We start from the raw sequence: 115,343 nt of genomic DNA, 5'->3' as shown, positions 1-115,343 counted from the left end.
AGTCACCCGCGGTGATGCTTTTAATACCTTAGCGCGGGCGATTGTAGGTCAACAAATTTCGGTTGCAGCTGCCCAAGCAGTTTGGAATCGGTTGGTAACGAATTTAGAAAAAAAGGTCAATCCTGCGCAAGTTTTAGCTGTATCTAGTGAGCATTTGCGCAGCGCCGGATTATCAGGTCGGAAAGTAGAGTACATCCGTGATTTAGCCAGTCATTTTCATGAGGGGCGTTTACATGCCAAACAATGGCAAGCAATGGATGATGAAAGCGTGATTCGGGAATTAACCGATATTCGGGGAATTGGGCGGTGGACTGCAGAAATGTTTTTGATGTTTAATCTGATTCGGCCCAATGTATTGCCTTTAGATGATGTGGGCTTAATTCGGGCAATTTCCTTAAATTATTTCAGTGGCGAGCCTGTTAGTCGCCATGAAATGCGCGAGGTAGGCGAAAACTGGGCGCCATGGCGTACAGTAGCTACTTGGTATATGTGGCGCAGTATCGACCCAATTCCCGTGGAATATTAGAATTCAGCAATGAAAATCACTTTTTTAGACTTTGAACAATCGATTGGTGAGTTAGAAGCCAAAATTGAAGAATTGCGTTTTGTGCAAGATGAGTCAGCTGTTGATATTTCAGCCGAAATTAAAACGCTAGCTGAAAAAAGCCAGCAACTCACTAAAGATATTTATGCCAATTTAAGCCCTTGGCAAGTATCCCAAGTGGCCCGGCATCCCCAACGACCCTATACTTTAGACTATATCAACGCCTTATTTACCGATTTTCGGGAGCTACATGGCGACCGCACCTTTGCCGACGACAAATCGATTATTGGCGGCTTAGGGCGCTTTAATGACACCGCTTGTCTGATTATTGGTCATCAAAAAGGCCGCGATACAAAAGAACGGGCTTTACGTAATTTTGGCATGAGTAAGCCCGAAGGCTATCGCAAAGCCATGCGCTTAATGCGCTTAGCCGAAAAATTTAAATTACCAGTATTTACATTTGTTGATACGCCAGGCGCTTTCCCTGGTATTGATGCCGAAGAGCGCAATCAATCGGAGGCGATTGGCAGAAATTTATATACCCAAGCTGAGTTAACGGTGCCAATTATTTCTACCATTATTGGCGAGGGCGGATCGGGAGGGGCTTTAGCGATTGCCATGGGTGATGTAGTTTTGATGTTGCAATATTCAACTTATTCGGTAATTTCACCAGAAGGCTGCGCTTCTATATTATGGAAAACGGCTGAGAAAGCCCCTGAAGCTGCTGAGCAATTAGCCCTTACAGCGCAACGCCTCAAGGCCCTAGGCTTAATTGATCGGATTGTGAGCGAACCGGTAGGTGGCGCTCATCGTGATTATGAAAACATGATGACGGCCATGCGTAAAGCTTTAAGTGAATCTTTAAAGATTTTTGAATCAATGGGAAAAAAAGAACTTCTCGAGCGTCGGCATGAGCGTTTAATGAGCTATGGCAAATTCAAGGAAGCTGAACCCAAAGCCACCTAGCCGACGTAGTAGTCAGGTTATCAAGCCTCAACTACCGCGCAGCCAAGATACAGTGATTGGCATTGCTTTAAGTGGTGGGCTCGACTCCATGGTGCTATTTGATGCAGTCATACGCAATCTTGCTGCTTTGAAGACTGATAAGAAGGGCACATCAATTCCAATATGGGTTTTTCATATTCACCATGGCTTGCAAAAATCAGCTGATGCTTGGCTAGATTTTTGTGCCCTAGCTGCGCAGCGTAAAAAAGTTCATTTCGACTTCCGTTTATTGCAATTGCCTGCAAATACCAATGAGGCAGAAGCCCGTCTGGCCCGTTATGAAGCTTTAGCTGATTTATGCGCGGTGCATGGGGTAAGTGACTTATTGCTCGCCCATCATCAAAATGATCAAGCCGAAACCGTGCTCTTGCAATTACTACGTGGTGCAGGGGTACGTGGTTTGGCGGGTATGCCCATGATGCGAAACATGACCAAAGTAGAGCCCAATACTCAGACCAAACCCATTACCTTATGGCGACCGTTACTTGATTTATCGCGCGCAGAATTAGAAGCTTATGCCCAGCAACACCGCCTTAAGTGGGTGGAAGATCCCTCGAACCGTAGTTTGGTTTATCGCCGCAATGCGGTGCGTCATTCACTGCTGCCAAAGCTAGAGCAAGTGCAGCCAGGCGCAATTGCAAATTTAGCGCGCAGTGCAAAATTGTTAAGCGACTCGCAGCATTTATTAGAGCGCTTAGCGCAACTAGACGGCGCGGAAATTTTGCAAAGCTCAAAAACTGCCCCATTGACAACAGGATTAAAAGTAAAACCATTATTGGATTTATATCTAAAGGATGCTTCGGCGGCGAATAATGTCGTGCGTTATTGGTTGCTGCAACTGAGTTTAGCAATGCCATCCTTAGAGCGTTTGCAATCGTGGTGGCTAGACTTACAACGCGCACGCAGTGATGCACGCTTGAAATTCCTGCATGCTGGTGGGGAAATTCGTTTATGGCGTGGACAATTAATTTATGAGGCCACATCAAATCAGCAAAATAGTGATAAAGCTTTCGCAGGGAAGTGGGTTTTTTTACCTGTACCCTTGCGCAGTAAGCGATTAGGTTTAGCAGCGGCATGGGTGCAAGAAGCGCAGCTGACTGGAGCGATTGAATACCGTTTACGCAAAGGCGGAGAGCGTTTTCAAAAAACGGCTCGTGGCGCGACTAAAACGCTGAAAAATTTGTTTCAAGAAGACGCTATTCCGCCCTGGCAACGTCAGGCCCCTTTACTCTTTATTGCCAATGAACTCGTAGCAGTTGCGGGAATTGGGGTGAATCATCCGCATTTAGTGGCTACAGGCAACCGGGTTTGGCCCGAGTGGCAAGCTTGAAGACTTTGGCTGGAGCGCTGCAAACCTTGTAAAATAAAGCCTTTAAGCAAGCTTTCTACCTTCTTTTATGGGAATTATTGTTCACAAGTACGGCGGCACATCGATGGGCTCGGTTGAGCGCATTCAGAATGTGGCCAAGCGCGTAGCTAAATGGATGCGAGCTGGCCACCAAGTGGTGGTGGTGCCATCGGCTATGTCGGGCGAAACCAATCGCTTGTTGGGTTTAGCTAAAGATATTCACCCCAATCCTAATCCGCGTGAGTTAGATCAAATTGCCTCGACCGGTGAGCAGGTGAGCTCGGGTTTATTAGCCCTAGCTTTGCACCGTGAAGGTATTGATGCGGTTAGTTATGCAGGCTGGCAAGTGACGATTCATACTGATTCTGCTTTTACAAAAGCCCGCATTATGGGTATTGAAGATGAAAAAATTCGGGCCGATTTGAATTTAGGTAAAGCGGTAGTGATTACCGGTTTTCAGGGGGTCGATCCGCACGGTAACATCACTACTTTAGGTCGCGGTGGCTCTGATACTTCCGCGGTAGCAGTGGCTGCGGCACTGAAGGCAGAAGAATGTTTAATTTATACCGATGTTGATGGGGTCTATACAACCGACCCCCGAGTTTGCGAAGATGCACGCCGCCTCGATAAAATTACCTTTGAAGAAATGCTGGAAATGGCAAGCTTAGGTTCGAAGGTATTGCAAATTCGTTCTGTTGAATTTGCTGGCAAGTACCAAGTTAAAACTCGGGTTTTGTCTTCCTTGACAGACCCCTTAATTGCGCTTGAACAAGAAATGAAGTCGGGTACATTAATTACATTTGAAGAGGACAGCACCATGGAAGCCGCCGTTATTTCGGGTATTGCATTTGCACGCGATGAAGCCAAAATTACTGTCTTAAGTGTGCCCGATCGTCCTGGTATTGCGTATCAAATTTTAGGCCCTATTGCCGATGCGAATATTGATGTTGACATGATTATTCAAAATCAATCGGTTGATGGTAAAACTGACTTCACTTTTACAGTACCGAGGGCTGAATATCAAAAAGCGATTGATTTACTAAAAAACTCAGTACAGGCGCATATCGGCGCCAAAGAAATTACTGGTGATCCCAAAGTTTCCAAGGTGTCGGTAGTGGGCGTTGGCATGCGTTCGCATGTTGGGGTTGCCAGTAAAATGTTCCGTACGCTTTCGGAAGAGGGTATTAATATCCTAATGATCTCTACTAGTGAAATTAAAATTTCGGTGGTGGTTGATGAAAAATACATGGAATTAGCCGTGCGGGCTTTGCACAAATCATTTGAGTTAGATCAGGCTTAGTTTTACTTTGGTTAAGAGGCTGTTGAAGGCCACTGAGGCCACATTTGGCTGTTTTACCAACACTCCGTTAAACTAGCGGCTGTTGTAATTTTTGTGACTGAATACGGAGACGTGGCCGAGCTGGTCGAAGGCACTCCCCTGCTAAGGGAGCATCGGGGCTAAAACTCTGATCGGAGGTTCGAATCCTCTCGTCTCCGCCAGTACTTTGGCAAACTTTCTACTTTCTGCTTTATACAACAAAGACTTAGCCCCGTAACTGGGGCTTTTTCTTTATTACTCCCGCTTACCAGTACGCTTACCACCCAAACAGTATGTGGTTGCAGATAGGTGGCTAATGCAATTGAAGCTATGAATCTCTTATTGCACTGTGGGATCAATGCTCTCGCGATAAGCGCTTAGTTTTTGGCTAAGATCTTGATTAATTCAGTGCTGCAAATATCATCGATATGCCTAAAGGCTAGAAAGATTCCATCGATTTGATCTGCAGCAATTCCAAGGCTTTCAAAGTGTGTTTTCCATTGTCTGGTTACTCGCCATACACGATCGATAATGGAGCTTGCTTGCTGCGCAGATAGGCCAAAGCGCTCTTTGGCACCATAGGCATTATCGAGTGTTGCTAATTTACCTTGTGGTCCAACACCTAGATGTTGATAACGCTCACTTGCAATGACTGCATGAGGCATCACGTCATAGAGTGGACTCAGGCTCCAGCCTTTAAGCGCATGGCTCCATAAGAATGCATGATTGCGTAGATGATCATCATCGTTACTAACAAAAATATTAAAGATCATGCGTGCATATAGTTCTTCAATATCAGCTTTGACTGTTTGAACCACGCAATATCTGCGGATGGCATCTGCGATATCCATATAGCTTTTTGTATTGGATTCTGATTCGTGACAGGCAACTAAGGTGAGGGCGCTAACGATATGATGACGAATTTCTACTGGCCGAGCAAAAGCAGTCCAAGAGCGATCAAAGCGTTTGACCATCAACACTTTTTTCTTGCCAACTTGTTCTAATTGAGTTTGCGCTACATTAAGACCGGCTAACTGCGCAAGTTTGAGTGTGGCGTATTCAATGCTTGGTACATCTAAGACTCCATCAGTGTTACCTGGGAACTTGGCCATCCATAAAATGTTTTCATCATCGCGCACACTTGCCTTAGGACGCATGCCCCCAAGGCCGCTACCCACAATCAAAATTCTGGATAACGCTTCTGATAATGGCAAACCTGCCTCAATTTTTTGTGCGCCTTCTAGTATGTAAGATAGATTGTGAATGCTTTCATGAGCAGGGCGCTCCTCTTGATCTAAGGAAGATCGAATATCCAAAGCCCCCACACGATCACTGCCTGCTTCGAGTAGATAGGTTGACTCTGGAAGACTATTGGGCGGGACCTTAAGCCTAGCTTCAATCACTCTTCTTCCCCACGAATCAGGGGCAGCATCCCGAATTCCACCAAAAGATTCTAAACCGTTAGGTGGAACGAGGCGTTTGCCTTTGATCTCACTTTTATTCTTAAGACTAAGAGCGACTGGATCCACTTCTTGCGCGTTGCTCTTATCTAAATAGCGCAAGCCATAAGCAAATGAAGAGGCAATGAGTCTTGAGCCTTCTTCATCTATTTGCAGTTGTCCTGCTGGCACAAATTCACCATCAAGATTGGCAAAGACAAAAAGATCTTTAGTGGTATTTGCCATCAGAAATCAAGCGCTTTCATTTCCGCTGCACTTAAATCACGCACGCGTTGTGGACGTGAGCGACGCTCTAAAGCAATGATCGCAGGATCATCTCCGCTTAAGAGTTGCAACAAGTTCATGCCTGGAGCGATTGCATCTAAGTAACGCAGGAGCGCGCCAATGGCTACACCAGGATCACCCTTTTCAATGCGCTGTGCAGTAGCGCGCGATAGGCCGGCACGGACTGCTGCTTCACTTTGGCGAACACGACGCGCAAGACGCAAAGAAACAAGGCATTGCGCTATTTCAGCGGATTGGCCAAGTTGCTTTGATGCTAGGGTCAGTTGTTGATCTACGCGCATAGTTGCCTCATGCATTTTGTTGAGTATGAGGCGTTAATATACCTGTTTATGCGCTATAGGTCAATAAATATGAATCATAAATGAGTCTTTAAGTATTTTAATGACCTATTTATGAGTATTTTAATGGTTTACAGTAGAAAATTTAGGCTTGTAATTTCGTTAAAGGGGCGCCTCGATACCGGACTACTTCTCCATTCATTTTTCTACAAAGCCAGTTGTGGATAACCCAGACCCCACCATACCCCCACCAGCCTTTATCGACCACTTCACTAAGCCAGCCTATACGTAGTAATTTGTTCAAGGGCTAACCCTCTGTGCAGTTTCCTGACCATAGAAAAGTCGGTTTATAGCAACATCGCCACTTCTAAATTGAGCAAAAAACAAGCGGGGGGGGGTAATATTGCTAAACAAGTCTAAATTTTAGAAAGGTTTATATGACAAAGCGCCTTGTGTACGCGCTGCTTACATTTATATCACTATTACTAGCTGCTTGTGGAGGCGGTGGAGGTGATAGTTCATCAACGAGCAGTTCATCGTCAAGTGCTTCACTTCCAGCAGGATGTTGTTCAATTTATCAAACTGCAGCAGTTCAAGCAGCATATCTTGCAGGGTATACAGGTCAAGGTTCTACTGCTTTAAATTTAGATTGGTCAACGCATTCTAATCCTGACGGAGCATCACATCAAACGGTCACAAATGGAATTATTGCTGGATCCGGTGGAGTAGCAACTTATGCAACCTTGGTACCTGTAACTTACGCGGCAACCGTCAGCACCTCAAATTGGATTGGAATAATCTCAAACACATTAGCTGGGATGAGTAATGGTCAAACGCTCAATCTCAGTGCATATACAACTGGAACCTCTAGTACCGCGATAACCGCCCCCACCACAGTTCCTAGTATCGTAGTTACGATGGCAGCGGGCAATGATGGTCAGCCAACTTTAAATAAAAGTGAGACTGCGGCACTTTATAACTCCGCCTATAAAAGTAATTTAATTCTAGTTGGCGCATAGGAACTAATGGAAATATTGCGTCTTATTCTTCAACAGCAGGAGCAGCAGCGGACCGGTTTGTAGTCGACTACGGAACATCAACCACCCCTTATTCAGGAACCTCCTATTCAGCCCCAAGAGTTGCAGGATATGCGGCAATTATTAAGCAAAAATATCCGAATGCTACTGGCGAACAAATTGCAGCTGCGATCTTAAATACCGCAGTTCTTAAACCAGGTTGGGATCCAGTAATCTACGGTAAGGGTCAAGTAGATTTAACTGCGGCCTTAAGTTCGGCCGGTGGGCTTAAATAAATATATTCATTTGCCGTCAATTCTGATCTCCCCAAGGGCAAAGTTCGCCTGTAACTATCAGCTTACATTGTTTACTAAAATTGAACTCGCACTCCACTGGCAAATGAACTAACGCTAGTTGCGGAATAAATGCTGGTCGCTCCTCCTTTATCAATGCCATAAATAGCATATAAATTAGTGCGTTTACTAAGGTAATAATTGGCGCCAATTTGCCAAGCATTTATTTTTGAAGAGGGGCTATTAATTCCGTAGGTAGTGTATTGCCCATTACCAATATTGGCCCAGCTTTCAATATTGCTAGTAAAAAACCCCCTAAGCCCAATTTGTTGCGCAGACCTTGAAAGGGTATATGAAGCATCAAGCAGATTGGTGACCTTACGATTAACAAATTGCAAATAAGTTTTAAAATAGCCAAAGTCATAAGTTGCTCCAGCGTAATATTGGTTATCTTGAGTATTTACACCTCCTTCTGCCCAAGCCCAAACCTTCGGATCTGGTGTAAATGCAGTAGATGGACAGGCGCCAGGCTGCGCGCAACCGTAACCTAGATTTTGTGATTTAAGTGCCTGATATGCTACCCCTAGATAAAATTTCTCTTGAATATATTGTCCGGAAATCCCCCAGCCACTGGTACTATTTTTAATCGGCACGGGCTCAGTTTTTGATTGTGCGCTCAAAGTATCGCTACGAATAATAGTGATTCCAGCTAGTGTAAGACCAGATACATCTGCGGTTTTAAATGATAAGGTTGAGTGTGTTCTCGTGGTAAAAGCAACGCTAACTCCACCAACGCCAGCATTATCATCGAATGTGCCAGTTGCGCGACTACCACCTGAGGAATAAATAGGATAAACAGCCGATCCAGGGGTATTGTTGGTATGCCCCACATCGGTAGCAGCTAATTGGTTATAAATTGGGGTGTTTTGGGTACCAATTGCAAATTGGCCCAAACTTACCATACCCAGACCAAGAAAACTCTGACGATCTTGCCAGCGCGAAAGGAAGGCATTGGCAGGCTGCATATCTGTTTCAAGGGTAAAAAAAGCAAAGACACCGCCGCCTAAATCTTCAGTGCCTTTAAATCCCAAGCGGCTGGTCTGTTGTGCTGAGTTACCAAACACCACGGTATTGCTAGCTTCGTCAGGAATAATGGTGGTGCCGTTAGTCTTTATATTAATATAACCCACATCGACAATGCCATAAATTGCTACGCCTGACTGCGCACTGGCTTTGCTTACATATATGCTAAATACGCTGCATGCCGCAATAGTAAAAATCGACTTATTCAACTAGATTTAATCCAGATATTATTATTGTTTGTATCTCAGCATCATATCGATAAAATTATTAAGAGCGCTAATTTCCTTTATAATATTAAAATGAGCAAAAAACTGATATGGATGATAGTTTCAATTTTAATAGTATTTGTTTTAGTGAGCGTTGCAGCTCGAAGCTTCTGTGACGCAGCGCCAAATAGTGCAATTAGTTCATTTGTAGAAAAAAATATTCCCAAGCCAAATAATGTCGATATTAATGAATTAAGACGGGCCTGGATTCTAGTTTTTTCTAAATTTTGCGCAACCACTAGCAACCGCTCATTCTAATTTTAAGTTTTGACTTAGCTCCAAGATTTAATAATGGCTAAAAGAAATTCTGTTAGCACTTCTAAAACAGCTTAATATTAATTTTTAAGATTAATTATCGGTATAAGCAAAGTAGGGGCCAGTACCTGCATTACTTGTTTTATCAGATATGCCAACATACACGGTGCGGCCAAAGAAGAAGGGCAAGCCCCAGACAAATGATTGGTTTCCCGGTATGACTGTAGGAGGGCCAGCTATATTATTAAATGCGTTGTAAGTAGCGCCAAGATTAGCGCTTGCAACAGAAAAACTTACAGCACTTGTAGCATTGTTTTTTAAGGCCATCGTAGCAGTAAAATTTTTGGTACTGGTAGGGCAATAAAGGGCCGCAAAGATATTTGCGCTGCAGATTGGTAATTCGCTACTATTATTTTCACCTGAAAATACAAGGTAATTTGTTCCGCTATCAATGTAGCTTTGTGGGTAAGCAACATTGTTAAAAATAGTTGTAAAGTTTCCAATACTATTTGCAGGAAGAAAATTTGCCCCGTTTGATGAATTATTAACTTGGGTGTCAATGCCAAAAATCACAGAGCCCGTTACCGTAGTTGCACCAAATGCACTTATTTGCGGCAAGCGTATTAAAAGCCCATTATTGTTTACCGCAAAGGCAGCAATTGGATTTTGAATTTGAAAATTTGGTGGTGGGTAAATTTGACAATAATTTGCTGTACTGGGAATGCAATTAAAGTAAGTGCCCCCATCATACAAAGAGGTAGAGACACCAAGGAGACCATTTGCGCCCATGACGGCTGGAGTTTGATTGGTAGGTTGCCCATTGCTACATGCACTAGGAACAATGCCATTATTGCTATCATCAATGACCTGTATTGCCATTGAGCTCGCTAATTCACCTGCCATACGTATATCTGCAACTTTTACGGCACCCCATGTAACACCAGAGCCAAAAAGAGCGCATTCATAAATATTTGGTGATGGTAATCCCAAATTGAGCGACTTCACTGCCGAAGCAAAAATGCGTAAACCCTGAGATCCAGTATCGAGCATAATATTATGAATAGTTTTGCAGTTATATGTGCCTGGGTCGCAAATAGTAACGCTTACGAAGGGAATATTAGATTGACCATTTAGACCCTCTGCTATCGTTACACTAAGTGAATTTGCTGCTAATACCACGCTTTCATAGTTCATATTACGGTTGTTTGTCGGCGCGGTACTCGAAGTATTATTATCACCACCACAAGAAATAATACTAATGGAAACGCCAATACTGCATAAAATTTGCAACATAAAGCGACAATAAATTGATTTCATTATTGAACGATTTATAATCGCTTGTTAGTTAACATGCCCCACTCTAGTCTAATAAATACCATATTACATTCAGGTTTACCCTATATGCATGTCAGAGGGGGATTCTTTTAAAATTTTAAAGGCTATTCAATTAAAAATATTTATTCTTTTTGCAGTTACTTATTGCTTAGTATCATGCTGCTTTTAACGGCATGTAAAAAAGAAGAGGGTAGCTTTCGCCTTTTATGTACTGGCGACTATTTGATTAAAAATTACTACACGGCAAATAATCAAACGGCTGAGGCTGAGAAAGTAAAGCGTCAAACGTTTGAATTTATTGATAAGAAGGCCAAGGGCTCAATACCATGCCAAATTTGGTCTGCAGAGCAGATTGAATGCGAAGAAATTAGCACTGCCTCATACGATGAACACGACTTTAAAGTGAAATACAATCGTACTACTGGCGTACTAAATGAATATAGCTTGATGAAGCGGGGTGAATACACTAGCGAGCAACGCTTTACTGGGCAGTGCATTACAGTTAGTAATAAAAAAATCTAGGATTAATATGAAATTAATTTTTAGCCTACTCTTTTCAGCATTGGTTTTGGTAGCATGCGCCAAAATACCAACGCAAAACTTAGATACATCTAAAAATAATGCGAAGACGTTTAATCAGGACATTGCTGATTGTCAATTGGCTTATCCCGAGCAAAACTCGGGAATTCATCATAAGCAATGGATTAACTGCATGGAATTAAAAGGTTGGCGCTAAATTTTGTTTGCTTGGGTTCTGGCTCAGGCCTGATTAGGCCCGAATTCTCAGCGCTGAATTAACTCTATTTTGTAGCCATCGGGGTCTACTACAAATGCGATTACTGTAGCACCTCCTTTTACGGGCCCAGCTTCGCGGGTAATGACCCCGCCAGCGGCTTTAATTTTTTCGCAGGCACCATAGGCATCTGGTACTTCGATGGCAATGTGGCCATAGGCCGTGCCCATTTCATAGCCTTCTACCCCGTGGTTATGGGTTAGTTCAATTTCTGCCTGGCCATCGGCGTTACCTTTACCAAAGCCTACAAAAGCCAATGAATAATGTTGGTCTGGGCGCTCGGTTGTACGCAATAGGTTCATACCCATGACTTGGGTATAAAAGTCGATCGATCGGGCTAGGTTACCGACTCGTAGCATGGTGTGGAGGATCATCATAGGAGACAATATACTGCGTTTATGACTACACCAATTAGATTAACTGAATATGCCCATGGCGGGGGTTGTGGGTGCAAAATTTCCCCCAGTTTATTAGCAACAATTTTGCGTGATGTACCTTTGCCATTGCCCAATCCTAAATTGCTGGTTGGGAATGAATCGGCGGACGATGCAGCGGTATACCTCCTGAATGATCAGCAAGCATTAATAGCTACCACTGATTTTTTTACACCTATTGTTGATGACCCCTTCGATTTTGGGCGTATTGCGGCTACGAATGCGCTTTCAGATATTTATGCCATGGGTGGTGAGCCAATTTTGGCTTTAGCCATTGTGGGAATGCCGATTGACAAATTGCCTGCGGAAACTATTGGGCGAATTCTGGCAGGGGGGCAAAGTGTTTGCTCTGCTGCGGGCATCACAATTGCTGGCGGCCATTCAATTGATACCCCCGAACCAATTTACGGCTTAGCGGTGATGGGCTTGGCGCATCCTCAGTTTGTTCGTAAAAATTGCAACGCCAAAGCAGGGGATAAATTAATATTAGCCAAACCACTAGGCATTGGTATTCTTTCTGCGGCCTTAAAAAATGCGGTGTTGAGTGATGATGCTTATGCTGAAATGCTGCGCTTGACGACGCAATTAAACAGTATTGGCGCAAGTATTGCGAAGTTGCAAGGCGTTACGGCCATGACCGATGTAACTGGCTTTGGTTTGGCAGGTCATGCTCTTGAGATGGCTCGGGGAGCTAATTTGATATTACAACTTGATTTTGCAGCTATTCCCTTGATTACTTTGGCAGTTGACTATCTTAAGCAGGGATATTCAACTGGTGCAAGCTTGCGCAATTGGCAAAGCTACGGTGGTGAGATAGCGCTTAGCAATGCAGTAGGCCACGAACAAGGGCTTTCAACTGCGCAAGTACAGACCCTGTTAACAGACCCTCAAACTAGTGGCGGACTGTTAATTAGTTGTACACCAGCTACTGCGCCACAGGTGCTGGCAACGCTAAATCAAGCGGGGTTTTGTGATGCTGGCCAAATAGGTCAATTTTTGACTAAGGAACCAGCCGCTGAGCTAAACAGCCCAGCCCCAGTAATGAAGCTAAAGGTTTATTGAATCTTTGCTTTTGCTCGTAGTTTTTTCATCATTTCAGCAAACTGCGCTTTTTGCCAGGCTTCATCTGAAATAATCATTTGTTTAAGCTGATCTTTGACTTCATCAAAGCTAGGCACTTTTGCTTCGCGCGATTCATCGACTTTAATAATGTGCCAGCCAAATTGAGTTTTAACGGGCTTGTCGGTCATTTGGCCATTTTTTAAGCCCACCATGGCCTTAGAAAATTCAGGCACTAATGCTTTTTCGCCAACCCAACCTAAATCGCCGCCATTGGGGGCAGAGCCAGGATCTTTTGATTTTGCTTTAGCAATATCGGCAAACTTTGCGCCGCCTTTAATTTGAGCAATGATTGCTTTGGCATCGGCTTCTTTTTCGACCAAAATATGTTCGACGTGATATTCCTTGCCGCTGTATTGCGTTTTCATATTTTCATAAGCTGACTTTAAATCGGCCTCGGTAACCCCTTCCTTTTCGATGTACTCTTGAAATACTGCGGCAACGAGGACACCAGTCTTGGATTGCTCAATTTGTTCGCGTACATCAGGGCGTTGCGCAACCCCAGTTTTATCGGCTTCTTGCAAAATGAGTTCACGAGTGATGAGCATCTCGCGACCTTGTTCACGAATTTTAGGATCATCGCCTTGGCCTGATTTTTTAATTAAAGCATCTAGCTGTGCCGAGGGAATAGCTTTGCCATTCACAATTGCAGCATTTTGTGCATGCGCTAGGGGTATGGCAAAAGCAAGACAAATGGCGGAAAAGAGTAGGGCAAGGGGGGGATTTGAGCGGGTAAATGACATGATCTTAAATGGCTTCTTCTGGGGTTAGGGCAACAATAGCTAAGGCGTGAATTTCAGTAGGAATGTGTTTCTGCAAAGCATCATACACCAGCCGGTGACGCGCTACGCGGGATAGACCGGTAAATTCTGGGGCAATTAAAGTGACGCGAAAATGGCCGCCACCACTTGCTGCACCAGCATGCCCCGCATGCATATGGCTTTCATCTTCAATGTGTAAATTAGTTATGACAAATGCCGCCTCTAGGTCGGCAGTAAATTGTTGGATGCGTAATTGATTTGGGGTCATGACTCGATATGCTTGCCAAGCCAAATACTTTGCAAAATAATGAAAACAACTAATAAACCCGTGCTGCCGAATAATTTAAAGTTGACCCAAGTATCTTCAGAAAATTGGAAAGCAACATACAGATTTAAAAAGCCCATTGCTAAAAAAAAGAGCACCCAAGCTAAGTTAAGCTTACCCCACAAGGTATTCGCATGCAATGGCTTAAGGGTAACCTGCTTACCCATGACAACTTGAATCCAATTTTTTTTAAAAAACTGCGCACTAATAAGTAGAACTGCAGCAAAGAGCCAATATAAAACGGTTGGTTTAAGTTGAATAAAAACTTTATTTTGTAGGAAGATAGTGAGGCCACCAAAGACGACAATCAATACTAAGCTAGCCCATTGCATGGCATCGATTTTACGGTGGCGATAATAAACCCAAAGAATTTGCACGATCGTTGCCACCATCGCCACAATAGTTGCTGCATAAATATCAGCAAATTTAAAAGTAATAAAAAATAAAATGACAGGAAATAAATCGAATAGAAATTTCATAAACTTTATTTCTTTTCTGTAATGGTTTGGGCATTTTGGCTAGGCTCAAACTTTAGTGATGCTGAATTGATGCAATAGCGTAAGCCAGTAGTATCGGTAGGACCATCATTAAATACGTGCCCTAAATGGGCGTCGCAATTGCCGCAACGCACTTCAGTACGCGTCATGCCATGGGTTGTGTCTTTGTGTTCGACGATAGCCTCTGCAACCATTGGCGCATCATAGCTAGGCCAACCGCAACCTGCATCGAATTTACTGCTCGAAACAAATAAGGGGGTGCCACAACATACGCATTTGTATTCGCCTTGGTTCCAGTGATCCCAATACTTACCAGTAAAAGGGGCTTCAGTAGCGGCTTGGCGAGTGACGCGATATTCAATATCACTTAACTCTTTTTTATATTCTGCATCAGTTTTCTTCATATCAATATCTCACTTTAAGAGGAGCAACTTACCGCAATGGCATTCAATTCGGGTGGGGGAGGTTGGGCATAAGCATCATATTCTAATTGCTCATCATACGGCTTACGCAAAATAGTGGCTAAGCGTGTTAATTCCGAAAAATCATCTGTTTGCGCTGCTTCGATAGCTGCTTGCGCTAAATGATTGCGCAGGATGAATTTGGGGTTAACTAGATTCATGCGTTGTTGGCGTTTTTGATCGTTGCTGTGTTCTTGCTGTAAGCGTGTTCGGTAGTGTTCAAGCCAGACATCAAAACCAGCGCGGTTCAAAAATAGGTCTCGTAAGGGGTTATTTTGATTGTTACTAGGTAGCGCACTGAGGTCGCCTAGATGTCGAAAAAACGTTGTGAAATCAATTTGGTTATCGTGCATTAATTGCAGTAAGGCCTCAATTAAAGCTACATCTTCAGATTGGATCTCAAGTAAACCTAGCTTTGCACGAAAATGCCTCTCCCATGCGGTTTGATAAAGATCGGGATAAAGCGCAAGTGCGCTGCGTAGGGTGGTTTGCGCTGCATTGCTTAAGTCTGCTTCAGACTGAGTTGGGTTAGCTTGCTTTAATTCTTGCTCTATTAAGGGCAGCATTGCACTGGCAAGGCAGGCCATATTCCAGTGCAAAATTTGGGGTTGACGCTGATAGCTGTAACGACCTCCCGCATCGGAATGATTGCAAATATGATTGATTTGAAATTGATCGAGAAAGCCAAACGGGCCGTAATCCATAGTTAAACCTAGCAAGCTAGTGTTATCTGTATTCAGTACCCCATGACAGAAACCAACCGCCTGCCATTGCGCTGCGAGTTCTGCGGTGCGAGCTGAAATTGCTTTAAATAAATCTAAATAGGGCGTTGTTGAGTCTGCACAAGCGGGATAGAAGTTACGAATTAAATCATCAGCAAGTATTTGTAGCTCTGCGTACATTTGTAAGGAAGCGAAATGTTCGAAATGCCCAACGCGTAAAAAACTGGGGGCTAAGCGCGTACAGACTGCAGCAGTTTCAAGGGTTTCGCGTACCACTGTTTTTTTTGAGCCGACTACCGCTAAAGCACGGGTAGTGGGAATACCCAGGGCATGCATCGCTTCGCTACACAGATATTCACGTATAGAAGAGCGCAGTACTGCGCGGCCATCACCCATGCGGGAATAGGGTGTTTTGCCAGCGCCCTTCAGTTGGATTTCTTGCCCTTGAATATCGCCCAATAAAATTGCCCGGCCATCGCCAAGCTGGCCGGCCCACATGCCAAATTGATGACCGCTATACGCAGTTGCCGTGGGCTCGCTGAATTGCCGATCGGCTACTTCTAAGGTGTTACCGGCTAATACTTGCAGCCATGCAGGGTCGCTTGGCAAGTGATCGGACGTGAGATTCAAGCCGATGAGTTTTGCCGCATCGGTAGAAAAAGCGACCCAATAGGGGTCGGGTAAAGGGGTAGGGGTGACGGTTTGCTTAACTGCTTCACCGCATAAAATAAATGCCATGCAATGGACTCTAGCTTAACTTGAGCCTTTTTGCTGACCGCGCTAGAAAGCCTTATGCTATTGTGAATTTGGAGACCCTATGACCACTGATGCTAATTTAACTGCCATTTCTAGCCAGCTAGCCCACTTAGGCGAAGAGCTGGATGTGCCATTCCTTAAATTATTAGGAGTACGCATTTTAAAAGCCGAAATGGGTCGTGGCGAAATTTTGCTCGCCTTACGGCCCGAGCATCAAAATACTTGGAATGTTGCGCATGGCGGCGTTTTACTAACGCTAATGGATGTGGCGATGGCCGTTGCAGCCCGTTCAGCAGATCCAGGCGATCGTAGTGTAGTAACAATTGAACTGAAGAATAATTTTTTGCAAGCGGCTAAGGGTATTTTGCGGGTGAAGGCAGATACCGTGCATGCCACCGCCACCATGGCATTTTGTGAGGCAAAGTTATACGATGATCAAGGGGCTATTTGTTGTATGGCTACAGGCACATTCAAGTTTCTTAAGCGCTTACCAACCCGTAATGCGCAGGGCGAAAGGGTGATTGAAGTGGACGAACGTAAAGCGTAAGTGAGCGCTAGACCGAGAGGTTTGAACCCGAGGCCCCGATTAAGCCGCCCGTAACGACATCATGGCCAATCGTACCCTTGGCATCGAAGCGACGCTCAACCATTTCAAATGCGCCATCATGACGAACCCTTAAGATGGTGCTTGAGCGCGTGCCGTAATTTGGGGTCTGTATGAAAGCAGCTGACAAAGCCTTTTCCCATTCCATATTGACCCCAGTACTCGGTAATTCTTGATCACTAGCCTGATGTGTATCGGCTAGCAAACGCAGATAGGGGTCGACATTTTTTAATTCGCCTTGATCCATTGCTAAGGCTTGTGCAAATGCGGCAATCCGATGATTGACTTTAGGCCAAGGGGTATCAAGCATGGCATTTGATAGTCCATACACACCAGCATCTAAGGCTTGTTTAGGATAGGTTTTGCGGGGTCGAATCGATTTGCCCATCATTAAGCGATTACTAACCCAGTGCATTTCAGCATTAACGGGATCACTTAGATCAGCCATTAGTAAGTTAAAGCCGTTATATTGATCAAATTGTTTAGCGTGGTGTTCAATGAATGTATCAGGTCGATTGGCATTATTGAGGAATAACATCGGTAACTCACCGCGGGTTCTGGCATCAAGCCTTTTTTCACTCGGCGCTCTTACGTTGGTCAGCGCGGCAAAGCGACCTGTTTTAGTGAAGCCAAACCAAGTACCAGGATTACCAAGGACATCTGCGCGATCACGGCCCGCTAAAAGATGCGGTTTTTCTGGCCACCAAGCCATTTTTTCGGTATCGCGTTCATAAAATTCATCGCGATTAGCAGCCACGACTAAAGCGTATTTAGGGTGTGATTTCCAAGCGAATAAAATGAGGCACATAACGATAATATGCCAGATTAAATTTCTAGCAAGGGGTAAGGCAATTTTTCCCCCAAAAATAACAGTGGCCCATTCGCCGTGCCCAAATGTAAATGCTCGGTAGGAATTGCGAGCGTGCTATGAACTAACTCGGACTTACATTCGATCTGAAAACAGACCTGCTCTGCATTAAATGGATTGGGGGCAGATAGAACCACCATTCCAGCAGGCTGGGTAGGATCTTGAGAATGAAAAATTTCTACCCCTGGTTGCACAAGGGCGGGGCTCACTTTCAGTGATTTGCTATCACTATAGGCTAAGTACAAACGCCGTTTGATAACCCCGCGATATTGGCTACGTGCGACAATTTCTTGGCCGGGATAACAACCCTTTTTAAAATCAACGCCATACACCGATTCAAAATTAATCATTTGCGGCACAAATTGATCTTGAGTGGACAACACAATGCGCGGTATAGCGCTCATGACTTCAAGAAAGTTCCACATGTCAGCAGCGTGATTTGCACATTCAATAGAACTCGGCTCGCTAGGAGTTACGGGAATAGCCATTAGAGAACGGGTAAAAGAAAGTCTGAGATCTTCAGCCATGATTTGAGAAGGGGGCAGCGATAAAATCACTGCCTCATTTGGAAGCCCTAGAGCGCTACCAGGGTTGAGGTTTCCCTCGCCTTGCTGTTGCCAACTGCCTTTAATTAGCCATTCATTGCTCACGTCACGCACTTGTACTTTAGCGCGTAAGACATACATGGCCAAACGTTTCGCAAAAGCAGCAGCAATATCCTTCGAAAGAAATAAAAAATAGCTTGGCTCTGCGGCTTGCTGCAAAACTAGCCAGCCACTTGCTAATAAACGGCCTTTAGGGGTGCAGTAGCCCATGAGCCGAACTTCTTGAGGTCCTGTCGCCACCTTGCCTGGTGGTATCGCTGTTAAGCCCTCGACGGAATTGGTAAGTTGATTTTGCAAAAAATGGCTGGCATCTAGCCCTTGAATACAGATTAAGCCCCACTGATCTAAAGTAGCAGAGCCAGCGGCAAGGGTTGGGTTATTTATTGAGGAAAGAGTCATTCTGCTTTTATCATAGCCTGATGCGCAAAAAATGTCCTAAAAGCAATTATTTCAAATCGATTGCTTTAATTCTGCTGGTCTTGTTGATTTTATTTTATGTGAACATATTTACCTTTGGCGTTGTGCCCACGCGCGCGCAATTTACCGGTGGGGCAGCCCAAGAGCCATGGCGCATTCGGATCGCGCCGCAATCGGGGGTGCACAGCATTGCCAAACAGCTGCAGGCACAGGGCATTGGCGTAAATCCTTGGTTTTTTCAACTCGCCGCTCGCGCTCTTTGGGTCGGTGCCAAATTAAAGCCTGGGACTTATTTATTTCCAGTGGGCGCAAGCACCAGTGACGTTTTATTGCAAATGGCGCGGGGTGATCGGGTGCGTGAAACCCTTAGCATTATTCCAGGAATGACGATTTGGCAACTGCGTGCTGTCATTGATGCTAATCCAGTCTTAGACCATCAAACGCAAGGCTTAAATAATCAAGCATTGTTGAAGAAATTAAATCTCAATTATCCCAGCGGCGAGGGACTTTTTTACCCCGATACCTATGTGTTTGATCCCGGCGAAAGTGATTTAATCATTTATCAACTAGCGGCTAGTGCAATGCAAAAACAATTGCAGTTGGCATGGCAGCAACGTACCCCTCAAATTGCCGTGTCCAACCCCTATGCCTTATTAATTTTGGCTTCCATTATTGAAAAAGAAACTGGTCAAGCCGCTGATCGTGGCTTAGTTGCAGCGGTATTCGATAATCGCCTGCGAAAGGGTATGCTGCTTCAAACTGATCCAACCGTCATCTATGGCATAGGCCCAAAATTTGATGGGAATTTACGTAAATCGGATTTGCGCCGCGACAATCCCTACAATACTTATATGCGCCGCGGATTACCCCCAACCCCTATTGCTATGCCCAGTCGAGAGTCGCTATTTGCAGCTGCTGGGCCCGCTAAGAGTAGTGCGCTTTATTTTGTGGCCAAAGGCGATGGCAGCAGCTATTTTTCAACTTCCCTACCTGAGCACGAACGCGCTGTAACCCAATATCAACGATTGCCAGCAAAAGCGGCAACTACCTTACCCAGTAAACCGTAATTTCACTAGACCACCATTATTTTTACCCGCATGCAGAATCAACCTGGTTTTTTTATAAGCTTTGAAGGCATCGATGGCGCCGGTAAAAGCACGCACATTGAAGCGTATGCCAATTTTTTACGTGCTAAATTTCCGGCACGTAAGGTGCTAGTTACCCGTGAGCCTGGTGGCACCACTTTGGGCGAGCAATTAAGAATGCTGCTACTCGATGCACCAATGGATCTTGAAACAGAAGCCTTGTTGATGTTTGCGGCTCGGCGAGAGCATTTAGCCCAGATCATCGAACCGGCCCTTGCGGCGGGAAAAATTGTTATTTCAGATCGTTTTACCGATGCCAGCTTTGCTTACCAAAGTGGGGGGAGGGGCTTAAGCGTTGAAAAACTCAGCCAACTCGAACAATGGGTACAAAGCAGGGCAGGGAAGCTCTTGCAGCCTAATCTGACTTTCTTATTTGATTTGCCCAGTGAAGTTGCAGAAGCGAGGCGCTCACAGGCAAGAACGCCAGATAAATTTGAACGTCTGGACCTCGCCTTTTTTGAACGCGTTCGCCAAGAGTATCTGCGGCGTGCAGGAGCAGAACCTGAGCGTTTTCGTGTTTTAGATGCGCGCGACACCCCTGAGGTAATCTGGAAAAAGCTTCAAAATATTGATGTAAATATATGATTTATATGCATAATTTTATTATTAATTTTAACTATAATAGCTAGCAATGAATAAAAGCTATGAGCCTTAATCAACCCATTGCTCCTTGGCTACAAGGCCTATGGGGCGAATTACCTTTCGCCGCCTTTCCCCATGCAGTGCTTATTTATGGGCAAGCAGGTATTGGCAAATATGATTTTGCGATCCATCTTGCCCAAGCCTTATTGTGTGAATGCGCAGAACCCAATATTAGTAAGCCTTGCCAGCAATGTGAGGCATGTCGGTGGTTTGCCACTGGCAATCACCCCGATTTCATGGCGCTCGTTCCTGAAATACAGCATAAGTATTTGCCCCAGGCAGCACTCGAAGGCGGTCAAGCCGATGCACCAGTGCGAACTACTAAAGCCCGCGATGATGAAGCCGATGCGGAAGCGACCGATAAAAAAGAAAAGCGTTTTATTGCTATCGCTGAAGCACGTAGCGTTATTAGCTCATTGGGGCTCGGTAGCCACCGAGGAGGTAATCGGGTGATCTTAGTTTCGCCCCTGGAGCAATTAAAGCCCGATGCAGCCAATACCTTACTTAAGTCTTTGGAAGAGCCGCCACCCCAAACTATTTTTATTTTAGTGGCCGCTAGACTTGATCGGGTTCTGCCAACCATTCGCTCGCGCTGCCGACTCTTGCAAGCACCAAAGCCTGAGCGCGCCATTGGGCTTAGTTGGCTGCAAAATAAACTCGCTACCGAAAAACTCAACGCAATATCTACAGCTGAAATAGAGGCGCTTTATGATGAATTCGGCGATGCCCCATTTGCCGTTTATGAAACCCTGCTAGCTAGAAGTAGTGAAGACGAAAAAGATGAGTTGCTGCTGGGTGCCTTGGCCACAAAAAGTTTGTTACAGGGCCTAGCAAATGGAATTCAGATCGATTGGCTTAGTATTGCCGAAAAAATTCATAAAGCGCCTGTACCTATTTTATTAATCACTTTGCAACGCTGGTGTGCAGACCTACAAGGGCTTTCGCAAGCGAATGTGGTGCGTTATTACCCTAAGCACACTGAGGTCTTGAGGGTGCTAGCCAAGCAAGTGCGTCTAGTAAAATTAATGCGCTGGTGGAAAATGCTCTTACAAGCTCGGCGCCATGAAAATCATCCCCTTGCTACGCGCATACAAATGGAAGCCTTGTTGCTGCAATACCAAAATATTTTTAGCGATTGAACTATCAAAATATGTTGATTGGCCCTGATGTTTATTGATTCACATTGTCATCTTGATTTTCCTGAATATCGTGATCGCATGCCTGAGGTGTTGGCTAATATGGCTGCTGCCGGGGTTAGTCATGCGCTCTGTATTTCAGTTGATTTACCTGATTTTCCTGCCGTTAAGGCCTTGGCTGAAACCTATGCGCATCTATACGCATCGGTAGGGGTGCATCCTGATTATGAAAATACCCCCGAACCAACTGAAGATTTCTTGGTAGCGGAAGCAGAGCACCCAAAGATAATTGCCCTGGGAGAAACGGGCTTAGATTATTACCGTAGCGGAGAGCGCACCTATGATTCGATGGAATGGCAGCGCCAACGCTTTCGCATCCATATTCGGGCGGCCATACGGGCCAATAAACCCCTCATTATTCATACCCGCTCTGCCGCAGAAGATACGCTGCGCATTATGCAAGAGGAGGGAGCAGGGCGCGTTGGCGGGGTGATGCATTGCTTTACCGAGAGTACGGCAGTGGCACTAGCTGCCATTGAAATGGGGTTTTACATCTCTTTTTCAGGAATTGTGACCTTCAAAAATGCTAAGGATCTGCAAGAAACCTGCCGTCAGTTGCCATTAGAGCATATGTTAATTGAGACCGATTCGCCGTATTTAGCGCCTGTTCCCCATCGCGGTAGAACCAATGAGCCAGCTTGGGTAGCCGATGTGGGCCGCTTTGTTGCGCACCTGAAAGGGGTTTCAGTTGAGTCCGTAGCACAGCAAACGTCCAGTAATTTTTTTCATTGTTTTCAATTAGATAGACCATAAATATGCAGTTAAATGTCACTATTTTTCGTAAGCCTTTTTTGCTGCCGTCGTTGCGGCTGTTGGGCTGCTTGAGCTTGTATTTTGCTTTGGGCCTAGGAATGCCGATTTATTCCCTGGCTCAAACCCCAGTTTATGAGCTTGATGCCATTAAGGCGGCTAAATTTAATGATGTGAGGGGGATGACAGGGTTGTTACAGCAAGGTTTAATTAGTCCTAATATGCGCGATGCCAAGGGCACACCCCTGTTAATACTGGCTTTAGACGACCGTTCTATGGAAGTTTTGTATCTTTTAATGGATTCACCAGAAATTAATATCGATGCCACTAATCGAAATGGTGAAACCACCCTAATGATGGCCGCGATCTTTGGGTTAATGCCTGAAGTGAAGTATTTGGTTGAAAATAAAGCGGCGATCTTTAATCAATCTGGGTGGACGCCATTGCATTACGCGGCATCATCTGGTCAAACAGATATTGCTACCTATTTACTTGAGCAAGGCGCGCTAGTGAATGCACTTTCTGAAAGCAATACAACGCCCTTAATGATGGCCGTGCGTTCTGGCAATATAGAAACCGTAAGCGTCTTGCTCAAGAACGGCGCTGATATGCAAATAGTGAATCATCAGGGCTTTACGGCGATTGATGTAGCTGATTTCTTTGGGCAACGCGAAATTAGTGAAGGGCTTTCAAGTCGCTGGCAGAAGCTTTATAAGCAAAAATATACCCATATGGTGGCGCTGCCGCAGCGTAAGTAACATGGGCTTAGCCTAATCTATTATGCGTATAATCATTATTATGTCAAATAAGAAATAGATCTTCTTTTAATCCTGCCTAACCCTTACCTTCACTGCCACTGCTCATGCCTGAGTTTCTAAGCAATCTTCCCAATATTGTTCATCTTTGGAATGAGATTGCTGTTGATTTGGTTAGGCCTGAAATGAAGTTTATGATTTTTGTGGCCGTGCTGGTAGTGTTAATCCATGGCATGCTTGTACTGCTGATCATGACGGCCTTTCATCAGATCAATAAACACAATATTAATCGTTACCAAAAACAAGTGGATGTCTTGGTCTATTTCTCAGTTATTTTATTGATCTTTGTAAGTCATTTACTGGATATCTTTATTTGGACCTATGCCATGGTTAACCTAGAGGTCTTCCCCAGCACTTTAAAAACCTTTTATTTTGCGGGGGAAATGTATACCAATTTAGACCATAACGACCCCAGCTTTAAGCTCGGGCCAAATTGGAATATGTTGCCCATTTTGCTGTCCTTTTCGGGCTTATTTGCAGTGGCCATTTCTGGGTCAGCGCTCTACACCTTATTAGTATCCACCTTTACCAGGCCAAATAAAGATGAATAACAACCTAAATTAATGGACCTACTAAACTACCTGCCTTCGCTGACTGAGCTATTTAAGCAAATATATATAGATATCGGCAATCAGCAAATCTATTGGATATTAGGTTTCGTTGGTTTGATGCTGACTTTTCATGGCGTCTATGTACTGCTCGTCGTTATTTGTTTTAATGCTATTCGCAGTTGGCTAGTGGATAACTATCGCATTGCCGGCCATTATATTTATGGCTTTCGGTTAGCCGCCTTTATGGCTTATTTTGTCGCTATTGTGCTGATTATTTTAGGGCATCTGATGGACATTGTGCTGTGGACTTACGCCCTAATTCCACTCAATATTTTTCCCTCTAATCCAGAAACATTTTATTTTGCTGGCGAAATGTATGTCACCGTAGGATTTGGCGGCTTTGAGCTTGCTAAGAGCTGGCGAATACTACCGATTGTGATTGCCTTCTCGGGCATCTTCGCCGCCTCGATGTCGGGAGCAGCTTTGTTCAATATGCTGGGTACTCTAATAAGCCGGCGCACTACCTCAGCTAAAAGTGCCGATATTAATCTGCCCGCTGCTTAAATACCAATTCAAACACCCTGCCATTCGCCTCTAAGGTACGAACACGGCCAGGCAGCCATTCCAAATCTTTTGCTAACCAAATATCGACCTGCCGTTTATATGGATCGCTGGCCCTTTGAATTAAGCGATAGTGACGAACTGCTGTTTGACCTAAGGAAGGAATTGCATCTGATTTCAACTCTTCGCCAAAACTCAGAAATTGCCACATTTCAAGTGTGTTGTAATCGACCACGGGAATTTCGCGCACGACCCCTGCTTCATCAATCTTTTCGCTGCCATTGAGTAAAGAAGCTAGCTGAAACATCAAGCTAAAACGATCTTGGGTACCAGGCAAAATATCGGGAGTAAATTCAGGCTTTTCAGTAAAAAACATTTTCCCCCCACCTTTATCGTCACGATCAAAACGCGAGTACCGAGGTGGTTTTTCACCACGCTGAGTCCAATAAATGGCTGGTGCTAGACCATATTTATCAACCACGCCGCGCGACTCGAAAACAAACGGGCCAACAAAGGCAAACGGCACATTAATATAAAGCCGATATCCACCGTCATTAACAACCCAATCAACTCTTCCAGTTTGGTTTATTTGCCCATCGGCATACGCATCATAAAAAAGGGTAGCCGAGCTGGGTAAGCGAAAAGCCTGCCCTTTTTGACTTACGCCACCCTCCTCTCCTTCTGTTTCAGTACCGCTAGGGCTTGAGCTAATAGATGAATTACCGCTTGATGAGACGGTGGGGGCGAGCTTTTTCTTTTGTCCGCGTTTAATTTCAATAGGCTGAACCTTTTCAACTTTTAGAACAGCTTGAATAGTTTGTTCTTCTGGCGTAGCAAGCTGATTGCCAAAAGAAATAAAAGGTAAGCCAATAAATATAATAAAGTGCGCAACTAAAGAGATTAATAGTGCGCCTAATAGAACTCTTAATCCCAGAAAGCACCTTCCAGCAAGCGACTTTCTTTAGGTAATTTAGCAGCCAAAAAATCCATTTGATCAGCCAAAATATTGCGGCCTTTTAAAATCATATCTTCGTATAAGCTAGGTGTGTATGGGGCATACAGCAAGCTCATACCAGAACCTTCAGGGGTGCGATTGCCTTTGCGTTGATTGCAAGGCCGACAGGCGATGACTAAATTCATCCACGCATATTTGCCACCACGACTGTTCGGAATAATATGCTCTGCTTCAGCATCATTTTCTGTAACGCCCTGCCCGCAATATGCACATAGCCCGCGATCACGCCTAAATAACTTGCGTTTGGTAATTGCAGGAATCACATCAAAAAGATTAATGCGTGCAGAGCCCTTGACGGCTAAAATAGAGTGCAACTCAATGATAGATTGCTGACCAGTAAGGCGAGAAATACCCCCGCGCATGACTGCAATTGGGTCACCCAGTGTCCATAAGACACTTTTATCGGCGTAATGCTTAGTAGCCTCTTCAGCATTCACCCAACATTGGGGAATGCCACCAGCATCTAACTTCAAAATACTAAGCACAACAGCTCCTTTCTGCGATTCGCTTGCATTAAGGTAAGACCCTTAAAAACGAACCTTCGCCCCTATCTTACAGAAAAGTGGTGGCTCTATCAATGAATGCCATTTGCGCTCCTATTCCGCACTCTTAAGAGGGATTAAAGAAGGGGTTTAGGCTTAGCCACCAGCACAGACAAAATCCAGTACTTGAGGTAGGTAGAGGCTGTATTCACTTAGACCATGATCGCTGCCATCTAGCACCAGTTGAGGCGCGCTAGCATAAAAATCGACCATTTCATGCCAGTCAAGCAACTCATCGCCTTTAGCGGCCATTAAAAAATAGCGCTCAGGCATGGTTATTTGGGTAATTTGTAATGCTTTTAATTCATCGATATACTCAGCCTTGAAATCAAAGGGCTCATTACTGTCATATTGCGTTAACTGGCCAACATAAGGCGCTAATTCGCGTGCAGCATAGACGGCCGGATTAAGAACTACGGCTTTACAGCCCAGATACTCAGCCAGCCAGTTCGCATAAAACCCACCCAGCGAAGAGCCAATGATGGCAACGTTTGCCGGCTTTGCGTTTTGCAAGTGGTTTAGTACCAAATTAATTGCACCTTGGGGTGATGGCGGCAGTTGGGGGCAAAACCATTGCAGCGCAGCCCCATCTTCAATTTTTGCCTGCACAGCCGCACCAGTTAATTTTGCCTTAGAGGAGTTGGGTGAAGAACGAAAGCCATGTAAATAGACTACCTGCAAAATTTCTTTTGTCATTGTGTCAAATCATTCTTCAAGCGCTTCATCCAACTCAACCCTGCTTCGGTACTTGTCAGGGGTTTATATTCGCAGCCAATCCAGCCAGAATATTGCAAGCGATCAATTAGCTCAAATAAAAAATAGTAATTAATTTCTCCGGTGCCAGGTTCATTTCTGCCAGGGTTGTCAGCTAGTTGCATATGGGCAATACGCGGTAAATATAACTCTATAGTCTTGGCTAGCTCCCCTGCCATCCGTTGCGCATGGTAAATATCAAATTGTAAGAAAGCATTCGGAGCGGCTACCTCATCTAAGATTGCAATGGCTTGCTCGGTACGAGATAAAAAAAAGTTTGGTATATCAAAGGTATTAATGGGTTCAATTAATAATTTCAGTCCTGCAGCATGAAATTCTTTAGCGGCATATTGCAAATTAGCAATAAGTGTTTGACGTAATAACTTGGCATCAATATCGTTAGGGGCAATACCCGCTAAACAATTAAGCTGCTGAACACCTAAGATTTTTGCGTACTGAATGCCCGTAGCGACACCTAAACGAAATTCCTCAATGCGATTTGGCAGGCAAGCTATACCCCGCTCATTAGTTTCAAGATTACCTGGTGGTAGGTTATGTAAAACTATCTTTAAATGATATTGATCTAACCGGGTCTTAATTTCCTCGGCAGCGTACGCATAAGGAAACAGAAATTCAACCGCCTTAAAGCCAGCTTGAGAGGCTTTTTCAAAGCGCTCTAGAAAAGGAACCTCATTAAAAAGCAATGAAAGATTAGCAGCAAATTGGGGCATATTTGGTATTGTAGCGAGCCCGAGAAACCAGGCCCGCCATACCGTTATGCCCCCTCAGTCGGGACTCTTAAAAGCGATACGTAATTCCCACTGCTGGTGTCCATGGATTAAGGGTTAAAGTGCCTAAATTAGTACCTCCCGATACCGTTTGTACATCAGTTGACATGGTGATGTATTTTAGATCAACATTCATGCCCCAATTTTTATCAAACATGTAGTCAAAGCCAATTTGTCCGACAAAACCTACACTTGATTGATTAACCGTGACACTATTATTTAAGGCAGGAAAATTAGCGCGATTACTAAAAATAGTGTAGTTGATACCTGCTCCGACATAAGGTTTAAAGGCGCCTAAATCAGTAAAGTGATATTGCAAGACTAGGGAAGGTGGCAAAGCACTAATGGTGCCCACATTCGCTTGATTTGCACCGGCATTAATTTTTACTTTTTGGGGATAAGTTAGCACCAGTTCAGTAGCAATATTTTTGGTGAAAAAATAAGTAATATCTAACTCGGGAATCCACTCTTTTTCGGCTTGAACATTTAATGATTGCACTGCGCCATTACCGCCCGATTGACCATTAGCCCAATCTAAATAAACCGCACGAACTCTTATCATCCATGGGTTTTCTTGCGCCTGTGCTTGCGCCATTGCTGGAGCTAGCATACAACTAGTAGCTAAAGCAACTACCAATGATTTAACTCTCATCTCATACTCCTTTATCAATTTAGACTAAGTTTTCTTTACTAAGATCAGTCTAAATTTTTAAAAGTTTCTAATTTTGATTTAAATCAAACCCACAAGTAATTAAGGGGTGCCGAGGTAGTTGTTGTAAATTTATATAGAGTTAACAGCCTATATTTTGATCTAAATCAAAATATAGGCTGTGCAAAAACAACAGTAGATCGGCTTAGGCTGCCTTTGGAGAGGCACACTAAAGCCTAATCGACCTTCGCGCCAGAAGCCTTAACTAGCGTTCCCCAACGCGGGTAATCGGCGCGTATTAAATCAGCAAATTGCTCTGGGGTTGTAGGCATAGTGTTAAAGCCCTGCTCTTCTAATGATCGCTTGGTATCGGGCTCATTGAGGATAGCGACAATTTCGCGATTGAGGCGGTCAACAATGGGACGGGGCGTTCCAGCACGCACAAAAATGCCATTCCACACAATCGATACGTAACCCTTCATACCTGCTTCATCCATGGTTGGCACGCTAGGCAATAAAGGCGAGCGCTTTGCTGAGCCAACCCCTAAGGCGCGCAACTTGCCGCTATTCACCAGCATCACTATGGCGGGTAGATTATTAAACATCATTGGCACTTGGCCCCCAAGTACATCATTTAAGGCCGGAGGACCCCCCTTGTAAGGTACATGGAGCAAATCGATATCTGCTTGCATCTTAAATTGCTCTCCTGCTAAATGCATCGTGTTACCGTTTCCAGCTGAGGCATAAGCAATTGCCCCCGGCTTCGCTTTAGCAGCAGCAACGACATCGGCGACACTTTTATAAGGGGTTGCAATATTCACTACGAGTACATTAGCCATTTCATGCGTACCAGAAACTGGCTGCAGATCTTTCATCGGATCATATGGCATCTGTTTGCCATAAAGATGGGGATTAATGGTAATGGTGCTGGCAGAGCCTAGCAGAATCATATAGCCATCTGCCGGAGCTTTAGCAACATATTCCGAGCCAATATTGCCATTGGCGCCGGGACGGTTTTCAATGACTACTGGTTTACCAAGACGTTCACTTAATTTTTTTGCTAACTGCCGAGCAAATACATCGGCTGCTCCTCCTGGAGGATAAGGCACTACATAGGTGATTGGTTTAGTGGGGTAATCACTCTGAGCATTAGCTAAGAGTGATAAAAGGCAAGTGCATATACCAACAAGAAGTGCTTTGCGACTGAATTGAATCATGATTGTACCCTCATGTAATGGCGGCTTACCTAATTTCGAATTTACAAAAATTACCGTGGACCAACAAAAGTTTCTTTTCTTTTAGGCAATAATTTCTCAACAGACTCTACTGGAATTTGTAAGCTATTAGAAAGTGCACTAACAGGAATAGTAGAGATCCACTGGTCTAAATCCATCGATTGATAATCGCCAGCGTTAAAAACAATCAGAATTTCAGCGGGGTTAACATTTGATGGATTTTTAAGAGCGTGCCCATACCCTAGTGGCACATAGCCAATATCACCTTTATTTAATTTACTCACACTTGCTTTACCACCTGAAGCAAAGACGGTTAATTCCATCTGGCCTTTCAGTACAAATTGCCACTCATCAGCATTGGGGTGCCAGTGAAATCCACGTAAACCGCTTGGTTCAAGCGTCATCACCGCTCCCGACATATCAAAACTGGCGGGAAATTCTTTATTAGTAGCTAATTTCAGGGCGCCACCTTTGCCCTCTGCAACCGGTTTTTGTCCCAATAAATTAAAGACATGAGAAACCGGAATGGGTGGGGCATTGGGATTCAATGAGTAAGCGGTTTTTAAAGGTCCAGCATTTGGGTTATAGCGTGAAATATAAACTTCTTTTTTAGGTAACTGCTTCACTAATTGTTCCGAACCAAAATACTGTGTCAGTAAGTCAACTGGCGCAGTGGAAATCCAATCGCTTAGTTGAAAAGAGGACTGTTCAGTGAACTTCCCATTATTAAATACTAAAATAAATTTAGCGCCCTTTGGATCTAATGCTTCAATGCTATGCCCCCAACCCTTGGGAAAGAACCAAATGCCCCCCTCTTCAACCTCGGCAATTTGAACTTGCCCCCAGGGGTTAGTTAAGGTGATGCGGGTTTTGCCCTCAATCATGTAGGCCCACTCAGCGGCATCGGCATGCCAATGCAACTCTCTAATTGCGCCTGGCTGTAAATCCATATAGACGCCGGCTATATTTTTACTAGCCGGAAAGTTATAACTACCCGCTTGTTTTACTACGCCGCCGTCATAAGTAGTGAAAGGTGCCTTACTCAAGGGATATGAAAAAGCGGGCAGTCCTTTGCCAAAAGTTGTTTTAGCCAGTGATTTTGGATTCAAAATTACTGCGCTTGAAGCTTGCTCGGGAGGCAATAGCTTAGCTACTTTAGGGGCTGCAGATTGTGCAAACGCCTCAATAGAGAGGAGTAAAAAGAGAGGTAATAACAGGCTAAATTTGATCACTCGTTCCTTAGTTCTTTATTGTAATAATGCCTATTTTTCAGCATCAATGGTAAAAATTGGCATGGGATTTCCATGCGCTCTAGTTAAGGTACGGGATTTAAATTAGCGTGAGCAATGACTTGCCATCCTGCAGCACTCTTTTGCCATACATCAAGTCGGTACTGCGGTTTTCTTGAGAGCTCTTTGCCATCGATGATTTCTTTTGTTGCTATTGCATAAGAAACAATTAAAGCATTTTCAGAATAGGTAGCCTTGAGACTGCTAAGGGCATATTCACGAATCTTGGCCTTTTTAATAATCTCCATCCAGGCCGCTTTATTTTGAGCGCCAATGTTTAATACCTGTTGATAGTTAGGTGATACAGTTTTTTCTAGCCCCTGCATGTCACCATTTTTTACTTGATCCCACCATAGACGTTCAAGTTTTTCTGCTTCAACTTGGGCATTTGCTGCGGTAATGACTTGAGCTTGCCCCAACATCGGAACAGCCATTAAGGACATTAGTATGGCTATAAGGATGAGTGCACGATTAAATAAAATCTTGGCCATGATTATTCTCCTTGGTTTAAATGGGAATAACTATACCCTGAATTTTGCTGTGGGAATCATGGCGAGATCTGCTTGTTTTTTGCGGGCTGTAATCAAAAAGAAAAAGAGGCTCGAGAGCCTCTTTTTACTTGACAATTTGGCGGAGCGGACGGGACTCGAACCCGCGACCCCCGGCGTGACAGGCCGATATTCTAACCAACTGAACTACCGCTCCAAATAGGGCAAAACTAGTACAACGTCACTGTAAAACGATGCTACTAAACCACTTAATACGACTCAAAAAACTGGCGTCCCCAGGGGGATTCGAACCCCCGTACTCACCGTGAAAGGGTGATGTCCTAGGCCTCTAGACGATGGGGACCTGGACTAAATTGTTCAAAATAGTGGTGGAGATAAGCGGGATCGAACCGCTGACCTCTTGCATGCCATGCAAGCGCTCTCCCAGCTGAGCTATACCCCCTGCGTTAAATTGCTTAACTTCTTATTTCCCGTCAATATCTGACCGCATATTCAAACAATCCGTGATTTTAGCCTATTTTTCTTCTCCGGCTTGGGCTTACCGAGTTATTTGCCTAGCAATGCTTGATGCAGAGCCTAGCTTGGTACTAACTCAGCACCAAGTTTAGACGCTCGGTACAGGCTTCCCACCCCATCAGAGCCATTACTGCATCAATAGCTGGGGTTTGTGTTGTGGCAAATAAAGCGTAACGCAAAGGCATAGCGAGGGCTGGCATTTTGATTTGATGTTGTACTAAGACGGCCTTAATCGCAGCCGCATAGGCTTCTTTTGATGATTTACAGCCCTCAATTGCGCGTCTTAAATCGTTTAAAGCAGGCTTAATGGCTTCTGGTATATGAGCCACAATCTGCTCAGTTGAATGTTGAGGAGCAGGCATATAGAATAATTTCGCACCATCAGCAATTTCTAATAAGGTGTTGGCACGATCTTTTAGCAACCCTACAACTTGCTCAAAATTGGGACCTCGATGAATATCAATGCCACGCTCTTCAGCAAAAGGCCGCACTAATTCGCTTAAGTACTTTGTATCAGCCTGCTGAATGTAATGGTGATTTAACCAAAGTAATTTTTCAGGATTATGTTGGGCAGGAGATCGACCCAGATGCTCTAACTCAAACCAGGCAACAAATTGCTCTTTAGTAAATACTTCCGCATCGCCATGGGCCCAGCCCAATCGAGCTAAATAATTTAAAATGGCCTCTGGTAAATAGCCTGCCTTTTGGTAATCGCGCACGCTCATCGCCCCGTTGCGCTTACTCATTTTTTCACCCGTATCATTTAAGACGGTGGGTAAATGGGCATACACTGGTGGCGTACCGCCTAAAGCTCGCATAATATTAATTTGCCGAGGGGTGTTATTCACATGGTCATCGCCGCGAATCACATGGGTAATGTTCATATCCATATCATCTACAACTACACAAAAATTATAAGTAGGTGTGCCATCGGTTCGTGCAATGACTAAATCGTCAAGTTCATCATTCCGAATTTCAATTAAGCCTTTAACTGCATCTTGCCAAGCCACGCTGCCTTCGAGTGGATTTTTAAAACGAATCACAGGGCTGACACCAACGGGCGGCTCAGGCAAAATTTTGCCGTGCTCAGGGCGCCAAAGGCCGTTGTAGCGCGGCTTTTCTTTATTCGCTATTTGCGCATCTCGCAAAGCATTTAAATCAGCCTCACTCATATAGCAAGGATAGGCTAAGCCATTTTTTAACATGTCCTGAATTACTAACTGATAGCGATTAAGTCGCTGCATTTGATAAATTGGTCCTTCATCAGGATCAAGCCCTAACCAATGCATGCCCTCAAGAATGACTTCAACAGCCTCGAGCGTTGAGCGCTCTTGATCAGTATCTTCAATGCGCAAGATGAATTCGCCTTGATGATGGCGCGCAAAAGCCCAAGGATATAAGGCGCTACGCAAGTTACCTAGATGGATGAAGCCAGTTGGGCTAGGAGCAAAACGGGTACGAATGGTCATATTGCTTATTATCTCAGGTCATGAGCTTTTTTCTAAAACCGTGGATACTTTAGTGATGAATCAATTACTTGTATTTATTTGTGATGGCGCACCAGTACGCGGAGAAATCGTCAGTCTTGGCACTGCCTGGCAAGCCATTCTAGAGCACCGTACTGAGCCCTTAGCAGTTCGTAAAATTTTGGGCGATTTTGTCTCTGCCGCCGCGCTTCTAAGCGCCAGCTTAAAGTTTGATGGCACCTTAATTATTCAAGCGCAAAGTAAAGGCCCAGTTTCATTATTAGTGGTTGAATGTACTGCCAATTTAACCCTGCGCGCAACGGTTAAATTATCACCCAATTGCGGCGAAATTAATGCAAACGCCACCCTTGGTGAGTTACTAGATGCAGAGCATACTGGCCGTCTAGTGATCACCTTAGATGCTGCTGAACGCAAGCCTGGACAAGCCCCTTATCAGGGTATTGTGGCTCTTCAACAAGATAATTTAGCTGGACAGTCAAAGCCGGTAACTTCTGTAGCCGAGGCCATCATGCTCTATATGCGGCATTCCGAACAAGTTGATACCCGTATTTGGTTAGCTAGTGACGAGGCAAGTTTAGGTGGCTTGTTATTACAGCGCTTACCCAACTCTAGTGGGCATGCTCACTTAGATGCCGAATTAGCAGCCGAAGGTTGGAATCGTATTCAATTATTAGGAGAAACCATCACAAGTAATGAATTGCTCACCCTAGAGCCTGAAACCACCTTGCGTAGGCTCTTCCTTGAAGAATCAGCCAAGGCTGGGGTGCGCAGTTTCCCCGCACGCGCAGTGCAGTTTGCCTGTCGTTGTTCGCGCCAAAAGGTAGCCGATGTCTTACGCATGCTTGGCGAGCCTGAGGTAGAGAGTTTGTTAGCTGAACGCGGTGATGTAGAGACCATCTGCGATTTTTGTGGCAAAACCTATTCCTTTGATCCGGTAGATTGTCGCCAAGTATTTAAAACAGATTTACTAAGTGATGCAACCAGGCCGCCATCGAAGGGACACTAATACCTAGCAATTTACTTCTTATTCGGCGCGGTTCCACTAACAGCGTTTGCAGCCAAGGGGCTTTCAGTTGGCAAAATTTGCACGTAATATTCACCTTCTTTAAGCATGCCATGCTCCGCTCGTGCGCGCTCTTCTATTGCGCGGGTACCTTCTTTTAAATCTTTAACATCGCCACTTAACTTGGCATTGCGCAAGGTAAGCAGTTGGTTTTTTTCCTGTTGCGCATTCAGCTGACCTTCCATTTCATAAACCCTTAACCACCCTCCCTTGCCTAGCCATAAAGGATATTGAATGCCAATAAACAGCAACAGCATCGAGTAAACAATGATTCTCATATTGAAGATGTCATTGGCATATAAATGAAATAAAGAATTTAACGCTTTAAATTATAAAAAACAGCTTTGCCTGGATAGGTGGCGATATCCCCTAAATCTTCTTCAATACGCAACAGTTGATTGTATTTAGCAATGCGATCTGAGCGCGATAAAGATCCCGTTTTAATTTGCCCTACATTTGTACCCACGGCAATATCAGCAATCGTACTATCTTCAGTTTCCCCAGAGCGATGAGAAATGACAGCGGTATAGTTTGCCCGTTTGGCCATCTCAATTGCTGCGAAGGTTTCTGTAAGCGTTCCAATTTGATTAATTTTAATTAAGATTGAATTTGCTACGCCCTTATCAATACCTTCTTGCAATATTCTAGTATTGGTAACGAATAAATCATCACCCACCAGCTGAATTTTCTTACCTAGTTTTTCGGTAATATTGGCCCAACCATCCCAATCGGCTTCGTGCATTCCATCTTCAATTGAGACAATAGGAAATTGATCGGCTAACTGCCCTAAATAATCGGCGAATTCAGCTGAGCTAAGCTGTAAGCCTTCGCCGCTTAAGTGATATTTTCCGTCTTTATAAAATTCACTGGCAGCGCAATCCAAAGCCAATAAAACATCTTCACCAGCTTGATAGCCAGCCTGATCGATTGCACTTAGAATCGTTTGCAAGCATTCTTGATTGCTAGTGAAATTGGGCGCAAAGCCACCCTCATCTCCAACTGAGGTAGGCATATTTTTAGTGTGCAAAATTTTCTTTAGCGCATGAAAAATTTCTGCGCCACAGCGCAAAGCCTCACGAAAGTTTTTTGCCCCGACTGGCATGATCATGAATTCTTGAATATCAAGGCTGTTGTTAGCGTGCGCACCACCGTTCACAATATTCATCATTGGTACGGGTAATTGCATGCCGCCTGAGCCCCCAAAGTAACGATATAAAGGCAAACCCGCTTCTTGGGCTGCTGCGCGTGCTACAGCCATAGAAACTGCTAGCGTGGCATTTGCACCAAGTCGGGCTTTATTGTGCGTACCATCTAATTCAATTAAGGTGTGATCTAAAAAAGCCTGCTCACTGGCATCTAAACCCATCACCGCTTCAGATATTTCGGTGTTCACATGCTGCACGGCCTTTAGAACACCTTTGCCTAAATAACGCTTGTCGTCGCCATCGCGCAGCTCGATAGCCTCGCGTGAACCCGTCGAGGCGCCAGAGGGCACTGCAGCTCGACCAATCACACCAGATTCAAGTAAGACATCACACTCAACTGTGGGGTTGCCGCGAGAATCTAAAATTTCACGGCCAATAATGTCAACAATGGCGCTCATGCACCTTCTCCTAAAGCGTTTAAATTAAAAATCATCTTCAATGAAGACCCCATCTTTTTTTACTGCTGCATCAATTGCTAGCAGTGATTCAAGTAGTTCTCGCATGCGGTTTAAGGGCACTGCATTGGGGCCATCAGAAAGTGCCTTAGCTGGGTCTGGATGGGTTTCCATAAAAATACCGCTAATTCCAACTGCAACTGCTGCCCGGGCGAGCACTGGCACAAACTCACGCTGCCCACCGCTACTGGTACCATGACCCCCTGGCAACTGAACTGAGTGTGTCGCATCGAAGACCACGGGAGCCTGCGTTGTACGCAAAATTGCCAAGCTACGCATATCGGCTACTAAATTGTTATAACCAAATGTAGTACCCCGCTCGCATACCAAAAACTGTTGTGATAGGCCTTTTTCTTTCGCGGCTTCGCGCGCTTTGTCTAGGACATTAAACATTTCTTGCGGCGATAAAAATTGACCTTTTTTAATATTTACTGGCTTGCCACTTTGCGCGCATGCCCGAATAAAATCGGTTTGCCGACATAAAAATGCGGGCGTTTGCAAAACATCGACAATCGCGGCAACTGGTGCAATTTCAGGAATGTCATGCACGTCGGTAAGCACTGGCACGCCAATTTGTTTTTTTACCTTGGCTAAAATTTCTAGACCCCGTTCCATGCCAAGGCCACGATAAGAATTACCCGACGAGCGATTAGCTTTATCAAAAGAAGATTTATAAATAAAGTGCATCCCTAATGCGCTGGTAATGGACTTTAATTCCCCAGCAATGTCCAGGGCTGATTGCTCAGACTCAATAACACAAGGGCCGGCAATTAAAAAGAGGGGCTGCTTCAAGCCAACGGGAAAGCCACATAAATGCATCGCGTGATCCATCTTCGTCATTAGGCAGCTACCGTTGCGACAGCTTGATGGCGCTCAAGAGCTGCCTTAATGAAGGCTAGAAATAAAGGATGTCCTGCGCGCGGGGTTGAAGTAAATTCAGGGTGGAATTGCACCCCAAAGAACCAGGGATGCATTGCCGTTGGTAGTTCCATCATCTCAGGCAACGATTCAGTGGGTGTATGGGCAGAAATAATTAAGCCGGCTTTTTCTAAACGGGGTACATAGGCGTTGTTTACTTCATAGCGATGGCGATGCCGTTCATTAACAACTGCGCCATAAATACGGTGTGCCAAGGTATCTGGTTTCACTGGACAGCTCTGCGACCCTAAACGCATCGTGCCGCCCAAATCGGAATCGCTCGCACGTTTTTCAATGCGCCCTTCACGGTCAAGCCACTCCGTAATCAGAGCGACTACGGGATGGGGAGTATCGAGATCAAATTCAGTGCTATTTGCCCCTTGAATTTGCGCTACATGACGGGCAAATTCAATGACCGCTAATTGCATACCCAAGCAAATGCCTAAGTAAGGCATTTGATTTTCACGCGCATAACGAATGGCTGCGATCTTGCCCTCGGTACCGCGCTTACCAAAGCCTCCAGGCACTAATATGGCATCTAAATTTTGCAAGCAATCGAGTCCAGATTTTTCAATTTGCTCAGAATCGATATAACGGATATTAACTTTAGTTTGATTATGAATACCAGCATGACGTAAAGCTTCAATAAGCGATTTATACGATTCAGTGAGGTCGACGTATTTGCCAACCATGCCAATACAAATTTCATTTTGCGGATTTTCTAATTCATAAACCAGTTTTTTCCAGACTGATAAATCGGCCGGCTTAGCCTCGATCTCGAGCTCACGACAAATCAGGTCATCCATGCCTTGAGCATGAAGCATGTCAGGAATTTTATAAATCGTATCGACATCCCAAACCGAAATTACCGCCTCTTCACGGACATTAGAAAATAGGGAAATTTTGGCACGCTCATCTTCGGGAATGGGTCGGTCGGCGCGACACAATAAAACATTAGGCAAAATACCAATTTCGCGCAGTTTTTGTACCGAATGCTGAGTGGGCTTCGTTTTTAGTTCGCCAGCACTAGCGATATAAGGCACTAATGTCAGGTGCACGTAAGCACAACTACCTTTGGGCATCCGTAAACCCATTTGGCGGGCAGCCTCTAGAAATGGTAAAGATTCAATATCGCCCACTGTGCCGCCAATTTCGCAAATGGCAACATCGGCATGCCCATCATGACTTGCTAAAGCACCTTTTTCAATAAAACTCAGAATTTCATTCGTAATATGGGGAATAACTTGTACGGTTTTACCTAAGTATTCCCCTCGTCGTTCTTTGCGAATAACGGATTCATAAATTTGACCAGTCGTGAAGTTATTGCTTTTACGCATTTTGGCTGAAATAAAGCGCTCGTAATGCCCAAGATCGAGGTCGGTTTCAGCACCATCTTCGGTCACAAAGACCTCACCATGCTGAAACGGGCTCATTGTGCCGGGGTCAACGTTAATATAGGGGTCTAATTTCAGGAGGGTGACCTTCAGGCCGCGGGATTCAAGAATCGCGGCGAGCGAGGCGGCTGCAATACCCTTCCCTAGGGAAGAAACTACGCCGCCAGTGACAAAAACAAATTTAGTCATCGCTTAGGCTCGGTTGGAAATGGCAATTATACCGATACCCAGGGCGATTTGGCAAAGTAGCCAAAAATCCCTAAGCCCTTCAATCATGCAGCTCCCCTACCAAGCTGGACGGCGACTAATGCTGATAGGGTCCCAAAGATTTACAATAAGGATCTGAATTGCTCCAAAAACTTACCTCGAGGTTTAATGATGTTAGATACCTATAACACCCAAGTTGCTGAACGCGCCGCCCTGGGAATTCCGCCTCTGCCCCTCACAAAAGATCAAACATCCTTATTGCTCGGCCTATTAAAAAATCCGCCGGCTGGTACCGAACAGCAGCTGATTGATTTAATAACCTATCGGGTTCCTGCTGGAGTTGACGAGGCCGCCAAGGTGAAGGCTGAATTTCTCGATAAAGTAGCCAAGGGGGAAGAAAAAACTCCTCTGCTTTCACGCATTGAAGCAACTGAATTACTGGGCACCATGTTAGGTGGCTACAACATTAAGCCCTTAGTAGACTTATTAAGCGATGCTGAATGTGGCGCAACTGCCGCCGCTGTATTGAAAAAAACCCTCTTAATGTTCGATTACTTTAATGACGTGCAAGAACTCGCTGAAAAAGGTAATGTCAATGCCAAGGCAGTCATGCAAAGCTGGGCTGCAGCGGAGTGGTTTACGAGTCGCCCCGCTGTGCCAGAAAGTATGGTTCTAACCGTTTTTAAGGTTACTGGTGAAACCAATACCGATGATTTATCGCCAGCTCCAGATGCCTGGAGTCGCCCCGATATTCCACTGCATGCTACTGTGATGCTGAAAAACCCACGGGCTGGAATCGAACCCGATGAGGTTGGTGTACGCGGCCCCATGAAACAAATTGTGGAGCTACAGAAAAAAGGCCATCAAATTGCTTATGTCGGCGATGTCGTGGGTACAGGCTCATCACGTAAATCAGCTACTAATTCAGTGTTGTGGTGGACTGGTCAAGATATTCCTTTTGTGCCCAATAAGCGCTTTGGTGGCGTATGTTTAGGTAGCAAAATTGCGCCAATCTTTTTTAACACCATGGAAGATGCTGGCGCATTACCGATTGAACTAGATGTATCAAAAATGAATATGGGTGATGTCATCGAATTACGCCCCTATGAAGGTAAAGCACTTAAAGACGGCAAAGTGATTGCCGAATTTACGTTAAAGTCGCCGGTTATTTTGGATGAGGTGCGTGCAGGCGGACGCATTCCTCTTATTGTCGGACGGGGCCTTACTGCTAAAGCGCGTGCAGCCTTAGGTTTGCCAGCATCAACTGAATTCCGGGTGCCATTAAGCCCGCCTGATCATAAAAAAGGTTTTAGTTTGGCGCAAAAAATTGTGGGTCGCGCTTGCGGTTTACCTGAAGGTCAAGGCGTGCTGCCGGGCACTTACTGTGAGCCCCATATGACCACTGTAGGCTCGCAAGATACTACGGGCCCAATGACGCGTGATGAGTTAAAAGATTTAGCCTGCCTCGGGTTTTCTGCCGACTTAGTTATGCAATCGTTCTGTCATACCTCGGCTTACCCCAAGCCAGTTGATATTCGCACTCATCACGAGCTACCTGCCTTTATGACAAATCGAGGTGGTGTGGCCTTGCGCCCCGGCGATGGTGTTATTCACAGTTGGCTTAACCGCTTACTGCTGCCAGATACCTGCGGCACTGGTGGCGATAGCCATACCCGTTTTCCGATTGGTATTTCATTTCCTGCCGGCTCTGGCCTGGTTGCTTTTGCTGCGGCCACTGGCGTCATGCCGCTCGACATGCCTGAGTCAGTCTTAATTCGCTTTAAAGGCAAAATGCAACCCGGTATTACTCTACGCGATTTAGTCAATGCGATTCCACTCTATGCCATCAAACGGGGCTTGCTCACGGTAGAAAAAACGGGCAAGAAAAATATTTTTTCTGGTCGAATCTTAGAAATTGAAGGTCTTCCTGATCTAAAAGTTGAGCAAGCCTTTGAGCTCTCCGATGCATCTGCTGAACGCTCTGCTGGCGGTTGTACGGTGCACTTAAATAAAGAGCCAATTATTGAATACATGCGTTCCAACATCACATTAATGAAGTGGATGATTGCGAATGGGTATGAAGATAAGCGTACATTGGGCCGTCGCATCAAAGCCATGGAAGCATGGATTGCTAATCCCCAGCTCTTGAAAGCGGATGCGAACGCCGACTATGCTGAAATTATTGAAATCAATATTGATGAAATTAAAGAGCCAATTCTGGCCTGCCCTAACGATCCAGACGATGTGAAATTTTTATCAGAAGTTGCTGGCGCTAAGATTGATGAGGTTTTTATTGGCTCATGCATGACCAATATTGGGCACTTCCGCGCTGCAGGCAAAGTACTCGAAGGCAAAACCGATATCCCTACCCGCCTCTGGATTGCACCGCCCACCAAAATGGATGCAATGATTCTTACTGAAGAAGGCTATTACGGTATCTTGGGTCGCACGGGTGCGCGCATGGAATCGCCGGGATGTTCTTTGTGCATGGGAAATCAAGCCCAAATGCGCAAAGGCGCTACCGCTGTCTCTACTTCAACCCGTAACTTTCCTAATCGCCTAGGAATTGATACTCAAGTGTATTTGGCCTCTGCTGAATTAGCGGCAGTAGCCGCGCTCTTAGGGCGCTTACCGACTCCCAAGGAATATTTAGAGCAAGTTGCTGCACTCGATAGTAAATCGTCTGAAGTGTATCGCTATATGAATTTTGACAAAATCAAAAGCTTTAGTGAGATGGCCGATACCGTTACTGTCTAAACTGCCTTAAATCTCTAATGCCAGCTCTTGTCTGGCATTAGCATTTCTAAGGCCTTTAGCCCATGTTGCAGTAGCTAAACCGGTTTGTTCCTGAATTAATTGTGCACGCTTTTTAATACTTTTCCATTCCGCATAAATATGTGGGCCTTTAAAAGCAATGGCCACCGCATTGCAATCATGTGATTCGGGAAATAACAACACCCGATCATGAAATGCCCGACAAATATTCTGCAGATTCCGTTTAAAGCTGGAATGCTGTGAAAATAAATTGACAGTCATTACTCCAGGGCTGCGCAAAACGCGATAACAAGCCCGATAAAATTCGAGTGAGCTTAATACCGGCCCTTCGGCTGCCACATCATATAGGTCAACTTGTAAGGCATCGTATTGCTCAGCATTAGCGCTCGCAAGTACAAATTCCAGGGCATCAATTTGCTTTACTTGTAAACGGCGATCATCATCTGGCAAATAAAACATGGTGCGCGCCGCAATAATTACGGCAGGGTTTAATTCGATAGCGGTGGTTTTTACTGCCGGACAATAACGATACTGAAACTTAGCTAATGCGCCAGTGCCCAAACCTAGTTGAGCTACTTGCAAGCCTGGCCGACTTTCCAAAAAAAGCAGCCAAGCCATCATTTGCTGGTTGTAATCTAAATAAATTTCATCAGGATCATTTAAGCGCATAGCCCCTTGAATAAGATCGCTACCAAAATGTAAATAGCGAATTCCGCCCGATTCAGAAAAAGTTACAGCTTCTGTTGCTAAATTTTTTGACTTCCCTGCAGCCATTTGCATAAACCCGCGATTAATTAACCCAATAACGGGCATTGCGGAATAAACGCATCCATGGGCTAGCGCCATCGGTAATAGCATTCCATTCTGGCGGATGCCAACTAAGCTGAGCGGTACGAAAAACCCGTTCTGGGTGCGGCATCATAATGGTGAAACGCCCATCGGGCGTAGTTACGCCAGTTAATCCGCCGGCTGAACCATTGGGGTTGAGCGGATATGTTTCGGTAGCTTCCCCACGGTGATTTACAAATCGTACAAGGCCTAAATGTTCGGCGCGCAATTGCTCGGCATTACCTTGCCGGCTAAAGTTTGCATAGCCTTCGCCGTGCGAAACTGCAATGGGAAGCTGGCTACCAGCCATACCTTGAGTAAAGATAGAGGGCGATGGCAAGACCTCGACCATAGCTAAGCGGGCTTCAAATTGCTCTGAGAGATTGCGCGTAAATTGGGGCCATGAGGCGGCACCAGGAATTATTGGCGCTAAATTACTCATCATTTGGCAACCATTGCAAACTCCCAAAGCAAAACTATTTGCTTGGGCAAAAAATTGTGCAAACTGATCGCGTAATTGAGAATTAAACAGAATCGTTTTAGCCCATCCCCCGCCGGCCCCCAAAACATCACCATAACTAAAGCCGCCGCAGGCCACCAAACCACGAAAGTTGCTTAACTGCGCCCTGCCTGCAATTAAGTCTGACATATGCACATCAAATGTATCAAAGCCAGCCCAATGCATGGCATACGCCATTTCTACATGGGAATTCACGCCCTGTTCGCGCAAAATGGCTACTGGTGGACGCACGCCCTTCTGTATGAACGGTGCAGATATATCTTGCTGGGCATCGAAGGTAACGATGGGGGTCATCCCTGGATCACTGAGATCATCCAGTAAGCCAAATTCACTATCGGCGCAAGCAGGATTATCGCGTCCACGCGCAATTTGCCAACTGGTGTTTTGCCAGAGTTTTTGTAAAGATTCACGGCTAGCGCTATAAATCTTTTTGGCATCACGCCAAATTTCAATCATGCCAGTCGAATTGGGTTTACCAATTACATGGCTGCAAGCACTTAAATTGAGGCGTCGTAAGATCGCAAAAACAGCAGCGCGTTGACTGCGCCTAATTTGCATGACGACCCCTAACTCTTCATTAAATAAAGCCTGCATAGTAAGGTCGTGGCGCTTGCCCGAAATTTGTTGCGCCCAATTTTTAGCATCGCCATAGTCAGCTTCCTGTCGAGGATCTACCGCTAGCATATCGACATTAAGCGCAATGCCACAATGCGAAGCAAAGGCCATTTCAGCTACGCAGGCGAATAAACCACCATCAGAGCGATCGTGATAGGCCAAAATCAGCTGGTGCTGTCGTAATTCAATCAGAGCGGCAGCTAAGGCCTTCAGATCGTCTGCTGAATCTACATCAGGTGTAAAACGACCCGTCTGATTTAAGACTTGCGCCAAAATGCTGCCCGCTAAGCGATTTTTACCGCGACCCAAATCGATTAGAACGAGCTCGGTATCTTGCAAGGAATGCGAAACATCATCAGCTTGTAGAACAGGTGTTAAGGTCTCGCGTACATCCTTAACAGGTGAGAAAGCCGAAATAATTAATGAGACTGGGGCAATTACTTCCCTTAACTCACCGGCGGCTTGCCAATTGGTGGCCATCGATAGCGAGTCTTTTCCTACTGGGATTGAAATACCCAATGCGGGACATAAATCCATGCCTAATGCTTTAACTGATGCAAATAATTTAGCATCTTCACCAGCGACACCGCAAGCCGCCATCCAGTTGGCTGATAACTTCACGTCTGCTAGCGCAACGATATCGGCTGCAAAAAGATTCGTTAAGGCTTCACCAACTGCCATGCGCGCTGCAGCGGGCGCATCAATTACAGCTAAGGGAGTGCGCTCCCCCATTGCCATAGCTTCACCCCGATAAGCTTTAAAGTCCATGAGGGTAACCGCACAATCAGCAACCGGAACCTGCCATGGGCCAACCAATTGATCGCGCGCATTTAAACCCCCTACTGTACGATCGCCAATCGTAATTAAAAAACCTTTACTAGCTACAGTGGGTTGTTGCAAAACCCACGCAATACAAGTTGCTAAATCGGTATCAGTTAGATTCAGGTCGGCAAAGACAGTTTTAGTACTCTCAACTGTACGGTGCATACGTGGCGGCTTGCCCAACAAAACCTCCATCGGCATATCAATCGGCCATGCGGCTGCAGCCGTTGGGTTTTGCTTTTCATCCTGTAAACGTAATTGCCGCTCTAGGGTAGCGCTACCAACTACAGCTATTGGACATCTTTCACGCTCACAAATTTGCTGTAAAAGTGCTAGGCTTTCGCTGGCTATAGCCAGTACGTAACGTTCTTGCGCTTCATTGCACCAAATTTCTGCTGGACTCATACCACTTTCTTCTAGCGGAATATGGCGAAGCTGAAAAGCGGCGCCTAAGCCGGCGCCATCGGCTAGCTCGGGAAACGCATTCGACAAACCACCTGCCCCGACATCGTGAATCGAAATAATGGGATTTTTTTCACCCAAATGACAACAAGCATTAATAACTTCTTGCACGCGCCGTTCAATTTCAGGATTGCCTCGTTGCACCGAATTAAAATCTAAATCAGCAGTATTAGTGCCGGTGGTCACCGAGCTGCCCGTTGCGCCACCCATGCCTATGCGCATTCCAGGTCCGCCCAATTGAATCAATAAGTGCCCCGCTTGAATGGGTTTTTTCGCTGTATGGTTAGCTGCAATATTGCCAATGCCGCCAGCAATCATAATGGGCTTGTGATAACCGCGGCGCACGCCATCAATGGTTTGCTCATATACCCGAAAGTAACCGCCTAAATTCGCTCGCCCAAATTCATTATTAAAAGCTGCGCCGCCCAGCGGGCCTTCGATCATAATTTGCAACGGGGAAGCTATGCGTTCTGGCTTGCCGTAAGGCGCACCCTCCCAAGGTAAATCGGTATTAGGTAAATGCAAATGCGAGACCGAGAAACCAGTTAAGCCAGCTTTAGGTCGTCCACCTATACCAGTAGCTCCTTCGTCGCGTATTTCTCCCCCAGCCCCGGTTGAGGCCCCTGGAAAAGGGGCAATACCAGTAGGATGGTTATGCGTTTCTACTTTCATTAAGGTGTGCATTAAGCAATTTTCTTTTTGGTATTGGTGCGCACTACCCTGTGGAGTCCAGGTTTCTGCCTCGCACCCAGCCATCACTGCCGAGTTATCCGAGTAGGCCACAATCGTGCCCTGCGGCTGTAAACGATGGGTATTGCGAATCATCGCAAAGAGAGACTGATCTTGTTCAATGCCATCGATAGTCCAAGTAGCATTAAAAATTTTATGACGGCAATGTTCGCTATTGGCTTGGGCAAACATCATCAACTCGACATCGCTTGGATCGCGCTGTAAGCGCTGAAAGTTCGTTACCAAGTAGTCAATTTCATCCGGCGATAAAGCTAGGCCTAAATCGGTATTCGCTTGCTGTAAAGCGCCCTCACCTTGGGCTAAGACGGCAATACGTTTTACAGGCGTATCAGCTAAAGATTGATACAAACCTGCTGCTTGATCAAGCTCAAGTATTACCGCTTCGGTCATGCGATCATGAATTACATTGCAGATGAGCGCTTGTTCAGCAGTAGTTAAGACCTTAGCAGAGTACCAAGTAAATTGAATACCCCGTTCAATTCGTAAGACATCAAGACCGCATTGGCGGGCAATTTCTGTGGCCTTACTTGCCCATGGCGAGACCGTACCAAAACGGGGAATGGTAATAGCTTGTCCAACCCCTTTTGGTGGTTTCTTTTGGGCCTTATATGGATCTCCATAGGCTAACAAAGCATCTAATACCTTGGTTTGCGCTTGATCTAAAGCGCTTTTCAACCAGACAAAGTGTAGGTAGCGGCCGCGAATGGAATCTAGCAGAACCCCTTGCTTGGCAAGATCAGCTAAAAGCCGTTGCTGGCGAAAGGAAGAGAGGGCATCGGCCCCTGGCAAACAACGGAAAAAAGACATCCTTAGATTATAAGAGTTGTCTTCATTCGGGTAGTAGGCGCCCGCCCTGTAGATGCAGTTGACGCCCACAACGCTTTGCTAGAGTTACATCGTGGGTGACTAAAACAAGGGTCGAGCCATTATCCTGATTTAAGGCAAACAAAAGTTCAATAATCTTTGCGCCACTTTGCTCGTCTAGGCTACCAGTAGGCTCATCAGCAAATAACATGGCTGGCTTACCAATGAACGCACGTGCTAAAGCGACGCGCTGCTGTTCACCCCCCGATAAGGTTCGCGGGAAATGGTGCAAGCGCTGCAGAAGACCAACTTTAGTTAGCCAGTTAATCGCCTCAGCCCGCGCTAATCCACTCTCGACGCCGCGTAACTCTAGGGGCAGCATGGCATTTTCAAGCGCAGTAAGGTGTGGTATTAATTGAAATGACTGAAATACAAAGCCCAGTGTTTTACCTCGGTAGCGAGCACGCTCATCTTCATCTAAAGCACTAAATGGTTTCCCCAGCAATTGAATGGTGCCGCTCGTAGGAGTATCTAAGCCTGCCAGTAAGCCGAGTAAAGTACTTTTACCCGATCCCGAAGCGCCAACAATAGCAATGCTCTCCCCCGCCAAAATGCTGAAGCTAATGTCATCTAAGATGGTTAAAGGCCCATCGCTTGTTGGCACCGTTTTATTAATCTGCTCCGCCTGTAAGGCGCAAGTGGCATCTTGTTGCGAAGCAGGAAAATTAACGGGCTGAAGCATAAAATAGAGAGATAGGTCTTGAGTTGTTCTTTTAAAGGAGGCAAGTTGTTGCGTTGCAAATTACTAATAGCGCTTATCTTACTCGTGCTGGGGTTTTTTGGGCGGGCGCATGCTGAGCCAAGCGCAACGAGCCAAACAAGCTCCCCGAAGCAAGGCAGTCAGGGTAATTTACCGGTTTTGCTGGTGCTAGGCGACAGCCTATCGGCTGAATATGGCATTAGTCGCGGTGAAGGCTGGGTTAGCCTACTTGAGCGTCGTGTAAATGAGAGGGGACCCACATGGCAAGTGTTTAATGCCAGCATAAGTGGCGAAACTACCGCGGGAGGCTTAAGTCGTTTGCCCGACCTACTACAGCAAAAAAAACCACAAATAGTGATTATTGAATTAGGTGCCAACGATGCGTTAAGGGGGCTTGCCTTAAGTAGCTCAGAAAAAAACTTACGCACCATGGTGCAGCTAAGCCTGAAAGCCAAAGCCAAAGTCTTACTCTTAGGAATGCGCATACCGAGTAATTATGGTGCGACCTATAGTAAACAATTTGCCAGCATGTATTCCAGTATTGCGACAACTGAACGCATTAGTATCGTGCCATTTTTTTTGAAAGGGGTAGCTGAAAAACCCGAATTATTTCAGGCTGACCGATTGCATCCAAGGGCAGAAGCACAAGCTATTTTGTTACAAAATGTTTGGGGCAAGTTGGCGCCCCTACTTTAACTACCAGCAGCAGAGCTAGCACTAGCCTGCTTCAGCGGATTAATTATTTTTACTCCTGCACTGTCACGCCAATGCATCATAAAACTGGCAAAGTCTGCTTGGGCAGCCAGTTGGTTCAATTGTTGTGCCTGGGCTTGTTGCACCTTGGGATCAAGCATAGTGGCCGGTCGCACTTCTTCTACCACGTAAAGTGTCGTACCTGTACCCGTATTGGCAATTGAGACGGCAATAGGTAATTTGCCTGCATCAACTGCCATTACCGCATCTAACGATTCAGCACTTAAATTAACAGGTTTATTGCGTGAAATCCATACGGCTGCGGTAAAACCAGCGGTATTTTTAGGATCTTTTTGAAGCGCTGTGAAACGCTCGGCAGCAGCGGCTGTAGCCAGCTTCTCGGCCAATTGCAAGCTCACTTGGCGCTTTACTTCAGCCAGCACATCCTGCAGTGGCAAAGTACTGGCCGGATGAAACTCAGTAATACGTGCCGAAACAAAAACTCCAGGGCTAATTTGGACGGCTTCAATATTGCGCTTATTTTTAATCGCGTCATCACGAAACAAGGCCTGCAATACCTTCGCATTATTTAAAGGGCTACTTTTGGGCAAACTAGCAGCGCTAGTACGGGTTATACCCTTTTGACTTTGAATACTGAGTTTTAATTTATCGGCTGCGGGCTTCAGACTATCAGCCTGTTCATAAGTCAAATTAGCAAAGGTATCGGCTTTATCGCCAAACGTTTTAGCATCTTCTTTTGGGTCAGCTTGTAAAACTAAAAACTGCACATCGAGCTCTTCGGGGGTCGCAAATAATTTGGTATTAGCCTCGTAGAAAGCCTTGATCTCAGCTTCGCTGGGATTAACTTTTTTGACGTAATCGCTAGCGCTAAAGGCTAATGCTTGAATTTGTCGCTCGACACCATATAAAGCGGTAATCTGATTCGCAAGTTTAGGTGTTGGTAATTCCGTACGGGCAACCGAACTGACTAATTGCTGCGCCATTAAGTCAAATCGTTGCGAGCCCTCGAACTGCTCTACGCTCATGCCATTACTAGCCAATAATTGGCGATATTTAGCGGCATCAAAACTGCCGTTGGCTTCATATAAAGCACGAATTTCAGGAATGCGTTTTAAGTTTTGCGCCAAAGCTTCATTGCTCACCCGTAAATTTAAGTGCTTTAGGGCAAAGCCCATCAGGCGCTGCTGCAAGAGCTCATCTAAAACCGCCTGTCTAAAACCCAAGCTTTGGGTTATTTGACCTTGCACCCCAATTCGGTCGGCTTGACGTTTGGCTGCCGCATCAATCTCTTGCATCGTAATGGGGTTGCCATCCACCTTCAACACGTCGGTGGCTTTATCCATAAAACCGGTGTAACCCGAAATGCCCCAAAGCGCAAACGACGGCACAATTAACAGCAATAAAATGAACTGTAAAAGGCGTTGATGGGTGCGAACAAGATCAAACATAGGCCATTGAAATATCAGATAAGGAAAAGATTGGGGTGGTGGGCGCTGACGGGCTCGAACCGCCGACATTCTGCGTGTAAGGCAGACGCTCTACCAACTGAGCTAAGCGCCCCAACTGTTTCAGAACGAGATTGTAACCCGATTCAAGGCCAATTTAGTGTTTAATCACATCCCCAGCATTAGGCGCAGATGCTGCCTTCGCTTCGGCTGCTTTAGCCAGCTCGGCTGCACTTAGCTCCGGCAATGGTTCGGGATTGCGCTCCAAGGCCAATTCCAAGACTTTGTCGATCCAACGCACTGGCACTATTTCAATCGCGTTCTTTACATTATCTGGAATTTCAATTAAATCCTTCACATTTTCTTCAGGAATTAACACCAGCTTAATTCCACCTCGATGGGCAGCCAATAATTTTTCTTTCAACCCGCCAATTGGTAGAACCTCTCCACGCAAGGTAATTTCACCTGTCATGGCAATATCGGCACGCACTGGAATGCCGCTAAATACCGAAACCAAAGCCGTGGTAATGGCAATGCCAGCAGATGGACCATCTTTAGGTGTCGCACCTTCAGGAAAATGAATATGAATATCTTTCTTCTCGAAGGCTTCATCGGTTATACCTAATCGTCGCGCCCGTGAACGTACCACAGTGCGCGCAGCCTCAACCGATTCTTTCATCACATCACCAATCGAACCCGTCCGCGTAATCACCCCTTTACCCGACATCACTGCAGCTTCAATGGTAAGCAGATCACCGCCAACTTCAGTCCAAGCTAAGCCAGTAACTTGACCCACTTGATTCTCTTTAGCAGCCAAACCAAAATCGTACATGCGCACGGATAAAAACTTCTCTAAATTATCAGCACTAACCACAATGGGTGCAGCTTCTTTTTTAAGTAAGAGTAACTTCACTACCTTGCGGCAAATTTTACTCAACTCACGCTCTAAAGAACGCACTCCCGCTTCACGGGTGTAGTAGCGAATAATGCTGCGAACAGCACTTTCTTCAATTTTGAGCTCATCTTTTTTCAAGCCATTATTTTTAATTTGCTTGGGAATTAAATAATTCATCGCAATATTGGTTTTTTCATCTTCGGTATAGCCGGCAAGACGAATAATTTCCAAACGATCGAGTAAGGGCCCAGGAATATTCAGTGAGTTGGCAGTTGCCACGAACATCACGTCAGATAAATCAAAATCGACTTCAACATAATGATCTTGGAAGGTATGATTTTGTTCAGGATCTAAAACTTCCAGCAAAGCGCTGGCTGGATCACCCCGAAAGTCCATGCCCATCTTATCGACTTCATCTAATAAAAATAAGGGATTGCGTACCCCCACTTTAGTTAGGCTCGATAAAATTTTGCCAGGCATGGAGCCAATATAGGTGCGTCGATGACCACGAATCTCCGATTCGTCACGCACTCCGCCTAGAGCCATGCGCACAAATTTACGATTAGTGGCACGAGCAATAGACTGCCCTAAGGATGTTTTCCCCACACCAGGAGGGCCCACTAAACACAAAATAGGTGCCTTTACGCGATCGACCCGCTGTTGTACAGCAAGATATTCCAGGATGCGTTCTTTTACCTTATCAAGCCCATAATGATCTTCATCTAAGACTTTTTCAGCATTAGTTAAATCATTATTAATTTTACTTTTCTTTTTCCAGGGCAAATTCACTAAGGTATCGATAAAGTTACGAATAACTGTTGCTTCAGCCGACATAGGAGACATGAGTTTTAACTTCTTCAATTCCGACTCAGCCTTCTTGAGGGCTTCTTTAGGCATATGCGCAGCTTTAATGCGCTTTTCAAGCTCATCTAAATCGGCACCCTCTTCACCTTCGCCCAATTCCTTTTGAATGGCTTTTACTTGTTCATTTAAGTAATACTCACGTTGGCTTTTTTCCATTTGCCGTTTCACGCGACCACGAATACGTTTTTCTACTTGCAGAATATCGATTTCACTTTCAAGGTCGGCTAGCAGGCTTTCTAAACGTTGCACGACATCGCTCATTTCTAATAAGCGTTGTTTTTGCTCAAGCTTTACCGGTAAGTGGGCGCAAATCGTATCTGCCAAGCGGCTAGCATCATCAATACCGCCCAAAGAAGATAAAATTTCTTGAGGGATTTTTTTATTCAGTTTTACGTATTGATCAAATTGCGCCATGATTGCGCGCCGTAAGGCTTCGGTTTCATGGGCATCGATCACAGCAATTGGCTGCGGGCTAGCCTCGCAACTAAAGTAACCCATACTATCTTCAACTTGGCTCACATCAGCTCGTTGCGAACCTTCAACCAACACTTTGACAGTGCCATCAGGTAATTTCAGCATTTGTAAAATACTGGCAATACAGCCCACTTGATATAAGTCTTCAACCGAAGGTTCATCTTTAGCTGCAGCCTTTTGGGCGACTAAAAGTACGCTTTTACCGGTTTCCATTGCAGCCTCAAGGGCTTTAATCGATTTAGGGCGCCCCACAAATAGGGGAATAACCATGTGGGGAAAGACAACCACATCACGCAGGGGCAAAAGCGGCAGTTGAATCGGTTCAGAAGGAAGTAATAACTGGCTGGGCATACGGAAATCCTCCAAATAAGTAATGCGTTACAAAGGACCAAAAGTGCCAAAAAACACTACTAAGCATCCTTCATCACAACTAGAATACTACCTATATGGGTGCGCCTTAAAAAAATGCAAGGGCTAAAATGCGAAAAATACCAATTTTTGGGCGCTTAATCCCGATTTTTGGAGCCTTTTTAGGCCTTTTTTACCTGGTTTTCAGCTTCAACTTCGCCGCTTACGGCTTGCTTGTAGACTAAAAGCGGTTTGCCATCAATCGCAATCGTACTTTCATCAATAACCACCTTCTGCACATTCTTTAGCGATGGTAGGTCGTACATCACGTCCATGAGCGAACCTTCTAAAATAGAGCGCAAACCCCGCGCACCGGTTTTACGGGCGATGGCTTTTTTGGCAATTGCCGCTAGCGCACCTGGGCGAACCTCTAATTCAGATCCCTCCATGCCGAGCAAGGCTTGGTATTGTTTAACCAAAGCATTTTTTGGCTCAGTCAAAATTTGCACTAAGGCAGCCTCGTCTAATTGGGTCAAGGTCGCCAATACCGGTAAGCGGCCAATCAGCTCTGGAATTAAGCCAAACTTAATTAAGTCCTCTGGCTCAACTTCTTTTAATAATTCACCAATGGCACGATCATCCTTGCCAGCAACATCAGCACTAAAACCAATGCCCGATTTCGCAGTGCGTTGCTGAATCACTTTTTCAAGACCATCAAACGCGCCGCCGCAGATAAAAAGAATATTAGTCGTATCAACTTGCAGAAAGTCTTGATTTGGATGTTTTCTGCCGCCCTGTGGCGGAATCGATGCCATCGTACCCTCAATCAGCTTAAGCAAGGCTTGCTGAACGCCCTCACCAGAAACATCGCGGGTAATTGAGGGGTTATCCGACTTGCGAGAAATTTTATCAATTTCATCGATATAAACAATACCCTTTTGGGCCTTGTCAATGTTGTAATCACAGCTTTGCAGTAGCTTCTGAATAATATTTTCAACATCTTCGCCAACATAGCCAGCTTCAGTCAAGGTTGTAGCATCGGCCATCACAAATGGCACGTTCAACATGCGCGCTAAAGTCTGTGCCAACAAAGTCTTACCGGAGCCCGTGGGGCCAATCAGCAATATATTACTTTTCGCTAGCTCTACGCCATCGATCACGGCTTTAGCAGGCGCTTTGCTCATTTTTTTATCGCTGCTGGATTTGTCTTGCGATTTCTTTTTTGCAGCACCTTTTTCATTACTAGAAAGGTCATCAGCTGGGCTTATTTTTTCCGTTTTTTCTTTGGTTACCGGAGGTAAATGCAAAAGCCGTTTGTAATGGTTATATACCGCTACTGCCAAGGTTTTTTTGGCTAAATCTTGCCCAATGACATATTGATCTAAATTAGCGCGAATTTCATGTGGGGTTGGGATTGCTTCGCCCCCCTCGCTAGGAGGTAACTTAGCAATTTCCTCCTGAATAATATCGGTACATAAATCAATGCATTCATCGCAAATAAAAACCGAAGGGCCAGCAATTAGCTTTTTAACTTCGTGCTGGCTTTTGCCGCAAAACGAACAGTACAACAGCTTATCGGTAGAGGAGGTATCGCTCACAGGGTGGACTCAGTAGAGTTTACGGACGCTTATCAATGACTTTATCAATCAAACCGTATTCGCGAGCTTGCTCGGCTGACATGAAATTATCGCGATCGGTATCCTTGGCAATCGTTTCAATCGATTGGCCAGTGCGGTCAGCCAAAATTTGATTTAAACGTTCACGTAAATATAAAATTTCACGGGCTTGAATTTCAATATCAGAGGCCTGGCCCCGCGCTCCACCCAAAGGTTGATGAATCATCACACGTGAATTAGGTAAGGCGTAGCGTTTGCCCTTTTCGCCCGCACACAGTAAAAATGCTCCCATACTTGCCGCCATGCCCATGCACAAGGTACTTACATTGGGCTTGATAAATTGCATGGTGTCGTATATTGCTAAGCCAGCCGAAACCGAACCACCGGGCGAATTGATATAAAGCGAAATTTCTTTATCGGGATTCTCGCTCTCTAAAAATAGTAATTGGGCAATAACTAAATTAGCGGTTTGATCATTCACTTCGCCGACCAAAAAAACCACCCGCTCACGCAACAAGCGCGAGTAGATATCATATGCTCGCTCACCGCGGCCCGAGGTTTCAATGACCATGGGCACCAAACCCAAACCTTGTGGTGCTAAATTCGCATTGAGGTCGTCAGACTGAGTTTGACCATAAGTACTGCGTTGCATTCTAATCATGTTTTCTCTCATTGCCCTAGTTTACTCAGTTCTTCAAAAGTCACTGCTTTATCAGTTACCGTACCCAGGCCGCTAACATATTGAATAACATTCGACTCAAGCACAGCCGATTCAATGTCTTTGAGGCGCTGCGGATCGCTATAAAACCAGCGGACCACTTCTTTTGGGTCTTCATAGGTTGCTGCTTGATCTTCAATTTCTGCTTTAATTTGTTCTGGCGTAACAACCAAATTTTTCTGCTTTACTAATTCACTCAAAATCAAGCCTAAGCGTACGCGTTTTTGCGCCTGTTCAGCAAACATTTCTACAGGTATGGGCGCATCTTTTGCATTAGGAATGCCACGTTGTATTAAGTCTTGGCGCGCCATATTCACGAGTCTTTCTTGCTCATTGGCAACCAAAGCTTTGGGCACTTCTAATTCACATAACTTTTCTAATTGACCCATCACTTCATTTTTCATCAGCATGAGCGTGCGGCGTTTGACTTCACGCTCTAAATTTTCACGAACTTCACTGCGCATTTTTTCAAGGCCACCTTCTGTAACCCCTAAAGTCAAAGCAAAGGCCTCATTTACCTCGGGTAAATGGGCCCACCGTACCTCTTTCATGGTAAGGGTAAAGTCGGCAGTTTTACCAGCTACCTCTTTGCCGTGATAATCGGCAGGGAAAGGCAAAGCAAACGTTTTGCTCTCGCCCACCTTCATACCTAGGGCGGCAGCTTCAAACTCTGGCAGCATACGCCCTTCACCCAAAACAAACTCAAAATTTTCAGCCTTACCACCGGCAAATTCAACCCCATCAATTTTGCCGACAAAATCAATTAACACTTGATCGCCCTTTTGAGCCGTGGTATCGGCCCCACCATCACCATGCTCGCCAACTTGACCACGAGAATGGTAATGAACTTGTTGTTTGCGTAAGACATCAATTGCACGCTCCATTTCGGCATCGGTCACCGCAGTGGTGTACCGCGTCATGGTTGCTTTGCTAAGGTCACCCAGTTTAATTTCTGGTAACACTTCAAAAAAAGCGTCGAAGACAATATTGTCTGCACCAATTTCACTTTTTGGCTCAAGGCGCGGTTGACCAGCTAAAGCGATGCCCGCTTTTTTACTGAGCTCAAAGAACAATTCAGCGGCCTTATCAAATTGCACTTCAAAATCAATTTGCATGCCGTATTGCTGCTCAACTATTTTCTTGGGTACTTTACCAGGCCTAAAACCTGCCATCTTGAGGTTTTTTCCTGCCTTAAGTAAACGCGCATCACGGGTTTTAGCTAAGTCGGAACGAGGAAATTCTAACGTTACCTTACGATCTAAAGCGCCCAAATTTTCTATCTGCACAGCCATGCCTCTTCAATTAAATACTACCGATTAAATGGTCTAAAGTTTAAGCTAGTAGCAAGCTACAGCTTGGTGCGAGGAGGGGGACTCGAACCCCCACACCATTTCTGGCGTCAGGACCTAAACCTGGTGCGTCTACCAATTTCGCCATCCTCGCATTTGTAACGCTACCAGCTCAAACTTCATGCCAAAGGGTGAATTCTACAATGGCTGGGCTTAAGCCCGATAGAGTAAGGCCACGGCATGGACGGCAAGGCCCTCGCCACGCCCCAAATGACCCAATGATTCATTGGTCTTGGCTTTAAGATTGATGTGGCTCGGGGTAACGGCAAGATCGGCGGCAATATTTCGCACCATCGCCGGGAGGTATTCGGCTAGCTTGGGTTTCTGGCAAATAATCGTGGCATCCACATTACCTACATGAAAGCCGGCAGCCTGCACTTTTTGCAAAGCACTGCGTAACAAAATACGACTGTCCAGATCTTTAAATTGGGCATCAGTATCGGGAAAAAGCTGGCCAATATCATTTAAACCGGCAGCCCCCAGTAAGGCATCGGTTACGGCATGCAATAAAGCATCGGCATCGGAATGCCCTAATAAACCCTTTTCGAAGGGAATGAGAACACCACCCAAGATCAATTTACGGTCAGCAACGAATGCATGCACATCGTAGCCCTGGCCGATGCGAAAAGGCGGCGCACCATGATGGGAGGTGGTTGAAAGTTGATCGGCTGAATTCATCGTTCTCTCGGATCTCAATTTAAGGCAAGTGAAGAAGTACAGTGTGCATCAAATCCCAGTCAGCGGGATGAGTTACTTTAAAGTTCCGCGTCGCGCCCTCTACTAATAAGGGCTTAGCGCCCAATAATTCCATCGCACTGGCTTCGTCGGTAATTTCGACACCGACTTCAAGCGCTTGAGTTAATGCGCTATGCAAGGTGCCGAGCTGAAACATTTGTGGGGTTTGCGCTTGCCAAAGGTGCTGACGTGCCAAGGTTGCCTGCGCCAAGCTGCCACGTGTACTTAACTCGGCCCGTTTTAAGGTATCAGCCAAGGGCATCGCCAATAAGCCGCCCCATAAATTAGGCTGGTTTGTTTCAGCGGCATTCACTGCAGCAATTAATTGCTGAATTAAGCCTACGGTAATGCCGGGCCGAGCCGCGTCGTGCACCAAGACCCAGTCATCCGGAGAAATCTGTACATTCAGTAAAGCGCTTAAGGTATTGAGCACGGTTTCGTGACGAGTTGCCCCACCAGTTGGCAAGAGGTGTAAGCGACCCTGGGCCCGCTCAGCCATTCCTTCTAAATACAGAATTGATTCAGCTTCATGAAATTGTGGGCTTAAACCAACCCAAATCGAATGAATTTCTGGGGTATTTAAGGCCGCCTCTATAGCATAAGCAAGCATCGGCTTGGTGCCAAGCAGGCGAAATTGCTTTGGTAAATCGCCGCCTAAACGGGAGCCCATTCCTGCGGCTGGCAAAACAAGGTGATAGGCACGATTTGAATTAGGCATGCCTGATTCTATAATGACGGCAGATGTCTGATGGAATCTTGCAAATACCCCCCGTCCCTGCTCCAAGGGCTGGGCAGCGCTTTACCTTTTCCGGCCTAGTGGGCTCAGCCGATGCGGCTTTACTGGCAGAGTCGGCCTTACTCTACCGCGCGCAATTTTCCATCTTGGTGGTTTTTTGTGCTCAGGCACAAGATGCTCAAAGGCTATCAGAAGAAATTCCTGCCTTTGCTCCTCAACTTAAAACCCGCCTTCTACCCGATTGGGAAATACTGCCCTACGATCAATTTTCGCCACACCAAGATTTAGTCTCCGAGCGCTTAGCAACCTTGCATGCAATGCTCAATGGCAGTTGTGACATTGTTTTAATTCCAGTCACTACCGCCCTGCAAAGATTGGCACCGCCCCAATTTTTATCTGGCCATACTTTTTTCTTTAAACAGGGCGATCATTTAAATGAAAGCGCCCTCCGTTTGCAATTACAGCAAGCAGGATACGACCCGGTGAGTGCCGTAATGCGTCCAGGTGAATATAGTATTCGGGGTGGCTTAATTGATTTATTTCCGATGGGTTCGGCACTACCATTTCGCCTTGATTTGTTTGGTGATGAAATTGAACAAATTCGTGCTTTTGACCCTGATACACAACGTAGCCTGTACCCAGTAAAAGAAATTCGTCTCTTACCAGGACATGAATTTCCTTTTGATGACGCGGCCCGTGTAGCTTTTCGTGGCCGTTGGCGGGAAGTCTTTGAGGGTGACCCCAGTCGCTGTGCAATTTATAAAGATGCCAACCTTGGCATTCCTAGCGCTGGTATTGAATCCTACCTGCCATTATTTTTTGCTGAGCCAGCTACGCTCTTCGATTACTTACCGCTTGCAGGTGAGGGTGTTTGGCTTGCCTCGGTAGGCGATATTGAGAGTAGTATTCGCAGTTTTTGGAAAGAAACCCAAAGTCGTTACAACTTTTTAAAACATGATTTTGAGCGCCCCATTCTCAATCCAGAAGCGTTGTTTTTAGATGTTGACACTTTCTTTACTCGGGCCAAGGCTTACCCAAGGTTAACGCTGGAGAACACTGCGCTTACTACATCCGCAGTAGCATCCACCACGCCACCCTTTCTGCCAGTACCTGAAGTCGCAGTCCACCGACGTGATGCTGATCCCCTCTCACGTTTGCGTCATCTCGTTGCACAACAGCAATATCGGGTGGTCATCTGCGCTGACACCGCCGGACGCCGCGAATCGATTCGACAACTCATTGAAGAAAGTAATTTAGTTACCGATTCTAAAAATAGTTTGCCTTTTGCATTAAAACCGACTCAAAGTGAAAACTTAGCCGACTTTATTAACGGAACAGCCAGCTTTGGTTTAGTAATTGCCCCTTTATTTAATGGCTTTAGCTGGCCAAGTGCCAAGCTCATTGTAATTACGGAAGCAGAGCTTTTTACGGCTACCGCGCGGCAACGACGCAAAGGTAGCGCTCAGCAAATTAGCGATCCCGATATGTTGTTTAAGGATTTAGCTGAACTGAAAATTGCAGATCCAGTAGTTCACGCTGAACATGGCATTGGGCGTTATCAGGGGCTGGTCTTACTCAACTTAGCGCCACCTAAAGAAACACCCCTCTTTGAAGAATTTTTACATTTGGTTTACGCCAATCAGGCGACGCTTTATGTACCCGTGCATCAATTGCAATTAGTCACCCGTTATGCGGGCTCCGATCCTGAATCGGCTCCCTTACATCAATTGGGTTCAGGACAATGGGAAAAAGCTAAGCGTAAAGCAGCCCAACAAATTCGCGATACCGCCGCTGAATTACTTAATCTCTATGCGGCTCGCGCGCTACGTCGAGGTCATGCATTTGAATATTCTGCGCATGATTACGCCGCTTTTGCCGAAGCCTTTGGTTTTGAAGAAACGCCTGACCAAACCACAGCTATTGCCGCCGTTATTAGCGATATGACCAATGGCAAATCGATGGATCGCTTAGTCTGCGGTGATGTCGGTTTCGGAAAAACTGAAGTGGCTTTAAGGGCTAGTTTTATTGCCGTAATGGGGGGTAAGCAAGTTGCTATTCTGGCCCCTACTACCTTATTAGCGGAACAGCATGCCGCTACTTGGAAAGATCGTTTTGCCGATTGGCCCGTGAAGGTCGTGGAGCTATCGCGCTTCAAAACTGCGAAAGAAATTACCGCTGCTCTAGCCGCAATTGCCGCTGGCGATGCCGACATTGTGATTGGTACCCATAAATTACTTTCTAAAGATACCCACTTTAATCGTTTGGGTTTGGTTATTGTTGATGAAGAGCATCGTTTTGGGGTGCGCCAAAAAGAGGTCCTAAAGGCCTTACGTGCCGAAGTTGATATTCTGACACTCACAGCTACCCCTATTCCAAGAACATTAGGTATGGCGATGGAAGGTTTACGAGAACTTTCTATTATTGCTACCGCACCCCAAAAACGCTTAGCCATTAAAACGTTTGTGCGCCGCGAGGGTGATGATGTCATCCGTGAAGCCGTGTTGCGGGAAATTAAACGGGGTGGTCAAGTTTATTTTCTCCATAATGAAGTTGAAACCATCGAAAACCGCCGCCTAGCTTTACAGGCACTTTTACCCGAGGCGCGCATCAGTGTGGCGCATGGTCAAATGCACGAGCGGCAACTTGAAACCGTGATGCGCGAATTTGTTACGCAACGTAGCAATATTCTATTATGCACAACGATTATTGAAACTGGTATTGATGTGCCCACTGCAAATACCATCATCATGCACCGCGCCGATAAATTTGGCTTAGCCCAACTGCATCAACTGCGCGGGCGCGTTGGCCGTTCGCATCATCAGGCCTATGCCTATTTAATGGTGCCCGATCCCGATGCCCTGAGTAAACAAGCGCAATTACGTCTAGATGCAATTCAGGCCATGGAAGAATTGGGTTCAGGCTTTTATTTAGCCATGCATGACTTAGAAATTCGTGGAGCTGGTGAAGTTTTAGGTGACAAACAGTCAGGCGAAATTCATGAAATTGGCTATCAGCTCTATACCGAAATGCTCAACCGCGCAGTTAAATCATTAAAAAGTGGTAAAGAGCCCGACTTATTGGCACCTTTACAAGTTACAACTGATGTGAATTTAGGTGTGCCAGCCTTATTACCTGAAGAATATTGCCCAGATGTACATGAGCGACTTTCCCTCTACAAGCGCTTTGCAGCAACCCATGACTTTGCAGAGTTAATGGGCTTGCGTGAAGAATTGGTCGACCGATTTGGTGACTTACCCGATCCGGCCAAATCATTTTATGAAACCCATCGCTTACGTTTAGAAATGGCGGGCTATGGGATTAAAAAAATTGATGCTAGTCCATTAGCCATTCAAATGCATTTTATTCCCAATCCGCCTATTGATCCTCTGCGTATTATTCAACTTATTCAAACCCATGCGCATATTCAACTCAATGGCCAAGATCGTTTAAAAATTATTCCTCCTCAAGCTCATGACTTTGATTTATTGGAAAAACGCTTAGAGCAAATTCGTCAAGTGCTAAAACGCTTAAATGAATCTGCCCTCAGCATGGCTTAACTCATGCAGCTCAATTTATATCTTCTTCTCAGTAACGTTTCATGAACTTGAACCCGCAGTTAGTTGCCCTTTCACCCCAAGTGTTGCCATTGGCATTCGATCTCGCAGTAAACGAATGGATGCAAGAACGGGGCATACAGATTAAACCTTTAAAGCAAGCTAATAGCGCAACATTAACTGTGCAGTCTTGGCATCTCGATCAAGTCTTATCTGCAGAGCAACGCCCCCTATTGCGGGCATTACTAAACGACTTTCAGGCCGATATGGCCCTCTTGCCCGCTCACTTTGATCCAGCACAATTGCGGGTATTGGCCATCGACATGGATTCGACCTTAATTAATATTGAATGTATAGATGAAATTGCTGATTTTGCAGGTCAAAAAGCGGCTGTAGCCAAAATTACCGAAGCCACGATGCGGGGCGAAATTAGGAACTTTAGCGACAGTTTGCAACAACGAGTCGCCTTATTAGCAGGTGTCTCAGAAGCTGTTTTAGAAGCGGTGTATCGCGAACGCTTAAGACCCAACCCTGGCGCTGCCGAACTCATTGCCCAAGCTAAACTATTAGGCCTACATACCCTACTAGTTTCTGGCGGCTTTACATTTTTTACCAATAAATTACAACACGCTTTAGGTTTTCATCAAGCTCACGCAAATAGCTTAGAAATTCAAGCCGGTTTTCTTACGGGCAAGGTATTGGGTAATATTATTGACGGCGCTGGTAAGGCTCACTGTCTCGAACAAGTCTGCCAAACATTGGGCTGCAATAAAACGCAAGCTATGGTAATTGGCGATGGTGCTAATGATTTGCTAATGATGGCTGGCGCAGGGCTGAGCATTGCTTATCGCGCTAAACCATTAGTAAAAGAAAAAGCCGACGCGGCTTTTGACCGAGTCGGCTTAGATGCTGCTCTGGCTTTATTGCGCTAAATTACATGCGCTCAAAAATGGTTGCTATTCCTTGTCCACCACCAATACACATCGTAACTAAAGCATATTTTCCATTCACCCGCTGCAACTCATAAAGCGCTTTAGTTGCAATGGCCGCTCCCGAGCAACCAATTGGGTGACCCAAAGCAATTGCGCCGCCATTCACATTGGTTTTTGCTGGATCTAAACCTAAACCCTTGGTTACCGCTAAGGCTTGCGCAGCAAATGCTTCATTCGATTCAATCACATCGATTTGATCTAATTTCAAGCCCGCACGTTGTAACGCAATTTTGGTTGCTGGAATAGGGCCTTCACCCATAATTTCGTTAGGTACGCCGGCGATAGCATAGGAAACCAGACGCGCCATTGGCTTATGGCCAGCCTTAGCCGCTGCTTCAGCTGCTGCTAACACAAAAAAGGCTGCTCCATCATTAATGCCTGACGCGTTTCCGGCAGTTACAGAACCCCCTTCTTTTTTAAAAACAGCTTTCATTTTGCTCAAGGTTTCCATCGTTGTTTCTGGCTTGCAATGCTCATCGGTATCAAAAACCACATCCCCTTTACGAGTTTTAATGGTAATTGGCACAATTTGCGATTTAAATCGTCCTTCTTTAATTGCAATGCCAGCCCGGCGATGCGATTCAACCGCCAAGGCATCTTGCTCCTCACGCGTTAGCTTCCACTTCTCCACCAAATTTTCAGCAGTCACGCCCATATGACCTACACCAAAGGGGTCGGTTAATACCGCCACCATCAGGTCGAGCATTTTGCTGTCACCCATTCTCGCGCCACTGCGCATTGCTGGCGAGCCATACATGCCTCTCGACATCACCTCTACACCACCGCCAATACCGTAATCGCAATCATTCAACATAATCGCTTGCGCCGTTGTCACAATGGCTTGCAAGCCTGAACTACATAAACGATTGAGAGCCATGGCCACCGATTCCATCGGTAAACCCGCTTGAATTGCTGCAACCCGTGCCACGTAGGCATAGCGGCTATCTGTGGGAATAGTATTGCCAACCGTTACGTAATTAATTTCTTTCGGATTAACGCCAGAACGAGCAATTGCCTCCTTCATGACAATACCGCCTAACTCGGCTGGCTCAAAACTGCTTAAACCACCACCAAAACTGCCAATTGCAGAGCGCGCTGCACTTAATACGACGACATCCCGACTCATCTTGAATTCCCCTTATTTATCACTGTTTATCCCCATTATTATCGCTCTTATAATCAATTTGCCAAGTTTTTATATTTCTACCAACAAATCATGTCCTTGGGTCTGCAGCACGGTAGCGCGTACAAAGTCACCTACCCGATAGCGTTTAGACGCTTTAGTGACCGGCAAGATTTTGACCAAGCCATCAATTTCGGGGGCATCTCCTGCGGTTCTGCCAATGCCCCCGCTGCCATCGACCCGATCAACCAAAATACGCAGGCGCTGACCCACCAGCTTGTGTAACTTAGCAATCGAAATCTTTTCAGCCCGTGCCATAAACTGGCTACGCCGTTCTTCGCGCACTGCCTCGGGTACCGCATTGATTAATTCATTGGCTAGAGCACCAGCTACGGGAGAATACGCGAAACAACCGGCTCGATCAATTTGCGCTTGATCTAGAAAATCTAATAAATGCTCAAACTCAGCTTGCGTTTCGCCAGGAAAACCCGCAATAAAAGTACTGCGAATAATTAAGTCAGGACAAACCGCCCGCCAAGCCTGAATGCGCTCCAGATTTTTTTCCCCGCTCGCCGGCCGCTTCATCCGTTTTAAAACCTCAGGATGTGAGTGCTGAAAAGGAATATCCAAGTACGGCAACACGCCATAACCAGATTCAGCAAATTCAGCCATTAAGGGCAAAATCGTATCAACATGAGGATAGGGATAGACGTAATGCAGTCGTACCCAAGCCTCATGCCTTCGCGCCAATTGATTGAGTGCTGCGACTAAATCGAATAAGCGAGTTTTAAGCGGTTTACCATCCCAAAAGCCCGTCCGATATTGAATGTCAACGCCATAGGCGCTAGTGTCTTGAGATACCACTAATAATTCCTTAACGCCCGCAGCGAATAAACGCTCTGCTTCGCTTAAGACCTCGCCAATTGGTCGGGAAACCAAGTCTCCGCGCATGCTAGGAATAATGCAAAAGGTGCAGCGATGATTACAGCCTTCAGAAATTTTTAAATATGCATAATGTTTTGGTGTGAGCTTCACACCAATCTCGGGCACTAAATCAATAAAAGGATCGTGGGGTTTGGGTAAATGCAAATGAATGGCTTGCATTACTTCTTCAGTTGCATGGGGGCCAGTAACCGCTAGTACTTTGGGGTGCATGCTTTGAATTAAATCGCTACCATCGGCATTTTTACGTGCACCTAAGCAACCCGTAACAATGACTTTGCCATTTTCGGCTAAGGCCTCGCCAATGGCATTTAAACTTTCCTCTACGGCCGCATCAATAAAGCCACAGGTATTGACGATGACTAAATCAGCGCCCGCATAGTCCTTGGCGGTTTCATAGCCTTCGGCACTCAAGCGAGTAAGAATTAATTCAGAATCAACTAGCGCCTTAGGGCATCCTAAGGAAATAAACCCTACCTTACTCGACACAACTATTCTTTGTCAGTGGGTTTGGCGCTTGGGGCAAAGGGAAAACCGCCAAATAAATTTTGTGAGCCCTTCATTTGTTCTTGCATATTAATAAATAACTCTTTGCTCTGATCGAGGTAATTGCCCATTAAGCCCTGCATTAAGGGATTTTGCAAATTCATCATTTGTGCCCAAGCTTCGCTACCTACACCTGGTACCACTTTCGATTGATCATTTAATTTATTATGAATGTCCATAAAGGATTCAAGGGTTTTTTCTAAATAATTACCCATCAGACCTTGCATTGAATGGCCATAAAAACGAATAATTTGCGAGAGCATTTGACTTGAAAATACTGGCTCGCCAAGCGCTTCTTCTTCTAAAATAATCTGCATCAAAATATTGCGGGTTAAATCATCTTCAGTTTTGGCGTCGACCACCTTAAACGCCTCACTAGCCATCACCAGATCTTTAATATCAGCTAGGGTGACATATGCGCTAGTTTGCGTATCGTACAGGCGTCGATTGGGATATTTCTTTATCAGCCGCTCTTCGCCGGCTCGTTTCAAACGTGCAACCATACTATTTTCCTTGCGTCCATTTCTAACATAAGGGCTAGTGTAGCGTGCTTAGCCTAGCCCGTATGAATTCCGCCATTCAGAGAAAAATCAGCGCCAGTGGCAAAAGCAGCATCTTCCGAAGCAATCCAAGCGCAAATAGAGGCAATCTCATTCGGTAAACCAAGGCGCTTCACCGGAATGGCAGAAACAATTTTCTCCAGCACGTCCTCACGAATAGCCTTCACCATATCGGTTGCAATATACCCTGGCGACACTGTATTAACAGTCACACCTTTATTGGCAACTTCTTGCGATAAGGCCATTGTGAAGCCGTGTAAACCCGCTTTTGCAGTTGAATAATTGGTTTGTCCAAACTGTCCCTTTTGCCCATTGACCGATGAAATATTAATAATCCGTCCCCAATTCGCTTCAACCATGCCATCAATCACTTGCTTAGTAACGTTAAATAAGGAATTTAAATTGGTATCGATTACCGCTTTCCAATCATCGGGACTCATTTTACGAAAAACCGTATCGCGGGTAATGCCGGCATTATTCACCAGGATATCTACCCGACCGACATCGGCCTTCACTTTTTCAAAAGCACTAACTGTGCTTGCCCAATCTGCTACGTTACCTTCAGAAGCCACAAAGTCATAACCCAGCACCTTTTGCTCCCCAATCCAGCGGTCTTTACGCGGCGAGTTTGGCCCACAACCAGCAATGACCTTATAGCCATCTTTAGCTAAGCGCTGACATATAGCCGTGCCAATGCCGCCCATCCCACCTGTTACATAAGCTATCTTTTGCGACATTACGTCTCCTTAAAAATCTGTATTAACAACAAATTAAAACTAACGATTAAACCCATTCTTAAATTTATTATTTAAATTAGCCCGTAGGTTTAATTTAGCATAGCTTAAAAAAATGACTAATCAATGACCTGCGCCTTTTCCTTCACATACTCACCTGGTGCATCAGTAAGTTTTTTGTAGAGAGCATTACCAAATTGATTGCTAGCAGGTTTGCGTGCCCCACTAAATTGAGTCAACCATGCTGAAAAATCGGGCCACCAGCTGCCTGGCACTTCTTTGGCTCCAGCTAACCATGCCTCGGCATTTTTAGGCAATTGATTATTTAAAAAATGGTAACGTTTCTTTTTTGCAGGGGGGTTAATTACCCCAGCAATATGGCCTGACGCCCCCAAGACAAAACGATTTTTACCCCCAAGAATTTGCGTCGAACTATAAGCCGATTGCCACGGAACTATATGGTCTTCTTGCGAAGCAAAGATGTATGCTGGGCAAGTAATTTTGCCTAAATCAATTTTTGCGCCGCATACTGTTAGTTTGCCAGGCTTCACTAATTCGTTTTGCAAATAAGTATGCCGTAAGTACCAACTGTACATTGGACCCGGTAAATTAGTTGAATCCCCATTCCAATAGAGCAAATCAAATGGTGGCGGCGAATTGCCTTTTAAATAATTGTCGACGACGTAGTTCCAAACTAAATCGTTGGGGCGTAAAAATGAAAAAGTGTTACCTAAATCACGACCAGACAACAACCCCCCCTCTGGACCACCCATCGATTTTTCGCGCATCTCAACCATGCCTTCATCTATAAAGACATCGAGAATTCCGGTATCCGAAAAATCAAGCAAGGTAGTTAATAAAGTCAAACTGGCTACAGGATTTTCTTTGCGCGCTGCTAAAACTGCCAAAGCATTGCCAACTAAAGTACCGCCAACACAAAAACCCAATAAATTAATTTGCTCAATTGCGCCAATTGCCTTAGTTACCTCAATCGCTTTAATCACGCCTTTACCAATATAGTCATCCCAAGTAGTGTGGCGCATTGAATCATCAGGATTTTTCCAAGAAACTAAAAAAACAGTATGGCCCTCACTCACCAAATACCGTACCACCGAATTTTCGGGCTGCAAATCTAAAATATAAAATTTATTAATACAGGGTGGCACCAATAAAAAAGGCCGCTCGTATACTGTGTCAGTTAGAGGCTTATATTGAATTAACTCGAATAAGTCACATCGAAAAATGACCGCGCCTTCAGACTGGGCTAAATTTTTACCAACCTCAAAAGCAGTTTCATCGGTTTGAGAAACTTTGCCCTTTTTTAAGTCGGCAAGCAAATTTAAAATCCCATTCTGAATCGATTGGCCCTGAGTATTAATAATGTTTTCTAACACTTCTGGGTTAGTAGCCACAAAATTAGCTGGTGATAAAGCATCGATTAATTGCAAGGTGGCAAAATTAATTCTTTGTTTAGTTTTGGCATCACTCTCAACTGCATCGGCTAATGCTAGTAAATGTTTTGAGTTAATTAAATACATACCTACAATCGAGCGGCTCCAGCCCGATTCCCAAGCCTTACCCTTGAAACGTCGATCACTAATAGGAAACGCCATTGGGTCTGCAGTGAATTGGCTTACTTCATCAAAGTAGTTTTTTTGAATTTCAGTTAAGCGCTCGGGCGGAATGAGGGCCATGTGCTGAGGAGAAAGCGTTGGGGATTTCCCCGAATGGGCTGTGGCTAACATCGGTTTCCTAAGTCAATTTCTTATAAATCTAAGGCCCATTCTCAACGGAATATGGCTTAAGGGTTATCGGCACTAACCCTAGCTTGACTATTTTTACCTCTTAAGCGTTTTTTTAGGCACTGTAAGCCAAATTAGCGCGGCAAAGCGCCCCGAAACCCCATCGCGCCGATGTGAAAAAAAATGGTCTGGTTGCGTAAAGGTGCAACACTCAGAACCATAAATTGCATGAATGCCACAATTTTGTAGCCGCATACGGGCCAATTGATATAAATTAGCCCAATATTTTTGCGGCTTACTTGGTATGGCTTGAAAGGCCTCAAGCGGAAGATTTGCCTCGGTTAATTCTGCCGCAGCAATAAATTGCTCGCGTACTTCATTGCCAACCTCAAAGCAACTAGGGCCAATAGCGGGACCAAGCCAAACCAAAATATCTTCCATTGCTAAGGTTTGACCTAGTAGCCGTGATTTTTCAGCAAGTGCTTGCACGGTATTTTCAAGCACCCCCGCGCATAAGCCTCGCCAGCCAGCATGCGCAACCCCAACTAAATTGCCCGCCCGATTACAAAATAGCACTGGCATGCAGTCGGCCGTTAACACTGTAATGACCTGCTCTAGTTCGGCGCTAATCGCAGCGTCTGCTTGATGAAGTGCGCCAGATTGCCAGACCGTCGTACCATGCACTTGCTGAAGCCAAACGGGGTCATTGGGCAGTAATTGGCGCAAACGAGCACGGTTTTCAGCAACCTGTAGAGGCTCATCTCCCACATGGTCGCCTAAGTTCAACTCGGCGTAAGGAGTTGAACTAACCCCACCCGCGCGGGTCGTTACCAAGGCCCGCACCGAAGCAGGTGCTGGCCAATTTGGCACCAATATTGGTAATGATTCTAAAAATTGAAAGGTAGCCGCCGGTAATTTTTCGCTCGCGTCAAGCCTCATCATTTATTTTGCCTCCAGAGCAGCGGCAGTGGGTAAGGCGCTAGCGTCAATTTCGACTAGTTGTAGTAATTCCAGCAAATCATTAGGTGGGGCTTGAAACCAATTACACAGTTGTTCTGTTTGTGGGTGTTGTAGTCCAAGGGCATACGCATGCAAGGCTTGACGATGAAAGGGCAATTCTTTCGCCAGATGATGAAGTTGTTTGCGGTAAATGGGGTCGCCCAATAAGGGTAGCCCAATTGATTCAAGATGGACCCGAATTTGGTGGGTTCGGCCGGTCTCTAGCCGACACTCAAGCAAGGCAACCGGTTTACCCATAAAAGTGCCTTGAGCCAAGCGTCGAAAATGCGTTAAGGCCGCTTTGCCTTGATCTTTGCCGACTACCGCCATTCGCAACCGATCGCGCGTATCGCGCGCAATGGGCGTGGCAATTTTGCCTAAAGCTGGCGCAACGCCCCAAACCAAGGCCAAGTAGTGCCGATGAACTAAATGGGCCTGCAATTGCCGTACTAAAGCAGTTTGGGCAATAGCGGTACGAGCCACGACCATTAATCCCGAGGTATCTTTATCTAAGCGATGCACAATACCAGCGCGGGGTAAATGGCTAAGCTCTGGATAATGAAAAAGCAAGCCATTAAGCAAAGTGCCGGACCAATTGCCTGCCGCAGGATGCACCACTAAGCCAGCGGGTTTATTAATTACAAGGAGGCTCTCGTCAACGACCTGCAGTTGTAGCGGCAAGTTTTCTGCTGCAAAAGCATGTTGCTCAGGCATCTCCTGGGGATAGACTCGCACTGTCTCGCCGCCCTTCAATAGATAGCGCGCTTTACGCACCTCACCATCAACGGTTACGGCGCCAGCCTCAACCCAAGTTTGTAAGCGGCTACGCGAATAATCAGTTAAGGTAATGGCCAGCATTTTGTCAAGACGTGCGCCTGCACTGTCCCACGGAATTTCAAAAGCAATGAAATCCTCATCATCGATATAATCAATCCCATTGGAATTCGGAGTTTGCGGCAATGCCACGGTTGAAGTACCCTCTCGCAGTGAATTTAGCTCAATTAGCCCCTAGTTTACGGGCTAGACCTCGGCTATTGCTGATTACCTTGCTAGCGATGATGGCACTCAGCTCGTTCATCTTGGGTGGCTGTAGTAGTACCCCAAAAGATGAAACCGATGGCTGGTCGGAAAATAAGCTCTATTCAGAGGCGAATGCTAAGTTAAAAGATGGTGATTTTGATAAGTGTGGCAAGTACTTTGAAAAACTAGAGGCTCGCTTTCCCTTTGGCGCTTATTCTCAGCAAGCCCAAATTAATGCGGCTTATTGTTACTGGAAAGCCAGTGAACAAGCTCAGGCTTCAGTTGCCATCGATCGTTTTATTAAGCTCTACCAAGGTAGCCCCAATTTAGACTATGCCTACTATTTAAAAGGGTTAATTAGTTTTAATGATGACCTTGGCTTCATGGGTCGCTTTACTGGACAAGAGCTGAGCGAACGTGATCCGAAAGCGGCGCGCGAAGCCTTTGAAGCCTTTCGAGTAGTTGCAACCCGCTTTCCCGATAGTAAATATGCTGCCGACTCAATTGACCGTATGCGCTACATCGTAAACTCTTTAGCTGAAGGCGATATTACTGTTGCGCGATTTTATTTTCATCGCGGTGCGTATTTAGCTTCGGCAAACCGAGCGCAATTAGTTATTCGTGATTATGATCGTGCGCCCGCGGTTGAAGAAGCCCTCTACTTATTAATTCAGTCGTATGAAAAATTGGGTATGACAGAATTAGTCACTGACGCCACGCGGGTATTTCATTTAAATTTTCCTAATAGCGATATTTTAGAAACGGGTTCCCGTGCCAAAAAAGAAGCTCGCTGGTGGCAAATCTGGAATAAATAAGCCCTTATCTAATCACCTGCACTGGAACGCGCGGCGCTAAGGCGCAGAGCAATTCATAACCAATGGTGCCGGCCTTTTGTGCTACCTCATCGACGGGTACTTCATGGCCCCATAACTCAACCACGCTGCCGATATGTGCTTGCGGCGCAGCGCGTAAGTCAATGGTAAGCATATCCATCGAAACTTGACCTGCCAAGGGGCAAATCACACCCTTACCCATGTCATCGGCATCTGCAACCCAAACAGGGGTACCATCAACTGCACTACGGGGATAGCCATCAGCATAACCGCAGGCAATGACGCCAATACGCATATTCTCTGGTGCCGTATAGCGGCCACCATACCCAATTCTGGCCCCCTTTTTGACTGTTTGAATGCTGATAATTTCCGAGCTTAAGCGCATCACGGGTTGCAACTGTGCATGGGCAATGTCGGCATAACGCCCTGTGGGCGATGCCCCATACAACATGATTCCAGGCCGTACCCAGTTGCCTAAGGCGGTTCGGTGCCACAAAATTGCCCCTGAATTTGCTGTCGATGTATCGCCAGCTAAACCAGTAATGGTTTCATTAAATAAGTCGTACTGTGCACCTACCGAGGGCAGGCAATCGACCCGATCAGCATTGGCAAAATGGGTCATATGGTGAACGTGATATCCAGCTGCATGTAAACGGTGATACATCATGCGATAGTCGTTGGTATTAAAGCCTAAACGATTCATGCCGGTATTCATTTTTAAATAAATGGGCCTTGGTTTAGCTTGATGTTGAGTTAAATCGAAGGCCTCAAGTGCGGCCACTTGGCTTTCTGTGTGCACCACCAAAGTGCAGTCAAGGGTAAATGCCAGCCTTAAATCGGCCACTGAAAATACCCCTTCTAAGAGCAAAATCGGGCCTTGCCAACCCATTTCTCGTAAGTGACGCGCATCTTGCAAATCGAGCAAGGCAAAGCCATCAGTCAACGATAAACCCTGCACAGCAGCAGCAAAGCCATGGCCATAGGCATCTGCCTTAACAACTGACCAAACCCAGGTTTGAGGGGCAAGTTCACGAACGCGGGTTAAATTATGGCGCAAGGCATGGGTATCCATAGTTGCCAAAATAGGTCGCCCCATAACGTGAACTCCTTTCATGATCTAATCTAACCAACACTAATAAAACGATTGTACGAATGAACCGTAGTTTTTACATCATCATGGCAGCACAGTTTTTTTCATCGCTAGCCGACAATGCTTTGCTTATTGCTGCAATTGCGCTTTTGGCTCAATTACACGCACCAGCCTGGATGACCCCTTTACTAAAATTATTTTTTGTCCTCTCCTATGTTGTCCTTGCTGCATTTGTGGGTGCTTTTGCTGATTCTCGCCCCAAGGGCAACGTCATGTTTATTACTAATACGGTCAAATTTATTGGTTGCGTGACCATGCTATTTGGTAGCCATCCTTTACTTTCTTATGCCATCGTTGGTTTAGGTGCAGCAGCATATTCACCAGCTAAATATGGAATTTTAACTGAGCTACTCCCTCCCGAAAAATTAGTCGCTGCAAATGGCTGGATTGAAGGCTTAACTGTCAGCTCAATTATTTTAGGCACTGTTTTAGGCGGCATCTTAATAAGTCGAACAGTTTCTACCGATTTACTCAGTTTTGATATGCCCTTTATTACTACCTCGGTTGATACACCGGCTGAATCAGCGATCTTAGTTATTATGCTCATTTATGTTATTGCCGCCTTAATCAATCTGCGTATTCCCGATACGGGAGTGAAATATCGGGAACAAAAAACCAATCCTATTGAACTCGTTGTTGATTTTGCAAAATGCTTTAAAACGCTTTGGGATGATCGTTTGGGGCAAATTTCACTCGCGGTTACGACCTTATTTTGGGGCGCCGGCGCAACCCTGCAATTTATTGTTTTGAAATGGGCGCAAGTTGCCTTAAATATGAATCTGTCACAAGGCGCAATTTTGCAAGCCATCTCAGCCTTTGGCGTGGCGGGTGGCGCAGTCTATGCGGCGTGGAAGGTTCCCCTCAAACAATCTTTGCGCGTCTTGCCTCATGGTATCGCCATGGGATTAGTCGTCTGCACCATGGCTTTTTATAACGCTGATATGCTGCCTGCAACTAGCTTGTTGCAAATTGGCAAACTCAATATCACCCTCAATTTAGTACCGCCCTATTTACTTTTAATTCTAGTGGGCTGGTTAGCCGGATATTTTGTGGTGCCAATGAACGCCCTCTTACAGCATCGGGGCCATGTGTTAATGTCGGCGGGCCATTCTATAGCAGTGCAAAACTTTAATGAAAATTTATCAGTCCTAGGAATGTTATTAATTTACGCATTATTAATTTGGCTCGATGTCCCAGTGCCAATCATGATTGTGGGCTTTGGTATTAGTGTTAGTCTCATTATGTGGCTAGTCATAAGACGACATGCGGCCAATCAAGCCGAATACGATTCCTTACATTTAATTGGCGAGGCCAAGCACTAAAGTAAGGCCCGAAAAAGGCGCTGCAGTCGCGCTGCAGTTATTCACCGCTGGTTACAAATTATGCAAAACCGAATGCGCTAATAACAAGTCATTCCACAGTAAAGCCTTATCTTTTGGCCGGGCCAGCAAATGGGCTAATTCAAAGCTGGCAATTAAAGGCACTTCAAAAGCATGCTCATTAGCCTCACTAGTAAGCGTAAGAACAATGTCGCGTAGTTGTAAAAGCGGCTCTTTCTCACCACTAAGGCTTTGCGCAGCCATTGCACCAAAGGCCACTGCAACCAATGGGTAGGTTGGTACGGTAGTTGTAATTGGATCGAGCAGCTGCTTACCATCGAGACGAAACCAGCGCCATTCATTGGCACTTAAGCCTAAGACGCGCAGACATTGATTAAATAAGATCGCCTCATCACCCTCTGTCGTTTTACCAAAAAACCACCATTGAAATTGTGGCTCAGTTTGCGAGGTAACTGCATTGGATAAAGTTGCCAGCGGTTGCATGTTGGACTCAGCAGATTGTGAGGTCGGGGTAATGGTATCCCGAGCAAGCCACTCAGATACGCCCATTTCTTTTAGGTAGGCAGAACGTGCTTGGGTCATAGGGTATTGATTTTAAGCGATTTTGCTAATACATAAGCATCTTCGCGTTCACCCAATTGTGGGTCTAGTGGGTAATACTGCTTTCTTTGTCCAATGAGTAAAAAGCCTACCTGGGCATATAACTGCAGAGCTATGGTATTGCTCGGACGCACTTCTAAAATAATACGTTGGCAATGACTTTGTCGAGCAATATTTTCAATTGACGCCATTAACCGTGTGCCAATACCGCGTCGACGTACCGCCGGATTCACCGTAATATTTAATAGATGCAACTCATCTACTGCCGGAAATAAAATAAAGTAAGCCAATAACTCCTTACTAGTATCACTCTCGATGCAGTAAGCCCAATGGCCCGCTGCTAACGAATCGGTAAAATTTCCCCGTGTCCACGGATGCAGGTGCGACTCGAGCTCAAGAGTCAAAACCCGCTCTAAATCATCTTTTTGCATCGCTCGAAAAGCCAAATTAGCCATACTGTATTTCGCTAAAAAACATTTCTACTGGGCAGCAGCAGGCAATGCATTACGAGCGCGTTCGGCGCTGGTGAAAGCAACCTTATTACGCACATATAAAGGCTCTAGCAAGCGAACATCGTGTTGTAGGCCTGCAGTCAGTTGGGGCCTCGCGCAGCCTAAAACACCTAAGGCATGAGCGCTAATTTCCGTCTTATAAGCAAGTGCTTGCACTGCCCCGCTGCATAAATGAACCCCACTGCCAACGACCCAAGCAATGTCTTCAAGCGCTATCTGACTTGGCAAAGCTAATTGAGGTGCAGTTAAGCGTACTGGGCAACCATCTTGCAGAATATATTTAGCCCAATAGACTTCATGCATCCGCGCATCTAAAATCACTAAAAATTGATCGGCATTATGACTCAGTAAATTCATCTGCTGCAGAGCTTGCCAAGCAATACTATCTAAACTCATTACCGATATAACGGGTATATGAGCACCACAAGCCAAGCCTTGTACGCAAGCAATGCCCAAACGCACTCCCGTAAATGCACCAGGGCCAATATCAACAGCAATGGCATCAATCTCAACTAATTCTAATTCAGCTTCTTGCAGTAGCGTATTTATCCAGGGCAATAAATGCAAACTTGCAGCCGCGCCGAGGTGTTCATGGCGCTGCAAAACAGTGTGTTGATTCAATGCTAAGGCCACCGAGCACCATGCACTTGAAGTTTCAATTGCTAAGATGCGCATGCGTAAGCCATTAAACTGCAACTCTAAATGACTGGATAACGTCAGCAGGAGCTTGTACCAATTCGATTAAAACACCTTCCCCACTAAAGGGAAAGGCATCGTTCGCTTTGGGATGAATAAAAATGATGTCATGTCCTCCTGCGCCTGCGCGAATTCCACCGGGGGCAAAGCGCAATCCCTGCGCTTCAAGCCATTGCACCGCCAAGGGCAAATCATCGACCCATAAGCCAATATGATTTAATGGCGTCTGTTGAACTGCTGGCTTTTTTTCAAAATCGAGAGGTTGCATTAAATCGACCTCAACTGTATTGGTACCACTACCAATTGCGCAGATATCTTCATCGACATTTTCACGTGCCGACACAAAGGAATTTTTAAATTGCAAGCCCAATAAATCAAGCCAGAGATGCCGTAATTTATTTTTATCGCTACCTCCAATGGCAATTTGTTGTACCCCTAAAATTTGGAATGGGCGTTGTTTTACTGTAGACATTCTGGTTTTCTCAATTAATAATTCAACCTTATTCAAAGCGCATAATCAGCTGATCAACCGACAAACTATCGCCCTGCTTAACCAACAATTCGGCAACGACGCCGTCTTGCGCAGCGACTAAAGTATTTTCCATTTTCATGGCCTCAATCGCTGCTAACTTTTGACCTGCGATAACAGAGTCACCCACTTTAACCGCAACTTGAGTTAATAAACCCGGCATTGGCGAGAAGAGCATTTTAGAGGTATCTGGCAAAGCCTTAATGGGCATGCGCTGTTGCATTTCTCCGCCAAAGGGGCTTAAAACCATACAGGCATACTGGGCGCCATCTAAGACCAAATGGTAACCAACCCCGCGACGTTCCACTTGTGCAGTTAACTTACGGGTGCCATTAATGGTGGCGCGCAAGCAAATTGCGCCAGGGCGCCATTGGCTCGCTATATCGTAGCGGCTTAAGCCATTCGCGCCATCTACATACACTGTATATACGCCCTCTTTAAGCTCAATGCGTGTCGGCAAAATGTATTGATCATCGCTTGCCCCCACGCGCTTGCCAGTAACGACCGCAAAACGCTTAGCAATCACCATTTCATGACCAATTAATTGGCCGTCGATTAGTTGAATATGCTCGAGGTAGCGGTGGCGCATAAATGTAGCTAGCGCGGCAAAAAGGTAGGGGTCATGCGGTTGAACTGAATCGGGATGAAAACCATTGGGATATTCCTCAGCAATAAAGCCGGTATTAAAATCGCCTGAAACAAATCGTGGATGCTGAAATAAGGCAGCCTGAAATGGAATAGTCGAATGAATTCCCCGAATCACAAATTCATTTAAGGCGCTGCGCATTTTTTCAATGGCTTCTTGCCGATTGGCGCCATGAACAATTAGCTTAGCAATCATTGAGTCGTAATACATTGGTATTTCACCACCCTCAAAAACGCCAGTATCTACTCTTACACCGTTGCCTACTTCAGGCGGGCGATATTTCACTAAACGTCCAATAGAAGGTAAAAAATGACGAAATGGATCATCGGCATTAATTCGACATTCCATCGCCCAGCCATTCAGTTGAATTTCTGCTTGCGTAAAAGTCAATTTTTCGCCCGCCGCCACCCGAATCATTTGCTCAACTAAATCAAGCCCCGTAATGGCTTCGGTAACAGGGTGCTCTACTTGCAAGCGGGTATTCATTTCCAAAAAATAAAAAGATTGGTCGGCACCAACCACAAATTCAACTGTACCGGCAGATTGATATTGCACTGCCTTTGCTAAAGCAACCGCTTGTTCGCCCATGGCCTTGCGGGTTGCCGCGCTGATAAATGGGGATGGCGCTTCTTCGATGACCTTTTGATGACGACGTTGAATTGAGCATTCCCGCTCCCATAAGTACACGACATTGCCATGGGCATCGCCCAGAATTTGAATTTCAATATGCCGTGGCTCAACCACAAATTTTTCAATAAATACCCGATCATCACCAAAATTATTGGCAGCTTCAGTTTTACAGGTCACAAACCCAGTCAGCACCTCCGCATCATTGTGTGCTACCCGCAGACCTTTACCACCACCTCCGGCGGAGGCTTTAATCATGACTGGATAACCAATGTCTTGAGCAATTTTGACCGCTTCTTCTGGGCTTTCAATCACCTCGTTGTAACCAGGAATCGTATTAACATGCGCAGCTAAAGCCAGTTTTTTTGAGGCAATTTTGTCGCCCATTGCAGCAATCGCCGGAAATTTTGGACCAATAAAAGTAATTCCTTCAGCTTCCACGCGCTCAGCAAATTCGGCATTCTCGGATAAAAAACCGTATCCTGGATGAACTGCATCAGCGCTAGTATCTTTGCAGGCCTGAATAATGCGCTCAATTAATAAATAGGATTCACGTGATGGCGCAGGACCAATAAAAACAGCCTCATCGGCCATCCGCACATGCCTTGATTCGCGATCCGCGGCTGAGTAAACGGCTACTGTTTTAATGCCCATACGCTGTGCCGTACTGATAATCCGACAGGCAATTTCGCCCCGATTAGCAATTAAAATTTTCTTAAACATTTTTTTAGTCATGATGAATTTACCTTAGGCTTACAGCGGAATATTGCCGTGCTTACGCTGCGGATTCAGTAATTCTTTATTTTTTAACATCATCAGCGAACGTGCAATTCGCTTGCGACTTTCGTGAGGCAAAATGACGTCATCAATATAGCCACGCCGTCCTGCAACAAATGGATTAGCAAATTTAGCTTTGTATTCGGCTTCACGCGCATTGATTTTATTAACGTCGCCCTTTTCTTCGCGAAAAATAATTTCTACCGCACCTTTGGGGCCCATTACTGCAATTTCTGCTGAAGGCCAAGCGAAGTTCACGTCACCGCGCAAATGTTTTGAAGCCATGACGTCGTAAGCGCCACCATATGCTTTACGGGTAATTAAGGTAACCTTTGGTACTGTGCAATCGGCATAGGCATATAGTAATTTAGCGCCATGCTTAATAATGCCGCCATACTCTTGAGCAGTACCCGGCATAAAACCAGGCACATCTACTAAGGTCACAATGGAGATATTAAAAGCATCACAAAAGCGTACAAACCGTGCTGCCTTGATGGATGATTTAATATCTAAACAGCCTGCCAAAACTAAGGGTTGGTTAGCCACAATACCAATCGTTTGGCCTTCCATCCGCCCAAAGCCAATGATGATATTTTTTGCAAAATCGGGTTGCAATTCAAAAAACTCGCCATCATCAGCAATTTTTCGAATTAATTCGTGCATATCGTAAGGTTGGTTTGGATTCGCTGGCACTAGGGTATCGAGTGAATAGTCGGGCTCTTCATTGCGTTTTGCCGAGCGCACAATAGGTGGTTTTTCACGGTTGGAGAGAGGTAAATAATTAAAAAATCGCCGCAACATCATGATGGCTTCGACATCATTTTCAAAGGCTAAATCACAAACTCCCGAAACTGTTGAATGAGTTAAAGCCCCTCCTAATTCTTCAGCGCTCACATCTTCATGCGTAACGGTCTTCACTACTTCAGGGCCTGTAACAAACATGTACGAGCTATCTTTCACCATAAAAATAAAATCGGTTAAAGCTGGTGAGTAAACCGCACCGCCTGCGCAGGGCCCCATAATGAGCGAAATCTGGGGAATGACGCCGGAAGCGGTGACATTACGTTGAAAAATTTCTGCATAGCCTCCTAAAGAGGCCACACCCTCTTGTATTCGGGCTCCACCAGAATCATTTAAGCCAATGACAGGTGCGCCGACTTTTAGCGCTTGGTCCATAATTTTGCAAATTTTTTCGGCATGCGCCTCAGATAAAGAGCCGCCAAGCACTGTAAAGTCTTGTGAAAACACAAATACCAAACGCCCATTAATCATGCCGTAGCCCGTCACCACACCATCGCCAGGCACGGTTTGCTCACCCATTCCAAAATCGTGGCAGCGATGTTCAACAAACATATCCCACTCTTCAAAACTGCCGGCATCAAGTAATAGTTCAATTCGTTCGCGCGCTGTTAGTTTGCCTTTGGCGTGTTGCGCTTGAATGCGTTTTTGACCCCCGCCTAAACGCGCGAGTTCGCGCTTAGCAGCGAGTTGTTCAATAATTTCTTGCATAAAAAATTCCTTAATAAAGGGTTATTTTGCTAACAATTCCAGTAAGCGTCGCGCTGCTACCGAGGCTGCCATGGTGCCTTGATTAACCGCCGCAACCATTTCCGGTAATGCAGCTTGTACTGCGACATGCTCACGGAAGCTGGCCTTGAGGCCCGCATCAATCCGTTCCCACATCCAGGCCCCAGCTTGTGCCTGCCGTCTAGCTTGTAACTTTCCATTAGCAGTTTGTAACTGCTGAAAATGCTGAATATGCGCCCATAACTCTGGCACCCCTTGGCTATGTAGAGCACTCATCGTCATCACTAATGGATGCCAAGAATCTTTCGCATGGGTCGCATGGTCGGGGTTTCCTTGAAACCCTAATAAACGTAAAGAACTCGTAATGAAAGCCTGCGCACGCTGGGCTGCATCAGGATCGATATCAGCCTTGTTAATCACGATTAAATCAGCCAATTCCATCACGCCTTTTTTAATCGCTTGCAAATCGTCACCAGCATTCGGTAATTGCAATAATAAAAATAAATCGGTCATCCCAGCCACAGCAATTTCGCTTTGACCTACTCCAACGGTTTCAACAATGACCACATCATGGCCAGCAGCTTCTGCAACCAAAAGGGCTTCGCGGGTTTTTTCGGCTACACCACCGAGCGTGCCAGACGAAGGGCTGGGGCGGATAAAAGCCTGCTCATGCACCGATAATTTTTCCATGCGGGTTTTATCACCCAAGATCGACCCACCTGACAAGCTCGATGAAGGATCAATTGCCAAGACAGCTACGCGGTGACCACGCGCAATTAAATATAAGCCCAAGATTTCAATTAAAGTTGATTTACCTACCCCAGGAACACCTGAAATACCCAAGCGAAATGACCGACCCGTGTGCGGTAACAAGGTATTTAAAATGCCATCAGCCCGCGCTCGATGATCAGCACGTGTCGATTCCAATAAAGTAATCGTTTTGGCCAGAGCCCGACGCTGCGCAGCACTTGGCGGCGCAATAATAGCGTCGACTAAAGCTTGATCGGCAGCCAGCAGCGAAGAATTGGCAGACATGGTGTCTTAAGTTAAGCTCTGCCGAATTTGCTCAAGTATGTCTTTGGCTGATGCCGGTATTGGCGTGCCTGGCCCATATATGCCCTTCACGCCGGCTTCATACAAAAATTCATAATCTTGCTTCGGAATGACCCCACCTACAAACACAATAATGTCGCTACCACCAAGTCTTTTTAATTCCTCAATAATGGCAGGCACCAAAGTTTTATGGCCTGCCGCTAAAGTTGAAATGCCTAAGGCATGCACATCATTCTCGATCGCTTGCCGGGCGCATTCTTCTGGCGTCTGAAATAAAGGGCCAATATCAACATCAAAGCCCAAATCAGCAAAGGCCGTAGCAACTACTTTGGCGCCACGATCATGGCCATCTTGTCCCAGTTTGGCAATCATCACGCGCGGGCGACGCCCCACGTCTTTAGCAAATTGATTAATTTCGACTTTTAGTTTTTCCCAGCCCTCGGCTGAGTCATAAGCAGCTGCATACACTCCGGTCACCTTTTGCGTATCGGCGCGATGGCGCCCGTAAACTTGTTCTAAAGCATCAGAAACTTCACCAACAGTCGCGCGTAAGCGTACCGCAGCAACTGCTAAAGCTAATAAATTACCTGAATTTTCTTCTGCCGCCTTTGTTAACGCAGCCAACGCCAAGACAACCTGCGTATTATCGCGTTTAGCTTTTACGCTTTTTAAGCGCTCAAGTTGGTTATTGCGCACCTTATCGTTATCAATAATCAAAACATCAACTAAGTCCTCTTCAGGTAATTGATATTTATTTACGCCCACAATAACATCGGCGCCAGAATCTATTTTGGCTTGTTTCTCAGCAGCAGCCGCTTCAATTTTCAGTTTTGCCCAACCGCTCTCAACCGCTTTAGTCATGCCACCGAGGGCATCCACTTCAAGAATAATTTCCCAGGCCTTATCAGCCATTTCTTGAGTCAAGCTTTCCATTAAATAGGATCCAGCCCAAGGATCGATTACGCTACTTATATGCGTTTCTTCTTGCAAAATTAATTGCGTATTTCGAGCAATACGGCTTGAGGTAGCAGATGGTAAAGCAATGGCTTCATCAAAAGAATTGGTATGCAACGATTGGGTGCCACCAAAGACAGCAGCCATAGCCTCAACCGTAGTGCGCACTACATTGTTATAAGGATCTTGCTCGGTTAAGGACCAACCTGAAGTTTGGCAATGGGTGCGAAGCATTAATGACTTCTGATTTTTAGGATTAAATTCTTTCATCATGCGCCACCACAATAAGCGCGCTGCCCTTAACTTAGCAACTTCTAAATAAAAATTCATGCCAATCGCAAAAAAGAATGACAGGCGCCCCGCAAAGCCATCAATATCAAGCCCTTTGGCCAGCGCCGTTTTAACATACTCTTTACCATCTGCCAAAGTAAAGGCCAACTCCAGAACTTGATTGGCGCCTGCCTCCTGCATGTGATAACCCGAAATAGAAATCGAATTAAATTTCGGCATGTGCAAAGTGGTGTACTCAATAATGTCACCAATAATGCGCATCGATGGTTCAGGCGGATATATATACGTATTACGCACCATGAACTCTTTTAAAATATCGTTTTGAATCGTGCCAGATAACTCTGCCTGACTCACGCCTTGCTCTTCACCAGCAACAATGTAGCCCGCCAAAATAGGTAGCACTGCGCCATTCATCGTCATCGACACAGAAACTGTATCGAGGGGAATTCCGTCAAATAAAATTTTCATATCTTCAACTGAATCGATTGCCACTCCGGCTTTACCTACATCACCGGTAACGCGGGGATGATCGGAGTCATAGCCACGATGGGTGGCTAAATCAAATGCCACTGAAATACCCTGACCACCTGCAGCAAGCGCCTTGCGATAAAAGGCGTTGGAATCTTCCGCCGTAGAAAAACCTGCGTATTGGCGAATTGTCCATGGTCGCACCGAGTACATCGTAGCTTGTGGCCCACGTATAAAGGGCTCAAAACCTGGCAATGAATCTTTAAACGGGAGGTCGCGGACATCGGCCTCGGTATATAAGGCCTTCAGGTGAATGCCATCAGGGGTTTGCCAGCCCAGTTGATCAACTTGGCCCGCTGGTGCCGATTTTTCAGCTAATTTACGCCATTCCTCTAGGCTGGGCTTAGCCATGCCAGGCCAAGCGCTAGCGGTAGTTTGCGGCGATTTACGCCCAGATTTACGATCTTTACTCATTAATGGCTCCTATTTAGCCTTTTTACTGATTAAAGCAACTAATGGTGTAATTGTGCTTGACAAATGTCCTCCTGTCTAGCTATTGTATACATAATTATGAATACAAAAATGAATTCACGGCCATTATATGAAGAAGTCGCAGAACGACTTAGAACCCAAATCTTTGCTCACGACTTTGCCCCGGGTAGCTGGCTAGACGAACAAAGCCTCGCTGAAGAGTATGGAATTAGCCGCACCCCCATGCGGGAAGCCATTAAAGTGCTGGCTGCTGAGGGTTTAATTACCATGAAGTTACGGCGGGGGGCGTACGTTACCGAAGTACATCAAACCGATTTAGCGCAAATCTTTACGGTGCTCTCGCTTTTAGAAGGGGAAGCCGCTAAAACAGCAGCCCTCAAGGCCAGCGAAAGTGACCTCAATCGCTTAGATGATCTGCATTTAAAGCTGGAAAAGGCTGCTGCCGATCGCGATTTAGAGCAATTCTTTGCAATAAACGTGCAATTTCATGAGCTTTTACTCGAAATTACCGCTAATCCATGGATGACGGGGGTCATCGCCGATTTACGCAAGGTACTGAAGCTACAACGTCGCAATTCCTTAGATCAAACCGGGCGCCTCCAAAATTCATTACTCGAGCATCGCAACATCCTCAAAGCTATTTTGCAACGTGATGGCGAACTAGCAGCCAAAGCTATGCGCGCGCATTTAGCACAAGGCCTAGTAGCTAGCCGCTAATTAGTATTTGCCGCCCCAGTTTATTAGGGCCTAAATCAATTATTTTTTTACGAGTAATGGACCAGGTAAAGAGGCCAAATAAGCGGCGATATTGCGCATTTGTGGCTCGGTCAAGCCTTTGGCCTGAGAACCCATGATGGCATTTTTACGTCCGAAGTTCGCATTCGTCTCAACTTGATACGAGCGTAAAGCGTAGTACAGATAATCTTCATGCTGCCCAGCCAGACGAGGATAAGTCGGTGCAATCGAGGTGTAAAAATCGGGGCCATGACAGGCGGCACAGTTACGTTCAGCAACTAATTTTTTCCCGCTCTCAATATCCGCTGCCGAGGCTACGCCCATGCTGGCAAGAAAAAGAAGGCTGATAACTATAAATTTCATAAACAAACCTTTAAATCAAAATCACTTCATCGAATTAATCGGGGAACTACTACTTTGCGCGGCATAGTATTCACCAATATCAGCCATATCTTGATCCGATAGGCTAGTAGAAATAGCGCGCATCGTGGGGTGTTTACGCTCGCCTTTTTTGTAGGCAAGTAAAGCGCTGGAAATATAGGCTGAATTTTGCCCCCCTATTTTAGGTACGTGATAGACCAAGGGGTAATCCGCACGGTAGTCGGGAATGGAATGGCAGCCTGTACACAACCATACCTTGGCTTTACCAGCTTCAGCAGAGCCTTTAAGGTCTTGGGCTTGCGCCCTCACACTAAAGCTCGAGAAGGCAAAGCAAACCCCGCCTAACAAAAGCACTAAGGGGTAAAGTCGATTGGCAGAGTTAGGCTTGGCGGCAGATAATTTATTCATGAAAAAATATACTAAGCGGTTTTAAGTTGCTCAGATTATAGCGGACTAGACGTCCACTGCCCCACTCTCCCCCCTTGCTCCCTATGTCATTCCTAGGCAAAATGGCTACACCCTCTCCTTATTTAAGCGAATTTAGATGAAGCAAACCCCACCCCTCTCTCCCAGCACCTTTAACGGCTCAAGCACTTATATCGCTACAGCGGACCTCAAGCTCGCGGTGAATGCAGCCCTTACCTTACAGCGCCCTTTATTAATTAAGGGGGAGCCAGGCACTGGCAAAACGATGTTGGCCGAAGAGGTAGCCTCAGCTTTAAAAATGCCGCTCTTACAGTGGCACATTAAATCTACTACTAAAGCCCAGCAAGGCCTCTATGAATACGACGCAGTAAGTCGCTTACGCGACTCACAACTAGGTGATGCCAAAGTAAATGACATTCGCAATTACATTATTAAAGGGGTGCTCTGGCAAGCTTTTGAAGCCGAGGAACCGACGGTGTTATTAATCGATGAAATTGATAAGGCCGATATCGAGTTTCCCAACGATCTCCTGCGAGAAATTGACCGGATGGAGTTTTATGTTTACGAAACCCATGAACTCATTCGGGCTAAACATCGTCCTTTGGTTATTATTACCTCAAATAATGAAAAAGAATTGCCTGATGCATTTTTACGCCGTTGTTTCTTTCATTACATTGCCTTTCCCGATGCGGCCACGATGCGCAGCATTGTTGCGGTCCATCACCCAAACTTACAAGCCGATTTATTAGCTGCTGCCCTGCAATCGTTTTATCAAATTCGGTCTTTGCCGGGGCTGAAGAAAAAGCCATCAACTTCAGAATTAATCGATTGGTTAAAACTACTTTTAGCTGATGGCGTTTCGCCGGCAGCGCTTTATCAAAGCGAGGAAAACGTATTAATCCCCCCCTTGCATGGCGCCTTACTCAAAAATGAACAAGACTTACAGCTATTTGAGCGTTTAGTGCTCATGAATCGGAACCACCGCTAACGTGCTCATTGATTTTTTCAGCCAATTAAAAAAGGCCAAAATACCAGTCTCAATACTGGAATTTCTTACTTTGCTTGAAGCGCTTAAGCAAGGTGTTATCACCCCTTCGATCGATGCATTTTATCAACTTGCCCGTCTGACCTTAGTCAAAGATGAGCAATATTTCGATCGCTTTGATCAGGTCTTCGGGGCCTATTTTCAAGGCATCGAAAATATCATCACCTTACAACCTGAAATTCCGCTCGCTTGGCTTGAAAAACAATTGCAACGGGTATTAACTGCTGAAGAAAAAGCCGCCTTGCAAAAATTAGGTGGGCCCGAGGCTTTAAAAAAACGCTTAGCCGAACTCATGCAAGAGCAAAAGGGTCGCCACGAAGGTGGAAAAAAATGGCTCGGTACAGGCGGGTCATCGCCCTTTGGAAATGCTGGTTATCATCCAGAAGGCATTCGCCTCGGGGGTGAAAGTGCTGGCAATCGCACCGCCATTAAAGTCTGGGAAGCGCGTGAATTTAAAGACTATGACAGTAATTTAGCCCTCAGCTCGCGCAATATTAAGATCGCCTTACGCCGCTTAAGGCGCTTCGCTCGAACTGGTTCAGCGCTCGAATTTGATTTAGATAAAACCATTCACTCGACCGCTGCTAATGCGGGCATGCTCGATATTCAAATGCGCCCAGAGCGACATAACCAAGTTAAAGTGTTATTACTCATGGATGTCGGCGGCTCAATGGATGATCATGTAGCGCGAGTGGCTGAATTATTTTCGGCTGCCAAAAGTGAATTTAAACATTTGGAACATTATTATTTTCATAATTGCGTTTACGAGCGCTTATGGCAAAGTAACCGCCGCCGGCGCGATCAAATATCCGCTACTCAGGATATTATTAATACTTACTCGGCTGATTACAAGCTCATTTTTGTGGGTGATGCCACGATGTCACCGTACGAAATACTTTCCCCTGGAGGATCAGTCGAGTTTGATAACCGCGAATCGGGGGCCGCTTGGCTAAAGCGTTTGCTTAATCATTTTCCACATTACGCTTGGCTTAACCCAGAGCCAGAAGCCGTTTGGCAATATCGTCAGTCGATTGAAATGGTCCAAAATCTACTGCAAGGAAAAATGTATCCAGTAACATTAGCGGGCTTAGAAAGCGCGATGCGCCAACTGTCAAAATAATATATAAATTTAAAGGTCAAATTATGTCTAGTGCTTTAATTGATAATCGCTTACAAACCCTAGGCATTCAATTACCAGCAGTTGGTGCGCCAGCAGGTGCTTATGTCATGGCAGTACAAACCGGTGAATTGGTTTTTCTTTCGGGTCATATTGCTAAACACGATGGCAAGCCTTGGGTGGGTAAGCTAGGTAAGGATATGGATACAGCTACCGGAAAAGCTGCCGCCCGAGCCATTGCAATCGATCTAATGGCTACTCTGAAAGCACAAGTGGGCTCGCTTGATCGGGTCAAGCGCATTGTGAAAGTAATGGGCCTAGTGAACTCGAGCGATACCTACACCGACCAGCATTTAGTCATTAATGGTTGCTCAGAATTGCTGTTTGAGGTTTTTGGCGCTGCTGGCCAGCATGCACGAAGCGCCTTTGGGGTAGCGCAAATTCCTTTAGGCGCTTGCGTAGAAATTGAATTGATCGCGGAAATTGAATAGTACTGATTTAAGTGTACTAAAAACCGCAGTTGCTTGGCTGCAGGCGGGCGAGCGCATCGCCATTGCTACGGTCGTGCAAACCTGGGGATCTTCGCCCCGGCCGGTAGGTTCTTGGTTAGTGATGCGTGCCGATGGGCAAGTTGCCGGATCGGTATCAGGCGGCTGCATTGAAGATGATTTAATGCGGCGCGTGCAAACTGAAATACTGACTCGGAGTACTCCTGAACTCGTCATCTATGGGGTCAGTCAAGCAGAGGCAGCTCGCTTTGGGCTGCCTTGTGGTGGCACCCTTCGTTTATTGGTTGAGCCGCGTCCGCAATTATCTATTCTAGAAAATTTATTAAAATTAATTTCTAATCAACAAATAGTCCGACGCATTGTAAATGTGCAAACGGGTGAATCTATTTTAGAAACCGGTGCGCGTAATGATCTATTTACCTTTGCCGCAGACCATATGCAAACTTCATATGGCCCGCGCTGGCGCATGATTCTAATCGGCGCAGCACAGCTATCACTCTATTTAGCCGACTTTGCAATTGCGAGTGATTTCGAAGTAATCATGATTGATCCACGTGAAGAATATGCAGCTGGATTAGAAGCAAGCCTTGGCAAAGATAATCTGCAATTTATTCAAGATATGCCTGACGATGCATTATTAACGCTTGCCGTTGATCCCCATACTGCTGTGGTGGCGCTTACTCATGATCCAAAGCTCGATGATATGGCCCTCATTGAAGCACTCAAGTCGCCAGCATTTTATGTAGGCGCTTTAGGTAGTCATACTAATAATCAAAAACGCAAGGCGCGTTTGCGTGAATTCGATTTAACCCAAGCACAGGTAGACCGCCTATTTGGCCCAGTTGGGCTTGCCATTGGCGCATTAACCCCACCAGAAATAGCCATTGCAATCATGGCGGAAATTATTGCAGTACAACGCGGAGTAGCTGTGCCTCTAAAGCGCCTTTAAGCGCCCTTCTTTTAAGCGCGGATCTACATAGTGACCTTTGCGCGCGCGATTGCCCGCAAACGACTTCAAGGTTTTACTATCTAAACTCCGCTCAGTCGGTTTACCGCCGCGACCAATGCCCGAATAGTTTGCCCCGCCAACGCCAACTGCAATTGCTGCGCTTAAGTTCTCGCCATCATCCAGACCCATGAGAATCACGCCTTTACCGCCAGCAGGCAAGCGCTTTAATTCATCTAAAGGGAAGACTAATAAACGTGCACTTGCTGATAAGCAAGCTACTTGACGCATGCCCTCAGACACTTTCACTGCAGATAAAGGCGCGTCACCACCCGGATGCTTGGTATCGACTCCAATAAAGGCTTTACCGGCTTTATTGCGGGTACTCATATCGGCTACATTGGCTAAAAACCCATTACCAGCGCGGGTGGCTATTAAAACTAAATCGTCAGCCTGTCCAGCGTAATAAGCCACCATCTGCGAGCCTGGAGCTAAATTAACAAAGCTTGTTAACGGTGCACCGTCGCCACGGGCGCCGGGTAACTCGCTAACCGGAATGGTATACACCCGCCCATCGCTACCAAAACCTTGGATCACATCTAAGGTGCTGCATTCATATGTAGCATACAAAGCATCGCCAGCCTTAAATGAAAATTGCTGATCGTCATGCTCTTGTCCTTGGCGCACTCGCACCCAGCCTTTTTGCGAGACGATGACGGTAACTGGCTCATCGAGTACTTTGGTTTCAGCTACTGCGCGCTTATCTTCTTGAATTAAGGTCCGCCGCGCATCGCCAAACTCTTTGGTATCGGCTTCAATTTCTTTAATAATGCATTTACGCAAGGTAGCATCACTTTGTAATAAGCCTTGCAAATCATCACGTTCAGTTTTTAATTCTTTCAATTCTTGTTCAATCTTGATACCCTCAAGACGCGCTAATTGACGCAAACGAATGTCAAGAATATCTTCCGCTTGACGATCGCTTAATTTAAAGGCTTTTATTAAATCAGCTTTGGGCTCATCGCTTTTACGAATAATTTTAATCACTTGATCAATATTCAGAAGAACAGTGCGACGTCCTTCTAAAATATGCATCCGATCTTTTACTTTGCCAAGCCGGTGAGCAGTACGACGAGTAACGGTTTGCACCCGAAACTCTAGCCATTCTTGTAAAATATCGCGCAAGCCCTTTTGGCGAGGACGTCCATCGTTACCAATCATTACCAAATTAATCGGCGCATTCGACTCTAAAGAGGTGTGCGACAGTAATAAATTAGCGAATTCATGCACGTCAATATTTTTACTTTTTGGTTCAAAGACCAAACGCACTGCGGCATCTTTACTCGATTCATCACGCACACCGTCTAACATACTCAATATGGTTTGGCGCGAATTGATTTGATCTGTACTTAAAGCTTTTTTACCAATCTTCACTTTCGGATTAGTAAGCTCTTCAATTTCCTGCAAGACCCGTTGGCTTGACGTGGCGGGGGGCAACTCGTTCACCACAATTTGCCATTGACCGCGGGCCAATTCTTCTATAGACCAGCGAGCACGCACTTTTAAACTGCCCCGCCCACTTTCATAAATTTGCGCAATTTCAGCCGCCGGTGAAATAATTTGGCCGCCACCAGGAAAATCGGGGCCCGGCAGGTAAGTCAATAAATTAGCGGTGGTTAATTTAGGTGACTTCATTAGAGCAATTGCAGCACTTGCCACTTCGCGTAAATTATGTGCAGGAATTTCCGTTGCCATGCCCACAGCAATTCCCGATGCGCCGTTAAGCAACACAAAAGGTAGACGTGCTGGCAGCATTTTGGGCTCTTCAAACGAGCCATCGTAGTTCAGCGCAAAATCGACCGTCCCTTCATCAATTTCACTCAATAAGAGATTCGCAATTTTAGTCAGGCGAGCTTCGGTATAACGCATCGCTGCTGCACCATCACCATCACGTGAGCCAAAATTACCTTGTCCATCAATTAGGGGATAACGCAAAGAAAAACTTTGTGCTAAACGCACTAGCGCATCGTAAGCCGACTGATCGCCATGCGGATGAAACTTACCTAAGACATCACCTACAACACGTGCGCTTTTTACCGGTTTTGCATCTGCCCGTAAGCCCATTTCGCTCATTGAAAATAAAATTCGCCGTTGCACGGGCTTCTGGCCATCGGCTACTTCAGGCAAAGCTCTGCCTTTGACAACACTAATGGCGTAATCTAAATAAGCCCGTTCAGCGTATACCGCCAGCGTTAAATGATCTTCACCTTCGTCGCCTAATTTACTCCCGCCCCCACTAGCTCTGGTTCGTAGTCCTTGAGGGCTAGTCAAGACCTCAATCTCATCAAATAAATCGGCCTGCCCTTTTTTGCTCGGTGCTTTCTTCTGAGGTTTTTTACTTGCCATTAAATATCTGCCTCGACTTCATTACCGCGCTCCTCTAACCAATCCCGACGCGCACCTGATTCTGCTTTACCCATCAACATATCCATCGTCTTAAACGTATCTAATTCACTCAGCTCACCCAACAGTACCGGTAATAAACGGCGAGTATCTGGGTTTAAGGTGGTATCCCATAATTGCTCAGCACTCATTTCTCCTAAACCCTTAAAACGGGATATTTGCCAAGCTGCTTCACGTACGCCATCTTTACGTAACTTATCCTCAATGGCAATTAGCTCACTGCTATCTAGTGCATACATTTTTTGTGCTGGCTTTTTACCTCGTGCCGGTGCATCAACCCGAAATAAAGGGGGACGGGCAATATAAATATGGCCTAAGTCAATTAAACGGGGAAAGTGTTTATAAAATAAAGTAAGTAATAGCACTTGAATGTGCGCACCGTCTACATCGGCATCCGACAAGATACAAATCTTGCCATAGCGTAAGTTTGATAAATCGGGTTCATCATTCGCGCCATGCGGGTCGACCCCTATTGCTACGGCAATATCATGAATTTCATTGTTAGCAAATAATCGATCACGCTCAGCTTCCCAAGTGTTAAGTACTTTGCCGCGTAAAGGTAAGATGGCTTGATATTCTTTATTACGACCCATTTTGGCCGAGCCGCCAGCAGAGTCGCCCTCAACTAAAAAGATTTCATTGAGGGCTGTATCTTCACTTTCACAATCGGTTAACTTGCCGGGCAAAATTGCCACGCCCGATGACTTTTTCTTTTCAACTTTTTGACCAGCACGAGTCCGCGCTTGAGCCTGCTTAATAACCAGTTCTGCCAAGGTGCGACCATAATCAACGTGCTGGTTTAGCCATAACTCCAAGGCCGATTTAGCATAAACGGAAACTAAACGAACTGCATCACGCGAATTTAAGCGCTCTTTAATTTGTCCTTGAAACTGAGGGTCTAATACTTTGGCTGACAAAATAAAAGAGGCTCGAGCAAAGACGTCTTCGGGCATGAGCTTCACGCCCTTCGGCTGCAAAGAATGCATTTCAATAAAGCCTTTTACTGCATTAAAGAGGCCTTCGCGCAAACCACTTTCATGCGTACCACCAGCTGGTGTAGGAATTAAATTAACATAACTTTCTCGAATAGGTGGGCCATCTTCAGTCCACGCCACAATCCAAGCGGCGCCTTCACCCTCGGCAAAATTATCGTCAGCTCCTTCCCCCGTAGAGTATTGCTCACCTTCAAATGGCGGAATCACTTCAGCGCTATGGCCACCCTGCGCCATCGCTTCATTTAAATATCCACGTAAGCCTTGGGTATATTGCCAAGTTTGGCTTTCGCCCGATTTTTCTTGAATTAAGGTGACTTTGACACCGGGTAAAAGTACTGCTTTTGAACGCAGTAAGCGAGTCAAATCGACCATTGGAATAAGGCCGCTATCAAAATATTTGGCATCAGGCCAAACGCGTACACAAGTACCATGATTTTTATCGGCTTTACTGCTCGCTTTGGTTTTCAGTTTTTCAATGAGATTGCCATTGGCAAAAGCTAGGCTAGAAACTTGCTGGTCGCGCCACACCGTAACTTCAAGGCGCTTAGACAAAGCGTTGGTGACTGAAACACCAACCCCATGCAATCCTCCTGAAAAGGCATAAGCGCCGCCCGAACCTTTTTCAAACTTACCACCTGCATGCAATTGGGTAAACACAATTTCGACAACAGGTAATTTTTCGGTTGGATGAATCCCAATTGGAATACCCCGCCCATCATCTTCAATGCTCACGCTGCTATCGGTATGCAAAGTCACCATAATTTGCTTCCCAAAGCCCCCTAAGGCCTCATCAGCAGCGTTATCAAGCACCTCTTGAATGACGTGAAGCGGGTTATCAGTGCGGGTATACATACCCGGGCGTTGCCGCACAGGCTCAAGACCCTTGAGGACCTGAATTGAAGATTCGCTGTATTGAGCGGGTTTACGTGTAGCCATGCGCAGAAATTGTAGTCATATCTGGGTAGGAAGTCGTAAATTTGCTTTCTGCGCACTAAAACCCTGATAAGCCCCAGGGATCTAAACCAGTACCACAGGGGTTTTGGGTCGAATTTGCGATCCGTGACAAAATTGGGTCATGAGCACATTGAGTAATTTATGTAGGCAAGCTCCTATGGGGGTAATCTAGGGCATGGTTAATCCTTCCCAAGCTAACTATCAACCACCAAAAAATCACCTCCCTCTAAAACAGGTATTGATTTTTGGCGGCCTCTTAGTCACTCTCTCAATGGGTATTCGCCATGGCTTTGGTTTATTTAATTTACCGATTACCAGCGCGAATGGCTGGGATCGTGAAACCTTTGCCCTCACTATTGCTTTGCAAAATTTAGCTTGGGGTGCTATTCAACCGATTACAGGGGCTATTGCCGATCGGTTTGGCGCCTTCAAAATCATGGTTGGAGGGGCACTAATGTATGCGCTTGGTTTGGTGGGAATGGCTCTATCAACCGAAGTGCTGAACTTTACGCTGGCTGGAGGTTTGCTGATTGGTCTGGCGCAAACCGCTACGACTTATAGCATTGTGTTTGGCGTACTCGGACGCAATGTCTCTGCTGAGAAACGCGTTTGGGCTATGGGAATTGCCGCAGCGGCAGGATCGTTCGGACAGTTTTTAATGATTCCAATTGAACAGGGCTTAATTAGTGGCTTTGGCGCCCAAGATGCCTTGCTCATTTTGGCCCTCATGGCCACTTTAATGTTGCCGGCAGCCTTCATGCTGCGAGAGAAAAATTTTAGTCACAACCAGAAGTTAGGTGAGCAAACATTAAAGCAAGCATTGCATGAAGCCTTTGGCAACCCTAGCTTTCGCCTACTGACCCTAGGTTATTTTGTTTGTGGTTTTCAAGTGGTATTTATTGCGGTGCACTTGGCGCCTTATCTTAAAGACATGTCTACACTTTATCCTGCCGTGGGCAGCCCAATGGTTGCAACTACCGCGCTTGCGCTCATTGGTCTATTTAATGTGGTCGGCACTTACTATTCCGGTGTAATTGCGCAAACCATTCCCAAGAAATTTTTACTTAGCGGCATCTACCTCACTCGCTCCGTGGTAATTGCGGCTTTTATTCTACTGCCCATTACCCCCATGACGACCTACATTTTTGCTGCTTTTATGGGGTTCTTATGGCTCTCTACCGTACCCTTGACGAATGGCATCGTGGCGCAAATATTTGGTGTCAAATATTTAACTACCCTGTCTGGCTTAGTCTTTTTCTCGCATCAATTAGGGAGTTTTTGTGGCGCATTTTTCGGGGGGTATTTATTTGATAAAACTGGTTCCTATCAAATTGTTTGGTTCATAGCAATTGTCTTAGGAATCTTTGCTGGCCTCGTTAACCTGCCCATTCGTGAACAAGCCATTGCGCGTTCAGCCTTGGCATAAGTACAATGCAAAGATGAAACGCACCCTTTTTATTGCGGATAAAAGCCGCAAACTATGGCTTACCCTCTTGGCTTATGCCTTCATTACAATCGCACTTGGTCTTAGTTTTGCTGCATATTACGCGCCCACAGTCATGGTCAATATGACCAATCAGGTCTGGGCATTTTGTGGTTGGTAATCGTTGTGCACGATTACCAAAAAAGTAAAGAGCTTGCAACGGTAATTCTGCCCGCCGTAGCACAATGGATAGTGCAACCGCCTCCTAAGCGGTAGATCCAGGTTCGACTCCTGGCGATGGGACCACCCTAAGTTATCCACAGCTTTTGTGGATAACTTTATAAAAGCGCATGTAAGTCCTCAATTTGTAAAGATTGATCTTGTTTGCTAAAAAATTAAGCACAGGTATTTTCTAAGTAGAAATTGAGCACCAAAATTGTGAATTGCTGATTAGAAAAAATATATTTTTACTAGCCCTTGCAGAATCGTTTACATTGTGATCTAGACTGTACTGAAATAGTCGATAAATACATAATTGGAGAAACTTCATGTTGCTACAACTTCGCTACGGCTTGCTTATTGCTGCACTCGTCTGCAGTGCTTTTACGCCGCTTGCGTTTGCGCAAAGTACCTTTCCCAATAAAGCCATTCGCTTAGTGGTGCCGTTTCCTGCTGGCGGAGCGACTGATAATATTGCCCGACCCCTGCAACTCGAACTACTTGTTAGTGACAAATGGAATGTGATTATTGATAACAAGCCAGGAGCAGGTGGCAATATTGGTGCCGATGCGGTAGCCAAAGCACTGCCCGATGGTTATACCTGGCTCATGGCTTCGGTAGGTACGCATGGTATTAATCTTCCCTTATATACGCAAGGCGGCGGCAAACTACCCTTTGACCCCATTAAAGACTTCACGCCAATCAGCTTGGTAGCCGAACTACCCAATGTACTCATCCTTAATCTTGATTTTGCTAAACGCCACAATATTAATAGCGTGAATGATTTAATCGCCTATGCGCGTGCCAATCCAGGCAAAGTGAACATGGCCTCAAGTGGTAATGGCACATCGATTCATATGGCTGGGGAATTATTTAAGTCGATGACCAAAACATATATGGTGCATTTACCTTACCGCGGCAGCCCACCCGCAATAACTGATTTAATGGCGGGTAATGTCGACATAATGTTTGATAACCTGCCCTCGGCAATTAGTTATATTAAAGCGGGTCGACTCAAAGCTTTGGCAGTAACTAGTGCAAAACGCTCGCCCGCCTTCCCCGATTTACCCACCATTGCAGAAGCCGCAAAATTACCGGGTTATGAAGCGACCTCTTGGTTTGGTATTGTTGGGCCAGCCAATTTGCCCCCAGAAATTTTGAAGCAAACTAGCACCACTTTGATGAAAGCTATTAACAGTCCAGCAGTGCGTGAAAAATATTTAGCCATGGGTGCAGAGCCAGTAGGCAATACGCCCGCACAATTTGCTACCTTCATTAAGAATGAAATTGCTAAGTGGACGAAGGTTGTAAAAGATTCAGGCGCTAAAGTTGACTAAGTAGGCTGTCAGTTGTTAACTTAATTTTGATAATAATTTACTTGGGCTAATTATTTCAGGATCAAGAATTAATTCAATGATTGCGCCTGTTTTACTTTTTAAGGCGGCCGTAAAGGCGGCGGCAAACTCAGCGGTTTTGCTTACCCGATATCCCGGCATTCCAAAGCTTTCAGCTAGCTTAATAAAGTTAGGATTTGTTAAGCCAGTGCCTAGAACACGGTTCTTAAATTCGCGCTCTTGGTGCATACGAATGGTGCCCAAAATGCCGTTATTCACAATAATCACAATCGGATATGCAGCGTAGCGCATCGCAGTAGCCAACTCTTGACAGGTCATCATAAAATCGCCATCGCCACAAAATGCAATGGCAACCCGCTGCGGATCCAAAATTTTGGCCGTAATAGCAGCAGGCAAACCATAACCCATTGAGCCATTGGCTGGCGCAAGTTGCGTGCGAAATGGGCCGTACGGATAAAATCGATGCAACCAAGTAGCAAAGTTACCAGCGCCATTACATAACACTGCATTACGCGGAATAAGTTGGGCAAAAGAAGCCACAATTTCAGCTAACTGCAAGTCTCCTTGCACGGTTACGGGGGCAGAAAATCTCACATATTCAGCATGGGCAGCTACCATTTGAGTTTGATCGTAATCCCGCGGCATCCGCACTGCATCTAGGGCTGCACAAAAAGTAGCAGGGCTTGCATTGACAGCAAATTCAGGGCGATACACGCGACCCAACTCTTCTGCTCCAGCCAAGACGTGAATTAAGGTAGCCTGTGGGGTAGGAGGCGAAATAATTTGATAGCCAGCGGTAGTCATTTCACTTAAACGCTCGCCAATGACCAGTAACACATCGGCGGCTTTGACGCGCTTAACTAATTCTGGGTTGGCACCAATACCAAGGTCACCAGCAAAACAGGGTCGTAAATTATCAATGTGATCTTGCGAGCGAAAACTAGTGGCAACGGGTACTCCCTCGCGCTCGGCCCATGCAGCAATATCATTGCACGCCGAGGCATCCCAGCCGCCGCCACCAATTAAGACTAGAGGGTGCTTAGCCTTGCTAAAGGCTTGCATGGCTTGCTGAAAATCGGTTTGATTTAAACCTGGCTGCACAATGTGCGCTGGTTTTACGGGGGATTCTTGCCCAATAGCAAATAGCATATCCTCTGGTAAAGCTAGCACTACAGGTCCTTTGCGACCCGCCTGGGCAACATGAAAAGCATGTGAAACAAACTCTTCAATCCGGTCTACCCGATCAATGCTGCCCACCCATTTAGCGCACTCTGAATAAAGCCGGCGGTAATCCATTTCTTGAAACGCTTCGCGTTCCACCATATTTGTACCCACTTGACCAATTAGCAAAACCATCGGGGTGGAATCTTGATACGCCGTATGTACCCCAACCATGGCATTACTCGCGCCTGGGCCACGGGTAACCATCACTACGCCAGGTTTACCGGTTAGCTTAGCGTAGGCTTCAGCCATATAAGCAGCGCCACCTTCATGCCTACAGGTAATAAATCGAAACCGTGCGTCATGATCAACTAAACCATCGAGCAGGGGTAAAAAGCTTTCACCCGGAACGCCAAAAGCCATCTCAACCCCTTGGCGAATGAGTGCGTTGGCTAAAATTTGGCCACCATGGGGTAAGCCAACTTGAGGTAAGTCAGTTTGATTGTTACTGGGGGAAGATAAATTCATTAAAACACCTACTCCTTCGTTTTTTCTCTTACACTCTCACGACATGGATTCGCTAAACACCAGCACGCAAGCCGCTTTGGAAGAAATGCTCCAAAATACTGCGCGTACCCCACCGGTCGACTTTTTGCCCGTCTACTTTAACCATAGTTTAATTGGTTGCATCAACCCCGAGTTTATTCCCTACCTTCAAGAAACCTTAAATAAGGAACCTATTGCCCTTATTCAACTTGACCAGCAACGACTGTCCATTGCCCAAGGGCGCCCCATAGAGGTCAGTCAAAGCTTGCAAACTTTAACTGAACGCCTCCGCTTAGGCGGTCTAATTCCAGGTTGGCGCAATGAAGAATTTGCTTGGCTTGATGCCGATGGGCACGAGCACTTTCGCCTCGAACGGGCTGCCTTTAAAACCTTTGGCTTTCGTAGTTTGGCTGCGCATATTAATGGCTACACCAAAAGTGGCCTTATCTGGCTAGGTCGACGTAGTGAAAGCAAAAGTATCGACCCAGGCCGGCTTGATAACCTGAGTGCTGGCGGAATTAGCGCCGATGAAACTCCATGGGTGTGCGCTAAACGTGAATTATGGGAAGAAGCTGGGGTACCTATTCAGTTGGCGCAAGCCATTCAACCCGCAGGGCGAATCCCCCTGCGGCGGGTTAGCCCGCCTTTTGGCTTTCATGATGAATTACTCTATGTATACGATTTAGAATTACCCGATCATTTTGTGCCTACCAACCACGATGGTGAGGTTAGCGGCTTTATAGCCGTTAGTTATGCCGAGGCGGCAGCCCGTATTTTGGCCGATGAGTTTACAGGAGATGCCTCTTTGGTCACGGCCGATTTTATTTTGCGCCACAGTAAACTAAAATAAATTAGCAGGTTTCACTTAGCGGCCATTTTTCGTGGTTAAATAAGACTTAAGGATGAAACAGGGGTGCCCTCCACATGAGTTGGTGGGGCTGAGAAAAACCCTCGAACCCGATCCAGGTAATGCTGGCGTGGGGAGTTCCATCAAACCGACACCCGGTTTCGTCCATCTAAATAATGTAAGGAGATGGGCATGAGCACAAAACACGAGATTCCTAGTCTAAAAAGTCTTGAGCGCGACTTTGGGCAAAAATTTGCCTACCCCGCCTCAACTAAAACCTATCTCACTGGCTCGCGCGCGGATATTAAAGCGCCCTTGCGCATGATTGAACAAGTGCCAACCCAAGTTGGAGATGTTGCAGTACCCAACCCCCCCGTTCCCGTCTATGACACCTCAGGCCCCTACAGCGATCCCGATATTGTAATTAACCTAGAACAAGGCTTACCACTACTCCGTACGAACTGGATAAGCGAGCGCAATGACACGATTCAATTGGCTGGTCCAAGCTCTGAATATGGTGTCGCCCGCTCCAATGATGCAGACACCAAACATTTACGCTTTGCCCATATTGGCGCACCACGCGTTGCCAAATCTGGCCACAACGTCAGCCAAATGCACTATGCCCGCCAAGGCATCATCACCCCAGAAATGGAATACATTGCTTTGCGCGAATCGATGGGGCTAGAGCAGTTACGCCAAGACCCCCGTTATAAACAATTGCTGAAACAGCATCCTGGCAAAAGTTATGGCGCTAATTTGCCAGAAAATATGACCGCAGAGTTTGTGCGCCAAGAAGTTGCCGCTGGGCGCGCCATTATTCCTGCCAATATTAATCACCCTGAGCTTGAGCCGATGATTATTGGGCGTAACTTCCGCGTAAAAATTAATGGCAACTTAGGTAACTCGGCCGTTACCTCTTCAATTAATGAAGAAGTGGAAAAAATGGTTTGGTCGATTCGCTGGGGTGCCGATACCATCATGGATTTATCCACCGGTAAACATATTCATGAAACCCGCGAGTGGATCATTCGCAATTCGCCAGTACCAATTGGTACAGTACCCATCTATCAAGCGCTCGATAAAACCGGTGGTGTGGCCGAAGATCTCACCTGGGAAATGTTCCGCGATACCTTGGTTGAACAAGCTGAACAAGGCGTTGATTACTTCACTATTCATGCAGGCGTTTTATTGCGCTATGTGCCCATGACTGCCGATCGCATTACTGGCATTGTGTCGCGTGGTGGCTCCATTATGGCGAAGTGGTGCCTAGCGCATCACAAAGAAAATTTTCTGTACACCAAGTTTGATGAAATTTGCGAAATCATGAAGGCCTACGATGTCTCGTTTAGTTTAGGTGATGGCTTGCGGCCTGGTTGCATTGCCGACTCAAACGATGCGGCTCAGTTTGGTGAATTGCATACGCTTGGTGAGCTCACTGCTAAAGCATGGCAGCACGATGTACAAGTAATGATTGAAGGCCCAGGCCATGTGCCAATGCAACGCATTGAAGAAAACATGACTGAAGAACTCAAGCATTGTTTAGAGGCGCCCTTCTATACCTTAGGACCACTCATTACCGATATTGCACCTGGTTATGATCACATTACCAGCGGCATTGGGGCGGCGCAAATTGGTTGGTATGGTACCGCTATGCTGTGCTACGTAACTCCTAAAGAACATCTCGGTTTGCCCGATAAAGAAGATGTGCGTGAAGGTATTATTACTTACAAAATTGCTGCACATGGCGCCGATTTAGCTAAAGGTTTACCAGGTGCACAAGTACGCGATAACGCTTTATCGAAGGCGCGCTTCGAGTTTCGCTGGGAAGATCAATTTAATTTAGGGCTCGATCCCGAACGTGCGCGTGAATATCACGATGCTACTTTGCCGGCCGAAGGTGCAAAAATCGCTCATTTCTGCTCGATGTGTGGGCCTAAATTTTGCTCGATGAAGATTACTCAAGAAGTACGCGACTACGCCGCCACTTTAGATGCTGATGGTAATCCTAAAGTCATTCCCATTACTCAGGAAATAAAGCAAGGCATGGAAGAGAAATCAATTGAGTTTCGTCAGCGTGGCAGCGAAATTTATCAGTAACTCAACCGATATCTGCGCGCGATGAATTTAGCACATCAACACTATGCTGTTTTGGGCGCTGGTCTTCTTGGGCGGCTGCTGGCGGTCACGCTGGCGCAACGCGGTGCCAAAGTCGAGATCTTTGATCAAGGCGGCCCAGCGGCTGAGCATTCTGCGGCACATGTTGCCGCTTCCATGTTGGCGCCCTTGGCCGAATCGGCAATTACCGCAGCGAATGTGGTCAATATGGGTATGTATAGCCTAGCACGTTGGCCTAGTATTTTGGCGCAATTAGCTAAGCCCGTTTTTTTTCAACAAGCTGGCACACTCATTCTGTGGCATCGTCAAGATGTAGCCGAAGCAAAACGCTTTGCCGCTAAGCTAAATTACAATTGTGAACAGAATTCAGCACTGAGTACGCCACAATCACTTGGACTAGAAGATATTTATGCTTTAGAACCTAGCCTAGGTAATCGCTTCCAAGACGGTTTATTTTTACCCCATGAAGGTCAGCTCGATAATCGCCAATTATTAGCTTCCTTAGCTGAAGAATTACATCGCTTAAAGGTCAATTGTCATTGGTATCAAAGTATCGAGCCTCACGAATTACAGCAAAATCTTTACACAGGCATGATTGATTGTCGGGGCTTAGGAGCAAAGGCAGCGTGGGCCAAATCTAGCAATGAAACCAATCCATTACGCGGCGTACGGGGTGAGGTAGTCCGTTTGCATGCGCCTGAAGTTAAGCTCACTCGACCCATTCGCTTCATTCATCCGCGCTATCCCATTTATATTGCTCCCAAAGAAAATGATATTTACGTTATTGGTGCAACTGAAATTGAATCGGAAGATTTATCACCAGCAAGTTTGCGCTCAACCATGGAGTTACTGAGTGCCGCGTATACCGTACACAGTGGCTTTGCAGAATCCCGCATTCTTGAAACCCTCACCCAATGTCGCCCAACCTTAAAAAATAATTTGCCTGCCATTCGAATGACTGAAACTGGCGTTATGGCAATTAATGGTTTATATCGCCATGGCTTCATGATTGCACCTGCTATTGTCGATTGCGCTATCGAGTTGCTTGAAAACCGCGACTCACAGCAGATCGATCGGGTTCATAGCCCCTTAGCCGCGCAATTGCAGCTAGCCGTATTACCCGAGCGAGCTTTATGCGCATCGTAGTCAACCATATTCCCCGCGAAATTCCTGCACAAAGTAAAGTCAGCGATCTTTTGCAATTTATTGCTGCACAGCCGCCGTATGCAGTAGCCGTTAATTTGCTCTTTATTCCCAAGACCAAACATTCTGAGCACGTTTTAAATGAAAATGATCAGGTCGAAGTCATTGCGCCAGTAACGGGTGGTTAATCATTAATACTGCTATTTCAACGCTGCCATGACCGCACTCCTGCCCCTCCATTCAGCCGACAGCCTAGTTTTATATGGTGAAGTATTTGCCAGCCGTTTATTACTTGGGACCTCACGATATCCCTCGCCACAAATTTTAGAAAACACCATTCGTATCGCCAACCCCGCCATGATTACGGCGAGCGTGCGTCGCCAAGGCTCGGGACCTGCAGTTGCTGAAAGTGGTTTTTGGCAGCTCCTCAAAAAAATGGCGGTGCCTGTTCTTCCCAATACAGCCGGCTGCCATAGTCCACAAGAAGTCATTACCACCGCGCAAATGGCGCGTGAGGTATTTGAAACGCCTTGGTTAAAGTTAGAGCTCATTGGCGATGATTACACCTTGCAACCTGATACCCTGCAACTTGTACAAACTGCTAAGCATTTAATTAAGGATGGCTTTAAAGTGCTGCCCTATTGCACTGAAGATCTCATTCTCTGTCAGCGCTTAGTTGATGTGGGTTGTCAAGCTGTGATGCCTTGGGCTGCCCCCATTGGTACAGGTCAAGGCCCGCTGAACCCCTATGCCATGAAATTATTACGTGAGCGTTTGCAAGTTCCCCTCATCGTTGATGCGGGCTTAGGCTTACCATCCCACGCTTGTGCGGTCATGGAATGGGGTTATGATGCCGTACTACTAAATACTGCAGTAGCTTTAGCAACCGACCCTATCAACATGGCGCAGGCGTTTGCCCAAGCAGTTAGCGCTGGGCGAATGGCTTTCTTGGCGGGCGCGATGACCGCCCAAGATTCTGCACAAGCCAGTACCCCCCTTATTGGTACGCCGTTTTGGCATCAAGCTTAAAGCCCAGCGTTTATTTTATGGGTACAAGCTAATGAGTTTAATTCGTGATTTAGCCGATCAAATTATTGCAGCCCATCACAATGATGATCTATGCCTGCCCATTCCTCAAGCTACATTGGCAAACCCCCCTCCCACAATTCATCATGAACATACCCTAGATCATGTCGAGTTAGCAGGGGCCATTGCTGCAGTAGCAATGGGCTTTACTGAAGCTGACGCCAATATTGTTGGCAAAGCATGGTCAAGAATGACACATCTAGATGGCGGCTTTCATCCTCAAGCTTGGCCCAACCGACCAGAGCATTTCGATTTATTGCCTTGGTCTCGCGCGATGAATCCACAAGCGTTCCCAGAGTGCCCAAAGCGTTTGGGTCTATATGCAGTAATGCCCGATGCAAAATGGATAGCACGCATGGTTGAGGCTGAAGCACCGACCATTCAACTGCGTTTTAAATCAACCGATCGCGCCGCAATTCACCGAGAAATTAAACAAGCTATTGCCGCTGTAAAAGATAGCAAATCGCTATTATTTATTAATGATTACTGGGAAGAGGCGATCGAGCAAAATGCCTATGGCGTTCATTTGGGCCAAGAAGATATTGCCAGCGCAAATTTAGAAGCGATTCGTCAAGCAGGATTACGCTTAGGGCTTAGTAGCCATGGTTATGCTGAAATGATTGCTGTTGATCGCTTATGTCCCAGCTATATTGCCATGGGCGCAATTTTTCCGACCAATTTAAAAGTGATGCCAACTGCCCCCCAAGGTTTAGGTCGCTTATATCAATACGCCAAACTGATGAGCGAGTATCCCCTCGTTGCTATCGGCGGCATTGATGCTGATAGCATTCATGCGGTAGCGCAAAGTGGGGTTGGTTCGGTTGCTGTAGTGAGGGCAATTACTCAGGCTAGCGACCCTACCGCTGCAGTAAAAAAATTGCAAGAATTAATGAAAACATAAGCGCCTTAACTTGCCAGTTTTACTGGGGATAAAAAGCATGCATATGCCATAAGGGCCCCGCACCAGAACCAAGGTTAAGATACTGCCCTGCGCTAATGCCTGCCGCAACGTATTCAATTGCTTTAGCTACTGCAGTCTCAAGCGATAAACCTAAGGCTAAGTAAGTAGCAATTGCCGCAGCAAGCGAACACCCCGAGCCATGGGTATTCAAGGTATCAATTCGCTGATGATGAAATTCTTGATGCTCAATACTGCTCGCACTTTGCCATAATAAATAATCAGTTAACTCGCTTGGTGTATTTGGTAAATGGCCGCCCTTAATTAGCACTGCTTGTGGGCCAAGTTGCATTAGCTCTTGCGCAGCCAAGGGAAATTCATTCACTTGTGTAATTGCGCGGCCCAATAAAATCGAAGCTTCTAATAAATTTGGGGTAATTAAGCTTGCCAAAGGAAATAATTCGGCCCGCATAGCAGCAGCGGTTTCATTACCGCCTAAGCTAGCACCCGAGGTGGCTTGCAACACAGGGTCTAGAATAATTTGCTTCACTTGGTGACGGCGTAAGGTTTTAGCCACCACGTGCACAATTTCTGGGGTTGCCAACATCCCAATTTTGACTACATCAACTCCCATATCCGCAATAACGACATCAATCTGCGCCTCAATTACGTCTAAATCAATTGCTTGAATCTGCATCACCCCAAGGGTATTTTGTGCAGTAATCGCCGTTACTGCAGTCATCCCATACCCCCCTAGGGCGGTAATCACCTTCAAATCAGCCTGAATACCTGCACCCCCACTACTATCAGAGCCAGCAATACTGAGGACGAGGGGAATATTAGCGGAGGAAAAGTCAGTCATGGTCTATAGATCATAGTGTTTACAGTTAATGGAATTAATAACTACATAAAATTGGCTGAAAGAAATAAGTTAGTCTTCATCAGCTGCACCTAGGTATTAGCTATCGTGAAGCTTGCCACTCTGAAGAGCTTGACAAAATAACTCATAATCTTGCAAATTTTGTTTTGCGTACGTAATTGCAAACCGATATAAAGCATCATCAATTGCATGCGACTTTCCCAGATATCCCGCAATTTTTGCGGCATCACCAGAACGCGCATGACCTAACGCTAAGGCCCAGCCAAACATTTTGGCATAGTCTTCAAACGCCTCTAGGTCGCAACCGCCCTCGCCAAAAGTAAGGCCACCCTTCATATCACGCAGTTGTCGTACATAATAGAATTTAGAAGCAGACGCCACATAGCCTAGAAAAATATCAGGTGCACCCTGAAGTAATCTTTGCCCAACAACTACACGGTGTGCTTGGTTTTTATAAATAGATGAGCCAATATAAGGCGATAAGACGGATTCCTGAGCCTGTTTATATTGTAAAAATAAAGGGTCATCTAAGCTGGCGCCTTCAAAATACAGTACCCCACAAATGGTTCCCACGCTACCAATGCCAACTACTTTTCGAACATAATCTTTTAATGAATAGCGATTAAATAAAAGCTCCTTATCGGGCAACAATGTTTTTTGATACTTAATTAATGCAACCTCTAATACCTCACGCATCGGCAGACCTTCCAGAGTAACATCCGCACGCTGAATTAAGGGTGGGTTCTCAACAAATTTTCTATCGCTACCAATTAAATCGGTAAATTTCTCTAAAACACCTAAATTGCATTGCCCCTTTGTTTTTTTGATGAATTGATCAAAAAGTTTTAAATGAGACTTACTAAAGTTATCCCGTACAACCCGTTCACCGAGAAATTCATAGGCTAAATTAACATAGCTTAATGAGGCATATTCTGTTAACTTTTCTCTATAACTACTGATAATTTTACGAACTACTAATTCACTATCAGACTCGCTCCCGCCAAGTTCTTCGCAAGCAATAACTGCACTAGCAACTAATCTTTTTATGTCCCACTCCCAGCTACCAGGCAAGGTTTCATCAAAATCATTAATACCAAAAACTAATTTATGTTCAGTGGTAGCAAAAAATCCAAAATTTGAAACATGCATATCGCCACAAAGTTGCACATTGATATTAGTGGTTGGTTGACAAGCTAAATCTTGCGCCATAATTGCAGCGCCACCTCTATAAAAAGAAAATGGCGACTCCTTCATTCGCTGATAGCGAATCGGTATAGCAGGATGAAGACGGTTTTTTTCTTGTTTCTTCAGGATTTCGATAAGCCCTATTCTTTTTTTGGGCAATATAAAATTACCCTGCTCTGCTAAGCTCACTTTATTACGCAACGATTTTCCAAGGGCAAAACGATCAGCAATCGAAAGTTTTGCTCCGTTATTAGCGCTTGGCGTATCTAAAGTTGCTTTTTTAAGTGATGGAGAAGCGCTTTTTTTAGGCATAGTTAAGAATATAGCCTATCCTATTTAAATTGTTTTGAAGGCTTAATTGCAGCCTACAGCATGGCCACCAAGGCAACTTCTGCTAGAATATCGGCTATTCCTCGATAGCTCAGCGGTAGAGCAGCAGACTGTTAACGCTATCGCAGTTCAAACTCACTTTAGACAATACACAAAATTGTAATGATCACAAGATGATTAAGGTGATTCTTCAGGTAGTACTTTAATTACACGATGACTGCACGAACATAATATTGGTCGGTGGAATTATTAAAAAAGTTGTAAAAAACAACTTTTTTATGCTTGCTTTTTTACATAAGATTTATCGTGGGCCCGTACACAAGGACTGGAACTTAGGTCTAGGAAATTTGCTTACACGAAGTCTCGTCTTTGTTCCTTAAACGATCAAGGCAGGAGGGATTAAGTTTAATTACTTAATGCTGAAGGCTTATAGAAATAAATTGACCCTGTATTCCCCATCATATAAATTAATCCTCCATATCCAAGATTGGGTAGAGATCCTAGAGCAGTTGATGGCGTATATGCGCTAGATGGCGGCCTAAGAATAGTCGTACCTGTGCTGGCATTGGCCCACTCTACAGTTTCGGTATAGTTGCCACTATAGAGCGCAGCTTGCAGAACACTTGTCGAAGTAGAAATATTCGGATTAAGGTATTGAGAAATTAATATCCTCTGGTTAGCTGGGCCAACTAAAGAAAAATAATCTGTCGTGCGCCAATCGGGTCGATTCCAAACAGTAGTCATTACGCCTGTTGTTTGATTCAAGCTAAGTCCCACTACTCCTTCATAAGTATCTTGTGCGTAAACCATATTATTTTCTGGGTCCACTCCAAAACTACCCAGTGACGCACTCCAACCCCCCGTTGGACTGGCTGTTGGGAGGGTTGTTCCCCAAGGGGTGGCGCGTACAGAAGTAACAGACCCATCCAAATTAATATCTTGACTTACCGCAAAAGGAGTAATTGGTACTAATGCAGACCCCCCGCCATTTTGGTTTGCAATAATCCAGTTTCCTAGAACTGCAGGAGCATCCCCCGCAGTTTGACCAGGTAGTAAATAGGATGCGGGAACCCACGCTTTATCAACAGTTAATTGACTCGTGAGAGGATTAACAATAATGCGCTCTAAATTACTTAATCCAGCTAGATACCAATAAATTCTATTATTGTGCTTTGTCACAACTCCACGCGTTCCCACCATTTGATTAAGCACAATAGAATCAATCAGTTGAAGGGAGTTGGAATCAAGTGCAACTGCTGTTGTATTTGGCGGTAATCCATAAAGCGCTTGACATGAGGTCATCGCCAGATTTCCCTGAGTGGGACACCCAATTGGTCGATTCTGGCTTTTTAATAAAATGACACCAGCTGCATTTGGGGCAATCAATAAGCCGTCAAAATTTGCGTTAATTGGACTTGAGAGTGTAGGCGATACCCCCAATTGAACTGACTTTAATATTGACCCCGTTAATGGATCGAGCTTAACAATCGTTGTGCCCGCTGCAGCAATAATTGTTCCATCAGCAATCACTCCCATGCTACCAAAAGCATTCCACTGCCCAGCAGGTAGTGGATTGACAGCGTTAATATAGGTAAGCCAAATTTGTTGCCCAGTTAATGGATTAAATTTTGCAACATATTGCCCAGTTGTTTCAGATGCTAAACCTCCACCCATAATATAGCTACCCGTGGGGCCATCATTCACAATAAACTGAATCGATCCCCATGTACTCGCCGAAGTCATCTGATCTGCCTGATTTGAACCACTAAACGAACCAGTAAAAGTGGCACATGGTTGTACGCCACTGTGAATCGAGTCAGTATGCTCTGGAGCCCCTATAGCAGGTGCATAGTTCACATAATTGTTGATTGGATCAGCAGCATATTGCTTCATACATCCAACTTCTGTAGCGACGATGGTTGGATCAACAGAAATTCTGCTTGAAGTGCTTGAGCTGCTCCCCTCGCTACAGCTAATTATTTGAGTGGTAGTAAAAATTACAAGAGGTATAAAGAAAAGGCATCTCATGTTCTTGCTCCACGATTAATTTGATGTTCAAAATCTTGGGTGATAGGCTTAGCGAGATACTAAGGCAGATCAAAGAGCTCCTCCTAGCAGATTGCATCTTATATTGTTTAACGTCAAATCATTTATGGGCTAATTCGGCCAAATCGAAGGTTACCACCACCCCCGCACTCATGGCAGCAAGGCTTATGCCCATGATTAATGCAAACATCTGCTAGAATCTTGCCTATTCCTCGATAGCTCAGCGGTAGAGCAGCAGACTGTTAATCTGTTGGTCCGTGGTTCGATCCCACGTCGAGGAGCCAAGGTTACGGGGCTTTTAGGCGATTCCTAAATCGCAGCGTGGAGCAATTTATTATATTCCGTTGTTTACTATCATACCCTTATAGATAAAGGGTTTCAATCTGATTAGCTCTTTGCACACTTGATGCTTTTTCGTGTGTAAATGGTTCGACTCTATGGGTGATATTTTAATTCTTGGTGGACCCAAGAGGACTTGAACCTGGCTCTACGAGCTTTGATTGTTTAATCCAACAAGCGTTACTTAAAGTAACGCACATAAAGTTCCTTGTTACCTTGCACGCAAAACTGATCTAATTAGCGCCCTAATTTGCAACCAATTTCAGCCCCGTATCCGCTCAATATAGGCTGCTAGTGAAAGATGGCCTGATCATTTGGATGGATTAAAGTTAAATACAAATGGTGGATCAGTTTTAGATGCAATTAATATACACCAAACTCTTAAAGCTCCCTATTAATCAATTAAAATCAGTGAATTTAATTAAAAGCTTGTCATATGAGCCTGTCTGGAAATAAAGATTAAACGGGAGCCCCCTTTTACCTTGGAGCATTTGAAGTTGAATCGCGGATTAATAAAGAAAACTTAAGTTCAAAAGGATGGGATCTTGTAGTCTCGCCAAGTTCAGCCAGTAAAAAATTTGCTACATTCACGCCTAATTGAAACATGGGGATAGATATTGTTGTTAGTGCTGGTTTAATTAGCCCAGAAATTTCCATACCATCAAATCCTGTTATCGATAGATCTTTTGGCACCTTAACTCCGGCTTTTTCTGCTTCAGCAATGGCTCCGATAGCAAGAAGATCATTACCGCATATTATTGCCGTTGGAGGATTCTTCATTTTCAACAAAGTACTTAAGCCAATCCCGCCACCAGAGAATCCATAAGGTTTTTCAATTAAAAAATGATCTAGTAAATTCAATTGATGCCGATTTAAGGCTCGACGAATACCGATGACACGATCTTTAGCCCTGTCATTACCTTTCAATACCCCTGAAATAACAGCAATTTTCTGATGCCCAAGTGAAACAAGATGATCAACCAAAATCTCACCCGCTTTTTGATTATCAAATCCAATCATTTGATGCTTTGATTTCTTATGTCGATAATTCCAACTGCATACATAAGGAATCCCTGCTCTATCTATAAGTGAGAATGTCTTGGGGTCATGTGTTACGCCTACTAAAGTCAATGCATCAACACCGCGGCCAATAAGGGAAGTAACAGCAGTAATTTCTTGGGAAAGATTAAAGCCATGAGATGCGATAAGTAATGTGTAACCATATTTAGCAAGCTCGATCTCAAGACCCTGCATAGAGATAGCATATATCGCATTCTCTAAGGATGGAACTACCGCGCCAATTATCTTAGTTTTTCGATTTGATAGTGCTTGTGCAACACCATTAGATACGTAATTTAATTTTTTAGCTGCTTTTTGTACCAAAGACCGTGACTTAGGGCTGACTCGACTTGGATTAGATAGAGCTCGCGAAGCAGTAGTCTTTGAAACGCCAGCTATCTTTGCGATATCTGAGAGTTTTATTGCCATTGCACTAACCGGGAAAGATCTCCTCCGAAAGCTGCTTTATTCGCCATTGAACGGCTCTTCTATATTGATAGGTTTTTTCAAAGACTGCCCCCTTAGGTGGAAATTTTCTAGCTAAACCAAGATCTATAACAGCTCTAGCAACAGCCTCTGATACGTTTGGATAGAGCGTATCAGAAAGTGTTGTTGGCAAAATACTATCTACAGCCAGTTGACTTTCAGGTAAATCTAAAGCAATTGCTTCGGCTGCACGAAGACAAACAGCCTCGGTTACCTCAATTGCTGATGTATCAAGCGCCCCCCTCATAAGCCCAGGAAAAGCTAAAACATTATTACATTGGTTGGGATAATCAAATCGCCCTGTCGCAATAATTGCCGCACCACCTGCCCGTGATTCTTCGGGCATAATTTCAGGAACAGGGTTTGCCATAGAAAAAATAATTGGATGTTTATTCATACTTTTTATATGGTCTATCCCAACAATACCTCCCCTAGAGAGCCCAACAAATATATCTGTTCCGCGCATAGCATCTTTAAGTCCGCCAGAGCAATGTGACCGATTTGTAATCTTAGCAAGCATATTTTGGTGTTCATTTTCATAATGAGTGCGATCTGTAAGCACACCTCTAAGACCTACAACTCTTATATCACCAAAACCGGAAGCTAATAATAGGCGTGTTGTAGCCGTTCCTGCTGCACCATCCCCACAGACAACTACAGTTTGCTTATTAGCCTCTCTACCAAGCAATTTAAGTGCATTTTTTAAACCAGCAACTACAACAGTCGCAGTTCCATACTGATCATCATGAATAATGGGAACCTGGAGCTCTTTAACAGCACGCTGCATTACACTAAAGCAATGGGGGCTTGCGACATCCTCCAAATTAAATCCACCAAAGGTAGGTTCAAGCTGCTTTAAAATTTCTAATAACTCATCCGAGTTTTTGGTAGCCACACACATTGGCATTGCATCTATTCCCACTAATAGTTTAAACATAGATGCTTTGCCTTCCATTACAGGCAATGCAGCTCGTGGGCCAACCGCCCCAAAGCCTAGTACTGCAGTACCATCAGAAACTACAGCAATTGAGTTATCTCTACCAGTTATTTCCCCCAATGCTTCATCACGTTCAAGAATTGCTTTGACTAAATACCCAACGCCAGGAGTGTAGAGAGCCGCGACGTCCAAAATATTTCTTGGAAAAACTTTAGGGAGCATTTCTAATTTTCCAACGCCAAAATATGATCGCTCGAGAATTTTAAAAGCCGCCTCGCGCTCTTGGTCTATCTTATTCATAGGTTAACTCCTTTGCTAGATCACTAGATTTTGCAAGCTAATAGGATCAAACAAATGAATTTGATCAATAGAAAATTGAATGCCTACGTTAATACCTTGTTCGCATACAAGTTCAGCCGGCATCTCTACTGAAAGGCGAAAATTCTCCTCCCCAGAAAAACTAAGGTCTACCAACTTATTGGCGCCAAGAAGTTGTATCAAATCAATTTGAGCCTTTATTTCAGATTGCTCTATGCTAGCTAATTGAATATCCTGTGGGCGAACTCCTAGAATGCATAGCTGTGAATTCATCAGATGACTGTACGCGCGAGGTAAATGACACAAAACCTTTTTTGAACCTGAAAAAATAATTTTTCCATCAGCTATCTCAAGATTTTTAATAAAGTTCATTGGCGGACTTCCAATGAACTCAGCAACGAATAAATTATTTGGTCGGCGATAAATATCCATAGGTGTACCAAACTGCTGAACTACACCGCCATCAAATACCGCTATTCGATCAGACATTGACATGGCTTCAAGTTGATCATGAGTCACGTATATCGTAGTCACGCCTAAATCAAAATGAAATCGTTTTAATTCACTGCGCATTGAAGTTCTTAGCTTTGCGTCTAAATTACTAAGGGGTTCATCCATTAGAAATAAATCTGGCTTTCTGACCATCGCTCGGCCGAGTGCTACCCTTTGTCGCTGTCCACCGGAAAGCGCCTTAGGCTTACGATCTAACAACATTTCAATTTCAAGAACTTTAGCGACTTCTAAAACACGCTTTGCAATATCAGCCTTTTTAATTCCTCGAAGCTTCAATGCATAACCTAAATTTCCAGCTACATCTAAATGTGGGTAGAGTGCATAACTCTGAAAAACCATGGCAATATTTCGTTCGCGCGGGGAAAGGCCAGTAATTGCTTTGTTATTAAAGAAAATCTCTCCGCTAGTCGGATCATCTAACCCAGCAATAATTCTTAAAAGAGTAGTTTTGCCGCAACCACTGGGGCCCACAAGAGTAATAAATTCTTTTTCTGGGAACTCTAAATTAATCCCCTTTAGGACATCAACCTTTCCAAACTGTTTTACTAGGTTCTCAATTTTAATCATCAATGACTATCCCTTAACGGCGCCGGCACCAAAGCCCGCAACTAAATGTCTTTGCAATAACATAAATAGAATTGCCATTGGTAGTGTCATCAAAACAGCAGATGCCATCATCAGCCCCCAATCGACGTGAACCCCCTCAAAAAATAACATGACCCCAACTGTAAGGGGAAGATTTTCAATCGAGTTCATAAATACACGAGCAAAGAGAAAATCGTTCCAAGAAACTATGATTGAAAAAATTCCTGCAGCAATAATGCCTGGAAATGCCATTGGTAAAATGATGGTTATGAATACGCGAATTCGACTTGCTCCGTCGATCATAGCGGCCTCCTCCAGTTCAATTGGTATCCCCCTGAAAAAAGCCCAAAGTAACCACATACAAAATGGTAGGGTAATTGACACATATCCCAAAATAAGGCTCCATAGAGAATCAGTTAACCCTAATTCCACCATGACCATGAAAAGTGGAAATACCAAAATAATTGAAGGCACCATATAGCCAAGTAAGCTTGCATAAGGAACGATTTTTCGGCCTCGATACTTAAAACGAGTGATACTATACGCGGCAAGAGTACTAATCGCTAGGCTGATTAAGGTACTAAAAAAACTTACAATTAAACTATTTAAAAACCAGCCAATAAAATATTGTGGAGGTGTCGAATTTGCTTTATAAGCAAGATCGGCAGAAAAATATTGTGCTTTACCAGTAATTAAATGCTGATAATTTTCAAGCGTTATATTTTTTGGAATAATAGTAGGCGGCATTGAACTTAGCTCGCTTTTAGGTTTTAATGAAGTACTAAGCGCCCAAATCAATGGAAAGCATATCAGCAAGCTGATTGCAGCCATCATAAGAAAATGGCAGAGGCTTGTAATTTTTGATGACCTATTAAAGCGTTTTATCACTTACTTAATCCTCTTCAAACTTAAATAAATTTAAGTAAATTAAGCTTCCAATAAATAAAATAAACATCATGACGACTCCTGTGGCTGCCCCTACCCCCATTTTTAAATTCGCGATACTCTGCTCAAAAGAATAAATTGCAAGGTTAAACGTAGAGGTTCCAGGTCCACCCCTTGTTAGCAGGTAAATTTCTTCGAATTTATTAAATGTCCATATTGTTCTAAAGACTATGACGACAGCTAATACCTCAGAAAGTTGAGGCAGAGTTATATCAAAAAAACGTCTAATTACCCCTGCCCCGTCAATCTTTGCCGCATCATAGAGTTCTAGTGGAATACTCTGCAGTCTTGCTAAAACACAAATGGTGACAAATGGAGTGTATTTCCAAACATTTAACATAATCGTGGACCACATTGCCATTCCTGGAGTTGATAGCCAATACACATTCTCAGTTATAACGCCAATTTGTTTAAGCGAGTGGTTAACAATTCCTATTTCAGGATTTAACATCCACTGCCAACACAGGGCAATGACAACTGTTGGGACGATATAAGGAAATAATAAAAGGCCGCGAAAAAAAGAGATCCCACGAAGTGCACGATGTAGCATGAGCCCAAGCCCAACACCAAAGATTGTCTGCAATAAAACTGAGAAAAAAGTCCAATAGACTGCATTATAAAAAGATGCCCAAAAAAGCCTATCCTCAAAAAGAAACTCAAAGTTAGCTAAACCAGCAAATCGATTTGAATCTGGCATTAATGGGTTAATGTAATAGAAAGACATCCTTATCGCTTCTGCGACTGGATAAAGCATAAAGATACTTCCGGCAAGGACAAACGGCAGAATAAATAAAACTCCGAGCCGATTGTCCTTAACGCGCCAATTTGTCACCTAGGATTACCGGCTACATTATTAACGCAATATGCTCTTTTCGAACAGCCTCGAGCTGCTTATGCCCCCACTTTACAGCGTCTTCAGGCTTCCAGTTATCAATAGCTACCTTCTGCACCGTCTCGGCAAGAATTGATCGTCCGTGCACAATACCCGCCAATGGATTAATGCCCTTTAGAAGTTCATTAGATGTGCTACTAGAATATTTCAGAGAATCCACATAATAAGTCATTGATGTTTTTTTCTTTGCCTCAAAAATAGGATTCTTTGGAAATTCTGGATCAGTGTAAACATCTTTATATACAGGGGAAACATTTGGGACCAATGAATGGGCATAACGAACAAGCCATTTCTTACTGTTCTGATAATACGTAAGTGCATCTTTTACTTCTTGCACGTAAGGATTATTGAGTTTGGGAATACACCAGCCTTGAAAATCATTCCAATTTGATCGATTACCAGTCTTTGGATTTCTAGCATGATTAAAGGATTCAATATTTTTAAATACCTCCTTGTTCTCTTCAAATGCTCTTCCATAAGGCCTACCCCAGTAAAAAGCCATTGCAGCCTTACCAGTCACAATCGAATCAGTTACCTCAAGAAACCCTGAACTTACAGCAGCCTTAGGCATGTATGGTTGTAGTTCTTTTATATAGGTTAGCGCTTCGACTGTTGCAGGACTGTCGAATATAACTTCATACTGATTAGCTTGATCGAACATTCTCCCACCAGCAGAATGCATCAGTGCGGCAAAGTGATAGTCAGTACAAAGATTTCTACCTAACGCTAAGGAAATTCCTGCCATATCCTTTTTCTTTTCAGAAATAGTCTTTGCTGCTTTAAGCAGGTCATTCCAATCCCATTTATCAGGATCGCCTAGGCCCAATTCGTTAATAACATCCATTCGAACGATCAATAAATGTGGCTGATGATGAGCGGGCACTACATATTGCTTTCCCTTCCAAGCGCCCCAATAATCCCACTTTGCTCCATCGACTAGGCGATTCTTTCCAATTTTTGTAACAACATCATCTACTGGCTCTAATAGCCCTTGGGCCATTAATTGCATGGCAATTGGTGACTCAACACTTATACAGTTTGCAGGTCGCTTAGCTGCCATATCGGTCATTAACTTTACATAAACGCTATCCCAACCTAGTGTTTCAATTTTAAATTGCAGCCCAGGGGCATTACTAGCAGCCCATTCGTTCATTGCATCGGCGGCTACACCACCATAAGGCCCTGGTTCACCCCAGACTCTTATGATGCCAGTCTTATTTGATTTAGTTTGTGCTATAGACCTAAATGGAGATACAGCTAATGCCGCACCAGTTGACAAAAAAGTTAAGTCTTTAACAAACTCCCTACGAGAATAAATGCTGTTACTTTGATTATTCTTCTTATCCATAGATTATCTCCTTTAGTTAAAATGCAGACCTACAGTTATTGCGCATAACGCCGACTACGAACATCAGCTGTAATTTGATGGGCAAGCATACCCTCCGCCGCACAAATTCGAGACACAATCGGTGCTATGTTGAAACTCGCTTTTTGACTCATTTTTTGATAGGTTACAGTCTTCAAAAACTTACCCACCCATAGCCCTCCCGTATAGCGAGCAGCCCGAGATGTTGGAAGTGTGTGATTAGTTCCAACACCCTTATCTCCATAAGCAACGGTACTTTCCTCACCAACAAAAAGACTTCCATAATTTTTTAAATTTTCAAGATAGTAATCATTTCTTCTAGTCATAACCTCGAGATGTTCTGGAGCATATTCATCACTTAATTTAAGTGCTTCAGTATCAGAATTTACTACTACAATTTCACCATAATCCCTCCAGGCTAGTGATGCAATTGCTGCTGTTGGTAGCGACAGAAGTTGTTTATCAATTTCTTTCAACACTTCATTAGCCAATTGCTCCGAGGTGGTTATTAACCATGTAGGGCTATCGGGACCATGTTCTGCTTGTCCAAGTAAATCTGTTGCGACAAGCGATGCATCTGCTGAGTCATCGGCAATAATAAGAATCTCTGTTGGGCCCGCAAGTAAATCAATACCCACCGTTCCAAAAAGTTGTCTTTTTGCTTCGGCAACAAATGGATTTCCAGCCCCAGTAACCATATCTACCGCTTTCATACCAACGCAGCCATAAGCCATTGAGGCAAAAGCTTGCACACCGCCCAAATGATAAATTTCATCAGCGCCAGCATTATTTAATGCATATAATGTATGTGGATACATACCCCCGCTATCCCTTGGTGGGGCGCAAGCTGTAATATGACTCACTCCAGCAACTCGTGCTGTACTAACACTCATAATCGCAGATGAAATCAACGGATATTTTCCACCCGGGACGTAACAACCCACTCTCGATATGGGAATATTTTTTTGGCCCAAAATAACTCCCGGAGCAACTTCTGATTCAAAGCTATGCAAACTTTCAAGCTGGCGCTTTGCAAATTCTATTACCTGATTTTTGCAATACTCAAAGTCTTGTTTAAAAGAATCTGGTAAGAGACTACTAACCTTCATAATTTCATCTTGAGTTACCAGAAATGACCCTCTAGACCATTTATCTAAATTTTTAGCATATTCTGTAACTGCAGTATCTTTTTTTTCCTTTATTTCATCTAGCATGTCTCGCACAGTATTTTCAAGATTTCGGCGATCTTGCGGAGTCTTCGGAACAGCTCTCTTTAAGTAATTTCGCATTATGTAATCTTTCTAATATAGAAAAAGTAATTGTTGTATTTTTTATAATAACAATGGCAACCGGTTTCCATATTCGCACAATTAGGAATTAAAACAAGTTGCATCGCAACATGAATCGCACAAACGCGGGTGAACTGCTGTCAATTTAGGTCCACTACCAAAGAGAGTTTTTCTATAGTAAATCAATGCAGCAAAATGGGTTAATTTTGGATGGTAATCCCCCCACCCCTTAATCTGAGTTAAAAGTAGAATTTCTAAGTTGTTTGATTTAAAAGGAAATTCGATGAAAAACTCCCGTTTTACTGATAGCCAAATCATGGCCATCCTCAAGCAAGCGCA

The 115,343-nt window shown here is 45.2% G+C and carries 105 protein-coding genes, 8 tRNA genes and 1 riboswitch (1 of these 114 running past the window's edge); of the genes, 41 read left to right on the top strand and 72 right to left on the bottom strand.

Going from position 1 to position 115,343, the window contains the following annotated elements; genetic code table 11:
• From LZT22_RS02555 to LZT22_RS02535, 5 genes are all read left to right on the top strand, one after another.
• Positions 1 to 526 carry the 3' portion of a DNA-3-methyladenine glycosylase gene (locus LZT22_RS02555; RefSeq protein ID WP_233923486.1) on the top strand. Its footprint begins 203 nt before the window's first position, so only the last 526 of its 729 coding nucleotides appear in the window; the start codon falls outside the window, past its left edge; its stop codon occupies positions 524 to 526.
• 9 nt (positions 527 to 535) lie between these two features.
• Positions 536 to 1,510, top strand: coding sequence for an acetyl-CoA carboxylase carboxyltransferase subunit alpha (locus LZT22_RS02550; protein ID WP_233923485.1), 975 nt, complete (start codon positions 536 to 538; stop codon positions 1,508 to 1,510).
• Positions 1,473 to 2,879 carry a tRNA lysidine(34) synthetase TilS gene (tilS, locus tag LZT22_RS02545; protein ID WP_233923484.1) on the top strand — a complete coding sequence of 469 codons (1,407 nt, stop codon included), beginning with the start codon at positions 1,473 to 1,475 and terminating at the stop codon, positions 2,877 to 2,879. The genes LZT22_RS02550 and tilS overlap by 38 nt, the downstream gene beginning before the upstream one ends.
• Before the next feature lie 67 nt (positions 2,880 to 2,946).
• Positions 2,947 to 4,197: an aspartate kinase gene (locus LZT22_RS02540; RefSeq protein WP_233923483.1), complete on the top strand. Its 1,251-nt coding sequence runs from the start codon at positions 2,947 to 2,949 to the stop codon at positions 4,195 to 4,197.
• A gap of 105 nt (positions 4,198 to 4,302) precedes the next feature.
• A tRNA-Ser gene (locus LZT22_RS02535) sits at positions 4,303 to 4,397 on the top strand.
• Positions 4,398 to 4,592: 195 nt separating this feature from the next.
• Here the strand turns inward: LZT22_RS02535 and LZT22_RS02530 are convergent.
• Positions 4,593 to 5,900 carry a type II toxin-antitoxin system HipA family toxin gene (locus tag LZT22_RS02530; protein WP_233923482.1) on the bottom strand — a complete coding sequence of 436 codons (1,308 nt, stop codon included), beginning with the start codon at positions 5,898 to 5,900 and terminating at the stop codon, positions 4,593 to 4,595.
• The gene (locus LZT22_RS02525) at positions 5,900 to 6,256 is read right to left on the bottom strand and encodes a helix-turn-helix domain-containing protein (protein ID WP_233923481.1); all 357 of its coding nucleotides are present in this window, start codon (positions 6,254 to 6,256) and stop codon (positions 5,900 to 5,902) included. Before LZT22_RS02525 ends, LZT22_RS02530 begins: the two co-directional genes overlap by 1 nt.
• 419 nt (positions 6,257 to 6,675) lie before the next feature.
• Here LZT22_RS02525 and LZT22_RS02520 point away from each other — a divergent pair, with 419 nt between their 5' ends.
• Positions 6,676 to 7,257, top strand: coding sequence for a hypothetical protein (locus LZT22_RS02520; RefSeq protein WP_233923480.1), 582 nt, complete (start codon positions 6,676 to 6,678; stop codon positions 7,255 to 7,257).
• Entirely contained in the window at positions 7,254 to 7,550 is a 297-nt protein-coding gene (locus tag LZT22_RS12745; protein WP_370635184.1) for a S8 family serine peptidase, read from the top strand. Before LZT22_RS02520 ends, LZT22_RS12745 begins: the two co-directional genes overlap by 4 nt.
• A gap of 74 nt (positions 7,551 to 7,624) precedes the next feature.
• Here LZT22_RS12745 and LZT22_RS02515 read toward each other — a convergent pair whose 3' ends face one another.
• Both LZT22_RS02515 and LZT22_RS02510 read right to left on the bottom strand, forming a co-directional pair.
• Positions 7,625 to 8,839, bottom strand: a complete 1,215-nt coding sequence (locus LZT22_RS02515; protein ID WP_233923479.1) for a porin — start codon at positions 8,837 to 8,839, stop codon at positions 7,625 to 7,627.
• Positions 8,840 to 9,244: 405 nt separating this feature from the next.
• On the bottom strand, positions 9,245 to 10,468 hold the full coding sequence (locus LZT22_RS02510; protein ID WP_233923478.1) for a DUF3443 family protein: 1,224 nt from the start codon (positions 10,466 to 10,468) through the stop codon (positions 9,245 to 9,247).
• A gap of 174 nt (positions 10,469 to 10,642) precedes the next feature.
• Between LZT22_RS02510 and LZT22_RS02505 the strand changes: the two genes are divergently transcribed.
• Both LZT22_RS02505 and LZT22_RS02500 read left to right on the top strand, forming a co-directional pair.
• Complete coding sequence (locus LZT22_RS02505; protein ID WP_233923477.1) at positions 10,643 to 11,008, top strand: hypothetical protein; 366 nt, start codon at positions 10,643 to 10,645, stop codon at positions 11,006 to 11,008.
• A 7-nt stretch (positions 11,009 to 11,015) separates the two neighbouring features.
• Entirely contained in the window at positions 11,016 to 11,222 is a 207-nt protein-coding gene (locus tag LZT22_RS02500; protein ID WP_233923476.1) for a hypothetical protein, read from the top strand.
• A gap of 47 nt (positions 11,223 to 11,269) precedes the next feature.
• On the opposite strand, the gene gloA is transcribed toward LZT22_RS02500, so the two are convergent.
• A complete protein-coding gene (gene gloA, locus LZT22_RS02495; protein ID WP_233923475.1) occupies positions 11,270 to 11,656 on the bottom strand; it encodes a lactoylglutathione lyase in 387 nt (128 codons plus the stop codon).
• 21 nt (positions 11,657 to 11,677) lie between these two features.
• Between gloA and selD the strand changes: the two genes are divergently transcribed.
• Complete coding sequence (selD, locus tag LZT22_RS02490; RefSeq protein WP_233923474.1) at positions 11,678 to 12,775, top strand: selenide, water dikinase SelD; 1,098 nt, start codon at positions 11,678 to 11,680, stop codon at positions 12,773 to 12,775.
• On the opposite strand, the gene LZT22_RS02485 is transcribed toward selD, so the two are convergent.
• Genes LZT22_RS02485 through LZT22_RS02465 form a run of 5 tightly spaced genes read right to left on the bottom strand, consistent with a single transcriptional unit; the run spans position 12,769 to position 16,336 of the window.
• Positions 12,769 to 13,575 carry a peptidylprolyl isomerase gene (locus LZT22_RS02485; protein WP_233923473.1) on the bottom strand — a complete coding sequence of 269 codons (807 nt, stop codon included), beginning with the start codon at positions 13,573 to 13,575 and terminating at the stop codon, positions 12,769 to 12,771. The two genes, selD and LZT22_RS02485, sit on opposite strands and share 7 nt — an antisense overlap.
• Positions 13,576 to 13,579: 4 nt before the next feature.
• Positions 13,580 to 13,861: a BolA family transcriptional regulator gene (locus tag LZT22_RS02480; RefSeq protein WP_233923472.1), complete on the bottom strand. Its 282-nt coding sequence runs from the start codon at positions 13,859 to 13,861 to the stop codon at positions 13,580 to 13,582.
• Positions 13,858 to 14,397: a septation protein A gene (locus tag LZT22_RS02475; RefSeq protein ID WP_233923471.1), complete on the bottom strand. Its 540-nt coding sequence runs from the start codon at positions 14,395 to 14,397 to the stop codon at positions 13,858 to 13,860. The genes LZT22_RS02480 and LZT22_RS02475 overlap by 4 nt, the downstream gene beginning before the upstream one ends.
• A gap of 5 nt (positions 14,398 to 14,402) precedes the next feature.
• The gene (gene msrB / locus LZT22_RS02470; RefSeq protein ID WP_233923729.1) at positions 14,403 to 14,825 is read right to left on the bottom strand and encodes a peptide-methionine (R)-S-oxide reductase MsrB; all 423 of its coding nucleotides are present in this window, start codon (positions 14,823 to 14,825) and stop codon (positions 14,403 to 14,405) included.
• Positions 14,826 to 14,833: 8 nt separating this feature from the next.
• A complete protein-coding gene (locus LZT22_RS02465) occupies positions 14,834 to 16,336 on the bottom strand; it encodes a YdiU family protein (protein WP_233923470.1) in 1,503 nt (500 codons plus the stop codon).
• 79 nt (positions 16,337 to 16,415) lie between these two features.
• Between LZT22_RS02465 and LZT22_RS02460 the strand changes: the two genes are divergently transcribed.
• The gene (locus LZT22_RS02460; RefSeq protein ID WP_233923469.1) at positions 16,416 to 16,901 is read left to right on the top strand and encodes a PaaI family thioesterase; all 486 of its coding nucleotides are present in this window, start codon (positions 16,416 to 16,418) and stop codon (positions 16,899 to 16,901) included.
• 7 nt (positions 16,902 to 16,908) lie between these two features.
• Here LZT22_RS02460 and LZT22_RS02455 read toward each other — a convergent pair whose 3' ends face one another.
• Together LZT22_RS02455 and LZT22_RS02450 are read right to left on the bottom strand one after the other, a co-directional pair.
• Complete coding sequence (locus LZT22_RS02455) at positions 16,909 to 17,766, bottom strand: NRDE family protein (RefSeq protein ID WP_233923468.1); 858 nt, start codon at positions 17,764 to 17,766, stop codon at positions 16,909 to 16,911.
• Positions 17,767 to 17,783: 17 nt separating this feature from the next.
• Entirely contained in the window at positions 17,784 to 18,830 is a 1,047-nt protein-coding gene (locus LZT22_RS02450) for a folate-binding protein YgfZ (protein ID WP_233923467.1), read from the bottom strand.
• Positions 18,831 to 18,850: 20 nt separating this feature from the next.
• Between LZT22_RS02450 and mltG the strand changes: the two genes are divergently transcribed.
• From mltG to LZT22_RS02415, 7 genes are all read left to right on the top strand, one after another.
• On the top strand, positions 18,851 to 19,915 hold the full coding sequence (gene mltG / locus LZT22_RS02445) for an endolytic transglycosylase MltG (RefSeq protein ID WP_233923466.1): 1,065 nt from the start codon (positions 18,851 to 18,853) through the stop codon (positions 19,913 to 19,915).
• A 30-nt stretch (positions 19,916 to 19,945) separates the two neighbouring features.
• Positions 19,946 to 20,578 carry a dTMP kinase gene (gene tmk / locus LZT22_RS02440; protein ID WP_233923465.1) on the top strand — a complete coding sequence of 211 codons (633 nt, stop codon included), beginning with the start codon at positions 19,946 to 19,948 and terminating at the stop codon, positions 20,576 to 20,578.
• A gap of 59 nt (positions 20,579 to 20,637) precedes the next feature.
• Positions 20,638 to 21,774, top strand: coding sequence for a DNA polymerase III subunit delta' (locus LZT22_RS02435; protein WP_233923464.1), 1,137 nt, complete (start codon positions 20,638 to 20,640; stop codon positions 21,772 to 21,774).
• A gap of 27 nt (positions 21,775 to 21,801) precedes the next feature.
• Positions 21,802 to 22,584 (top strand): TatD family hydrolase, encoded by a 783-nt coding sequence (locus LZT22_RS02430; protein WP_233923463.1) that lies wholly within the window; start codon positions 21,802 to 21,804, stop codon positions 22,582 to 22,584.
• A 2-nt stretch (positions 22,585 to 22,586) separates the two neighbouring features.
• Entirely contained in the window at positions 22,587 to 23,339 is a 753-nt protein-coding gene (locus tag LZT22_RS02425; protein WP_233923462.1) for an ankyrin repeat domain-containing protein, read from the top strand.
• A gap of 104 nt (positions 23,340 to 23,443) precedes the next feature.
• Positions 23,444 to 23,947 carry a hypothetical protein gene (locus tag LZT22_RS02420; protein WP_233923461.1) on the top strand — a complete coding sequence of 168 codons (504 nt, stop codon included), beginning with the start codon at positions 23,444 to 23,446 and terminating at the stop codon, positions 23,945 to 23,947.
• A 12-nt stretch (positions 23,948 to 23,959) separates the two neighbouring features.
• Positions 23,960 to 24,511: a transporter gene (locus LZT22_RS02415; RefSeq protein WP_233923460.1), complete on the top strand. Its 552-nt coding sequence runs from the start codon at positions 23,960 to 23,962 to the stop codon at positions 24,509 to 24,511.
• Here LZT22_RS02415 and LZT22_RS12740 read toward each other — a convergent pair.
• From LZT22_RS12740 to gltX, 12 genes are all read right to left on the bottom strand, one after another.
• Positions 24,492 to 25,034, bottom strand: coding sequence for a hypothetical protein (locus LZT22_RS12740; protein WP_370634804.1), 543 nt, complete (start codon positions 25,032 to 25,034; stop codon positions 24,492 to 24,494). The two genes, LZT22_RS02415 and LZT22_RS12740, sit on opposite strands and share 20 nt — an antisense overlap.
• Before the next feature lie 398 nt (positions 25,035 to 25,432).
• The gene (locus LZT22_RS02405) at positions 25,433 to 26,008 is read right to left on the bottom strand and encodes an HNH endonuclease (protein WP_233923459.1); all 576 of its coding nucleotides are present in this window, start codon (positions 26,006 to 26,008) and stop codon (positions 25,433 to 25,435) included.
• Between the two features lie 153 nt (positions 26,009 to 26,161).
• Positions 26,162 to 26,761: a YqiA/YcfP family alpha/beta fold hydrolase gene (locus LZT22_RS02400; RefSeq protein ID WP_233923458.1), complete on the bottom strand. Its 600-nt coding sequence runs from the start codon at positions 26,759 to 26,761 to the stop codon at positions 26,162 to 26,164.
• Positions 26,758 to 27,549 (bottom strand): hydroxypyruvate isomerase, encoded by a 792-nt coding sequence (hyi, locus tag LZT22_RS02395; protein WP_233923457.1) that lies wholly within the window; start codon positions 27,547 to 27,549, stop codon positions 26,758 to 26,760. The genes LZT22_RS02400 and hyi overlap by 4 nt, the downstream gene beginning before the upstream one ends.
• A 67-nt stretch (positions 27,550 to 27,616) precedes the next feature.
• Positions 27,617 to 28,258, bottom strand: a complete 642-nt coding sequence (locus tag LZT22_RS02390) for an OmpW family protein (RefSeq protein WP_233923456.1) — start codon at positions 28,256 to 28,258, stop codon at positions 27,617 to 27,619.
• Positions 28,259 to 28,491: 233 nt separating this feature from the next.
• Positions 28,492 to 29,472, bottom strand: a complete 981-nt coding sequence (locus LZT22_RS02385; protein WP_233923455.1) for a tripartite tricarboxylate transporter substrate binding protein — start codon at positions 29,470 to 29,472, stop codon at positions 28,492 to 28,494.
• 50 nt (positions 29,473 to 29,522) lie between these two features.
• Positions 29,523 to 30,722, bottom strand: a complete 1,200-nt coding sequence (locus tag LZT22_RS02380) for a cupin domain-containing protein (RefSeq protein ID WP_233923454.1) — start codon at positions 30,720 to 30,722, stop codon at positions 29,523 to 29,525.
• Between the two features lie 83 nt (positions 30,723 to 30,805).
• On the bottom strand, positions 30,806 to 31,270 hold the full coding sequence (locus LZT22_RS02375; protein ID WP_233923453.1) for a nuclear transport factor 2 family protein: 465 nt from the start codon (positions 31,268 to 31,270) through the stop codon (positions 30,806 to 30,808).
• 137 nt (positions 31,271 to 31,407) lie between these two features.
• Positions 31,408 to 31,484 (bottom strand) — tRNA-Asp (locus LZT22_RS02370).
• 71 nt (positions 31,485 to 31,555) lie between these two features.
• A tRNA-Glu gene (locus LZT22_RS02365) sits at positions 31,556 to 31,631 on the bottom strand.
• A 23-nt stretch (positions 31,632 to 31,654) separates the two neighbouring features.
• Positions 31,655 to 31,730: transfer RNA gene (locus LZT22_RS02360), tRNA-Ala, on the bottom strand.
• Positions 31,731 to 31,875: 145 nt separating this feature from the next.
• Positions 31,876 to 33,273 carry a glutamate--tRNA ligase gene (gltX, locus tag LZT22_RS02355; RefSeq protein WP_233923452.1) on the bottom strand — a complete coding sequence of 466 codons (1,398 nt, stop codon included), beginning with the start codon at positions 33,271 to 33,273 and terminating at the stop codon, positions 31,876 to 31,878.
• A 55-nt stretch (positions 33,274 to 33,328) separates the two neighbouring features.
• On the opposite strand from gltX, the gene LZT22_RS02350 reads away from it, so the two are divergent.
• Positions 33,329 to 34,297 carry an Hsp33 family molecular chaperone HslO gene (locus tag LZT22_RS02350; RefSeq protein ID WP_233923451.1) on the top strand — a complete coding sequence of 323 codons (969 nt, stop codon included), beginning with the start codon at positions 33,329 to 33,331 and terminating at the stop codon, positions 34,295 to 34,297.
• 11 nt (positions 34,298 to 34,308) lie between these two features.
• Here the strand turns inward: LZT22_RS02350 and ftsB are convergent, their stop codons facing one another.
• The 4 genes from ftsB to LZT22_RS02330 are packed head-to-tail and all read right to left on the bottom strand — an operon-like array spanning position 34,309 to position 38,515.
• The gene (ftsB, locus tag LZT22_RS02345; RefSeq protein ID WP_233923450.1) at positions 34,309 to 34,632 is read right to left on the bottom strand and encodes a cell division protein FtsB; all 324 of its coding nucleotides are present in this window, start codon (positions 34,630 to 34,632) and stop codon (positions 34,309 to 34,311) included.
• 38 nt (positions 34,633 to 34,670) lie between these two features.
• Positions 34,671 to 35,957 (bottom strand): phosphopyruvate hydratase, encoded by a 1,287-nt coding sequence (eno, locus tag LZT22_RS02340; protein ID WP_233923449.1) that lies wholly within the window; start codon positions 35,955 to 35,957, stop codon positions 34,671 to 34,673.
• Positions 35,958 to 35,981: 24 nt separating this feature from the next.
• Positions 35,982 to 36,833, bottom strand: a complete 852-nt coding sequence (gene kdsA, locus LZT22_RS02335) for a 3-deoxy-8-phosphooctulonate synthase (protein ID WP_233923727.1) — start codon at positions 36,831 to 36,833, stop codon at positions 35,982 to 35,984.
• Between the two features lie 20 nt (positions 36,834 to 36,853).
• Positions 36,854 to 38,515: a CTP synthase gene (locus LZT22_RS02330; protein WP_233923448.1), complete on the bottom strand. Its 1,662-nt coding sequence runs from the start codon at positions 38,513 to 38,515 to the stop codon at positions 36,854 to 36,856.
• A 189-nt stretch (positions 38,516 to 38,704) separates the two neighbouring features.
• Between LZT22_RS02330 and LZT22_RS02325 the strand changes: the two genes are divergently transcribed.
• Positions 38,705 to 41,290, top strand: coding sequence for a bifunctional aconitate hydratase 2/2-methylisocitrate dehydratase (locus LZT22_RS02325; protein WP_233923726.1), 2,586 nt, complete (start codon positions 38,705 to 38,707; stop codon positions 41,288 to 41,290).
• Positions 41,291 to 41,296: 6 nt separating this feature from the next.
• On the opposite strand, the gene LZT22_RS02320 is transcribed toward LZT22_RS02325, so the two are convergent.
• The 3 genes from LZT22_RS02320 to LZT22_RS02310 are packed head-to-tail and all read right to left on the bottom strand — an operon-like array spanning position 41,297 to position 46,851.
• Positions 41,297 to 42,121, bottom strand: coding sequence for a spermidine synthase (locus LZT22_RS02320; RefSeq protein ID WP_233923447.1), 825 nt, complete (start codon positions 42,119 to 42,121; stop codon positions 41,297 to 41,299).
• Positions 42,099 to 46,112, bottom strand: coding sequence for a phosphoribosylformylglycinamidine synthase (purL, locus tag LZT22_RS02315; protein WP_233923446.1), 4,014 nt, complete (start codon positions 46,110 to 46,112; stop codon positions 42,099 to 42,101). The genes LZT22_RS02320 and purL overlap by 23 nt, the downstream gene beginning before the upstream one ends.
• Before the next feature lie 22 nt (positions 46,113 to 46,134).
• The gene (locus LZT22_RS02310; RefSeq protein WP_233923445.1) at positions 46,135 to 46,851 is read right to left on the bottom strand and encodes an ABC transporter ATP-binding protein; all 717 of its coding nucleotides are present in this window, start codon (positions 46,849 to 46,851) and stop codon (positions 46,135 to 46,137) included.
• A gap of 45 nt (positions 46,852 to 46,896) precedes the next feature.
• Between LZT22_RS02310 and LZT22_RS02305 the strand changes: the two genes are divergently transcribed.
• Positions 46,897 to 47,565 (top strand): arylesterase, encoded by a 669-nt coding sequence (locus LZT22_RS02305; protein WP_233923444.1) that lies wholly within the window; start codon positions 46,897 to 46,899, stop codon positions 47,563 to 47,565.
• On the opposite strand, the gene LZT22_RS02300 is transcribed toward LZT22_RS02305, so the two are convergent.
• From LZT22_RS02300 to ispD, 9 genes are all read right to left on the bottom strand, one after another.
• Complete coding sequence (locus tag LZT22_RS02300; RefSeq protein ID WP_233923443.1) at positions 47,562 to 49,031, bottom strand: peptidylprolyl isomerase; 1,470 nt, start codon at positions 49,029 to 49,031, stop codon at positions 47,562 to 47,564. The two genes, LZT22_RS02305 and LZT22_RS02300, sit on opposite strands and share 4 nt — an antisense overlap.
• Positions 49,032 to 49,067: 36 nt before the next feature.
• Positions 49,068 to 49,143, bottom strand: a tRNA-Val gene (locus LZT22_RS02295).
• A gap of 42 nt (positions 49,144 to 49,185) precedes the next feature.
• Positions 49,186 to 51,612, bottom strand: a complete 2,427-nt coding sequence (lon, locus tag LZT22_RS02290) for an endopeptidase La (RefSeq protein ID WP_233923442.1) — start codon at positions 51,610 to 51,612, stop codon at positions 49,186 to 49,188.
• A gap of 179 nt (positions 51,613 to 51,791) precedes the next feature.
• Positions 51,792 to 53,207 (bottom strand): ATP-dependent Clp protease ATP-binding subunit ClpX, encoded by a 1,416-nt coding sequence (clpX, locus tag LZT22_RS02285; RefSeq protein WP_233923441.1) that lies wholly within the window; start codon positions 53,205 to 53,207, stop codon positions 51,792 to 51,794.
• Positions 53,208 to 53,226: 19 nt separating this feature from the next.
• Positions 53,227 to 53,877, bottom strand: a complete 651-nt coding sequence (gene clpP / locus LZT22_RS02280) for an ATP-dependent Clp endopeptidase proteolytic subunit ClpP (RefSeq protein WP_233923725.1) — start codon at positions 53,875 to 53,877, stop codon at positions 53,227 to 53,229.
• 17 nt (positions 53,878 to 53,894) lie between these two features.
• A complete protein-coding gene (gene tig / locus LZT22_RS02275) occupies positions 53,895 to 55,235 on the bottom strand; it encodes a trigger factor (RefSeq protein WP_233923440.1) in 1,341 nt (446 codons plus the stop codon).
• A 64-nt stretch (positions 55,236 to 55,299) separates the two neighbouring features.
• Positions 55,300 to 55,386 (bottom strand) — tRNA-Leu (locus LZT22_RS02270).
• 59 nt (positions 55,387 to 55,445) lie between these two features.
• Positions 55,446 to 55,970: a 2-C-methyl-D-erythritol 2,4-cyclodiphosphate synthase gene (ispF, locus tag LZT22_RS02265; RefSeq protein WP_233923439.1), complete on the bottom strand. Its 525-nt coding sequence runs from the start codon at positions 55,968 to 55,970 to the stop codon at positions 55,446 to 55,448.
• A gap of 19 nt (positions 55,971 to 55,989) precedes the next feature.
• Positions 55,990 to 56,745 carry a 2-C-methyl-D-erythritol 4-phosphate cytidylyltransferase gene (gene ispD / locus LZT22_RS02260; RefSeq protein WP_233923438.1) on the bottom strand — a complete coding sequence of 252 codons (756 nt, stop codon included), beginning with the start codon at positions 56,743 to 56,745 and terminating at the stop codon, positions 55,990 to 55,992.
• 23 nt (positions 56,746 to 56,768) lie between these two features.
• On the opposite strand from ispD, the gene mfd reads away from it, so the two are divergent.
• Complete coding sequence (mfd, locus tag LZT22_RS02255) at positions 56,769 to 60,320, top strand: transcription-repair coupling factor (RefSeq protein ID WP_233923437.1); 3,552 nt, start codon at positions 56,769 to 56,771, stop codon at positions 60,318 to 60,320.
• A gap of 119 nt (positions 60,321 to 60,439) precedes the next feature.
• Positions 60,440 to 61,249 (top strand): phosphoserine phosphatase SerB, encoded by an 810-nt coding sequence (serB, locus tag LZT22_RS02250; RefSeq protein ID WP_370635183.1) that lies wholly within the window; start codon positions 60,440 to 60,442, stop codon positions 61,247 to 61,249.
• Position 61,250: 1 nt separating this feature from the next.
• Here serB and LZT22_RS02245 read toward each other — a convergent pair whose 3' ends face one another.
• From LZT22_RS02245 to LZT22_RS02215, 7 genes are all read right to left on the bottom strand, one after another.
• Positions 61,251 to 62,435 carry an acetyl-CoA C-acyltransferase family protein gene (locus LZT22_RS02245; protein ID WP_233923435.1) on the bottom strand — a complete coding sequence of 395 codons (1,185 nt, stop codon included), beginning with the start codon at positions 62,433 to 62,435 and terminating at the stop codon, positions 61,251 to 61,253.
• 69 nt (positions 62,436 to 62,504) lie between these two features.
• Positions 62,505 to 63,863 (bottom strand): 30S ribosomal protein S12 methylthiotransferase RimO, encoded by a 1,359-nt coding sequence (gene rimO, locus LZT22_RS02240; protein WP_233923434.1) that lies wholly within the window; start codon positions 63,861 to 63,863, stop codon positions 62,505 to 62,507.
• A gap of 2 nt (positions 63,864 to 63,865) precedes the next feature.
• Positions 63,866 to 64,423 (bottom strand): polyhydroxyalkanoate synthesis repressor PhaR, encoded by a 558-nt coding sequence (gene phaR / locus LZT22_RS02235; RefSeq protein ID WP_233923433.1) that lies wholly within the window; start codon positions 64,421 to 64,423, stop codon positions 63,866 to 63,868.
• A gap of 53 nt (positions 64,424 to 64,476) precedes the next feature.
• Positions 64,477 to 65,217, bottom strand: coding sequence for a 3-ketoacyl-ACP reductase (locus LZT22_RS02230; RefSeq protein ID WP_233923432.1), 741 nt, complete (start codon positions 65,215 to 65,217; stop codon positions 64,477 to 64,479).
• A 116-nt stretch (positions 65,218 to 65,333) separates the two neighbouring features.
• Positions 65,334 to 66,959, bottom strand: coding sequence for a class I poly(R)-hydroxyalkanoic acid synthase (phaC, locus tag LZT22_RS02225; RefSeq protein WP_233923431.1), 1,626 nt, complete (start codon positions 66,957 to 66,959; stop codon positions 65,334 to 65,336).
• 93 nt (positions 66,960 to 67,052) lie between these two features.
• Positions 67,053 to 67,895 carry a peptidoglycan editing factor PgeF gene (gene pgeF / locus LZT22_RS02220; RefSeq protein ID WP_233923724.1) on the bottom strand — a complete coding sequence of 281 codons (843 nt, stop codon included), beginning with the start codon at positions 67,893 to 67,895 and terminating at the stop codon, positions 67,053 to 67,055.
• Positions 67,896 to 67,898: 3 nt separating this feature from the next.
• The gene (locus tag LZT22_RS02215; RefSeq protein WP_233923430.1) at positions 67,899 to 68,921 is read right to left on the bottom strand and encodes an RluA family pseudouridine synthase; all 1,023 of its coding nucleotides are present in this window, start codon (positions 68,919 to 68,921) and stop codon (positions 67,899 to 67,901) included.
• Here LZT22_RS02215 and LZT22_RS02210 point away from each other — a divergent pair.
• The gene (locus LZT22_RS02210) at positions 68,915 to 69,790 is read left to right on the top strand and encodes an outer membrane protein assembly factor BamD (protein ID WP_370634806.1); all 876 of its coding nucleotides are present in this window, start codon (positions 68,915 to 68,917) and stop codon (positions 69,788 to 69,790) included. The genes LZT22_RS02215 and LZT22_RS02210 overlap by 7 nt on opposite strands.
• Before the next feature lie 4 nt (positions 69,791 to 69,794).
• On the opposite strand, the gene alr is transcribed toward LZT22_RS02210, so the two are convergent.
• On the bottom strand, positions 69,795 to 70,904 hold the full coding sequence (alr, locus tag LZT22_RS02205; RefSeq protein ID WP_233923722.1) for an alanine racemase: 1,110 nt from the start codon (positions 70,902 to 70,904) through the stop codon (positions 69,795 to 69,797).
• Between the two features lie 56 nt (positions 70,905 to 70,960).
• On the opposite strand from alr, the gene lplT reads away from it, so the two are divergent.
• Positions 70,961 to 72,280: a lysophospholipid transporter LplT gene (lplT, locus tag LZT22_RS02200; protein ID WP_233923429.1), complete on the top strand. Its 1,320-nt coding sequence runs from the start codon at positions 70,961 to 70,963 to the stop codon at positions 72,278 to 72,280.
• A gap of 51 nt (positions 72,281 to 72,331) precedes the next feature.
• Here lplT and LZT22_RS02195 read toward each other — a convergent pair whose 3' ends face one another.
• The 8 genes from LZT22_RS02195 to scpA are packed head-to-tail and all read right to left on the bottom strand — an operon-like array spanning position 72,332 to position 81,389.
• The gene (locus LZT22_RS02195; RefSeq protein ID WP_233923428.1) at positions 72,332 to 72,880 is read right to left on the bottom strand and encodes a hypothetical protein; all 549 of its coding nucleotides are present in this window, start codon (positions 72,878 to 72,880) and stop codon (positions 72,332 to 72,334) included.
• The gene (gene rimI, locus LZT22_RS02190) at positions 72,877 to 73,353 is read right to left on the bottom strand and encodes a ribosomal protein S18-alanine N-acetyltransferase (protein ID WP_233923427.1); all 477 of its coding nucleotides are present in this window, start codon (positions 73,351 to 73,353) and stop codon (positions 72,877 to 72,879) included. The genes LZT22_RS02195 and rimI overlap by 4 nt, the downstream gene beginning before the upstream one ends.
• 24 nt (positions 73,354 to 73,377) lie before the next feature.
• A complete protein-coding gene (tsaB, locus tag LZT22_RS02185) occupies positions 73,378 to 74,085 on the bottom strand; it encodes a tRNA (adenosine(37)-N6)-threonylcarbamoyltransferase complex dimerization subunit type 1 TsaB (RefSeq protein ID WP_233923426.1) in 708 nt (235 codons plus the stop codon).
• Positions 74,086 to 74,095: 10 nt separating this feature from the next.
• A complete protein-coding gene (locus LZT22_RS02180; protein ID WP_233923425.1) occupies positions 74,096 to 74,578 on the bottom strand; it encodes a VOC family protein in 483 nt (160 codons plus the stop codon).
• Between the two features lie 28 nt (positions 74,579 to 74,606).
• Complete coding sequence (gene accC / locus LZT22_RS02175) at positions 74,607 to 76,631, bottom strand: acetyl-CoA carboxylase biotin carboxylase subunit (protein WP_233923721.1); 2,025 nt, start codon at positions 76,629 to 76,631, stop codon at positions 74,607 to 74,609.
• Between the two features lie 30 nt (positions 76,632 to 76,661).
• Positions 76,662 to 78,194 carry an acyl-CoA carboxylase subunit beta gene (locus tag LZT22_RS02170; RefSeq protein ID WP_233923424.1) on the bottom strand — a complete coding sequence of 511 codons (1,533 nt, stop codon included), beginning with the start codon at positions 78,192 to 78,194 and terminating at the stop codon, positions 76,662 to 76,664.
• A 21-nt stretch (positions 78,195 to 78,215) separates the two neighbouring features.
• Positions 78,216 to 79,247 carry a methylmalonyl Co-A mutase-associated GTPase MeaB gene (gene meaB / locus LZT22_RS02165; RefSeq protein WP_233923423.1) on the bottom strand — a complete coding sequence of 344 codons (1,032 nt, stop codon included), beginning with the start codon at positions 79,245 to 79,247 and terminating at the stop codon, positions 78,216 to 78,218.
• Positions 79,248 to 79,253: 6 nt separating this feature from the next.
• Positions 79,254 to 81,389 (bottom strand): methylmalonyl-CoA mutase, encoded by a 2,136-nt coding sequence (scpA, locus tag LZT22_RS02160; protein ID WP_233923720.1) that lies wholly within the window; start codon positions 81,387 to 81,389, stop codon positions 79,254 to 79,256.
• 171 nt (positions 81,390 to 81,560) lie between these two features.
• On the opposite strand from scpA, the gene LZT22_RS02155 reads away from it, so the two are divergent.
• The gene (locus LZT22_RS02155) at positions 81,561 to 82,187 is read left to right on the top strand and encodes a GntR family transcriptional regulator (RefSeq protein ID WP_370635177.1); all 627 of its coding nucleotides are present in this window, start codon (positions 81,561 to 81,563) and stop codon (positions 82,185 to 82,187) included.
• A 39-nt stretch (positions 82,188 to 82,226) separates the two neighbouring features.
• Here LZT22_RS02155 and LZT22_RS02150 read toward each other — a convergent pair whose 3' ends face one another.
• Positions 82,227 to 82,568: a cytochrome c gene (locus LZT22_RS02150; protein ID WP_233923421.1), complete on the bottom strand. Its 342-nt coding sequence runs from the start codon at positions 82,566 to 82,568 to the stop codon at positions 82,227 to 82,229.
• Positions 82,569 to 82,589: 21 nt separating this feature from the next.
• Complete coding sequence (locus tag LZT22_RS02145) at positions 82,590 to 82,994, bottom strand: cytochrome c (RefSeq protein ID WP_233923420.1); 405 nt, start codon at positions 82,992 to 82,994, stop codon at positions 82,590 to 82,592.
• A gap of 136 nt (positions 82,995 to 83,130) precedes the next feature.
• On the opposite strand from LZT22_RS02145, the gene LZT22_RS02140 reads away from it, so the two are divergent.
• From LZT22_RS02140 to LZT22_RS02125, 4 genes are read left to right on the top strand one after another with little or no spacing between them, the layout of a single operon-like run.
• Positions 83,131 to 84,000 carry a MoxR family ATPase gene (locus tag LZT22_RS02140; RefSeq protein WP_233923419.1) on the top strand — a complete coding sequence of 290 codons (870 nt, stop codon included), beginning with the start codon at positions 83,131 to 83,133 and terminating at the stop codon, positions 83,998 to 84,000.
• A gap of 1 nt (position 84,001) precedes the next feature.
• Entirely contained in the window at positions 84,002 to 85,177 is a 1,176-nt protein-coding gene (locus LZT22_RS02135) for a VWA domain-containing protein (protein ID WP_233923418.1), read from the top strand.
• Between the two features lie 23 nt (positions 85,178 to 85,200).
• A complete protein-coding gene (locus tag LZT22_RS02130) occupies positions 85,201 to 85,665 on the top strand; it encodes a RidA family protein (protein ID WP_233923417.1) in 465 nt (154 codons plus the stop codon).
• A complete protein-coding gene (locus tag LZT22_RS02125) occupies positions 85,658 to 86,632 on the top strand; it encodes an XdhC family protein (RefSeq protein ID WP_233923416.1) in 975 nt (324 codons plus the stop codon). Before LZT22_RS02130 ends, LZT22_RS02125 begins: the two co-directional genes overlap by 8 nt.
• Here LZT22_RS02125 and parC read toward each other — a convergent pair.
• Both parC and LZT22_RS02115 read right to left on the bottom strand, forming a co-directional pair.
• Entirely contained in the window at positions 86,618 to 89,035 is a 2,418-nt protein-coding gene (gene parC / locus LZT22_RS02120) for a DNA topoisomerase IV subunit A (protein ID WP_233923415.1), read from the bottom strand. The two genes, LZT22_RS02125 and parC, sit on opposite strands and share 15 nt — an antisense overlap.
• Positions 89,035 to 91,023: a DNA topoisomerase IV subunit B gene (locus LZT22_RS02115; protein ID WP_233923414.1), complete on the bottom strand. Its 1,989-nt coding sequence runs from the start codon at positions 91,021 to 91,023 to the stop codon at positions 89,035 to 89,037. Before LZT22_RS02115 ends, parC begins: the two co-directional genes overlap by 1 nt.
• Positions 91,024 to 91,216: 193 nt before the next feature.
• Between LZT22_RS02115 and LZT22_RS02110 the strand changes: the two genes are divergently transcribed.
• From LZT22_RS02110 to LZT22_RS02095, 4 genes are all read left to right on the top strand, one after another.
• Positions 91,217 to 92,467 (top strand): MFS transporter, encoded by a 1,251-nt coding sequence (locus LZT22_RS02110; RefSeq protein ID WP_233923413.1) that lies wholly within the window; start codon positions 91,217 to 91,219, stop codon positions 92,465 to 92,467.
• 13 nt (positions 92,468 to 92,480) lie between these two features.
• Positions 92,481 to 92,645 carry a hypothetical protein gene (locus LZT22_RS02105; protein WP_233923412.1) on the top strand — a complete coding sequence of 55 codons (165 nt, stop codon included), beginning with the start codon at positions 92,481 to 92,483 and terminating at the stop codon, positions 92,643 to 92,645.
• 50 nt (positions 92,646 to 92,695) lie between these two features.
• Positions 92,696 to 92,770: transfer RNA gene (locus tag LZT22_RS02100), tRNA-Arg, on the top strand.
• A 242-nt stretch (positions 92,771 to 93,012) separates the two neighbouring features.
• Positions 93,013 to 94,020 (top strand): tripartite tricarboxylate transporter substrate binding protein, encoded by a 1,008-nt coding sequence (locus LZT22_RS02095; RefSeq protein WP_233923411.1) that lies wholly within the window; start codon positions 93,013 to 93,015, stop codon positions 94,018 to 94,020.
• A 15-nt stretch (positions 94,021 to 94,035) separates the two neighbouring features.
• On the opposite strand, the gene LZT22_RS02090 is transcribed toward LZT22_RS02095, so the two are convergent.
• Positions 94,036 to 95,727, bottom strand: coding sequence for a thiamine pyrophosphate-dependent enzyme (locus tag LZT22_RS02090; RefSeq protein WP_233923410.1), 1,692 nt, complete (start codon positions 95,725 to 95,727; stop codon positions 94,036 to 94,038).
• 43 nt (positions 95,728 to 95,770) lie between these two features.
• On the opposite strand from LZT22_RS02090, the gene LZT22_RS02085 reads away from it, so the two are divergent.
• The 6 genes from LZT22_RS02085 to thiE all read left to right on the top strand — a co-directional run bounded on the left by LZT22_RS02085 (position 95,771) and on the right by thiE (position 101,837).
• Positions 95,771 to 96,595 (top strand): DUF4743 domain-containing protein, encoded by an 825-nt coding sequence (locus tag LZT22_RS02085; protein ID WP_233923409.1) that lies wholly within the window; start codon positions 95,771 to 95,773, stop codon positions 96,593 to 96,595.
• A 49-nt stretch (positions 96,596 to 96,644) separates the two neighbouring features.
• Positions 96,645 to 96,746: riboswitch (TPP riboswitch) on the top strand.
• 38 nt (positions 96,747 to 96,784) lie between these two features.
• Positions 96,785 to 98,689, top strand: a complete 1,905-nt coding sequence (thiC, locus tag LZT22_RS02080; protein WP_233923408.1) for a phosphomethylpyrimidine synthase ThiC — start codon at positions 96,785 to 96,787, stop codon at positions 98,687 to 98,689.
• Between the two features lie 21 nt (positions 98,690 to 98,710).
• Positions 98,711 to 99,853, top strand: coding sequence for an FAD-dependent oxidoreductase (locus LZT22_RS02075; RefSeq protein WP_233923407.1), 1,143 nt, complete (start codon positions 98,711 to 98,713; stop codon positions 99,851 to 99,853).
• Positions 99,841 to 100,038 carry a sulfur carrier protein ThiS gene (thiS, locus tag LZT22_RS02070; RefSeq protein WP_233923406.1) on the top strand — a complete coding sequence of 66 codons (198 nt, stop codon included), beginning with the start codon at positions 99,841 to 99,843 and terminating at the stop codon, positions 100,036 to 100,038. Before LZT22_RS02075 ends, thiS begins: the two co-directional genes overlap by 13 nt.
• Positions 100,039 to 100,066: 28 nt before the next feature.
• A complete protein-coding gene (locus LZT22_RS02065; RefSeq protein WP_233923405.1) occupies positions 100,067 to 100,879 on the top strand; it encodes a thiazole synthase in 813 nt (270 codons plus the stop codon).
• A gap of 31 nt (positions 100,880 to 100,910) precedes the next feature.
• On the top strand, positions 100,911 to 101,837 hold the full coding sequence (gene thiE / locus LZT22_RS02060) for a thiamine phosphate synthase (protein ID WP_233923404.1): 927 nt from the start codon (positions 100,911 to 100,913) through the stop codon (positions 101,835 to 101,837).
• 19 nt (positions 101,838 to 101,856) lie between these two features.
• Here the strand turns inward: thiE and thiD are convergent, their stop codons facing one another.
• From thiD to LZT22_RS02045, 3 genes are all read right to left on the bottom strand, one after another.
• On the bottom strand, positions 101,857 to 102,696 hold the full coding sequence (gene thiD, locus LZT22_RS02055; protein ID WP_233923403.1) for a bifunctional hydroxymethylpyrimidine kinase/phosphomethylpyrimidine kinase: 840 nt from the start codon (positions 102,694 to 102,696) through the stop codon (positions 101,857 to 101,859).
• A gap of 96 nt (positions 102,697 to 102,792) precedes the next feature.
• Positions 102,793 to 104,211: a DUF2252 domain-containing protein gene (locus LZT22_RS02050; RefSeq protein WP_233923402.1), complete on the bottom strand. Its 1,419-nt coding sequence runs from the start codon at positions 104,209 to 104,211 to the stop codon at positions 102,793 to 102,795.
• Between the two features lie 423 nt (positions 104,212 to 104,634).
• Entirely contained in the window at positions 104,635 to 106,122 is a 1,488-nt protein-coding gene (locus tag LZT22_RS02045; RefSeq protein ID WP_233923401.1) for a hypothetical protein, read from the bottom strand.
• A 362-nt stretch (positions 106,123 to 106,484) separates the two neighbouring features.
• On the opposite strand from LZT22_RS02045, the gene LZT22_RS02040 reads away from it, so the two are divergent.
• Positions 106,485 to 106,559: transfer RNA gene (locus LZT22_RS02040), tRNA-Asn, on the top strand.
• Between the two features lie 532 nt (positions 106,560 to 107,091).
• On the opposite strand, the gene LZT22_RS02035 is transcribed toward LZT22_RS02040, so the two are convergent.
• The 8 genes from LZT22_RS02035 to LZT22_RS02000 all read right to left on the bottom strand — a co-directional run.
• Positions 107,092 to 108,102: a LacI family DNA-binding transcriptional regulator gene (locus LZT22_RS02035; RefSeq protein WP_233923400.1), complete on the bottom strand. Its 1,011-nt coding sequence runs from the start codon at positions 108,100 to 108,102 to the stop codon at positions 107,092 to 107,094.
• Positions 108,103 to 108,106: 4 nt separating this feature from the next.
• Positions 108,107 to 109,396 (bottom strand): NADP-dependent malic enzyme, encoded by a 1,290-nt coding sequence (locus LZT22_RS02030; protein ID WP_233923399.1) that lies wholly within the window; start codon positions 109,394 to 109,396, stop codon positions 108,107 to 108,109.
• Between the two features lie 15 nt (positions 109,397 to 109,411).
• The gene (locus LZT22_RS02025) at positions 109,412 to 110,494 is read right to left on the bottom strand and encodes an ABC transporter ATP-binding protein (protein WP_233923398.1); all 1,083 of its coding nucleotides are present in this window, start codon (positions 110,492 to 110,494) and stop codon (positions 109,412 to 109,414) included.
• A gap of 6 nt (positions 110,495 to 110,500) precedes the next feature.
• Complete coding sequence (locus tag LZT22_RS02020; protein WP_233923397.1) at positions 110,501 to 111,400, bottom strand: carbohydrate ABC transporter permease; 900 nt, start codon at positions 111,398 to 111,400, stop codon at positions 110,501 to 110,503.
• Between the two features lie 4 nt (positions 111,401 to 111,404).
• Entirely contained in the window at positions 111,405 to 112,289 is an 885-nt protein-coding gene (locus LZT22_RS02015; protein ID WP_233923396.1) for a carbohydrate ABC transporter permease, read from the bottom strand.
• A 13-nt stretch (positions 112,290 to 112,302) separates the two neighbouring features.
• On the bottom strand, positions 112,303 to 113,697 hold the full coding sequence (locus LZT22_RS02010) for an ABC transporter substrate-binding protein (RefSeq protein WP_233923395.1): 1,395 nt from the start codon (positions 113,695 to 113,697) through the stop codon (positions 112,303 to 112,305).
• A 35-nt stretch (positions 113,698 to 113,732) separates the two neighbouring features.
• Positions 113,733 to 115,004 carry a histidinol dehydrogenase gene (gene hisD / locus LZT22_RS02005; protein WP_233923394.1) on the bottom strand — a complete coding sequence of 424 codons (1,272 nt, stop codon included), beginning with the start codon at positions 115,002 to 115,004 and terminating at the stop codon, positions 113,733 to 113,735.
• Positions 115,005 to 115,085: 81 nt separating this feature from the next.
• A partial coding sequence (locus LZT22_RS02000; protein ID WP_233923393.1) for a hypothetical protein occupies positions 115,086 to 115,343 on the bottom strand: 258 nt, incomplete at its 5' end.

The sequence above is a fragment of the Polynucleobacter sp. IMCC 29146 genome (genome assembly GCF_021395195.1).
Classification (GTDB): domain Bacteria; phylum Pseudomonadota; class Gammaproteobacteria; order Burkholderiales; family Burkholderiaceae; genus Polynucleobacter.
The sequence above is the reverse complement of the archived record's forward strand: the minus strand, read 5'-3'. Positions and strand labels throughout refer to the sequence as shown.

Bases quoted from the DNA above. Each gene is read 5' to 3' on its own strand.
- LZT22_RS02550 (WP_233923485.1), top strand. From the start codon at position 536: ATGAAAATCACTTTTTTAGACTTTGAACAATCGATTGGTGAGTTAGAA.
- tilS (WP_233923484.1), top strand. From the start codon at position 1,473: ATGGCAAATTCAAGGAAGCTGAACCCAAAGCCACCTAGCCGACGTAGT.
- LZT22_RS02540 (WP_233923483.1), top strand. From the start codon at position 2,947: ATGGGAATTATTGTTCACAAGTACGGCGGCACATCGATGGGCTCGGTT.
- LZT22_RS02530 (WP_233923482.1), bottom strand. From the start codon at position 5,900: ATGGCAAATACCACTAAAGATCTTTTTGTCTTTGCCAATCTTGATGGT.
- LZT22_RS02525 (WP_233923481.1), bottom strand. From the start codon at position 6,256: ATGCATGAGGCAACTATGCGCGTAGATCAACAACTGACCCTAGCATCA.
- LZT22_RS02520 (WP_233923480.1), top strand. From the start codon at position 6,676: ATGACAAAGCGCCTTGTGTACGCGCTGCTTACATTTATATCACTATTA.
- LZT22_RS02510 (WP_233923478.1), bottom strand. From the start codon at position 10,468: ATGAAATCAATTTATTGTCGCTTTATGTTGCAAATTTTATGCAGTATT.
- LZT22_RS02505 (WP_233923477.1), top strand. From the start codon at position 10,643: ATGCTGCTTTTAACGGCATGTAAAAAAGAAGAGGGTAGCTTTCGCCTT.
- LZT22_RS02500 (WP_233923476.1), top strand. From the start codon at position 11,016: ATGAAATTAATTTTTAGCCTACTCTTTTCAGCATTGGTTTTGGTAGCA.
- gloA (WP_233923475.1), bottom strand. From the start codon at position 11,656: ATGATGATCCTCCACACCATGCTACGAGTCGGTAACCTAGCCCGATCG.
- selD (WP_233923474.1), top strand. From the start codon at position 11,678: ATGACTACACCAATTAGATTAACTGAATATGCCCATGGCGGGGGTTGT.
- LZT22_RS02485 (WP_233923473.1), bottom strand. From the start codon at position 13,575: ATGTCATTTACCCGCTCAAATCCCCCCCTTGCCCTACTCTTTTCCGCC.
- LZT22_RS02480 (WP_233923472.1), bottom strand. From the start codon at position 13,861: ATGACCCCAAATCAATTACGCATCCAACAATTTACTGCCGACCTAGAG.
- LZT22_RS02475 (WP_233923471.1), bottom strand. From the start codon at position 14,397: ATGAAATTTCTATTCGATTTATTTCCTGTCATTTTATTTTTTATTACT.
- LZT22_RS02465 (WP_233923470.1), bottom strand. From the start codon at position 16,336: ATGGCATTTATTTTATGCGGTGAAGCAGTTAAGCAAACCGTCACCCCT.
- LZT22_RS02460 (WP_233923469.1), top strand. From the start codon at position 16,416: ATGACCACTGATGCTAATTTAACTGCCATTTCTAGCCAGCTAGCCCAC.
- LZT22_RS02455 (WP_233923468.1), bottom strand. From the start codon at position 17,766: ATGTGCCTCATTTTATTCGCTTGGAAATCACACCCTAAATACGCTTTA.
- LZT22_RS02450 (WP_233923467.1), bottom strand. From the start codon at position 18,830: ATGACTCTTTCCTCAATAAATAACCCAACCCTTGCCGCTGGCTCTGCT.
- mltG (WP_233923466.1), top strand. From the start codon at position 18,851: ATGCGCAAAAAATGTCCTAAAAGCAATTATTTCAAATCGATTGCTTTA.
- tmk (WP_233923465.1), top strand. From the start codon at position 19,946: ATGCAGAATCAACCTGGTTTTTTTATAAGCTTTGAAGGCATCGATGGC.
- LZT22_RS02435 (WP_233923464.1), top strand. From the start codon at position 20,638: ATGAGCCTTAATCAACCCATTGCTCCTTGGCTACAAGGCCTATGGGGC.
- LZT22_RS02430 (WP_233923463.1), top strand. From the start codon at position 21,802: ATGTTTATTGATTCACATTGTCATCTTGATTTTCCTGAATATCGTGAT.
- LZT22_RS02425 (WP_233923462.1), top strand. From the start codon at position 22,587: ATGCAGTTAAATGTCACTATTTTTCGTAAGCCTTTTTTGCTGCCGTCG.
- LZT22_RS02420 (WP_233923461.1), top strand. From the start codon at position 23,444: ATGCCTGAGTTTCTAAGCAATCTTCCCAATATTGTTCATCTTTGGAAT.
- LZT22_RS02415 (WP_233923460.1), top strand. From the start codon at position 23,960: ATGGACCTACTAAACTACCTGCCTTCGCTGACTGAGCTATTTAAGCAA.
- LZT22_RS02400 (WP_233923458.1), bottom strand. From the start codon at position 26,761: ATGACAAAAGAAATTTTGCAGGTAGTCTATTTACATGGCTTTCGTTCT.
- hyi (WP_233923457.1), bottom strand. From the start codon at position 27,549: ATGCCCCAATTTGCTGCTAATCTTTCATTGCTTTTTAATGAGGTTCCT.
- LZT22_RS02390 (WP_233923456.1), bottom strand. From the start codon at position 28,258: ATGAGAGTTAAATCATTGGTAGTTGCTTTAGCTACTAGTTGTATGCTA.
- LZT22_RS02385 (WP_233923455.1), bottom strand. From the start codon at position 29,472: ATGATTCAATTCAGTCGCAAAGCACTTCTTGTTGGTATATGCACTTGC.
- LZT22_RS02375 (WP_233923453.1), bottom strand. From the start codon at position 31,270: ATGGCCAAGATTTTATTTAATCGTGCACTCATCCTTATAGCCATACTA.
- gltX (WP_233923452.1), bottom strand. From the start codon at position 33,273: ATGACCATTCGTACCCGTTTTGCTCCTAGCCCAACTGGCTTCATCCAT.
- LZT22_RS02350 (WP_233923451.1), top strand. From the start codon at position 33,329: ATGAATCAATTACTTGTATTTATTTGTGATGGCGCACCAGTACGCGGA.
- ftsB (WP_233923450.1), bottom strand. From the start codon at position 34,632: ATGAGAATCATTGTTTACTCGATGCTGTTGCTGTTTATTGGCATTCAA.
- eno (WP_233923449.1), bottom strand. From the start codon at position 35,957: ATGAGCGCCATTGTTGACATTATTGGCCGTGAAATTTTAGATTCTCGC.
- kdsA (WP_233923727.1), bottom strand. From the start codon at position 36,833: ATGCATTTATGTGGCTTTCCCGTTGGCTTGAAGCAGCCCCTCTTTTTA.
- LZT22_RS02330 (WP_233923448.1), bottom strand. From the start codon at position 38,515: ATGACTAAATTTGTTTTTGTCACTGGCGGCGTAGTTTCTTCCCTAGGG.
- LZT22_RS02325 (WP_233923726.1), top strand. From the start codon at position 38,705: ATGTTAGATACCTATAACACCCAAGTTGCTGAACGCGCCGCCCTGGGA.
- LZT22_RS02320 (WP_233923447.1), bottom strand. From the start codon at position 42,121: ATGCCCGTTATTGGGTTAATTAATCGCGGGTTTATGCAAATGGCTGCA.
- purL (WP_233923446.1), bottom strand. From the start codon at position 46,112: ATGTCTTTTTTCCGTTGTTTGCCAGGGGCCGATGCCCTCTCTTCCTTT.
- LZT22_RS02310 (WP_233923445.1), bottom strand. From the start codon at position 46,851: ATGCTTCAGCCCGTTAATTTTCCTGCTTCGCAACAAGATGCCACTTGC.
- LZT22_RS02300 (WP_233923443.1), bottom strand. From the start codon at position 49,031: ATGTTTGATCTTGTTCGCACCCATCAACGCCTTTTACAGTTCATTTTA.
- lon (WP_233923442.1), bottom strand. From the start codon at position 51,612: ATGCCCAGCCAGTTATTACTTCCTTCTGAACCGATTCAACTGCCGCTT.
- clpP (WP_233923725.1), bottom strand. From the start codon at position 53,877: ATGCAACGCAGTACTTATGGTCAAACTCAGTCTGACGACCTCAATGCG.
- tig (WP_233923440.1), bottom strand. From the start codon at position 55,235: ATGGCTGTGCAGATAGAAAATTTGGGCGCTTTAGATCGTAAGGTAACG.
- ispF (WP_233923439.1), bottom strand. From the start codon at position 55,970: ATGAATTCAGCCGATCAACTTTCAACCACCTCCCATCATGGTGCGCCG.
- ispD (WP_233923438.1), bottom strand. From the start codon at position 56,745: ATGCCTAATTCAAATCGTGCCTATCACCTTGTTTTGCCAGCCGCAGGA.
- mfd (WP_233923437.1), top strand. From the start codon at position 56,769: ATGTCTGATGGAATCTTGCAAATACCCCCCGTCCCTGCTCCAAGGGCT.
- serB (WP_370635183.1), top strand. From the start codon at position 60,440: ATGCAAGAACGGGGCATACAGATTAAACCTTTAAAGCAAGCTAATAGC.
- LZT22_RS02245 (WP_233923435.1), bottom strand. From the start codon at position 62,435: ATGAGTCGGGATGTCGTCGTATTAAGTGCAGCGCGCTCTGCAATTGGC.
- phaR (WP_233923433.1), bottom strand. From the start codon at position 64,423: ATGGTTGCACGTTTGAAACGAGCCGGCGAAGAGCGGCTGATAAAGAAA.
- LZT22_RS02230 (WP_233923432.1), bottom strand. From the start codon at position 65,217: ATGTCGCAAAAGATAGCTTATGTAACAGGTGGGATGGGCGGCATTGGC.
- phaC (WP_233923431.1), bottom strand. From the start codon at position 66,959: ATGTTAGCCACAGCCCATTCGGGGAAATCCCCAACGCTTTCTCCTCAG.
- pgeF (WP_233923724.1), bottom strand. From the start codon at position 67,895: ATGAGGCTTGACGCGAGCGAAAAATTACCGGCGGCTACCTTTCAATTT.
- LZT22_RS02210 (WP_370634806.1), top strand. From the start codon at position 68,915: ATGCCACGGTTGAAGTACCCTCTCGCAGTGAATTTAGCTCAATTAGCC.
- alr (WP_233923722.1), bottom strand. From the start codon at position 70,904: ATGGGGCGACCTATTTTGGCAACTATGGATACCCATGCCTTGCGCCAT.
- lplT (WP_233923429.1), top strand. From the start codon at position 70,961: ATGAACCGTAGTTTTTACATCATCATGGCAGCACAGTTTTTTTCATCG.
- LZT22_RS02195 (WP_233923428.1), bottom strand. From the start codon at position 72,880: ATGACCCAAGCACGTTCTGCCTACCTAAAAGAAATGGGCGTATCTGAG.
- rimI (WP_233923427.1), bottom strand. From the start codon at position 73,353: ATGGCTAATTTGGCTTTTCGAGCGATGCAAAAAGATGATTTAGAGCGG.
- tsaB (WP_233923426.1), bottom strand. From the start codon at position 74,085: ATGCGCATCTTAGCAATTGAAACTTCAAGTGCATGGTGCTCGGTGGCC.
- LZT22_RS02180 (WP_233923425.1), bottom strand. From the start codon at position 74,578: ATGTCTACAGTAAAACAACGCCCATTCCAAATTTTAGGGGTACAACAA.
- accC (WP_233923721.1), bottom strand. From the start codon at position 76,631: ATGTTTAAGAAAATTTTAATTGCTAATCGGGGCGAAATTGCCTGTCGG.
- LZT22_RS02170 (WP_233923424.1), bottom strand. From the start codon at position 78,194: ATGCAAGAAATTATTGAACAACTCGCTGCTAAGCGCGAACTCGCGCGT.
- meaB (WP_233923423.1), bottom strand. From the start codon at position 79,247: ATGTCTGCCAATTCTTCGCTGCTGGCTGCCGATCAAGCTTTAGTCGAC.
- scpA (WP_233923720.1), bottom strand. From the start codon at position 81,389: ATGGCTAAGCCCAGCCTAGAGGAATGGCGTAAATTAGCTGAAAAATCG.
- LZT22_RS02155 (WP_370635177.1), top strand. From the start codon at position 81,561: ATGAATTCACGGCCATTATATGAAGAAGTCGCAGAACGACTTAGAACC.
- LZT22_RS02150 (WP_233923421.1), bottom strand. From the start codon at position 82,568: ATGAAATTTATAGTTATCAGCCTTCTTTTTCTTGCCAGCATGGGCGTA.
- LZT22_RS02145 (WP_233923420.1), bottom strand. From the start codon at position 82,994: ATGAATAAATTATCTGCCGCCAAGCCTAACTCTGCCAATCGACTTTAC.
- LZT22_RS02140 (WP_233923419.1), top strand. From the start codon at position 83,131: ATGAAGCAAACCCCACCCCTCTCTCCCAGCACCTTTAACGGCTCAAGC.
- LZT22_RS02130 (WP_233923417.1), top strand. From the start codon at position 85,201: ATGTCTAGTGCTTTAATTGATAATCGCTTACAAACCCTAGGCATTCAA.
- parC (WP_233923415.1), bottom strand. From the start codon at position 89,035: ATGGCAAGTAAAAAACCTCAGAAGAAAGCACCGAGCAAAAAAGGGCAG.
- LZT22_RS02115 (WP_233923414.1), bottom strand. From the start codon at position 91,023: ATGGCTACACGTAAACCCGCTCAATACAGCGAATCTTCAATTCAGGTC.
- LZT22_RS02110 (WP_233923413.1), top strand. From the start codon at position 91,217: ATGGTTAATCCTTCCCAAGCTAACTATCAACCACCAAAAAATCACCTC.
- LZT22_RS02105 (WP_233923412.1), top strand. From the start codon at position 92,481: ATGAAACGCACCCTTTTTATTGCGGATAAAAGCCGCAAACTATGGCTT.
- LZT22_RS02095 (WP_233923411.1), top strand. From the start codon at position 93,013: ATGTTGCTACAACTTCGCTACGGCTTGCTTATTGCTGCACTCGTCTGC.
- LZT22_RS02090 (WP_233923410.1), bottom strand. From the start codon at position 95,727: ATGAATTTATCTTCCCCCAGTAACAATCAAACTGACTTACCTCAAGTT.
- LZT22_RS02085 (WP_233923409.1), top strand. From the start codon at position 95,771: ATGGATTCGCTAAACACCAGCACGCAAGCCGCTTTGGAAGAAATGCTC.
- thiC (WP_233923408.1), top strand. From the start codon at position 96,785: ATGAGCACAAAACACGAGATTCCTAGTCTAAAAAGTCTTGAGCGCGAC.
- LZT22_RS02075 (WP_233923407.1), top strand. From the start codon at position 98,711: ATGAATTTAGCACATCAACACTATGCTGTTTTGGGCGCTGGTCTTCTT.
- thiS (WP_233923406.1), top strand. From the start codon at position 99,841: ATGCGCATCGTAGTCAACCATATTCCCCGCGAAATTCCTGCACAAAGT.
- LZT22_RS02065 (WP_233923405.1), top strand. From the start codon at position 100,067: ATGACCGCACTCCTGCCCCTCCATTCAGCCGACAGCCTAGTTTTATAT.
- thiE (WP_233923404.1), top strand. From the start codon at position 100,911: ATGAGTTTAATTCGTGATTTAGCCGATCAAATTATTGCAGCCCATCAC.
- thiD (WP_233923403.1), bottom strand. From the start codon at position 102,696: ATGACTGACTTTTCCTCCGCTAATATTCCCCTCGTCCTCAGTATTGCT.
- LZT22_RS02050 (WP_233923402.1), bottom strand. From the start codon at position 104,211: ATGCCTAAAAAAAGCGCTTCTCCATCACTTAAAAAAGCAACTTTAGAT.
- LZT22_RS02045 (WP_233923401.1), bottom strand. From the start codon at position 106,122: ATGAAGCAATATGCTGCTGATCCAATCAACAATTATGTGAACTATGCA.
- LZT22_RS02035 (WP_233923400.1), bottom strand. From the start codon at position 108,102: ATGGCAATAAAACTCTCAGATATCGCAAAGATAGCTGGCGTTTCAAAG.
- LZT22_RS02030 (WP_233923399.1), bottom strand. From the start codon at position 109,396: ATGAATAAGATAGACCAAGAGCGCGAGGCGGCTTTTAAAATTCTCGAG.
- LZT22_RS02025 (WP_233923398.1), bottom strand. From the start codon at position 110,494: ATGATTAAAATTGAGAACCTAGTAAAACAGTTTGGAAAGGTTGATGTC.
- LZT22_RS02010 (WP_233923395.1), bottom strand. From the start codon at position 113,697: ATGGATAAGAAGAATAATCAAAGTAACAGCATTTATTCTCGTAGGGAG.
- hisD (WP_233923394.1), bottom strand. From the start codon at position 115,004: ATGCGAAATTACTTAAAGAGAGCTGTTCCGAAGACTCCGCAAGATCGC.